Origin of the sequence: Actinoallomurus liliacearum, assembly GCF_039542035.1 — a bacterium.
In the GTDB taxonomy this organism is placed as follows: domain Bacteria; phylum Actinomycetota; class Actinomycetes; order Streptosporangiales; family Streptosporangiaceae; genus Actinoallomurus; species Actinoallomurus liliacearum.
Window position 1 is genome coordinate 542,997 of record NZ_BAABHJ010000008.1, and the last position, 112,570, is coordinate 655,566.

Consider the following 112,570-nt stretch of genomic DNA (forward strand, 5'->3'; position numbering starts at 1 on the left):
AATCAGCGTGCAGATCCTCCCCTGCGGGCTGCACCGCGGCGTCAACGGGTCGTTCGTGCTCGCCACGGTCGACGACCGACGGGAGGTGGCGTACGTTGAGACGGCGGCGCGCGGGATCACGACGGGCGAGCCAGCGGACCTGGCGAGGCTGACCAAGCGGTTCGAGTCGATCCGGTCGCGGGCGCTGCCGGTCGACCAGTCCCTCGAGCTGATCACGCGGACGGTGAAGGAACGATGGAGCTGACCACCACCCTCGATTGGCGCACATCTACCCACAGCGGCGACGACGGCGGCAACTGCGTCCAAGTGGCGCTCTGGCGCAAAGCGAACCGCAGCGGCGACAACGGTGGAGCCTGCGTCGAGGTCGCGGTGCTGCCGGTCGCCAAGGCGACGCGGCCCGCGCCGGGCGTGGCTAGCGGTACCTCGTAGCGGGCGATCGGCGATCGCTCGTTCGCGGGTGGCCGTGGCCGGCGGAGTCGCTCGCGGGCGGTCGTGACCGGAAGACCGTTCGCGGTCGCATCCCAGCCGGACGTTCGCGTTCGGAAAATCGTTCGCGACCGTGCCCTGCGCTGGAGAGACTGCCGGGCGTGGCCATAACTCAGCAGCTCGCCCGGGTCTCCGGGGCCGAGCTCGACGCCTGCCGGGCGTCGGTCGAGACGCTGAACCTGCTGTGCTCCTTCGACCTGCGACCACGGTCGGACCACCTTGACCTCGACTGGTCCCCGGAAGGTCTCCTCCGGTCCTGCGAGGTCGCGGGGGTCGACGCCGCGACGGTCGCGGCGCTCCGCCGTTCGGTCGACGGAGACGACGAGGTCAATCCCGCATACCGCGACTTCCCCAATTCCATCTGGAGTCATCCGGTGACCGCGTTGGTGCCGGACGCCGTCGCGGAGGTCGCCGCTCAACTGCGGCGGATCGAACCACGGGCCGTGCTCGACGTGCTTCCCGCCGACCCGGCGGAGGCGCTGACGCGAATGGGCCGGAGCGTCGAGTTCCTGTCGGGCCATCCCCGCCGCTACCTCGAGGAGCACTTCACCGCCCTGCTCGCCTTCTACCGCGACACGGCCGTGCGAGGCCTGGCCGTCGTCCTCTGGTGGGACTGACCGATCCGAGCAAGCCCCCTCCTGCCTTCGGTGCGGTGTGGTGCGGCGGGCAAAAGTCTTGGAGAACCTCCCTACGGCCGCCCGAATGACCATGCTTCGTCCGCATTTGCTGGCCCGGTCGCGAAGCATTGACCGAACTTTCTGTGCGCCCCCATCACCCCCGGCCGCACGCACGCGCACGGCACCACTGGGGTGGTGGGCGAAAGTCTCGAAGACCCCGCTCACCGTCGCCTGTTTCATCACGCTTTGCCCGCCTTTATGGGCCGGGACTCAAAGCGTTCGCGGCACCGCAGGTTCCTGACCTGCGCTGTGGGCTACGCCGACGTGTGATTTTTGAGAAGGTCCCCGTTCCGAGCAACTTCGGTGGCCTGGCGAGCATCTCTTCTCGTGAGGTTGATGATCACGAGTGCTCGCCGCGCTCGGCCGAACTCGGGGAGAGTCAGATGCAGGGCAAGAGCCGACGGAAGTCGCGTGTACTGATCGCCGCGGTGGGCGTCGCGGGCGGTGTCGCCGCCGTCGTGACCGCCTTTGCGCCTTCCAGCTCAGCGCCGACCGCCACGGTCGACGCCGCTGCCAGGATGACCGCCCACGCGCCGACCGCCTTCGGGACCGGCACGGCGTCCCCCTTCCCCGCGACCGCTACGCCGCAGCCGTCCGCCGGGAACGCGCGGCCCTGCGCGGCAGAGCACGGGAAGTACCACGGCACGGTGCTGAGAAGGTTCCCCGTCTTCGGTGACATGGGTGCGCCGAAGGGCGAACGAGGCGGCACCCTCATCGTCATGAGGTCCACCTCATGCAACACCGTATGGGCCGAGGTGAAGAGGGACGGGAAGTATCGGGGGACGTACGGCACCACCGTCTGGGTCGCCACCTACGCCGACACGCCGACCGACCGCTGGAAGGTGGCCGAGAACGAGGCCGACGTGTCCACCAGCGGCGTGCTCTCCACGAAGGCGGTGCCCGCGCTCGCCCACGGACGAATCGAGGCGGAAGCCGGCTGGGCGGGAAACGACTTCAGCTTCAACACTCCTTCCCGCAGCATCCGGTACTGACGGCCTTTGCGCGACGGAATCGCGCTTCCCCGGCCCGGTCGGCGAGCGCGAGACGCTGCGCTCACCGAGCCTTCGCACGCCCCGAGGGACCGGGCAGTACAGCACGTTGCCGCCGCTGTTGCCGCACCAAAGCCGACCGTTCAGACGGCAGACCGGCGACATCGACGCCAACCTGTCAACGCCGACGGCAACATGTCCATAGCAACCGAAACTCGGGACGCCAGCAGGCGGCGTCACAGAACGGCGGCGGGCGATCGATCCCTTCGCCGCGATGCGGCGGGCGACACGATGTGGCGACCGGGCAGGATTCTCGGATAGCCCACCCCACCGCCGCCCGGTTTATCGCGCTTCGCCCGTCTTTGCGGACCCAGCCGCGAAGCATTCACCGAGACTTCCGCACGCCCACAGCCGCACACAGGTACGGCACGGCTGGGTGGTGGGCGAAACCTCGGAAAACCCACCCACCGCCGCGCGACATATCACGGTTCATGCCCCTGACGGGGCATGCGGCACCGCGTTCACCGAGCATTCTGCGCGCCAGCCAGCACCCACGACCAGCCGTCGGCGATCGGCGCGAACCCCTGACCTGCTGGGCCGTGCCGCCGGGGCGCGGCTCGCCGGAATTGTTGGGGTTGGAGGCAACTTCGGCGGCTTGTGGAGCATCTCCATTCATGAGGCAACGATCACGAGCGCTCGGTGCGCTCCGATCTCGGGGAGAGGCCCGGTGCAGACCAAGAACCGCCGCAGGATGCCCATACTGATCGCCGTGGTGGGCTTCGCGTGCGTCGCCGCGGCCGTCGCGACCGCGTTCGCTCCCTCCAGGCCCACGCCGGCCTCCACCGCCAAGGCCGCCGTGGCGGGCTCGCATCGAGTGGGCGGCGTGCGGTCGGCGGTCCTGCCCGCCCGGTTGCTGCGCCACCGCTGACGCGGCGGACGACCGAGTCCGCGCCCCGGGGCCGGACACGGTCCCGCAGACAGCCGACTCACGGCCCTGGGCCGGACACGGCTCTGCGGACGACCGGCTCCGCGGCCCGGGGACGGGACGTGGGTCTGGTGGACGCCCCGTTGCGCCCGGACCGGAGCGCTGCCGCGTGCTCACATCTCGACGGGGAGCAGGCCGCGTTCGGCGAAGACCTTCTTGGCGACGAAGGTCGCGTTCAGGGCGCGGGGGAAGCCGCAGTAACCGGCGGAGTGCAGCAGCGCCTCGACGATCTCCTGCGGGGTCAGGCCGACGTTGAGCGCGGCGTTGATGTGCACCTCGAGCTGCGGCTCCGCTCCGCCGAGGGCGGTGAGCATACCGAGGGTGACCAGCTGCCGGTCGCGCGGCGCCAGGCCGGGGCGGGCGTAGATCTCGCCGAATCCCCAGGCGACGACCTGGTGGCCCAGCTCCGGCGAGATGTCGGCGAGGGAGTCGACGACCTTCTGCCCGGCCTCGCCGTCGATCTGCCGCAGAACGTTCAGGCCGTGCTCGTACTTCTCTTCGCGGGTCATCGTGAACTCCCTGGTCTTTCGTCATGGTCGGCCGGCTCCGTGCCGGCACGTCGACGACGGTAGGACTTCGAGCGCGGTCTAACGCAAACCCGGGGCGGCCAGTTCGCGTACGACATCGACGAAGCCGTCGGCCAAGGCGTTGTCCGTGCCGGTGGGCCAGGCCAGCGCGACCCGGAGCGGCTCGACGTCGGTGAGCGGCACCCAGACCAGGTCGGGGCGGGCGGAGTACCGCGCCATGCCGGCGGGCGCGAAGCAGATCGCCGCTCCCTCGGCGACCTGTTCCAGCATCTCCTCGACGTTGTCGTTGGTCGGGCCCCAGCGCGGGGCCGAACCGTCCGGCCGCGGGTTCACCGCCCACCAGTCGACCCATGCGCGCGGCGCGCGTTCGGTCCACATCAGGGGTTCGTCCTTGACGTCGAGGATCGACAGCCCCGTACGTTCGGCGAGCGGGTGACCGGCGGGCAGGCCGACGACCCGCTGGTCGGTGTGCACGACCTCGCTGTGCATGCCCGTCAGGTCGGCGGGCAGCCACACGAAGGCGACGTCCACCCGGCCGTCGCGCAGCGCGGCCGCCTCCTCGCCCCAGTCGAATCGCTTGGGCTCGACCCGTACGCCCGGGTGACGGCGAGCGAACTCCGCGCGGGCGCGCGTGGTCAGCTCGCCCGCGCCGCTGGCCTCGAATCCCACGCGCAGCACGCCCGTGGCGCTGCGGCGGTGGCGTTCGGCCGCGGCGGTGACGCGGTCGGCCTGCTGGAGTGTCAAGCGAGCCTCGGCGAGGATGTCGCGTCCTGCGACGGTCGCGGTGACGCCGCCGGCGTGCCGGTCGAACAGCCGCACGCCGAACTCCGCCTCCAGGTTCTTGAGGGCGTACGAGAGCGCGGGCTGGCTGACGTACAGCCGCGCGGCGGCGCGGCCGAGGTTCCCCTCGTCGTCGATCGCCACCAGGTACCGCAACTGCCGCAGCTCCACGCTGCGATCATAAGCCGCCTTTATGACTCAAGTGATCTTTTGTCTTGGACGCTCCGGCCGGCTCGCTGCCATAACTGAGACATCCCACTTCGACAGGAGTTCATGAGATGAGCATTGAGACGGGTGCGGCGAGCGGCAGGGTGTGGTTGATCACGGGGGCTTCCTCCGGGTTCGGCCGGGCGATCGCCGAGGCGGCGCTGGCCGCCGGCGACACCGTCGTGGCCGCCGCCCGGAGACCGGAGGCGCTGGACGACCTCGTCGCCGCCCACCCGGACCGGGTGAACGCCATCCGGCTGGACGTCACCGACACCACGCGGATCTCCGCCGTCGTCGCCGAGGTGGCGCGGTCGTACGGCCGGATCGACGTCCTGGTCAACAACGCCGGACGGGGCCTGGTCGGCGCCGCCGAGGAGACCACGGACGACGAGTTGCGCGATCTGATGGACCTGCACTTCTTCGGGCCCGCGGCGCTGGTCCGGACGGTGCTGCCGCACATGCGCGAGCGGCGGTCCGGCGCGATCGTGCAGCTGAGCTCGATGGGCGGCCGGATGTCGTTCGCCGGGGTGCCCGCCTACTCGGCGACGAAGTTCGCGCTCGAAGGGTTCTCCGAGGCACTCGCCCAGGAGGTCGCGCCGTTCGGCATCAAGGTGCTGATCGTCGAGCCTGGGGCGTTCCGGACCGCCTTCTCCGGCAGTGGCACGCTCCAGGAGTCGGCCGAGCTTCCCGCGTACGCCGACATCCTCGGCCCCGTACGCGAGGCGCAGGCCGCCTTGGACGGCACGCAGCCGGGCGACCCCGCGAAGGCCGCCGCCGCCATCCTTGCCGCGCTCGACGCGGAGAAGGCACCGCTCCGGCTGACGCTGGGCAACGACGCGGCGGACGCGATCTCCGCCTCCCTCGATGCCGCCCGCGCGGAGTTCCTCGCTTGGGAACACGTGTCGCGCGGCACCGATTTCGATTCCTGACCGTGGCGATCCGCCGTACGGCGGACGCCGATCCCCTTGACCTGGAGAGAGTTGAAATGAGCGTTGAGAGCACGCGTGCGGCGAGCGGCAAGGTGTGGTTGATCACGGGGGCTTCCTCCGGGTTCGGCCGGGCGATCGCCGAGGCGGCGCTGGCCGCCGGCGACACCGTCGTGGCCGCCGCCCGGAGACCGGAGGCGCTGGACGACCTCGTCGCCGCCCACCCGGACCGGGTGAACGCCGTCCGCCTGGACGTCACCGACACCACGCGGATCTCCGCCGTCGTCGCGGAGGTGCTGCTCTGGTACGGCCGGATCGACGTCCTGGTCAACAACGCCGGACGCAGCCAGATCGGCGCGGTGGAGGAGACGACCGACCGGGAGTTCCGTGACCTGATGGACGTGCACGTCTTCGGGCCCGCGGCGCTGGTCCGCGCGGTGCTGCCGCACATGCGCGAGCGGCGGTCCGGCGCGATCGTGCAGCTGAGCTCGATGGGCGGCCAGTTGTCGTTCGCCGGATTCGGGGCGTACTCGGCGACCAAGTTCGCCCTGGAGGGCATGTCCGAGGCGCTGGCCGAGGAGGTCGCCCCGTACGGGATCAAGGTGCTGATCGTCGAGCCGGGCGCATTCCGTACGAGTCTGTTCGGCGGCGCGCTGTACCGGTCCGCGGCCATGGACGCCTACGCCGAGACGGTGGGGCCGACCCGCTCCATGGCGGAGGGAGCGGACGGCAAGCAGCCCGGCGACCCGGCCAAGGCCGCCGCCGCCATCCTGACGGCGCTGAACGCGGAGCGGACGCCGCTGCGGCTGCCGCTGGGCAACGACGCGGTGGACGCGCTCGTCGCGCACGCCGGCGCCGTCCAGCGGGAACTGCGGGAGTGGGAGCCGGTGTCGCGCGGCACCGGCTTCGACTCCTGACCCTGCTCGCCGGGCGCGGGAAGGGGCGTCCTTCCTTCGGCGGAGTCGCGTTCCGCGGCGGTCAGAACAGCGAGGGCGTCAGCATCCACAGCAGCTCGGCGTCCTCGTCCGCCGACGGGTTGCGCCAGCTCTTCTTCTCCCGGCCGGTGAAGGTCAGGGAGTCCCCGGCCCGCAGCAGGAAGACCTCGCCGTCGAGGGTGATCTCGAACGAGCCCCGCGTGACATGGATGAACTGCGCGTCCGACCGGGTTCGATAAGGCGGATCCCCGTCCTCCTCGCTGTTGCCGCCCGGCGCCACCGTCGAGTGGAGCACCTGGATGCTGCGGTTCGGCCGGGGGGTGAGCAGGGAGTCCCGCACCCCGGTGCCGCCGAAGTGCAACGCGGGCCTGCGGTCGGCCGGCACCAGCCCGGTCTCCTCCTCGTCGAACAGCTCTCCCACCCGGACGCCGAGCACCTCACAGATCCGCAGGAGCGAGGCGACCGACACGTTGGCCCGGTCGCGTTCCACCTGAGACAGGAAGCCCTTGGTCAGTCCGGTCTCCTGCGCGAGCCGCTCGATCGTCAGATCCCGTTGCCGTCGGGCGCGTCGCAGCCGGTCTCCTATCCGCGGCCGCGCGGCGGAGGCCGGCTCGGAGCCACGGTCGCCGCGCGGCTCGGATGCGTCGGTGTCCATGGGGAACCTCCTGAGATTGTCCTTGGCAAACTTAGTTTAGTGTGGGCATACTCTCCGAACGGCTCACCGCCCACCCTCCGGAGCCGCCATGCTCTCTTGGGCGCGGTTCGGAGGCGGCTTCGGAACCTTCCACGAGAGGAAGAACTGTGACGACACCGGCCGACGCCAACGTTCGGATCGAGCCGTGGGCCGAGGGCGACCTCGACCTGCTCCGGCGAATCAACGCCCCCGAGATGATGGAGCATCTCGGCGGCCCGGAGAGCGAGGAGAAGATCCTCGCCCGGCACCAGCGTTACCTGAAGCCGGGAGACCACGACTCCGAGGCCATGTTCCGCGTCGTCGCGCTTCCCGAAGAGGAGGCCGTCGGCAACATCGGTTACTGGGAGCGCGAGTGGCGGGGCGAGACCGTCTACGAGACGGGCTGGAGCATCCTGCCCGAGTTCAGCGGCCGGGGCCTGGCGACCGCCGCCGGGCGGCTCGTCGTCGAGCGCGCCCGCGCGGAGCGCCGGCACCGGTTCCTGCACGCGTATCCGTCCGTCGACCACCCGGCGTCCAACGCGATCTGCCGCAAGCTCGGCTTCACGTTGCTGGGGGCCTGCGACTTCGAGTACCCGCCAGGGCACCTCATGCGCTGCAACGACTGGCGCCTGGAGCTCTGACCCCGGCGGACGCGTCCGGGCCGTGATCGAACATGCGTTTGAAGGCGATGCGTAGACTCCTGCTATGACCCGCGCTTTTCAGGCGTCGCTGCTGGACTCCGACGACGAGATCGGACTGCGCCCGCTCGGTCCGTCGGTGCACCGGACGCCGCTCGACCACGGCGCCTGGATCGACGTGCGCCGGGGCTGGGTCGCCGGCGCCGACACCCTCTTCGAACGGCTCCAGGACACCGTGCCGTGGCACGCCGAGCGCCGGCACATGTACGACCGGGTCGTCGACGTGCCCCGTCTGCTGAAGTTCTACGACGAGGGCGAGACGCTGCCCGACCCGGCGCTCGACGACGCGAAGCGGGCGCTCGACGCGCACTACGCCGCCGAGCTCGGGGAGCCGTTCCGCACCGCCGGGCTGTGCTTCTACCGCGACGGCCGCGACAGCGTCGCCTGGCACGGCGACACGATCGGGCGCGGCAGCACGCAGGACACGATGGTGGCCATCGTCTCGGTCGGCGCGCCGCGCGCGCTGACGCTGCGCCCGCGCGGCGGCGGCGAGGCCCTGCGGTTCGAGCTCGGCCACGGCGACCTCATCGTGATGGGCGGCAGTTGCCAGCGCACCTGGGAGCACGCCGTGCCGAAGACGACCCGGCCCTGCGGCCCGCGCATCAGCGTCCAGTTCCGACCGCGCGGCGTCCGCTGAGCCCGGAACCGTCCGCCCCGACCGTCCGTCCTACCTGGTTCGGCGCCCGCGCGAATAGCCGGGCGAATGCGGGACATACTCGGTGTGTCCCCGACCCTTCGGAGGAGCAATGGCCTGGCTCGGCGCCCTCGTCCTCTTCGTCGGCGCGATTCTGACCTTCGCCGTCGGTGGTGACATCAGGGCCTTCGACGTCCGCACGTTCGGCGTCGCCGGGATGGTCGTCGGCGGCGTCCTGCTCGTCCTCGGCATCCTGCGGCTGCGTCGCCGTCCCCGGGCGGCCGGGCGGCGCTCTCCCGCCCGTGGCCTCCGGGCCGGGGTGCAGGCGCGGGTGCAGGACCGGGTGTACCGGACGAGCAAGGGCAAGATCATCGCGATGATCGCCGTGGTCATCTACATCCTCTCGCCCATCGACCTGATCCCGGATGTGTTCCTGCCGTTCGGGATCGTCGACGACGCGACGGCCTTCACCTGGCTGCTGTTCGCGATCGGCCAGGAGGTCTCCCGCAAGCGCCGCAGCACGCTCAGCCCGTGAGCCCCGCAGCGCCCTCAACCCGTGAGCGCCACGGCACGCTCAGCTCGTAAGCGCCGGAGCACGCTCAGCCCGTGAGTGCCGCGCGGGCGGACGACGCGTCCGCGCGGTACCGCCCGGGCGCGGTCGCGAACTCGCGCTTGAACGCCCGCGCGAACGCGAACTCCGAGGTGTAACCGGTGCGCTCGGCGACCGCGCGCAGCGGAAGGTCGGTCTCCCGCAGCAGTCTCGCCGCGATCGTCATCCGCCACCACGTGAGGTAGCCCAGCGGCGGCGCGCCGACCATGCTCGTGAAACGCCGGGCGAAGGCCGCTCTGGACAGACCGCCCTGAGCGGCCAGCGACTCGACCGTCCAGGGCCGGGCCGGGTCGTCGTGGACGGCCCGCAGCGCGGCCGCGACGGCGGGGTCGCGGAGCGCGGCGCCCCAGCCGGTGGTCACGTGATCGGGCCGGTCCTCGTAGAACGCGCGGAGCATGTACAGCAGGAGCAGGTCGAGCAGGCCGGCCAGGGCGGCGTCCCCACCGGGCCGGGGCCGGGTGCTCAGCTCGTGGCCGAGCAGCTCGATCGCGCCGCGTAGTGCGGGATGCCGGCCGACACGGGCGGGCAGGTGGACGACGTCGGGCAGTTCGGTCAGCAGCGGGTGGGCGCGGGAGTGGTCGAGGCGATAGGCCCCGCACAGCATCTCGGTCCGGGCGTTCGCCGCGTCCGCGTCGACGGGCAGTGCGGCGCGGCCGCGTGCGAGGTCGTCGTACGTGAGGCGGACGTCGGTCAGCGGCCGCGACGGTGAGTCGGCGAGGCCGTGGCCGAGCTCGCGCGGCAGGAACACCACGTCGCCGATGCCCAGGGCCAGGGGCTCGCCGCGCGCGGGGATCAGCCAGCAGGAGCCCTGCAGGATGACGTGGAACCCGGCGCCCTCCTGCGGCCGGAACCGGACCCCCCACGGCGGGCGCAGCCGCGTACGGGACGAGTGCGGCCGGCCGGTGCGCATCACCGCGACGGCGTCGCTCAGCACATCCATGCACCGACCGTACGCCCTGATCGGTTCCGGCGAGACGATCGGGTATGGAATGCGGACGTACGGGCATGGGACGGCCTTCTCGCGAGTCCTAACGTCATTCCCGACAGAGGTCGCGGACGTACCGCGACCCGTCATGGATCTCGGGGAGGACGAGATGAGGATCGCCGTGTACGGGGCGAGCGGATTCACCGGCGGGCTGGCCGTGGCCGAGGTGCGCCGCCGCGGTTTCACTCCGGTGCTGGTCGGCCGGGACGAGGAGCGGCTGCGCAAGGCGGCCGTGGCGGCCGGGGCGGCGGACGCGGAGGTTCGCGTCGCCACGCTGGACGCGCCGGGTGCGCTCGCCGGCGCGTTCGCCGACTGCGACGCGGTGGTCAACTGCGCCGGGCCGTTCACGTCGTGGGGTGAGCCGGTGATCCGCGCCGCCATCGCCGCGGGCCGGCACTACGTCGACACCTCCGGCGAGCAGCGGTACATCAAGCGGATCCTGGACACCTACGGCGCCGAGGCCGAGGCCGCCGGCGTGGCGGTCGTTCCGGGCCTGGCCGACGACGGCGGGCCCGGCGACCTCATCGCCCACCTGACGGCGGGACGGCTGCCGGCGGTGGAGGAGCTGGTCGTCGCGGACCTGCGGCAGCCCGGTGGCGCCTCTCGCGGTACCGCTCGGAGCATGGCGTTCGTCGAAGAACCACTCGACTACGTGGACGGCGCGTGGATCCCCGCCGCCGACCACGGCCCCGCGTCACTCGGCGTGCCCGGCTCGGACGAGGAGGTGCCGGTCGCCCTGTTCGGGCTGCCCGGCGTGGCCACCGTGCCGCGCCACGTGCCCGCACGCCGGGTCCGGAGCGTCATCCGGGCCGACGTGGCGGCGCTCTTCCTCGGCCTGACGCCGGACGTCGTGGAGAGCGTCCCGGAAGTCCTGGACGACGAGGCCCGGCGCGCCGGGCGATGGCTGATGGCGGCCCGAGCCGACGACGGCCGGGGCGGCCGCGCCGAGGGGTGGGTCACCGGCCCCGACCCGTACGGCCTGACCGCGGTGATCGCCGTCGAGGGCGCCCGGCGGCTCGCCGCGGACGAGGGACGCGCCGGGGCCACCGGGCAGGGCCGGGCGGGGGTGTTGACGCCCGCCCAGGCGTTCGACCCGGCGGACTTCCTCGACTTCCTCGCCCCGCACGATGTCACCTGGCAGGTCTCGGCGGTGCCGGGTCAGGGGACGACGACGCGGTAGTGGGTGGTCAGGCGCCCGTCATCGTCGAGGACGTGGAAGGCGAACGCGGGCGGGATCTCATGGTCGACGAGACCGTCCGTGCCCGCCGTACCCGTCTCCCAGGGCAGCCGGACGGTCGAGACGACGCCCGGCGCGACCACCAGCGGCCGACCGGCGAACGTCGTCGCCGCGGGCGTGTGGGCGTGGCCGCAGACGATGGCGGCGACGTTCGGGTGGCGGGTGACGAGCGCGGCGAGCCGGTCCTCGCCGAACTGCCGGATCCCGTCGATGTACGGGACGTGCAGCACGACCGGCGGATGGTGGAACGCGACCAGGACGGGCATGGTGGGCGGTGTCTCGGCGAGCACCGCCTCCAGCCAGGTCAGGGTCTCCTCGTCGAGGCGGCCGTCGTCCCGGCCGGGGATCGACGAGTCGCACAGCGCGAAGACGGCGCCCGGTGCGCGGTGCACCCGGTTGATCGGCACGTCGGCGGCCGGCTCGCCGAGCAGCGCCGTACGGAACGCCGCGCGTACGTCGTGGTTGCCCGGACACGTGAGCACCGGGTGCCGGGAGGCCAGGAGCCCGCGCGCCTCCTCGTACTCGGCCGGTAGCCCGTGGTCGGCGATGTCGCCGGTGACCAGGACGGCGTCCAGGTCGTACGGCAGCCGGTCGAGGTGGGCGAGGGCGGCGCGCGTCCGCGCCGCCGCGCGCGGGCCGCCGTCGAGGTGCGTGTCACTGAGGTGCGCAAAGACGATCACACGGCGAACGTACGGCGTGGGCGGGAGCGGGTTAAGGGCCACTCGGCCCCGACCGCCGCCGACCACCTGGCCCGGCCCCGCACCGCCGTCCGCCGGCCTGGACGCGCCCACCTGTCACGCGGCGGCGGGGGCGTCAGCCGGAGGCGGTCGTGTAGCTCACCGGCGTGTAGGCCGGGCCGCAGGTGCTCGCGCAGGGGAGCGAGAACGCGTAGACGCGGCCGCCGCCGACCAGGGCGTCGGAGGCGTCGACGACCCGGATCCGGTAGTCCCGCCCGCCGGTCGCGGTCGGGGCGATGACGTACGCCTGGCCCATGTCGCCGTCCATGGTGGCGTTCCGCCACGAACTCCCGTCGTAGTACTGCACGCCGTGGATGCCGTTCGGCAGATGGGAGACGGCGATGACGGGCCACCAGACCTGGGCGTTCTGCAGGAAACCGATCTTCATGTCGCCGCTGTAGCCGGGCGCGGGCACGAACTGCCAGCTGATGTGCCGGTTGTTCCAGTGGTTCGGGTACATGTCGCCGACCGGGGCGCCGTTCTTGACGAACCGGTTGAGCGACGCCTGCGACAGGTCGAGGTGGTACGGGTCGTCGCGGCACCAGGCGTTGCCGTCGGCGCAACTGTCGGCCACCAGCATGGTCAGCGTCGCGCCGTCATAGGTGTCGGCGGTCCACGAGCCGTTCCGGCAGAAGGGCTGGTTCGGCGCTCCGTCGTTGACGCCGGTGCAGTAGTCGCCGATCGTGACCTGCACGTAGCGGCCGCAGTTCTGGCCGTTGGCGAAGATGCCCATCCGGGCGGCGTCCGCCGCCGGAATCGGGCGCGGGTAGCCGTTGTAGTCGTGTGGCGTGTTGAAGACATTGAGTGCGACGAAGTCCTGGCTGTCCAGGTTCGCCTGGGGCAGCCCGCATCCGCCGTACGGCGAGCCGAGCCCGGTGAACCACGTCGCGTTGCCGGTGACCGGGGACGACGCCGCCGGCGCCGCCCCGCCGACGACCCCCGAGGCGACCGCCCCGGAGACGACCGGCCGACCGGCGGCTCTGGAGGCGACCGGCCCGCCGGACGGTGTCCGGCCGGCGGCGAGTGCGTGCGATCCCGCCGGGGACGCGCAGGCGAACGCCAGCGCGCTCAGCACCGTCAGCGACGTACGCAGTCGCGCGCGGTTCCGCTCGGGCATCTCGGCCTCCAGGGGTCAGAACACCGGGTTCCAGCCGTCCGAGCCGGCCAGGTAGGCGTTGGGGGTGTAGGAGGGCGCCTGGGAGGCGCTGAGCTGGGGCCGATTCGCGTTGACCGCCGCGCCGGCGCCCGTGTTCGCGTACTCGGAGAACCGCGCGCTCCGCCACGAGAAGCCCGACATGTCCGTCCAGGGGTCGTCCCGGATGTGCGCGCCGAGCGTGCACTCGCGGAACAGCACCTGCCCCACCGCGTGCGCGTCGCCCGACGGGTGCCAGGGACGGCCCAGGTAGACCGACTTGGCCTGCGCGTCGCTGGTCAGCGTCGAGCGGTAGAAGAGCAGGCCGTACGGGTTGGTGTCGGTGGTGGCCGCCGCCGTGACGTACCCGTTGTTGGTCGAGGAGCCGCGGCTCAGCGAGTGGATCTCCGTACGGTCGAACACCGCGGTTCCCCGGCCGAAGATGAAGTCGACGTCGCCCTCGACGTAGGACTTGCGGATGTAGGACCGGCCGACGGTGCCCGTGCCCGCCGTCCACAGCAGCAGCGTGTCCTGGTTGCCGAGGACGCGGACGTTGTTCAGCACGGCCCGGTCCGCGTTCAGGTCCAGGGCGACCGCCTGCGAGCTTCCGTTCTTCGCCTCGTCGTAGTCGTTGGCGAAGGTGAGGTTCTCGGCGCGGAAGTCGTTCGCGGACACGGCGACGGTCGCGCTGCCCTGCGTGCCGTACGTGCTCGCCGGGTGGTTCTCGACGATGACGACCTGGTCGCGGCCGGACCCGACGCCCTTGAGCGTGACGTGCGTCTTGGCCGACGGGATCGAGACGGTCCCCCGGTACGTGCCCGGCTTGACGTCGATCTCGTAGCCGCTGCCGCCTGCGGGGGCGGCGTTGACGGCGGCCTGCACGGTGGTGAAGTTCCCGCTGCCGTCCGTGGCCACGGTGACGACCGTGGCCGCCGACACCGGGCCGCCGTACGACGCGACCGCCGTCAACGCCAGCGACACGACGACCCCCACTGCACCGACGCGTCGCATCTGGGACATCCCGCCTCCCGAGAGTCGACCGGGTGAGCGTGGCCCGGTCAGGAGCAGGTTCCGGTCCCTGGAACGTCGCGTCAAAGCCGGGCCGCGCACCGGGGTCGGCCGACACGGCCGCCTCCGTACGCCGCCGCAGGTCACCGGCCCGGCGGGCGACCGGACGGGGGCGGGTCCGCGCTGAAAGTTTCACCGGCGCCGGGCGTCCCGGTCAGCGCGGTGAACGACTGGACGAACGAGGTGAGCAACCGGGCGAACGCGACCCGGTCCTCGTCCGGCCAGTCGGCCATCGCCCGCGCGAACGTCTCCTGCCGGAACCGGTGGATGAGGGCGAGCTGCTCGCGGGCGGCATCGGTGAGCGCGACGGGCGTGCGGCGCCCGTCCCGCTGGTCGGCGAGGCGGACGAGCAGGCCGGCGTCGACCGCGCGGGCCACCAGCCGGCTCGCCCTCGGCTGGTCGACGTCGAGCGCCGCCGCCACCTCGGTGATCGTGCAGGGCCGTCCCATTCCCTCGATCGCGTCCAGCACGCCGAAGACGGTCGGATCGAAGGTGACGCCGTCGAGGTCCCGACCCACCCTGCTCAGCGCGCGGCGCGTCTGGCTCCGGCGGATGGCGACCATGGCGCGCTCCACCGCGATCAGTGCTTCTCGTTGCCGTTCCGCGTTCATGGATGTTAGTTTACAAATACTTGTACTTTTACATGAAAGTGAGACTGTGATGCAGCAGCGTCCCGGCGTCCGGCAGCACCGCCCGTTCGGCTACTGGGTGAAGGAGATCGATCGCCGCATCGAGGAGATGGGCCGCCGGGTCCTCGCCGAGCAGGGGCTCGACCGGCGGCTCTGGCAGGTGCTCAACACGATCGCGAGGGGCCCGGTCGGCCCGGACGACCTGGACCGAGAGCTCGCGCCGTTCCTCTCGGCGGACGAGCCCACCCTCCGGCCGTACGTCGATGACCTGGCCCGGCGCGGATGGGTGTCCCGGAGCGGCGAGGGCGACCTCACGCTCACCGACGCCGGCCGGGACGCGTACGGCCGCGCGCGCGAACGGATGTACGCCGCGCGCGCCCGCGTCGTCGAGGGCCTGTCGTCGGAGGACTACGACACCCTCATGGACCTCCTGGAGAGGATCGCCGGCAACCTCGGCGCCGAGGTCGCCGCCTGACCACCCGCGCGGGCGGTGATTCTTACGGAATGCGGACGGCTCGCCGCCGTCCCCGATCGGGCCGCCCGGCCGCGGTTAGCGTGCGGACATGCGCGTACTCGTGACCGGCTCCGCCGGGTTCATCGGATCCCACGTCATCGAGGAGTTCCGGGCGCACGGCCACGAGGTGCGCCTGCTCGACCTGCGGTCGGGCGAGGACGTCCGCGACGCCGTCACCGTCGCGCGGTGTCTCCTCGGCGTCGACGCGGTCTGCCACCAGGCCGCCAAGGTCGGGCTGGGCGTCGACGTCTCCGACCTGCCCGCGTACGCCTCGGCGAACGTCCTCGGCACGGCCGTCCTGCTCGCCGGGATGGCCGGGGCGGGCGTCCGGCGGCTCGTCCTCGCCTCGTCGATGGTCGTGTACGGCGAGGGCGCCTACGACTGCGCGGCGCACGGCCGGGTACGGCCCGGACCGCGCGCCGAGGAGGACCTGGCGGCGGGGCGGTTCGAGCCGCGCTGCCCGCTGTGCGGTGCGGTGCTGACGCCGGGCACCGTCGGCGAGGACGCGCCCGTCGACCCCCGGAACGCCTACGCCGATTCCAAGCTCGCCCAGGAGCACCTCGCGGCGTCGTGGGCCCGGACCACCGGCGGGACGGTGCTGGCACTGCGCTACCACAACGTGTACGGCCCTCGAATGCCGCGCGACACCCCGTACGCCGGGGTCGCCGCGATCTTCCGCTCGGCCCTCGAGCGCGGCGCGGCGCCGCGCGTCTTCGAGGACGGCGGGCAGCGCCGCGACTTCGTCCACGTCCGCGACGTCGCCCGCGCGAACCTCCTGGCGCTCGAGGCGGCCGGGCCGCGCCTCGGTGAACTGCGGGCGTACAACATCGCCAGTGGCGAGCCGCGTACGGTCGGGGAGATGGCGGTCGCGCTCGCCGAGGCGTACGGCGGGCCGGCCCCGACCGTCACCGGTGAGTACCGGCTGGGCGACGTCCGTCACATCGTCGCGGCGCCCGACCGGGCCCGCACGGAGCTCGGCTTCCGCTCCACGGTCTCCTTCGAGGACGGCATGGCCGAGTTCGCCACCCGCCCCTGAGCCCCGTTCCGAAGACTCGGTGAACTCCCGCCGCCGGAGGCACTATGCCCCGGTACACCCGGGCGGGAAGGGAGTTCGCCGAGCCTTCGGGCGAACGCTCAGCGGTCGGGGAACTCGATCTCGGGTGACTCGTCGGCGGCGAGAAGGAAGTACCCAAGGAACGTCACACCGTCGTCCTGGGCGTCGAAACGCGCGATACGGACACCCTCGGGCTCGTAGAACACGTCTCCGGGACCGAGTACGGAGGCCGCTTCGCCGTCGATCTGATAGACCGCCGACCCCGTCTCGATGCTGCCGAAGACCGGGCCGTTGTGCACATGCAGCCCGGCCGCGCGGCCGGGCGCGATGGTGATGCGCCGGACCTGAACCCGGTGTGTGCTCTGCGGCACCGGCAGGGGCTGGTCGAGCAGCACCGAGCGGGAGATCGGCGGGATGCTCTCGGCGTCGGCGACTTGATCGTCGCGGTGGTATCCGCCGTCATGCGGGATCGGCTCGATGCGCATGGTGCCGTGGTCCTCTCTCGGCCGGTGGTCGGTGCGCGCGCCGAGGAGCGCGACCGCCTGGCCGACGTGTTCTGTGGTGTCCGCAGCGATTGTACATACCAGTAGGTACAAAAGTCTCCCAGAGGTCGCTTCGGCCCGGCCTGTACGTCCAGGGCAGGCTCCGGCCCCTCGCTACCGTTGAGGACGGAGCCTCCTGATCAGACGCCGAGCGGGAGCCGGACGACGAAGCGGCAGCCGCCGCCCGCGTTCGAGACGCCGATCTCGCCGGCATGCGCCTCGACGATGCCACGGGCGATGGCCAGGCCGAGACCGGCCCCGCCGCCGGGCGTGCGCGCGGTCTCCCCGCGGAACGCCACGTCGAACAGGCGCGGCAGGTCCTCGTCCGGGATCCCGCCGCAGGCGTCGGACACCGTGACGTACGCCATCCCCTCCTCGGCGCCCGCCACGATCTCCACGCCCCCGTCCTCCGGCGTGTGTCGGATCGCGTTGACGACGAGGTTGCGCAGGGCACGGCCGAGTTCGGCGGCGTCCACCTCCACGGGCAGGACGCCTTCGGCCTGCCCGCGCAGCCGTACGCCCTTCGCCCGAGCCAGCGGCTCGGTCCCGGCGACCGTCTCCGACACCAGGTCGCCGAGGCCGACCCGCTGCCGGGACAGCCGCAGCGCGCCGGCGTGGATCCGGGACAGCTCGAACAGATCGTCCACCATCGCGGTCAGCCGGTCGGTCTCCGCCCGCATCTGCGCGTGGTACTGGCGGACGGTGACCTCGTCGGCCACGACCTCGTCCTCCAGGGCCTCCGCCATGGCCCGCAGCCCGGCCAAGGGGGTGCGCAGGTCGTGACTCACCCAGGCGACGAGTTCACGACGGCTGGTCTCCAGGGCGCGTTCGCGGGCGCGGGCCGCGTCGAGGCGCTCGTACGCGGCGGACAGCTCCGCGCCGAGCTCGGCGAGTTCGGCGGGCAGCCGGCGCTCCGGCGGGCCGAACCGGCCGCCCTCCCCCGCCGCCCGTACGGACACCAGGAGCGACCGGGTGCCCCCGATGAGCCGGCGACCGAGCAGCAGCGACACCCCGAGCCCGACGAGCCCGCCGATCACGGTGACGGTGAGCGCGACGGACCGGTCGTGGTCGCTGATCAGCATCTTCAGGGTGATCGCCACGATGCCGGCCACCGTGGCCAGGACGGTCGCGGCCGACACCACGGCGAGCAGGGCGGTGATGGACCGCCCGCGCAGCGCGTACAGCGCCGAGACTCCGACCGCGCCGACGAGCAGCGCGGCACCGGCGGCGTACGCCACCACCTCGACGAACGCGTTGAAAGGGATCATGTGAGCGGCTCGAATCGGTAGCCGACGCCCCAGACGGTGAGGATCCGGCGGGGCGCGGTGGGGTCTTGTTCGATCTTCTCTCGCAGCCGGCGGACGTGGACGGTGACCGTCGACGAGTCGCCGAACTCCCAGCCCCAGACCTTCTGGAGCAGGTCCGTGCGGGTGAACGCCTGCCGCGGATGGCGCATCAGGAACGCCAGCAGGTCGAACTCCCGTGCCGTCAGCGAGACCTCCTCGCCACCGAGCCGTACCTCGTGCGCGGCCGCGTCCACCGTCAGGTCGCCGTCGGTGATCGTCTCGCCGGTCGGCGCGAGCGCGCCGCGCGCCCGGCGCAGGACCGACTTCACGCGCAGGGCCAGCTCACGCGGGCTGAACGGCTTCGTGACGTAGTCGTCGGCGCCCGTCTCCAGGCCGATGAGCCGGTCGGTCTCCTCGCCCAGCGCGGTCAGCATGACGATCGGCACCGGCCAGCGTTCGCGGAGCCGCCGGCACACCTCCAGACCGTCGATGCCGGGCAGCATGAGGTCGAGGACGACCAGGTCCGGGGGCCGTTCCTCGGCGGCGCGCAGCGCGGCGTGACCGTCGGCGACGCAGACGACCTCGTGCCCGTCGCGGAGAAGATAGCGGGACACGACGTCGGCGACGGTCGGATCGTCGTCCACCACGAGCACGCGCCCGGTCTCGGATCTCACCACGGCGACCTCACGAGTGCCTGGATCAACAGCGCGGTGACGGCCTGTGCGAGAAGCAGCGTACGGGCCGGCGGGCGGTGAACGGCGCACGCGACCGTCGTCCAGGCCGCGTACGGGATCCAGATCCGTTCGACCTCGCCGCGCGTCACGCCGGACAGGTCGAGGGCGACCATCCCGATCAGCGCGGCGGCGACCGGCCAGCCGAGTCGCCCGTCATCGACCGGGCCCGCGCGGCGGACCATCGAACGGGCGAGCGCGACCGCGCGCCCGAGCACCGCCGGAAGGGCCACCGCGGTTGCGGGGCCGACCAGCAGCGCGAGCACGGACAGGTCCCCGAGCAGGAAGTAGGCGTACGGCCGCGCGCGGGCTCCCCCGCCCGCCGCCCAGGCGGCATGCGTCCCCGCGACCCCTGCGAACCAGGAGAATCCCGCGACCGTGCAGGCGACCGGAACGACCACGCACCCGACGGCCAGAGCGGCGAGGACGGGGCGCGGCGGTCGCGTCAGCACCAGGACGGCCAGTGGCAGCGCGAACAGCGGCAGCAGCCCGTAGCTCAGGTACGGCAGCGAGCCGAGCAGCACCCCGCCCGCGAACGCGACGGCGAGCCCTCTTCCATCCTGTCCGGCGGCACGCCCCGCAGCGGACTGCACGACGGACCGTACGACGGGCGACCCAGGGGGGCGCGTGGCGAGCGGCCCAGCGGCTCCTGCGATGGGTGCCCCAGCCGCCCTTGCGGCAGGCGGCGCAGCGGACCCTGCGGCGGGCGGTACGGCGGGGCGTGTGGCGGCCACGGTGACGAAGGCGACGGCCCAGGCCGCGACGCCGAGGAACAGGGCGTCCACACTGGTGGCGACCCACAGGGCCGTCGGCGCGAGGACGAGGAACGGGACCGCGCGGCGAGCCGTCTCGGCACCGGCCAGCCTTCGAACGGTGACCGCGATGGCGGCGGAGGCCGAGCCGCCCACCACGATCACGAGGGCTGCCGCCCAGCCCGCGTCGCGCAGGCCCGCGTGCCGGAGCCCCCAGAGGATGAGGGTGGGCAGGGGCGGGTGGCCCTTGACGTGCGTGGGGTACGCCTGCATGTCCCGTGTGAAGCCGCGAAGCCAGCGCAGGGGGTCATCACCGACGACGGGCAGGCCGGCCAGGTACTCGGTCGGCGCGGTGAGGGGCCTGGCCAGGCCGTCCGGCAGTTGCAGCACCGCCGCCCACAGCGCCGACCCGAGCCACGCGACGACGAGCACCGCGCCCCAGGGCAGGCGCCGCGCCGCGACCGGCAGGACCGCAACCGCGACCAGCGCCACGACCGCCGCGGGCAGCAACGGACCGAGCAGCAGCCGAGGCGCCGCGTGCAGCGGTGGGAGCCGGTCCACCGGCAGGTGCCCGGTGGACCGCAGAACGGCCCCCACCGCGAACCCGACCAGGATGATCCCGGCCCAGACCACGAGCGCCGTCCGGGCATGCCGCCCCGGCCCCTCGTCGAACCGCCCGGGAGCCCGGTCCCCCTCCGCAGCGGACCCGCCAGGAGCCTGGTCCAGTTCCACGGCGGGCCCGCCGAGACCCCCGCTCGGCCCCGCGACGGACTCTCGAGGAGCCTGCTCCACGTCCACGGATGGCCTGGCGGAACGCCCCTTCCGGCTCGGCGACCGCACCGGCGCACTGAAGCTGATCACATGTTCACACTAGGGCTGACCAGGGGGTACGCGCCGTACACGTCATCACTCCGTAAGGGTTGTCCGCAGGGGTCCCGGCGTAGCGTCACAAACATGATCGACGTCGTACTGCCCTGCCTCGACGAGGCCGCCGCCCTGCCGTGGGTGCTGACGCGGATGCCCGAGGGCCATCGCCCGATCGTGGTCGACAACGGCTCGACCGACGGCTCGGCGGAGGTCGCCGAAGCCCACGGCGCGCTCGTCGTCCACGAGCCGCGCCGCGGCTTCGGCGCCGCCTGCCATGCCGGGCTGCTGGCCGCGACCGCCGACATCGTCTGTTTCATGGACGCCGACGCCTCGCTCGACCCGGCCGACCTGCCCAAGGTCGTCGGACTGCTGACGGACGCCGCCCCGGACGCGCGGCGCTCGGACGCGTACCACCCGGACGCGGCCCGTGTCCGGGCGGACCGCATGGACGCGGACCGCGTGGACGCGGACCGCGTGGACGCGGACCGCGTGGACGTTGAGCGCGTGGGCGCGGAGTGGGTGGCCGAGGACCGCGTGGGCGAAGTCGGTGCGGACCTGGCGCTGGGCCGGCGGCGGCCGGTGTCGTTTCGCGCCTGGCCGCCGCACGCCCGGCTCGGCAACGCCATCGTCGCGCGCCGCGCCGGCCTGACCGACCTCGGCCCGATGCGGGCGGCCCGGCGGACCCGTCTCCTCGACCTCGACCTGACCGACCGGCGATCCGGATACCCGCTGGAAATGGTGCTGCGCGCCCGTGCCCGGGGCTGGCGGATCGCCGAGACGGACGTCGCCTACCACCCCCGTACCGGCCGGTCGAAGGTCACCGGAACGGTCCGCGGCACGCTCCAGGCCGTCCGTGACATGCGGCGCGTGCTGGAGGCCATGTGACCGCGCCGGCCGGAGACGGCATCACCACATCGGTCGGAGATGGGGCCACCACTCCTGTCGGAGGCGGGATCACAACTCCCGCCGGCGGTGGTGTGACCGCTCCCATCGACGGCGGCGGGACGGGCCGGGAGGCGGTATTCGGGGGCGCGACGACGCTGCTCGTGATCGCCAAGGAGCCGGTGCCCGGTCGGGTCAAGACCCGGCTGACACCGCCGTACACGCCCGTCCAGGCTGCGACGCTGGCGGAGGCGGCGCTGGCCGACACCCTCGCCGCCGTCGCCGCGACCCCGGCGGCGCGGCGGGTGCTGGTCCTCGCCGGTCGGCCGGGCCGGTGGCTGCCGGACGGGTTCGAGGTGATCCCGCAGCGCGGCGGCGGGCTGGACGAGCGGCTCGCGAACGCCTTCGCCGAGACGGACGGGCCCGCGGTCCTGGTCGGTATGGACACGCCTCAGGTCACCCCGGCGGAGCTCGGCCGGGCCGCCCGGAGCCTGGACGACGGCGACGCGGTGTTCGGCCCCGCCGCCGACGGCGGATTCTGGCTCCTGGGCCTGCGGCGGCCCGATCCCCGACTGCTCCTCGGCGTGCCGATGTCCCGTGCGGACACGGGGGCGCGTCAGCGCGCCCGGCTGTGCGGCCTGCGGGTCACGACCCTCGACACGCTGACCGACGTGGACACCGCGGCCGACGCCGCACGGGTGGCGGAGCAGGCGCCCGGCACCCGGTTCGCCGCCACGCTGGCGGCGATCGGCCAGGCGCAGCACCTGGCGGCCGCCCCCACCCGGGGAGCCGCACGGTGATCGGCGGGTTGTACGAAGGATCGCTCGCGGGCCTCGGGTCGGTAGAGCTCGAGCACGCCGACGGGCGGCGGGAGCGGCTGCCGGTGGACCAGTGGTGCGACGGGCGACCCGGCGACGACGCCCTGCTGGACCGGTGCGCCGGGCCGACGCTCGACGTCGGGTCCGGGCCGGGACGGCTCACGGTCGCGCTCGCCGAGCGCGGGCTGCCCGCGCTCGGCATCGACGTCACGCCGTACGCCGTCGAGATGACGCGCGCGGCGGGCGGGCTGGCCCTGCTCCGTGACGTGTTCGACCATGTCCCGGGCGCGGGGCGGTGGGAGACGGTGCTGCTCGCCGACGGCAACATCGGCATCGGCGGCGACCCGGCCGCGCTGCTGCGCCGCGTCGAGGCGCTCCTGCATCGGCGGGGTCGGGCGATCGCCGAGCTCGGCGCGGCGACGCGTACGGAGTGGGTACGGCTCCGCGACGCGCGACAGGTGAGCGACTGGTTCCGCTGGTCGCACGTCGCGCACGACGCGATCGGCGCGTACGCGGCGGAGGCCGGCCTGCGGGTGGCCGAGGTGTGGACGGAGGCCGGGCGGTGCTTCGCCGACCTGACCCCGCTCGGCTGATCACCGCCATCGGGCGATCCGCCGCGCGCGAGCGCGACGAACGGGACGAGCGAACCGCCGCTTGGCTCGGCGTGTGGCTCGGCGTCAGTTTCACGGTCGCGTTCGTGACCGGGCTGATCAGCCATTTCATGCAGCATCCACCAGGATGGGCGGTCTGGCCGTCGCGGCCGGTCGGCCTGTACCGGCTCACCCAGGGCGCGCACGTGATCGGGGGTCTGGTCACGATCCCGCTGCTGCTCGCCAAGCTGTGGACCGTCTATCCGAGGCTGTGGCAGTGGCCGCCGGTGCGCTCGGCCGGGCACGCGCTCGAACGCGCGCTGGTGCTTCCGCTCGTCGGTGGAGCGTTGTTCCAGCTCGTCACCGGGCTGTTCAACATCGCGTACTTCTATCCGTTCCCGTTCTTCTTCACGGCGGCGCACTACTGGACGGCCTACATCGTCTTCGGCGCGCTGATCGTCCATGTCGCGAACGAATGGGCCAAGGTACGTGGCCTGCGCCCGGCCGCGTCACGGGGCGGTCCGGGGGCGCGTCCCGTGGGGCCCTCGCGCCGAGGGTTCCTCGCCACCGTCGCGGGAGCGTGCGGGCTGGTCGGGCTGACGACCGTCGGGGAGACGTTCACCCCGCTGGGCGGGCTCGCGCTGCTGGCGCCGCGCCGGCCGGGTGTCGGGCCGCAGCGGCTGCCGGTGAACAAGACGGCGGCGGCCGCCGGCGTCACCCGGGACCAGGCCTGGCGGCTCGTCGTCACCGGCGACGTGGCCCGCGAGCTGTCCCTCTCCCTCACCGAGCTGCGGGCGATGCCACGGCACGTCGTACGACTGCCGATCACGTGCGTCGAGGGGTGGAGCGCGGAGGCGACCTGGGCCGGGGTACGGCTCCGCGACGTCCTCCACGCGGCGGGCGTCGACGCGGGCGCGCGGGTCCGGGTGGAGTCGCTGGAGGCGGGCGGACGGTACCGCGTCTCGGAGGTCGACCCACCACACTGGCACGACGAACTCACGCTCCTCGCCCTGGAGCTGAACGGCGCGCCCTTGTCGCTCGACCACGGGTACCCCTGCCGGCTGATCGCCCCGGACCGCCCCGGTGTGCTGCAGACCAAGTGGATCGCCCGGCTGGTGGTGCACACGTCATGAGAGGACGCCTCATCCCGTACGGTGCCGGCGCGACGCTGATCGGCGTGGGCGGCGTCGGGCTGCTGCGCGACGCCGCCGACACTCATCCGGCGGGCTGGCTGCTCTGGTTCGCGGGCGCGGCGCTCGTTCACGACCTGCTGCTGGCTCCGCTCGTTCTCTGCGTGGTGCTGCTCACCGGGCGGCTGTCGGCGTCGTACCGCCGGCCGATCCGCGCGTCGCTGGTGCTCGCGGCATCCGTCTCGGCCGTGGCGCTGCCGATGGTGCTGGGGCTCGGCCGCCGGGCCGGGGACCCGTCACGACTTCCCCAGGCGTACGGGGTCCACCTCGCGGTGATCCTCGGCCTGATCGGCCTGGGGGGCGCCGTGGCCGTGGCGCTCCACTCCGTACGGCTCAGGCGGAGACGGTCCCGCCGGTCACGGTGAGGGCGGTCCCGGATCGGGAAAGGGCGGCCTCCCATCCCGCCGGTTCCGGACCGAGGCGACGGCGGCCGCTCGCCGGACCCGGTCAGTGGAGCTGCGGGACGATCAGGTAGATGCCGTAACAGACGATCAGCGCGCACGCCAGGAAGCACAGCCCGGCGGCGACGGCGCTGAGCGCGCCGTCCCGGGCCCGGCCGGTGCCCGCGGCCGGGCGCACCGACCAGGCGAGGACGCCGACCGCGAAGATCACGACGATCGACACCCCGACGGCGAAGGCGACGACGGCCACCTCCCCGAGGGCGCTCCACTTAGTGTTCATCGCGCTGCCTCTCACACGGCGGAGGGTGAAATGACCGCCGTGGTCGGCTGGTCGTTGACGTTCGCGGCGTGCACCGGATTCCGCCGGGACACCACGTAGATCGCGGTGGCGACGGCGATCGCCGCGACCAGGACGACGACGATCCCCGCAGTGCCCTGCTGCGCCACCGCCGCGGCCAGCCCGCCGACCGTCGCGGCCGCGGGCAGCGTGAACACCCACGCGAGGACCATCCGGCCCGCGACGCTCCAGCGCACCTCCGCGAGCCGCCGGCCGACGCCCGCGCCGAGGATCGCGCCGGAGCAGACCTGCGTCGTCGACAGCGCGAACCCCAGGTGGGAGGAGGCCAGGATCACGGTGGTCGCGGAGGTCTCGGCCGCGAATCCCTGCGGGGACTGGATGTCGGCCAGCCCCCGGCCCATCGTCCGGATGATCCGCCAGCCGCCGACGTACGTGCCGAGCGCGATCGCCAGCCCGGCCATCGTGACCACCCACCAGGGCGGCCCGGAGCCGTGGGAGAGCACACCGGCGGAGATCAACGTGAGGGTGATGACGCCCATCGTCTTCTGGGCGTCGTTGGTGCCGTGCGCCAGCGACACCAGCGAGGCGGAGGCGATCTGCCCGGCCCGGAAGCCCCGCGTGACCTCCTCCTGCCGGCCCCGCCGGGTGATCACGTACGCCAGGTAGGTCCCCGCCACCGCGACCACGCCCGCGATCAGCGGTGAGGCGAGGGCGGGAATGAGGATCTTCTCCGTGACCACGGAGAAGTGGACGCCCTTCACTCCGGCGCCCACCCAGACGGCCCCGATGAGTCCCCCGAACAGCGCGTGGGAGGAGCTCGACGGCAGGCCGAACACCCAGGTCACGAGGTTCCACACGATGGCGCCCACGAGGCCCGCGAAGATCATCGCGGGCGTGACGAGCGAGTCGTCCACGATCCCGCCGGAGATGGTCTTGGCCACCTCGGTCGACAGGAACGCGCCGACCAGGTTGAGCGCACCGGAGATCGCCACCGCGATCCGGGGAGGCAGCGCGCCGGTCGCGATGGAGGTCGCCATCGCGTTCGCGGTGTCGTGGAAGCCATTGGTGAAGTCGAAAGCCAAGGCCGTGAGCACCACGGCCACTACGAGGAACGACCAGTCGCCCATTCGATCCCGCCTTCTCTCCGGCGGCCCACGTACCCGGCGAAGCGTAGGTTCACCCGCTGAACACGCCGTGAACCCTTCGGAACACCCGAGCCGGAAGACGGCGACGATGACGCGAAGGCCGGTGCGGGAGGCAAGGCCCGCTGCCTCCCGCACCGCGGATCTCCGCCTGCCGACCGGCGGATCAGAGCTCGACCGTGTCGCCCGGGGAGAGCCGCTCGTACGCCGTTCCGGTCCCCGGGCCGTTCTCCCCGAGCAGGCCGTTCACGACCGTCTTGCCGATCTCGCTGAGGACCTCGTCGTGCACGGAGAACGCACGATTCGGCTTGACCGCGCGGACGTAGTCGACGACCTCGGCGGCCTTCTGCCAGGGGCCGCTGATCGGCACCATGAGGCTGTCGACCGGCCGCTCCGGCAGGGTGAAGGCGTCGCCCGGGTGGAAGACGCGTCCGTCGACGAGGAACCCGACGTTGCCGACACGGGGGATGTCCGGGTGGATGACCGCGTGCCACTCGCCGTACACCTCGACGCCGATGCCGTCGATCTCGAAGGCGTCGCCGTGGCCGACGGTCGTGACCCGGCCGCCCAGGCCCTCGAGCTTGGCGGCGGTGGCGCTGTTGGTCCAGACCCGCAGCCCCGGCGACGAGTCGAGCGCGGCGCGCAGCGCGGCCTCGTCGAAGTGGTCGAAGTGCTCATGGGTGATGAGCACCGCGTCGGCGCCGTCCAGCGCGCCCGGTCCGGTCAGCCCGCCGGGATCCACCACCAGCGTCGTGCCGTCCTTCTCGATCCTGATGCAGGCGTGCCCCAGCTTCGTCAGTCGCATGGGCCGACGTCCCTTCCGTCCGGATTTTGTACAGCCAAGCTGTATATCAACGCCGAATATACAGCACGGCTGTAGAGTCCTCGGTGTGGACGAGGTGGACGTCAACGAGGTCGCCCATGAGCTGCGGCTGGTCGTCGGACGGCTGGTGCGCCGGGCCCGCCGCCCGGAGGACCTGCCCGCGCCCCAGGCCGCCGTTCTGGGCCATCTCGACCGGGAAGGCCCCATGACCACCGCCGAGCTGGCCGACCGGCAGCGGGTGCGGCACCAGTCGATGGCCCGTACGGTCGGGCAGCTCACCGCCCTCGGCCTGATCGCCCCCGGCCCGCACCCGAGCGACGCCCGCAAGACCCTGCTCACCATCACCGACGCGGGCCGCGCCGAACTGCGGAGCCAGCGGACCAGGCGGGCCGGCTGGCTGGCCGAGGCGATGGCGAGCGAGCTCAGCCCCGAGGAGCGGCGGGAGCTGGCCCGCGCGGTCGCCCTCCTGGCCCGCCTGGCCGACCGCTGACCCGCCGACCCGGCTCACGGGAGGGCCCGCCCCGGAACGCAGTACGGGCCCGGGACGTGGGTCCCGGGCCCGTACGGAGGGTGTGGCGGCTCAGCCGTTACGGACGTAGACGCCGTCGCCGGTCGGGTCGTCCGGGTCGCCCTGGGGGAACGAACCGCCGACCGACCAGACCGTCTTCGTGCCCGCCCGGTTCGCCAGCGCGGTCAGGTTGACGTCATGCCCGGCCGGGCGCGGCGCGGCCGAGGAGGCGAACGCGTCACCCGTGACGTGGACGAGCGCCGGGTTCCACGCGCCCTGCAGGATCCACAGGCCGCCCGACCCGTCGGCCGCGGCCTTGGTGTACCCCACGCCCTTCGTGGCGACGAAGGACTTGGACTTCGTGCCGGTCAGCCGCAGCGCCAGGGGCTTGTAGCAGACGTCGTCGCCGTCCTCGCCGCAGGACCACGACTGCGAGCCGACCGCCCAGACGTTCTTCCCCGACACGGTGATGTCGGCGAAGGACGTGGTCGCGTCGGGTTCCGGCTTGGCCAGGGAGACGGTCTTGACGACCTTCCAGGACTTGCCGTTCCAGTGGGCCACCACGGCCTTGTCACCGCTCGAGCCGCCCGCCCAGATGTTCTTGGCGGACACCGCGTGCACGGTGCCGATGTGGGCGGGGAGCTTGACGCTCGTCCACTTCTTGCCGTTCCAGTGGCGGGCGGTGGTACCGCCGTTCACCGCCCATACGTCGGAGGCGCCGACCACGTCGGCGTCGGTCGCACGGAAGCCGCCGGTGAACTTCGCGGACGTCCACTTCTTGCCGTTCCAGTGCACGACCGAGCCGTCCTCGCTGCCGAACGCCCAGACGCTCTTGCTCGACGAGGCGTCGACGACGTTCAGCGGCATCGACCAGCCTGCGGGGAGCTTCACGTCCTTCCAGGTCGTCCCGGACAGGTGCTGGACGACCGGCCGCGTCTTGCCGCTGACGTACCGCTTGCCCACCGCCCAGGTGCTCCCGGTCGGCGCGACGGTGACGTCGCTCAGGACGTCGTCGCCCGGCAGTTTCGTCGTCTGGGTGACCTGCCACGTCGGAGTGGCCGCGTGCGCCGTGCCGGCGCCGATTCCAAGGGCCAGCGCAGCCGCGCCGACCCCCACGATCATTCGTCGCATTCTCGCCCTTTCGCTTTCTCGAAGAGGACGCCGGACGTGATCCTTTGGTTCACCTGTTCGTTACTTCTCGGAGAATTACGCCCTAATGCGATGAATCAGGCTCCTGGTCGGGGAACTCCGACAGCAGCCGTTCGGCCGCCTGCCGCACGCCCGGGTCGGTGTCGTCCAGCAGTTCGGCCACGACGGGAAGGAGGGTCACGATCGTGGAACGAACGTGCTCGGGCCACTCTTCGGGCCGCTCTCCCGCGGCGACCGGACCGGGAACGGCCCGCGCGAGATCCGTCACCAGGGACAGCAGGGGAATCCGGACACGGTTCTCCGGGTCGCTGGCCATCAGGACGAGGAAGGGAACGGCCACCACGGTCGCCGGGAAGACCCTTCCGTCCTTGATCAGAGCTACGCGCAGGTCCGCCAGCGCTACCACGGCGGTCTTGGCGTCGGCGGACGCCGCCGCGCGGATCCGTTCCGGGAGCTCGGTGGCCGGACCGCGCGCGCCCTCGATCTCCTCCCAGTCGAGCCGGAGCAGGTACGCGTTGAGCTCCCGCTTCGGCCACAGGCGTTCGAGGTCGAGGCGCAGGGTGGCGGTCCCGCCGGCTCCGCCGACGGTCAGGGTGCCCTCCGGGTCCAGGGTGAGCACCTCGATGCCCGACCCGAGGTCGAGGGTCGCGGTCAGGCCCGAGCCGTAGTCCCACACCCGGACGGTCCCCGTGCTCCAGGCGGCGACGATCGCCGGCCCCGCCTCCAGGCATTCGAGGCCGACCGCGACCACCGTGCCGTCGCGCCGCCAGAGGCCGATCACCTCCGGGTCCTCGCTACCGGGCGCGCACACGTTCACCAGACCAGATGAGTCCCCGCTCACCACCGTGCCACCCGGCCCGTCGAAGTGCCGGCAGGCGATCGCGGTCACCGGCGCGTCGTGCGCGGTAGGACCGAGCAGAACCGCCGCGGCCCCCGCATCCGCCAGGGTCTCCGCATCCACCGGGTCGTTCGGCCGGGGGGCCGGCCAGAGGCGCAGGCCGCCGGCCTGGTCGCCCGCGACGACGCCGACGGCCGGGTCGCCGGCCCAGACCGTCAGCCCGGCCGGCCGGTCGGCGCCGCTCAGCACCGCCGGGGGCTCGAGCTCCGGAGCGGCGAACGGCTGGTCGGAGACGCTCTCGACGGTCCACCGTCCGTCGACGTCGGTCTCGCCGGCGCGCAGGGACAGCGGCTCCGGACCCGCCGGCTCGACCTGGTCGGCCTGATCCGGCTGGTCGGCCTGCGGGGATTGGATGTCGTCGGCCCAGTCGACGCCGAGCGTAAGGGCCAGGTCCTCGAGAGCCGTACGGGTCCGGCCGTGTACAAGGAGGGTGAAGTCGGCGTTCCCGTCGTCGAGATAGATGATCGCGTCAGGTGCGCCGTAGGCGACGGTCCTGGCGCCGAGCTCACGCCAGGGCAGCAGGCCGAGCTCCGGGAAGTCGCGCCGGATCCGGTCCACCAGGTCGGGCTCCGGGTCATCCGGCCACACGCTCCAGCCGTAGTGCCCGGGCAGCCGCATGACGGCCAGTTGCAGGAAGAACTCCGAGATCGACCGCGCCTGCACGGCCCAGCCCTCCCCGACGCTGACCAGCACCTTCGGGTCGGGAAGCGCGGCCTCGGCGGCGAGATAGCCCCACTCGTTGCAGTACTCGTACTCCGCCTTGAACACGCAGACCCGATGGTCGTCGTCCGGCCCGACGAACGAGTTGCCCGGCGGCAGCCCGTCGGAGACGCCGTATCCGGTGGGGTCCGGGCGCACCGTCGGCGGCCATTCCGGGTTCGTCCAGTACAGCCGAGGCCGGTAGGTGAAGGAGTTGAACGGCAGGTCCCACCACTCGTCCAGGGCCGCCGGGATCGGCAGCTTCAGGTCGACGCCGGCGAACTCGTCGTCCTCCTCGCCGGTCCACTCGGCCTTGAGACGGCGCACGTACGCGTGGTGCTCGGCCTCCGACCAGCGCGGCCAGCGGGGTTCGCCGCCGGGCGGCTCGTATCCCCACTCCTCCTGGAAGGCGCGCAGCAGCTCCCAACGCGGGCCGGTGTCCGCCAGATGCTCGGCGAACTCCGCGGGCGTCATACGATCGCGGTCGTCCCACCGCGGCATCACCCGTCGCAGCCGCTCGGCGAACCGCTGATAATCGATCATTTCCGGCACGGCGGCCAGCGTAGGGGCATCATGCGCTGATCGCACTTTGTGGGACCTTCGGCCCTAGTGTCTCCCGTCTCCGCTCGGCGAGCATGCTCTTAGTCAGGCGGAGAGCCGTGCGACGGCGATCCGGCGCCCGCGCTCGAAGGCAGTTCGCGCCAGGCTCCGCCGATCCGTAAGCGGGGGAATCCATGGCGGAAGAGTTGCTCACGAGTCCGTCCGCCTCCAATCGGGCCGTGACCGTACGGGAGAACCGGCAGAGCCTCGGACCGCTGCTGGAGGCGATCGTTCAGGTGGGCCCGGGAGCGGCGCCGGTGGTGTCGCTGCGCGGCGAACTCGACCTCGCGGGCGCGGACGCCTTCGCGGATCTGGTGCTCACCGTGATCCTCAGCCACGGACCCGACGTGGTGATCGACGCCGCCGGCCTGGCATTCTGCGACGCGCGGGGGCTGGGCGCTCTCGTGCGGTGCGCCAATGAGGCCCGCCGGACGGGCGGCCGGTTGACGCTGGCCCGGCCGAGCCATCGGCTGCGCCGCCTCATGCGAGTGGTCGACCTCGACCGGCTGCTGTACGTGGCCTCGGTCCCGGAACCTCGCTGACCTGGGATGATCTGTTCGACATTGTCGACAGACCTGTGTTGACGGGCCCGCATACCCCAAATAGCTTCATTCATGCGCCATGAAGGCGCCGGCGGTCTTCCCACTGGCCGGCGTCCCGGCGCCCGCCCGCGCAGGTGGCAGGAGTCTCAGACCCGTATCGGGTCGCTCCCTCTTGCTCTGCGCGTGTCGCGGCCCAGGCTTGCCCCTTCCCCCATTACGGGCGGGGTGCCCCCCGCACCCCGCCCGGAGGAAGTCCCCTTCCTCCGGTTATGGGAGAGGTACTCCCCCCGTACCTCGCCCATGAAACCCCCATCCCCCGTTATGGGCGGGGCGCTCCCCCGGCGCCCCGCCCATGAAAAGCCCCATCTCCCCCTCACGGGCAGGGTGCTCCCCCGGGCGCCTCGCCCACAGAAAGCCCCCATCTCCCCCATCACGGGCGGGGCGCTTCCCCGGCGCCCCGCCCACAGAAAGCCCCCATCTCCCCCATCACGGGCGGGGCGCTTCCCCGGCGCCCCGCCCGTATGACTTCCTCAGCTGAACAGGTAGTGGCCGCAGTTCGGCCACTGGCCCTGCCAGCGGCCGTTCACCCGGTTGTAGAGGAGTTGCGCGCGGTAGGTCTGCTCGGCCGCCGGCGCGTCACTCGGCAGTCCCGACCCGCCGACCGTCGCCCAGGACTGCCGGTTGAACTGGTACAGCCCGTAGTAGCCGGCCGGGTTCACCGCCCGAGGGTTGCCGCCCGACTCGCACTTGGCCAGCGCCGCCCAGTTGAGGCGGGCGGCCGACCCGACGCCGCTCGGCTGCGGGCCGAGCGCGATGATCTGCGATACCGGCTTGCGCTTGACCTTCTGGTCGATGACGGCCTTGACCTTCTTGCCGTGCCGCCGGACGTACGCGGTGGTGACCATCTTGTAGCCGGAGCGGCCCGCCCGGGTCACCTTCCGGCTGAAGGCGGGGAGTTTGCCGTCCTTCTTCTCGACCGTGGGCGCCGGGATCACGACCTTGGTGGTCTTGGGCGCGGACAGCAGCCGCAGCACCTTGATCGTCGGAGCCGGAGCGGCGTCCGCGGCGGGGGTGACCAGGTCGTACTTGCCAAGCTGAATGCCGACCTGGGCGAGGACGTCGCGGACGGTCGCCCCCGTCGTCATCGTCTCGGCCTTCTTCTTGTGGTCGACGAGGACGACGACCTTGACCGGCGTCGCCGTCGGCTTCACCGCCGCGTCGCGCGGCGCGACCGCCGCCGCATCCTTCTTGCCGTCACCGGCCTTGCCTCCACAGGCCGAGGCGGTGATCGCGAGCATCGTCAGACCAGTGACCAACAGGGAACGGCGCACATTTCCTCCGTATCGGCAGCCCCCCGTACCGGCCAGACCATAGCGGAGCGTACGACCGCATTCGCCACAAGCGACGAATTTCATACCGATATCGATCAGTCAGCGCCGACAGCCGCTACCCGCCACAAAAGCCACGCGGGCACCGCCGGGCCTTCAAGCCACGCGGGCGCTGCCGCCCCCAGCCCACGGGGGCGCTGCCGCCCCTCAGACCACGGGGGCGGCAGCGCCGATCAGCGGACCAGGACCTGACCGGTGGGTCTGTGGACGGCACGTTCAGATGACGGGCAATCTCCACGGATCGCACGCATCCCGCGTCGTCACAGATCGACCAGCACGTGATCCACCGGACACGCCCCTAGATGACGAGCGACAGGAGGAGCACGAGGACGAAGGCGACGACGGAGATGATCGTCTCCATCAGCGACCAGGTCTTGACGGTCTGGCCGACGCTCAACCCGAAGTACTCCTTGACCAGCCAGAACCCGGCGTCGTTGACGTGGCTGAAGAACAGCGATCCCGCGCCGACCGCCAGCACCAGCAGCGCCGTGTGGGAGCTCGACATCCCGCTCGCCAGCGGGGCGACCAGGCCGGCCGCCGAGACCGTCGCGACGGTCGCCGAACCGGTGGCGAGCCGGATGGCCACCGCGATCAGCCAGCCGAGGACCAGCGCCGGGATCGACCAGTGCTTGGAGAAGTCGACGATCATCTGACCCACACCGATGTCGACGAGCGTCTGCTTGAAACCGCCGCCCGCAGCGACGATCAGGAGCACGCCCGCGATCGGCGCGAGGGAGCTCTCCACGACGGACGAGAGGCGTTCACGAGTGAAGCCGGCGGGGCGGCCCAGCGTGAACAGAGCGAGGATGACGGCGGCCAGCAGGGCGATCACCGGGGTACCGATCACGTCGGCGACCCGCTGGGTCATGTTCTTCGGGTCGTCGATCACGATGTCGACCAACGCCTTGATCAACATGAGCGCGACCGGCAGCAGCACCGTGACGAGGGTCGCGCCGAAGCCGGGACGCCGCCCCGTCTCCTCCGCGTTCGGCTGCGGCACCATCCGATCGGGGGCCGGGACGTCGACCCACCGCGCCGCGTACCTGGAGAAGATCGGGCCCGCGATCACCACCGTCGGGATGGCGACCAGGATGCCCAGCGCCAGCGTGACGCCCAGGTCGGCGTGGACGGCGCCGATCGCGGCGAGCGGTCCGGGGTGCGGGGGGATCAGGCCGTGCATGACCGACAGGCCGGCGAGGGCCGGGATGCCGATGCGCATCAGCGAGTAGTTCCCGCGCTTGGCGACGAGCAGCACCACCGGGATCAGCAGGACGATACCGACCTCGAAGAACAGCGGCAGCCCGACGACAGCGGCGATCAGGACCATCGCCCAGGGCATGGCCCGGCCGCTCGCCCTGGCGAGGATGGTGTCGACGATCTGGTCGGCGCCGCCCGAGTCGGCCAGCATCTTGCCGAGGATGGAGCCGAGGGCGATCAGCACGCCAACGCTGGCGACGGTGCTGCCGAGCCCTTTGGTGAAGCTGTCGACCACCTTGTCCAGAGGGGCGCCCGCGACCGCTCCGAGCGCCAGCGAGCCGAGCGTGAGGGAGAGGAAGGCGTGCACCTTGAACGCCGTGATGAGCACGACGATCACGGCGATGCCCACGAGGACGGCGATCAGTAGTTGAGCGTGCCCGGCCGAGGTGATCGGCGGGGGTGCCGCGTCGGTGAGGGGGGTGAGGGGGACCAAGGCCTGACCTCCAGGGGGGTTGGGCAGGCCGGCGGTGCCGGCGGGGGGTTGAACTGGGGCTTAGAGGTTGAACTGGGCTCGGGACCTGAACTGGAACTTAGGGGGTGAATTGGGCTTGGGGGGTGAACTGGGCTTAGGGGTTGAACTGGGCTTACTCGCTGACGGTACCCCGGTCCGCCGGAGCGATCACGGCCACCCACCGTCAGCCGCGCCGGACCGGAGGTGACGCGGGGTCGAGGAGGTTGTGACCGCGCGGCCCTCGCCAACGATCACGATCTGTGACAGAGTGACTACGGTCACAGTCCCCCCAGGGAGAGCGGTATGCGCGGACTGCCTCTCGCCGCCCGGGCCTACGCCGGCGGCGTCATCGCACTGGCCATCGGCGTCATCGCGACGTCCTCGTTAACGGGTCTGTGCTGGCCGAGACTCGCCGTCCTCGCCGCCCTGTTCGTGGTCACCGAGTCGTCGGCGGCGACACTCACGATCAAACGCGCCCGCGTGTCCATGAGCTTCGCGGCGGGCCTGGCCGCCGTCGTGCTGGCCGGCCCGGTCGGCGCGACGCTGATCGGCGTGACCGCGATCCTCACCGGCCGGCGCGACATCGGCCTGGTCAAGCGCCTGTTCAACGCCGCGCAGTACGCCCTGAGCGGGTACGCGGCGGGCGCGGTCTTCCAGACGCTCGGCGGCCATCCGTACCGCTGGGGCGAGGCCAACTGGACCGGTCAGGTCCTGGGGCCCTTCATCGGCGCGCTGGTCACCTTCGTCACCGTCAACCTCGCGCTGCTGGCCACCGTCCTGCTCGTCAGCCGGCAGGCGACCTGGCGGGAGGTCCTGGCGCTCGGGCGTCTGGTCTTCCCCGGCTGCCTCGGCTTCGGGATGATCGGGCTGCTCATCGCGGGCATCTGGCCGGCCGCCGGTCCGCTGTCCGCCGTGCTGGTGCTGATGCCGGTGTTCATCGCCCGCTGGGCGTTCACTCAGATCGTCGCCCAGCAGCGAGCGCACGCCGCCACCGTCGCCGCGCTGTGCCAGGCCGTCGAGACCAAGGACTACTACACCCGCGGCCACAGCGAGCGCGTGGCGTACGGCTCCGTGATGATCGCCCGGCAGATCGGCATGCGCCCCGACCGGATCAACCGGCTCCGGTACGCCGGCATGCTGCACGACGTCGGCAAGCTCGGCGTGCCGACGAAGGTGCTGCAGAAGCCGGGCCGCCTCACCGAGGAGGAGAACGCCGCCGTCCAGCTGCACCCGATGCGCGGCGAGGAGATCGTGCGCGGCATCGACTTCCTCGACGAGGCGCTCGGCGGCATCATGCACCACCACGAGCGGGTGGACGGCACCGGATACCCGATGGGCCTGGCCGGCAAGGAGATCCCCGAGTTCGCGCGCATCCTCGCGGTGGCCGACACGTTCGACGCGATGACCTCGACACGGTCCTACCGCCCCGGCCTGCCGGCCGAGACCGCCATCGAGGAGCTGCGGCGCTTCGCCGGCACACAGTTCGATCCCGTACTGGTCGACGCCTTCCTCACCGCGCTGGACCGCGACGGGTGGGTGCAGGCGGAGCCGGTCCCGCCGCCCGAGAGCGACGACGTGGAGACCACCCAGCAGGACCACGACGACCCGTCCATGCCGATCGGTGTGGAGGCCGGTGCCCAGTGAGGGGATGCCGCGCGGACGCCCGAGCACGTCGCGTGCGCCCCGCGCGGTGAGGACCGAGCTCGGCGAGCGCCACGCCCGCTGCTACGGCTCCCACGAGGTCAGCAGGACGGCGAGGCCCTTGCCGGCCAGGTCGGTGGTCGCCTTCATGAACGTGGCGGTGAAGGCGAATCCGAGCCCGGCGGTCACTCTCAGCAGCGCGACGCGTGCCGGGCCGAAGGTCGACCTCGCCAGAAACACGATCACGCCGACCGTGACCACCGCGGCGGTCACCCAGATCAGCACGCCCGGAGGGCGCCGGCCGGGCGTGGGGGACGCCGCGCCGAGGAATCCCGCCAGGCCGGCCGTCATCGCGCCGACGGCCAGCCAGACGCGCCGGCCGAGGTGGACCTGGGACAGCCGGGCGATGAAGATCATGGTCAGCGGCAGCTCCGCGACCAAGAGAGGCTGGACCAGGGCCAGCCCCCTCGGGACGACGCCAGCGCCTGCAGGAGGAATCCCGCGATGAGCGCGCCGATGCCGCCCAGCCACACCGGCCGGCGGATCAGCGCCCACAGCAGGGCCGGGCGGAAGGCGGACTCCTCGGGGGCCGACCGCGCGGCGCGGCGCTGCAGCACGGCTCGCCGCGGCGAGCAGCGCGAAGAGGACGGCGGTCACGGCAGCCTCGCCTCCGGGCACTCGGAGACGTTGTTCTCCCGTTTGGCGAGGTACGGCGAGCGGCCGAGGATGACGATCCCGGAGACCATCATGGCCAAGCCGATGATCTGTCCGGCCAGCGGTCCGGGGCCCAGCCGCAGCCGCTCGGTGAAGACCAGGACGCCCAGCAGGATCCCCGTGATCGGCTCCGCCGCGGTCGCCGCGGGCAGGGAGACGCGAAGCGGCGCGGCGTCGAAGGCGGACTGGGCCAGCAGCAGACCGCAGATCGCGACGATGACCAGGGCGTACGGCTGCCAGCTCGTGACGATCGCCCAGAGCCCGTGGCCGAGTCTCAGCAGCAGGCCCCGGGTGACGGCGTCCTGCAGGCCGAAGAGCATCCCGGCGGCCGCGGCGAGCAGCATGGCCCGCGTCTGGAGCGGGGAGCGCCGTCCGATCGACACGAGTACCAGTGCCAGGAACACGATCCCGGCCGCCGCCAGCCAGCGCTCGGACTCCGGCCCGGTGGGGTGCTCGCCCGTCGGCTCGCCCAGCACCAGGAACAGCGCGATCCCGCCGGACGCCATCAGCCCGCCCAGCCACTCGTTCCAGTGCAGGTTCTCCTTACAGACGATCCGCCCGATTACCAGAGCGAACAGCAGGTTGGTCGCCAGCAGCGGCTCGACCTTGGCCACGTTCGCGCCGGACAGTGCCAGCGCGCCGAGGATCTGGCCGCCCACCATCGCGGCGAGCCCTGCCAGCCAGAGCGGTTTGTGGATGAGATCCAGCAACAAGGACGGGTGCAGCATCCGCCCCAGCGGCTCTCGGTACGCCGCGTGCTGCTGGGCCACGAAGCCCAGCCCCAGCAGGCCGGCGGCCGCCAGCCCGATAAGAAAGATCATTCCACCCCCCGATCGAAATGGGTCATCGCCTCCCTGGCCGCCGTACTCGCGCCTGACCGGTCCCCCGTCGGCTCCCTCGCGCATGGTCGGCCGCCCCGTCCGCCTCCTCGCGATCGCCGGTCGCCCCGTCGCCGCTCTGGTCCACGGTCGCGCCCACAGCGGTTCTGCTCGGATTACGCCTGCTAGGTGGCCTTTCCCCCGATTCACCGGGTGATACCAGGAATGACGGCCGGCGGCCGGGCGCGGCCTCTCGGGCCCGGTGGCGTTCAGGGGCGGTCCGATAGACTGGACGGTGATTCCCGCCTAATGCAACGATCATTCGATCCGACGGATGTCGGGCAGGTCTGTCCGATCGCGGAGGTGAGGCTCATCGCCGAGGAGAACAGGACCGGCAGGGCCGACCCGATCGCACGCTGGCTGCCGTTCGCGATGATGGGCGCCGTAGCGACCGTCGACCTGATGGCGGGCCCGGAGTTCGGCTATCTCCCCCTGCTCGCGCTGGGGCCGGCGTTCGCGACCCTGCACTACGGGGCACGTCACACCGTGCTGATCGGCCTGATCGCCTTCACCCTCTGCGTCGTCCTGGCGGCCTACGACAACGTCCTGGGCCACCGGCAGGACAACCTCACACTGGCCTCGATCATCGGTGTGACCTCGGCGAGCGTGCTGGCCGGCCGCCGGCGGCAGGAGCGTGAGCGAGAGCTGGCCACCGTGCGCACGGTGGCGGAAGTCGCCCAGCGGGTCCTGCTGCGTCCGGTGCCGCGGTCGGCCGGACCGCTGCGCATCGCGGTGAACTACACCTCCGCCGCGGCCGAGGCGCGGATCGGCGGTGACCTGTACGAGGTCGTCATCACGCCGTTCGGGGTCCGCATCCTGATCGGCGACGTCCAGGGCAAGGGGCTGGAGGCCGTCGAGACGGCCGCCGGCGTGCTCGGCGCCTTCCGGGAGGCGGCGTACGACGAGGCCGATCTCCCGAGCGTCGTCAAGCGGCTGGAGAAGTCGCTGAGCCGCATGCTGGCCGGCGAGAGGTTCGTCACCGCCGCCCTCGCCCACTTCGGCGACGCCCACGTACGGCTCGTCAACTGTGGCCACCCGCCGCCGCTGATCATCGGCCGCAGCGGCGACGTCCGCGTCGCCGAACCCGAGGACCCGTCACCACCGCTCGGCATGACCGATCTGACCGACGCGCCGCCGCGGCCGTACGTGCTGCCCTTCTCCCCCGGCGACCAGATGCTGCTGTACACCGACGGCGTCATCGAGGCCCGCAACGGCGCCGGACAGTTCTACCCGCTCATCGACCGGGCCGTGCTGCTCACGGCCGCCGGAGCCGAAGAGGCGCTGAGCGACCTCCAGGCCGACCTCATCCGGCACACTGGAGGGCCGATCGCCGACGACGCCGCGATGCTCCTGGTCCGGCATCGCTGAGCGCACGGTCGCCGCGACGAACGCCGGCGGACGACCACCGTCCAGGACAGCAGGACGGCGGCTACTCGATGCGGCGGGCCAGTAGCGCTCCGGCGGTCATGGCCGCCGCTCCGGCGAAGGCCGCGGTCGCCGCGATGAGCGCGGCGCCGGTGAAGCCATAGGCGCCGGCCAGCCCGGCGAAGGCGTACGGGGCGACGGTCGCGCCGGTGTAAATGCCGATCTGGACGGTATGGCCGGCGTTCTCGGCCTTACGGGCGACCAGCCGCAAGGTGGTGGCGAGGAGGAGTCCCGTCCAGCCCCATCCGGCGGAGAAGGCCAGCGCGGAGCCGAAGACGAAGGTCACCGGCGTGCCGATCGCGATGAGCATGAGCCCGAGACCTCCGGTGAGCATCATCATGGTGATCACCGCGGGGTTGCGATGGGGCGCGCGATCGGTGAGGGCGCCCGCGCCGAGCCGGACGGCGACGGCGAGCAGCGCGCTGAGCGACAGCAGGTTCCCGGTGACGGTGGCGGGCAGCCCGGACCGGGTGCCGAGCTGAATGAAGTACGTCGCCACCGCGTTGTTGCCGGTCGCCGACAGGGCGGCGGCCGATGCCCACAGCACCAGCACGCCGTTGATCCCGCGACGAGTGGCGACCTGCCCGGCGCCCGCCGGGCCCGCGGCGCGCGGGACCCCGGTCAGCGGGGTCAGCGCGACCGGGACCAGCGCGATCAGGCCGGCGATCAGCATGGCCGTGCGCCATCCGTAGCCGGGCAGGACCAGGGCGACGAGCAGCCCGGGCACGAGCGTCGCCGCGCCCAGCGCCGCGCCGATGGCGCCCGCCGCCAGCGCGCGCCGGTGTTCGGGGACGCGGGCGGCGATCAGCCGGCCGGCCGCGGGCTGGACGAGTCCGTTGGTCAGCCCGCCGACCACCAGGACGGCCGTCATCGTGGCCAGGTCGTCCGCCTGGGAGACGGCGAGCATCACGGCGCAGGCGACCACCGCCGCGACGGCGAACACCGCCGGCGTGGGCAGGCGTGCCGCCACGCGCTTGGCGATGGGCGAGCCCACCGCCGTCGCGGCGTAGAAGGCGCTGATCACCAGCCCGACGGCCGTACGGGAGACGTGCAGGTCCGCCTCGATCGCCGGGGCGAGGGCGCCCACGGCGAAGCCGGGCATCACCGCGACGGTCGCGGCCAGCGCCGCCGCGACGACCGCCGGCCAGCGCCGGACGGGCGTGCGGGTGGGCTGGCCGCGGGTGAGCGTCGTCGTCATGATCGTGGCGGTCAGTCGCCGAGGGGGCGCCAGGCGGGACCGTCGCCGTCCCGGCGCACCTGCCCGAACACGACGTCGGCGAAGTGGACGCCGAAGCCGATCGTGTCCGGGTCCTCCAGTTCGGCGACGAGACGACGGCGGTGTTCGGCGGACCGGCCACGGTCGTGGTCGTTGCCGGCGGACCACTCGGGGTGGTCGACCTGGATGGGCGAGTGCAGGGTGTCCCCGAAGGCGATGAGCCGCTTGCCGCCAGCCGTGATCACGTAGTGTGCGTGCCCGGCCGTGTGACCGCCGGTGATCTCGACCCGTACGCCGGGGAAGATCTCCTCGCCGTCCGTCACCGTACGGACGCGTGGTTCCAGCGCGGCGACGATCTCCCTGGTCGTGCCCTCGGCCTCGGCGAGCTCCCGGTGCGCCCATTCCGGTTCGGCGACCAGGTAGTCGGCATGGGCGAGGGCGGGCCGGTCACCGCCGGGCGCGGGCTGCCAGGCCCAGCCGAGGTGATCGATGTGCAGGTGGGTGAAGGCCACCGCCTCGATGTCCGCGGGCCCGCGGCCGAGCTCGGCCAGATTCTTCGGCAGCACGCCCCCGGAGATCGCGCCGATCGCGTTCTCCGGCTCGGCCGGCCACGCCTGCGGACCGAACCCCGCGTCGATCAGCATCGCGCGGTCGTCCTTCTCGACCAGGAGGCCGCCGAGACTCGCCACGAGATCCCCGGAGGCGTCGAGATACTGCGGATGGGCGGCCCAGACCTCGTCGGTGGTGTCCGGGAGCCAGCGGCGCGGCCGGAGCTGCACGACCCCGTCCGGCACGAAGGACACCCTCGTGTCGCCCAGCCGCACCGAACGGATCCTCCCCGGCCGCCGTAGCCGCTCATCCTGGCCCATCGCAGAGTTCCCCATGGTCCTTGCCCCTTCCTAGGCATCAGGTCGGCACCGCCTCTCCGGACGGCGCTGTCGCAACCATAAACATCAAGCTAGAAACATTCAAGCTTGAAATGTACTGGCTTGATGGAGTGGCTAGGATGGTGCGCATGACTCCGTCCCCGGAACCGCAGGCGACCGCCGAGCGAGAGCTCTGCGGCCTGGTGAACGGGCTGGCCCAGCAGATCACCGATCACGTACGCGAGCGCGCCGTGCCCCTGGGCCTCACCGCGGCCCAGGCGACCGCGCTCCGAGAGATGACCGGACCGATGACCATGCGGGAGCTGGCCGAACGCATGAGCTGCGAGCCCTCCAACGCCACCTTCGTCGTCGACAAGCTCGAGAAGCTGGGTTTGATCGAGCGCCGCGCGCACCCCACCGACCGCCGCGCCAGGCAGTTGGTCCTCACCCCGGAGGGCGACACCCTCCGCGGCCGCCTCCTCGAGCTCCTCGCACAGGACTCACCGCTGGCCGGCCTGACCGCCGAACAACAGCGGACCCTGCAGGACCTGCTCGAACACGCCATCATCCGTCGATGAGGCAGTCCTTCGCCGCCGTCACCAGGCACCCTCGGACCGGTCAGGAATCGAGAAGCGCCGACCGGCGGGCCGCGCCTAACGTAATCGTCGTGCCGCCCGGCGAACGTCACGCCGATCGACCGGGGAACCCACGCCGACGTGACGTTGTGACATCCGGCCCGGCCCGGATGTCATGCCGACCGATGCAGGCGGCACATGGACCTCAAGCACAAGGAGACAGGCCATGAAGGCGCACGTCAGCTCGATCCTCCTCGGCGTCCGAGACATGGACCGGACCAAGCAGTTCTACGCGGAGGGGCTCGGCTGGAAGATCGAGAACGACTACGGCGTCTCGGTGTTCTTCGAATCGGACGGAGGCTCGCTCGTCGGCTTCTACGGCCGCGAGGGCCTGGCCGACCAGGTGGGCACGAGCCCGGAGGGCAGCGGCTTCAGCGGACTCGTCCTCACCTACGTCGTCCGTAGTGAGGCGCGAGTCGACGAGATCATCGCGGAGGCGGAGAAGGCCGGCGCCACGATCCTCAAGCCGGCCGGCGCCCTGCCGTGGGGCGGGTACGGCGGCTCCTTCGCGGACCCGGACGGCTACATCTGGAGTCTCGGCTACAGCGCCCAGGGAGCGGACCAGCCCTACGCGGAGTAGCCGCCGAGGAAGGCCTCCGGAGCGTGTGGGTGACGCGGCCATCGCCGGCTCGGGAGCCGGTGACGCCGAGCCGCGGACGCGAAAGGGCCCCGGCCGACGCCGGGGCCCTTTCGCGTCCGAGCCGACCAAGGACGCCGACCGGTCGCTCCTGTCGAGCGGCCGGTCAGTGGGAGGGATCGGTCAGGTCCGCCGCGGCCTCGGTGAGGGTTTCCCGGGGCAGCATCACGGCCGCCACCAGGAGGGGGACGAGGGCGGCCACCGCGCCGCCGAGCGTCATCGTGTAGCGCGGCCCGATCAGTTCGGCCAGTTTGCCGATCAGCGGGGCGCCGAGCGGGTTGGTGCCGAGGATGACCAGCATGTACAGCGCCATCACGCGGCCGCGCATGGCCGCGGTGACGCCGAGCTGCATGGTGGCGTTGCTGGTCGTGGTGAAGGTCAACATCGCGACGCCGGTGGGCACCAGCAGCACCAGGAACAGCCAGTACGACGGCATCAACGACGCCGCCATCTCCAGCACCCCGAACAGCACCGCCGAACCGATCAGCAGCCTGCGGTTCGGGCCTACCCGGCGGGCCGCCACCAGCGCACCGATCAGCGCGCCGACGGCCTGCATGGTGGAGGCCAGCCCGAACGCGGACGCCCCGCTGTGGAAGACCTTCTTGGCGATCAGCGGAGTGATGATTCCGAGGTTCATCCCGAACGTCGCCACGAACCCCAGCACCACCAGCACCATGACCAACTCACGGCGGGCCCGCACGTACCTCAGTCCCTCCAGCAGCTGGCCCTTGGCGCGGGCAACCGGCTCGGCGGTGCGCAGCTCGTCGGCCCGCATGAACGCCAGAGAGACCAGCACCGCGACGAACGATGCCGCGTTGACCAGGAAGACCGGCCCGGTGCCGATCACCGCGATCAGCAGTCCGGCCACCGCCGGGCCGAGCACCCGGCCGATGTTGAAGCAGGCGCCGCCCAGCGCGATCGCATTGGGCAGATCGGCCCTACCGACCATCTCCACCACGAAGGTCTGCCGAGCCGGGTTGTCCACCACCGTCGCGACGCCCAGGGCGAACGCGAGCAGATACACCTGCCACAACCGGGCGCTGCCGGTGAGGTCCAACAGCCCGAGGATCAGCGCGAGCAGGCCCATCGCCGCCTGAGTGATCACCAGGACGCGACGCTTGGAATAGCGGTCGGCGATCACACCGCCCCACAGCCCGAACAGCATCATCGGCAGGAACTGCAACCCGGTGGTGATGCCCAATGCCGTACCGCTGTTGTGACTCAACTCCAGCATCAGCCAGTCCTGAGCCACCCGCTGCATCCAGGTTCCGGTGTTGGACACCAGCGACCCGGCCGTGAACAGCCGGAAGTTGCGGTTGCGCAGCGACCGGAACATCGGCGCCGCCAACACCTGGATCAGCCCCGATCCGCCCCCGCCCTGGCCGGCGTCTTCACGATCGGCGCCGCCTTGCGCGGGATCCGGCCGCTCTCGACCGCCGGCGACCTCCCCGGCCACCGGGCCGGCCGTCTCATCGAGATGCGAGTGTCCTTGATCGATCCGGTCCGACTTGGGGTCTGTGAGTTCACCGTACTCGTTAGCGGGGCTCATTACTTATAGCTTACTAAACTGTCATCAGCGGAGAAAAGGCCTCGTAGGCGGCCAGAACGGCGGGAAGCGCGAGGCTTCCCGCCGTTCGGTTCAGGCCTGGGCGGTGTTCAGGTGACCGCCCCTGCCGTTGGTCGCGTGACGGTCAGCGCCGTCACGCGGCCTTGTCGGCCGCCTCAAGGCGGTGCGGCATCGCCGCAGCCTCCTTCTTCTTCGCCTCGACGAAGAAGCGGCCCACTGACCCCGCCCCCAGGAGGACGAGGATGTATCCCGCGACCGAGTCGAGACTGATCGTCGGGGTCTTGAGACCTGCGACGAGGCTCCACCCGAGCGACAGGACGGGCTTGGCCGGCTGCAGTTCGGCGTGCGCGGAGATCGTGAGACCACGCTTCCACGCACCGCTCATGCAGGTCGACGAGATCGTCGCCAGGGCGCCGACCCCCAGGCCACCGAGCGTCGCCCACATGTCGTGCTGCGTCACGACCGTCGGGCCGTGCGCCGACATGAAGGCGATGAAGGTGACCGGCACGGTGACCAGTCCGGACAGCGCGGAGGCCGTGAAGACGGCCTCGTTGCTTCCCGCACCCTGCTCACGCCGGCCGAGGCCGGTGAAGATGCGAGCCATCGCCCAGTAGCACGCGCCGTTGATGACAACGGACACGATGCCCATGGGCGACAGGTGCGACGCCGCCCCCCCGTAGAGGAGGATGGCACCGATCACGGAGACGGCGACCCAGCTGACGATCCGCCAGTCCCGCCGGCCGCTGGCGAGCGCTGCCATCATCGGGCCGATGATCAGCGTGAGGACGCTGCTCATGGCCGGGGGCATGTGGTGGACCGCCTCCTGGCCCGACCAGATCGACAGGCTGCTGGTGCAGCCGAAGACCAGTGCGGCACGCCACACGGGCCACTCGACCTGGCGGAGCTTGGGACGCACCACCAGCCACAGCGTCAGCGACGCGGCGACATCCGTGAGGAAGCTCGTGACCAGGGCGGGCATGCCCGTGGCCCCGGACTTCACCAGCAGGATGTTGTTGCCCGTGCCGCACGTCATGGCCATGACGGCCATGAGCCAGCCGAGCGCCGGCCGCCGCCGCTTGACGGGGCCGCCGATCTCGCCGGTCAGCCACCGTCCGCCTTTCCTGACGGGAGCACTTACCAGCCGCCACGGCACCTCGAAGAGGTGACGCCGAGCAGCCGACTGAGCCTCATGGAATTTACCCATGGACCCCCTCCTTCTGTGAGGGGTGCTCACGAAGAGGTCCCGGGTTGTTCAAGCCCGGTCCGCTTCGCTGCACCCGTTGAACGGATGCAACTCGAGAACCGGGATTCGTCCTGGTTTGTGGAGTTGCGCGAATCACGCTAACACAAGGCCCCGACATTCGGTGGTAATCTTTTCGGCGTGCAAGCCCCTCATTTATCGCGGCGGACTGTTCACCCGTCGGCAGGGGCGCACGGGAGACGGCGACCCGGCTCTGCGTTGGAGAAATCTCCTTTTGTGAGGCAGGGCCGGGCCGTCGTTTACCCAGCTCAAACCGGGACGGCAACGACCCGTCAGCGGTTTCGTGTGAACGGCGCATGCCGCCCCGCCCCGATGCACGACTCGAATCGTGGCCGGATTCGGCCATTGGCCCCTCTGCGAACAATGCGTCACGGGCCGTGAAAACCAATGGTCGAGGCACATCCACGCCGAGAGCCATCTGTCAGGGATTCACGGTGGCCAGTGACGAACGATTCGCGAACCAGGCGATCGTTTCGGCCAGCCCTGTCCGTAGGCTCACTCGTGGTTCCCAGTCGAGGGCCCGGCGGGCCAGACCGATGTCCGGGCGCCGCCTGGCAGGGTCCTCATCCCGGGCGCTGACGTGCTGGATCGGGGACTGTGAGGCGCACAGCTCCCGGATGAGCTCGGCGATGGCCACGACCGTCAACTCCTCGGGATTTCCGATATTCAACGGTCCGAAATGGCCTGCAAAGGCGGCCTTAATTAGTGCGCGGGCGGTGTCGTCCACATGGCACAGCGAACGCGTCTGCCGCCCGTCGCCGTGGACGGTGATGGGCCGGCCGGCCAACGCCTGCTGAATGAAGGTGGGGACGAGCCGGCCGTCCTGCGCCCGCATGCGGGGGCCGTAAGTGTTGAAGATGCGCAGGACCACGGTGTCCACGCCGTACACGTTCCGGTACGCCTCGCACGCCGCCTCGCCGAACCGCTTGGCCTCGTCGTAACAGGAACGCGGCCCCATGGGATTCACATTGCCGTGGTACGACTCGACCTGGGGATGGATGGACGGGTCGCCGTAGACCTCACTGCTCGACGCGTACACACAGCGGGCCCCTTTTGCGCGGGCGAAGTCCAGGGCGTTGAGCGTGCCGAGCGAGCCGACACGGAGGGTCTCCACGGGCCGCGCAAGATAGTCGACCGGGCTGGGCAGTGAGGCGAGATGTATCACGAGCTCGACTCGGCCCGGCAGGTCGAGAGGCTCGTTGATATCGTGTTCGACCAGTGCGAATCCAGGCCGCTCTGCCAGGTGCGCCACATTGCGGGCGGTACTGGTGGCGAAGTTGTCCACGCAGTGGACCCGGCACTGCCTATCCAATAGCAGCTCGCACAGATGTGATCCGATGAAGCCGCTTCCCCCGATGACTACGACTCTCGACAATTCATTCAACTACGTCCCCCTCTACTGGGTGCCGAATCCGCGCTATGAACGAATGAAGTCGATGATCGCCTCGACGCCCGGGTCGTAACCCTTCGCCGTGGCGACGCGAAGCGTGGGAACCGCGAGTGACACCTCCTCGAAGCCGCTCACGGTCCGGGCGCCGGTTCCCGTGTGCCGTGCGAGCTCCGCCCGCCGGGAACTCGGGCTGTCGGGCCGCTCGCGGCGCCGTTCGGTCACGCGCCGGCGCGCCAGCTCGAGATCGATCACGCAATGGACGACCTTGATGTCCGCTTCGGCCTTGAGCGAGTCCAACCCCAGGCGCCATCTCCGGTGCTGGAAGGCGGCTTCGGCCACGACGGTCACCTTCGACGAGAGCAGCAGGTCGATCGTCTGGAAGAAGGCATCGAAGGTCAGCCGCGCGACGGACTCCTTGTCGGCGACAGCGAGATCATGACCGAAGGTGTGGAAGATGCCCTCGTTGATGGCATCGCGCGACACCAGAGGGCACGGCAGCGCCTGCGCGAGCAGACCTGCCATGGTGGTCTTGCCCGAGCCGGGCGGTCCGCTCACGACGACCAGGGTCGGCCGGTGCGCACCGCTGGTCCGCGCCGTACCGGACGATCCCGCCGAGTCCCCGCCGGCGCCCGCCGAACCGCCGCTCATGGCATCGCGACGATCACCGTATGCCTCGTGGTCGGCCATCCCCCTCGATCCTCACCTGAGCGCGGTCGGCGATGTGTCGGTGTCGTCTGCCCAGGCGATGGACAGGTGCTGCGGCACGGTGAGCAGTGGCGGCCCTCCCTCGGGCAGGAATCCCGCGCCCAGCCACGTTCCCGCCGTGATGGTGGCGCTGCCCGCGGCGCCCGCCGCCGAGGCCGCAGCGGTCCCGTCGTGCAGGTAGCGCAGGTCCGCGCTGACGCCGGTGGCGCTGCGGATCCTGCGCCGTAGCGCCGGCGCCCGCTCCGTGAGGTGCCCGTAGATCCCCTGTCCGTCGTCGGCGGGCAGTCCGTCCCGCACGAACGAGGCGACGCTGACGACGATCCGGACCCGGTCGGACGTCGAGCCCGCGGCGTCCCGGACCGCCTGGGCCAGCGCGGCGCCGACGACGGCTTCGACACCGTCGGCGTCGGGCCGTCGGGGCGTGGGCCGGGCACGAACGCCGCGGAGTCGCCGCAGGGTGCGGCCGTGGCGCTCGGCGACCGCGGTCTTGATGCGCGTGTGGCCGAGGTCGGCCACCACCGCGGCCTCTTCTCCGGAGTCCGTGGACGCGTGCCGGGCCGCGCCGATGAGCGGGGCGAGTTCCGGCCGGGGCAGCACGGCCACGGGGCCGGTGCCCGGTGCGAGGGCGGCGGCCGGTGCGAGGGCGGCGGCCGGTGCGAGGGCGGCGGCCGCTTCCACGCCTTCCAGGACGAGCGGTCCGCACCTGCCCGCCAGCAGACCGCCGGCGAGCCAAATGCCGTCGACGGTCGTCCAACGGGCGAGGAAGGCCCGGTGGTACGGGGTGGTCCCCTGCCGGTCGGCGGTCGCCGGATCCCGCAGTGTCGCGATCAGCGCTCCGAGGCGCATCCCGAAGGTGTGCAGTACTCCGGCGGCCGAGCGGGCCGCCTCCGCGTCGGATGACGCCACGGCGGCGGCGAGGTCGTCCGCCAGGCGGTCCCGCCGCAGGCCGCGCAGGCCGCGTTCGGTGGCCAGGGTGTGCAGGGCGTTCAGCGAGCACGCGTCCTCCGCGAGCCATCCTTCGACGCCGATCGCGCCGGCCGGTCCCAGGACGACGTGATTCAGCGACGCCTCGCTGGTGAGTTCTCGGGGGCGGAAGGACGTCGCGGTCACGATGTACCCCGGCGATCGCACTCGCCTGTCGCGCGTCGAGCCGTCTCACGCGGCGCGCCTCGGGTTAACGTCGCGGCGTGACGCATTCCCCCCTGCCTCCACTCCCCCTGCCGGCACTTCCGAGGCTGATCGCGACCGACCTCGATGGAACGCTGCTGGGCGCCGGGGGCGCCGTCAGCACGCGCAACGCCGTCGCACTGCGCCGGGCGGCGGGTGCCGGCGCCACGGTGGTGCTGGTGACCGGACGGTCGCAGCCGAGGCTCCGGGACGTCTACTCCCAGCTCGGCGCCCGGTACCTCGCGATCTGCGCCAACGGCGGCGTGGTGTACGACCCGGTCGAGGAGCGGGTGCTCGCCTGCCGTCCGATCGCTCCCGACGACGTTCACCAGGTACGCCTGCGGCTTCGCGAGCGGGTGTCCGAGGTGGTGTTCGCCGCCCACGTGGAATGCGGTGGCCGGGTGCTGTACGAGCCGGGCTGGCCCGGGTACCGCGAGGGCGGAGACGGCCGTTCGCCGGCCGGGCCGCCGGATCTGGCCGGCGGGCCGGTGGTGAAGCTGCAGGCCCGGGCCCCCGGGCACGAGCCCGAACCGTTCACCGCGCTGGTCGCCGAAACCGTCGGCGATCTGGTCGAGGTGACTCGGCAGGGATACCGCGGTCTGCTCGAGATGAGCCGGCGCGGGGTGACGAAGGGCAGCGCCCTCGCGACCGTCGCCGACGAGCTGGGGATCTCGGCCGAGGACGTACTGGCATTCGGCGACATGCCGAATGACGTGCCGATGATGCGGTGGGCGGGGCGGTCGGTGGCCGTGGCCAACGCACATCCGGAGGTACGGGCCGCCGCCGAAGAGGTGACCCTGGCCAACGTGCAGGACGGCGTCGGCGTCTACCTCGAACGCCTGCTGGACGGGCGCACCCGGCCTGGAGCGGCCACGGCGTGACGACCTAGTTCTCAAGGCCGAACACCGCGGCGACCCGCCGTACAGAATCCTCCTCGGTGATCGTGGGATCCACCGTGAACCCGTTCAGACCCAGTTGCCGGGTCTGCTCGGTGAGCCGCTCGGTGAACAGCGCGTCGCGCTGAAGCAGGTTCTGCAGCGCGCGCTGCGGGTCACCGGTCTTGGCGATGAACCCCCATGCCGGGCCGCCACGGCCCTCGAACACCTTTTGGCGGAACTCGTTCGTCGGCAGCAGCCACACGGCGTGGCCGGTATCGGCGAGCAGGGGCCGGACGAGGTCGGGCAGCAGCCGGAACCCCTCGGCGATCACCGGCCCGTCGGCCGAGAGGGCGAGAAGGTCCTCGATGATCAGGGCGAACCCTTCACCCTGGTACCAGTGGAAGGTGTCGAGCATCTCCTGCGGGCTCCGGGTCACCCACCGTTCGTCCATGTCCATGGCGGCGAACCTGCCCAGGTACGGAGCCTGCTCCACGGGCATGCGGCGGGCGTGGTCGGGCATGACCGCGTCGGTGTCGTACAGGGGCAGCCCATGGCGGTCGGCGAGGCGCCGGGCGATGGTGGACTTCCCGGACCCGCTGCCGCCGCCGATCCAGTAGACGTTGCGCAACCGCTCCCGGAGAACGTCGGGGGAAGTCTCTTCGTGCAGTGCAGAGTGCATTCGTCGCTCCTCGCGTGTCTATCGGCTGGAGACCTCACCGCTGCCGCGGCGGTGGGCGGTCTGGTAGAGGTCGGCGTACTTGCGGGCGATTCCGCTCCAGGAGTACTCGGTGATGCGCGTGTTGTCGGCCGGCCGTAGCCGGCCGTGCAGCGCTGCGGTCATCTGTTCCTGGAAGCCCTCGACGTCGTACGGAGAGACCGCGGGGACGTCGGGGAAGTCGTGCAGGATCTCGGGCACCTGGTCGGTGACGATCAACGGGCAGCCGCAGGCGATGGCCTCCAGAGCGACCATGCAGAACGTCTCCAGGAGGTTCGACGGCACGACCGCGACGTCGGCGGCCTGGTAGTACGCGGGCAGCCGGTCGTGCGGAACGAAGTTCAGGAACGTCACGGACGCGTCGACGCCGAGCCGGGTGGCCGCGTGTTGCAGGTCCTCGCGGGTGGGGCCGTCGCCCACGATGAGCAGCCGGCTGTTCTCGATCCGCCGGCTGATGCCGGCGAAGGCCGTCAGCAGGGTCTCCACGTTCTTGTCGGCGGCGAGGCGGCCCACGTACAGCACGATACGTTCGTCGGAGGGCAACCCCAGCGTGCGGCGAGCGTCGTCGCGGTCGCCCGGCGTGAAGTGCTGCAGGTCGATGCCCGGTGGGATGACGGCCGAAGCCGGCAGGTCCGCGTCCGCCAGCGCCTTGGCCTGCGCGTGGCCGATCGCCACGATCTCGGCGTTGGCGCGGATTCGGCTGATGCGCCGGGCCAGCGCCTCGTCGGCGCGCGCGTCGGTGCCGGTGGGCATCCATTTACCGACCCGTCCCCAGTGGGTGACGACGATCGGCCCGCCGACCCGCTCGAGCAGCGCTTCGGCGTCGTCCAGGCCCTGGACGTGAATCACGTCCGCGTCCGCGAATCCCGGGAGCCTCGTCACGGTGGACAGCCACCGGCGGCGGCGCAGGCGCCGGCCGGCCGTGCGTACGCCGCGGGGCGCGGCCGTGATGGCGGTGTCGAGCCAGGCCGGCCAGCGCAGGTAGCTCGGATCGAGGTCATCGAGGCCCGCGAAGTAGGCCATCCGCGGCCCACCGACGAACAGGTTCACCTGCGCTCCGAGGGAGGGCAGCGCGCGAGCGATCTGGATCATGCCGATCTGGCCACCGGGCACGCCGGCGCGACCGGGGACGCTCGTCTGGCTCCTCATGATCATCAAGGTCTTCATGGCTGCCCGCCTTTCCCGGTCGACCCGACCACCGCCGCCGTACGGCCTGCCGCCCTCCGCACGAGGGCACCGGTGGGTACGGCCGACATCCGGTAGATGGAGACCCGGCCGCGGTCGCGCCCGTACACCTCGACGGGCAGGGACAGTTCCCACACGACCCGGCCGTCGGGGGTCAGCTCGAAGGCGCCTCCCGCGGTGGAGTTCGTGACCAGGAGATTGCCGCCCGGCAGTGGCTCGGCGCCGCCGGCGAGCGGGCAGAAGAACGACTCCGGTGGGGAGGCCGTCCAGCTCCACACGATCTCGCCGGTGACCGGATCCATGACGACCAGGCGCGAGCGTTGCTCTCCCCTGCCGTTGTCGAAGATCAGGAGCCGCCCGTCCGGGAGCATGGTGGGCTGATGCGGCCCCGACAGTTCGCCGGGCCCCCACCACCACCTCACCCGGCCGTCGGCGCGGCCGATCACGGCGACGGCGTCGAGTTCCCGCATGCAGACCAGCAGGTCGCCCTGCGACCAGATACCGGCGGGATGGGCCCGCAGCACCTCGATGGTGTTGGTGTGCAGGACGTCGCACGGCGATCCCGGAAGGGCGCGAAGGAGCCGCAGCGCGCGGCGCCGCTCTCCGTCGTGGCTTCCCGTCCGCAGGATCGCGCGGGTCTCGGCGGCCACCGCGTCCGGGACGTCGTCGCCCCGGACCGGCCACCCGCGTGCCCGGAACGCGGCGCCGCGCCGCTGAACCGCCGCGTCGATCAGCCGTCGCAGCCCGGCGTCCGTCCGCAGGACGTCATAGAGCGATGCCTCGCTCTTCACGACGCCGTCGGCGGTGACCGTGGAGATCAGGTTGTCGAGCACGACCTGAGCGGACCCGTCGCCGTCCACGCGGCGGGGCGCCTCGCTGAGGACGAGGATCGTGCCGTCGGCGGTGATCGCCAGATCGTGGTGCGCGGCCACGTCGCACGCCCACTCCAGGTGCGAGTCGGGGGTGAGCTTCAGCAGCGCGCGCAGCGGCACGACCGCGAACAGGTTGCCCACCGCGTCCATCTCGACGTGGTTCCAGCCTCGCAGGTAGCTGGGCGGGTCGTCCTGCGGGCGGGGCTGGCCGTGGGTGTGGCTCCAGGTGTGCAGGATCGCGCCGTCGCGGTCGATGACGTACGCCACCGGCGTGGGGTAGCTCGACGCGGGTGAGAACAGCAGTCCCTGCGGCTCTGTACTCATGACATCGCCTCGGGTCCCACCGGGGCGGCGACGTCGGTGAAGAACCGGCCGATGTCGGCGTGGTCGGGTGGCAGCCGCCGGCCGATCCGCTCGTGCAGGTAGCCGAGGATCTGGTCGAACAGCAGGTTCGGCATGCGCCGGTGCCGCGCGATGAGGTCGTCTCGATACCGTTCGAGCGCCACCATCCAGGCGCGGTATCCCGCCACGACCGGGTCCGCCACCGGCCACTTGGCGTTGATGTGGTCGCGCGCCAGGGCGAACTTCGACGGGGATATCAGCTGGGCGCCGGACACCATTCCGCTGGTGTCGGGCACCTGGTGATAAATGGAGGTGATCTCGTCGATGAAGGTGACGCGGTAGCGCAGGACGGTGGTCAGCGCGATCCAGAGGTCCCAGTCCTCGCAAACCTCCAGAGCCGGGTCGAACCGTACCTTGGTGTCCCGGAAGTTGCGCACGATGACCGCACCGGTGTGCAGGTAGTTCGCCACCATCAGGAACCGCGGATCGTACGGGTACGCCTTGAACCGGTATCCGCTGAGGTCCGCCGGCAGGGCGTCCAGCCGTCGCTCGGACACGACGGCGCCCAGGTAGACGAAGTCGGCGTCGCCTCGCCGCAGCGGTTCGCAGCCGACGGCCAGGTGCTGGGGCAGGAACACGTCATCGTCGTCGAGGAACGCGATGTACTCGCCTTCGGCCGCCTCGACGGCGAGGTTGCGCGGCACCGACGCCCCGCCCGAGCACCGGTCGAGTTCGAGCAGGGTGACGGGCAGTCTCCGCTTCCACGTGTCGACCAGGTCGCCGACCGATCGGCCGCCGTCGTTGACCACGATCGCCTCGACCGCTCCGACGTCGTCGGAGAGCCTCCGGCCGGCCGTCATGACGCTGTTCAGCGCCGCGTCCAGGGCCGCCGGCCGGTTCAGGGTGGGGATGATGACGCTGACCAGCGGCCGGGAGCGGGACGTTCGCGGGTCAGCCGTCATGGTGACCTCCCGCCGGCGTCCCGGGAGCGTCCCCCGCCGTCAGCCGTGTGTACCACCGCTCGCCGACGACCATGTCGTCGATGCCGCGGTCCTCGCAGTAGGCGACCAGGTCCGACATCCGGTTGATGAACCCTCGCCGCAGGTGGTTGAGCGAGGTGTTGCACAGCACGCCCAGCCCGGTCCGGTCGGCGACCGCGCTCAGCAGTTCGTGCAGCGGCGGGTTGCTCGCCGCGGTGACGCTCTGGGCGCGGGCCGAGCCGTCGACGTGCGTCACCGCCGCCAGCTTCGGCGACCGGACGCGCCGGAAGTACAGCATGTACGGGTCGGGGAAGTCCTCGATGAAGGCCTCCGCGAGATCCTCCTCACGGCAGACCGGCGCGATCGGCCGGTACGACTCCCGCTGTTTGATGTCGTTGAGTCGGTCCCGGGTCGCCGCCGAGGAGGCCTCGGCCAGCAGCGATCGGTTGCCCAGCGCGCGAGGACCGATCTCCCAGCGCCCCTGCACCCAGGCGACGACCCGGCCGGCGGCGAGCGTCTCCGCGAGGGCGTGGTCGTCACGGTGCCGGTCGCGCCACCGCTGCGGGTCGGGGCGGGTGTCGTTCACGAAGTCGAGCCCGGCGTACACCGACCAGTCGATCGGCGTCGTACGGCCGTGATGGGCCAGCGCGTCGATCGCGGTCCCGATCGCCGACCCGGAGTCGCTGGTGCACGGCGGAACGAACACGGAGCTGAAGTGTCCCAGCTCGCGCCATGCCGCGTTCCAGTCGCAGTTGAGCCCGCAACCGCCCGAGATCCGCAGCGGCGTACCGGCCGGCAGCTCGCGGAGCGCGACCTCGGCGAACAGGTCGAAGATCCGCTTGGTCAGCAGGGCCGCGGCCGTCTTCGCGGCCTTCGACTGGACCCCGGCGTTGTAGAGCACCGTGTCGGCGAAGTCGGCCTTCGGCGCCGGGTTGACGGTCGGCGCGGCCAGGATGCGGTCGACGGCGGCCTCGATGTCGGCGTCGGCGTCCTTCGCGTCGGCGAACGCCGCCAACGCCATCAGCTTGCCGCTGCCGTCCGTACGGGGCGTCTGCCCGTGATCGGGGAACGTCGGGTCGGCCAGCGAGAACAGGAACGCGTAGCGGTCGCCCGGGTGCGGCAGCACCGGCACGGTGCGTACCACCTGCCAGTTCCGGTCGACCAGGTAGAAGGAGCCGACCACGCCCTCCCACACCAGGACGGTGCTCAGCTCCTCGTCCCCTGGGGGCGCCATGCCGACGGCGGTCATGATGTGGGAGCGCTCGTGCGACGAGGTGAAGTAGTCGACGTCGGCGCCGAAGAACCGCATCTTGCCGCGCTGCACCGCCGAGACGCCCGCGTAGCCGGCCCCGATCGCGCCACCCGTGCGCGGTTTGGCCCAGCCGCCCAGCGCCACGACATCGGGCATGCGGTCCAACCGCTGGGCGGCCTCCAGGAGCGTCGTCGGGGTGAGCTGCGCGTACCGGGGAAAGGTGTCCTTCTCCGATTCCAGGCACCACAGCAGCCGGCCGTCTTCCACTACGGCGATGGATCCGTCGTGGCCCGGCTTAATCGCCATGATCAGCATTACGGAAGGACCTCCTGTACGGCTTCGCCGAGCTCTCGGGTGACCGCGGCGACCAGGTTGGTGACGATCTCGGCCATCAGCCGTGCACCGATCTCAGGGCTCGCCGCCGATGCTCGGTACACCACGCCGGTCTTGGTCCGCAGGTCCTGCGGCACGGGGAGGATGAGGTAACGCGCCCGGCGGGGGACCTCGTCGTCGGCGAGCAGTTCGTTCCGGACCAGGTGCGGCGCGGCGTGCATCACCAGGCTGGTCTCCACCATCGCCGCGTGGTGGTCGTCGTGGCGGGCGACGCCGGTCTCGGCGGCGATCGCGTTGCGGCTGTCCTCGGTCACCACGTCCCACCAGGTGACGGCCATGACCCGGGCCTGCGGCGCGGTCTCGATGAACAGTTCGGCCGCCTCTCTGAGCGGGCCCAGGTTCACCTTGTGCGACTCGAGCAGCACGAACCGGCGGGCGCCGTGCCGGTAGGAGGCGCGCAGCACGTCGAGCACCAGGTCGGTGAAGGTCGCGGCCCGTACGCTGGTCGTTCCGGGGAACCGGCCGCCACTGGCCGCCGGGTCGGTGGGCAGACCGTAGGTCAGGGGTGGCAGGACCAAGACCCCCAGGTGATCTTCCAGCTGCTCGGCGAGGTAGGTCGAGATGATCGTGTCGGTGGAGAGCGGCAGGTGGGGGCCGTGACCGTCGATCGAGCCGATCGGCAGGACGACGATCCGTTGCCTGATCTGGCCGTCGTACTCCTGCCAGGTCATGTCCGCTATGCGCATCAGCGTGTCTCCTCTGTGCGCCCGGAGGGCTCGGCCGAGACCACGTGCGCGAGTGCGCCCGGATCGTCACCGCGCCGGGTTCGGGCAGCGGCGGCGGGCGGATCGCGGTCGACCCAGCCGAGGCTGGGGGGCAGCGGCCCGTCGACGGGTCCGCGTCGTCGTAGGTGCAGGTAGTCCTCCTTGTTGCCGCACCCGAACCCGGCCCCGCAGGCGGTCCACGGCTCGCGGGACAGCTGGAGGTCGAACCCGTCGTCCAGGACGTTGCCGATCCGGTCCTTGTCCAGGGCCTGATAGCGGGAACACCGGTACACGTCACCGCGGATACCGATGTAGAAGTAGTTGTGGCCGGCGCTGCACAGCTGCCCGCGCAGGTCCCGCATCGCGGCCATGTTGAGGTCGAGCAGTTCGGGGTGCACGCCGAGGCGGACCGCGCGGGCGACACCGTCCTCCTCACGCTCGCGCAGGATCGGCACCATGGCCTGAAGCTCGGTGTGCACGCCGTGCGGGGTGAGCGGGTCGTAGCCGAGGTCGAGGTTGAACCGCAGGCCCGCGTCTTCGGCGGCCTGCTTCAGATCGACGATCTGCTGTTCGTTGTCGGGGAACAGCAGGCCGTTGACGACGACGAAGCACCCGTAGCGTTCCTGGGCGAAGCGCGCGTTCGCGATGAACCGCTGCAACGGGATCTCCGTCGGGTGGTAGGTGACCCACAGCGAGATCCTGCTGATGTCCCCTTCCCGGTCGAGCTGTTCGAGACGGCGCTTGAGCAGCGATCCGTTGGTCACCAGCTCGACGAAGTCGGTGTTCGGGCGGGTGCTCAGCTGGGCGGCCTTCGACAGGAACGGCCGGGAGGCGAACGGCTCCCCCAACGTCGCCAGCCGCACCCCGACCCGGAACGGCCGGTCGGCGATCCAGTCCACGATCTTTTCGAAGCGGGCCTGGTCCTCGGGCGGCCAGTCGGCGGCGTTGCTCTTGGCGTAGTCGTTGATCGAAACGCAGTACGTACAACGGAAATTGCACAGTCGCTGCCCGGACACGTACCAGATGCGAACGCTGTCAGACACAGGCGCCCCCTCGGCCACAGCCGTTCAGCGGAAAGCTGGCCAGGGGGAGGAACTGCCTGCGGGAGAAGTCGGGCAGCTGATCGTGGCACGCCCGGCAGATGTAGTCGTCAGGCGCTTCGACGACGCCGAACACCCTGCGGCGCAGCAGAACCGCCTCCTCGCTCGTCATGAGCTCGTGCACGGATCCGGAGCGGATGTTGCCGAACTTCTCGCGCTGGTAGTAGTCGTTGCAGCAGATGAACATGTCGCCGCTGACCGAGAAGTGCGCGTGGTTCACCGGCCAGCTGCAACCACGCAGCCTGCCCTCGACGTGCACGTCCTGGTAGTAGTCCTCCGACAGCGTGCCCGCCCGATCCGAGATCAGCGACGAGCTGACCGCGGCCCCGCGTGGCTCGAAATGCGCACGCACCGCCTCGAGCCGACGCTCCACATCCTGGCCGACGCCGTTGACCACGATCGCGACCCGCAGTCCGGCATCGAGCGCGGCCTCGACGTTGGCCAGCGTCCGTCCGGGTCGCTTGTAGCCGGTCAAGGCGCGGAACTCGTCCTCATCGAGCGAGGGCACGTTCACGACGAGCTGGAGCAGAGTGTCCCCCTGCTGGAGCAGGGCGATCTTCTCGTCGGTCAGGTTGCTGGCGTTGCAGAGCAGCCGCAGTTTCAACCCGTATTCGCGCAGAACCGCGACCCGCTCGGCGAAGAAGCGGTCCAGCGTCGGCTCGTTGTAGAAGTGGAACGTGACATACCGGATCGTGTCGTAGACAGCGATCTTGTCGATGATCTCCTCGAACAGCGGCATCGGCATCGTCGCCGGCGGTTTGCGATCAAGCGAGACCGGACAGAACTCGCACCCCCAGTTGCAGTGCGCCGTGACTTCGATCTGGGCGGTGGTCAGCAGATACTCCGTGCACAGCTCCGCCGGCCGCTGCAGCCAGCCGCGGCCGACCAGGTCATCGACGACCGCAGGCCCGTACGCCGCCGCGAGCACCGACCGACCGACCGGAGCGGCTGCGGCATCGTGCAGGGCGTCCAGCGCGGCGGCGTCCCTGTGCCAGACAACGGACCTGTCCAGACCGATCGCCCCGAACACGGCCCAGTCCGGCGCTCGCATGTCGGGATATGCCGTGACCAGCTCGTCCACCGTGTACGACACCGGGCTCTCATCACCCGGGCGGACGAATGTCAGATATGGCGAGGTCTGCACCGAATCAGATGCCGGCCGTGCCTCCGTCTGCAACCCACCCGTTCGTAGGTCGGATCCATCCACTCGGCGCCTCCCAGCTGCCAGCAAGTTCGCGAGGTGGCCACGCGAATGCCCAGGCTGCGAGCCGGATTCGCGGCGAAGCCACCACCCGTCGGCAAGGTTCTGTAGGTGATCTTGGCGTCCGTCGGGGATCTTGACGCAGTTCGTAGTTGATTTCAACCCTTGACTACCAAGCGACCGCAGTTGAGGGAATTGGTCGGGAGTGGAGCAGGAGGTAGTCCGGTCGGAGTGATGGATCCATTTTTCGGACAACCGATTAACCCGCCGTTAACCCAACCGTAAACGGGAAGACGAGGTCACTGCGCAGGTGACCTTGCTGGATTCGGTCCTGTGCCCGGAATGCAGATTGCGGTCCTGGGGGGCGGCAAGGCGAGCGCGAGCGAACCACCGACAGCGGGTCGCCGACCGACGCAACACCCGCCGAGATACCGGCTCTGAACAGGACTTACGTGGAGGACGCCCGCCTTCCGCACTGGCGTGGAAGTGGTCGCCGAATCCTTGCGGCGATGAAGGAGCGCGGTTCCACGCCGACGGGGTACGCGTCCGAATTTACGAGGTAAGCAGGACGGCGAACACCGGCCGAGCTCGAGAGCTTCGGGCCGTCGCCCGGCGACGATATGCCGCACTTCGGCCGTGACCCCACCCATATCACTTGCCGAGGTATGGCCCGGCTCAGCCGTCAGCCGCGACCCCTTCCACGAAGTAGTCAAGCCCTTCTTCCGGAGGTGGACAACCGAAAACCTCGATAATGCGAGGCCACATTTCGGGCTTGACCTCGTAGCAGCGGACCATCCACTCGTCATCGCCCCGGTCGAACATGTCTCGGATGCGGACCAGCTGATCGCGAGTGATCGGCAGGGTCGTCCGCGACCACTCGTCTTCGCCGCCATAGGCAGCGAGCTGCCATCCCATGCGGCGCTCCCTTGCCAGCCCCACCGTCCCAGTGATCTCGAGCGATCGTATGCGGCCGTAATCGTCCGGCCTGACGGGCACGCTCCCGGTACCCCCAACCCCGTTCGCCATCGAGGCCGCCACCCACGCCGGCTCCGCCTTCGAGGAGGAGTTCGCGGACGCCTGCGAAGTCGCCTCCCGCAGCATGAAGATCAACGGTCAGTGACGCCGTCTGGCGGAGAACGCTCGGCTCCGGACTGTCCTTCTCGCCCGGTTCATAAGGAACGGGCGCCGAACTGGCTACGTGACCAAAGGGAGTTTCGATATGCCGAACCCGCCCAAGCCGCCGTACCCGCCCAAGCCGACGAAGCGGCCCACGCCGGTACCGCCCAAGCCGCCGTACCCGCCCAGGCCGCCGTACCCGCCCACGGTCTGAGCGGCGCACAAGCCGACCATGCTCCCTCGCGTGGGACGCGGGGACGCCTGCCGCCTCCTTCCGGCCCCTATGCCGGGAGGAGGCGGTTTTCCGATGAGGGCTTCCGCCAGGGACCCCGACCTACAACGGCCGGATTCACTTCATCGGCAGGCGCCGTCTGAAGCCGCAGGTTCCCGCCAACGGTCGCGTCTACCGAGCCGATCCCTCTGGCGGGGCACCGTGCTCACCTACGCCGACGGCCGCATGGTGTTCCGCACCCGGCGACGCCACTTCATCGTCGACGGTGGCCGGGTTCACGTCTGACCTCACCCCGACAGCACCAACCGCGCCCCACCCGCCAACGCGGGTCAGGGCGCGGCTTCTTCCTCCCGGTGCGCAGTCGGACTTGCCCCACAGCCCCCAAAGTCGGTGCAGCGCCACTGCGAGCGGCGGCACGTCTCCGCGCCGCATGGCCGACGCGTCTGGCGCAACGTCCGGAGCATCCGCCTGTCACCGGCGCAACAGGTAACCCACCCATCGATCGGCCGTTCGACCTGCGGCACGGCTGCGCGACGCCGCTCCTAAGCGGCCCGAGGCCCGGACTTCCATCCCACGTCCACCGGCTGAGGGCTCCTTGCAGGGGCGTCCGGCTGCACACAGGCAAAGCCCTGGCGACCTGCGCTCGTGGCGGTCACCCTGGAGCGCAACGCCGACCCGGACCGCAGGGCCGGCCCCGACCCAAGGAACGGAAGCGGGGGCGGCAGTTCCCTGAGGCAACTCGGGGACTGGCTGACGATCGGTTCGAGGCTAGATTGTTCCGCGTGGGCGGTAGGGATCACGGCGGTGGCGGCCGGTCTTTCCACACGCCTGCGGACTACCGTGATGCGGCGTCCGACCTGGCTGCCGACGTTGCCACGTTGAGTCATCTGGCCCGGTGTCCGTATCCGTTCGTGTGGCAGGAATTGGCCTGCAACCCGAGCACACCCGCGGATGTGCTGGGTGAGCTGTGCCCGAAACGCGACAGCACGTGGAACGACAACCGGCTCAGATCTGGCTGGGCACCACCATGGCCGGCCAGACCGTGACCGTTTGGGTCAGCGCCACCACCCTGCACGTCTTCCACCGCGACCAGCTCATCAAAACCCATCCGATCACGCTCACGCCCGAAGACCTGGCCAAGCTGAACACCCGCGGCCGCCCCGGCCGCCCCTCGCCCGCTACCGCCCTGCCGACCGGCCAGCTGCCCGCGAACGTGATGGTGGAGGTCGACCGGCAGGTCAACAACTGCGGGATGGTCTCCATCGCCGGCAAACAGATCAGCGTCGGCAGTCCGCTGGCCGGCAAACGCGTCACCCTGCGCATCGACACCCAGCTCATCCACGTCATCGCCGACGGCGTCTTGACCGGCACCCGCCCCAGCCCCCTAACCCAGGAGCAACGCCGGCGCCTGCACGGCGCCCGCCTATCCGGCCCGGTCCCCGGCCTGCCCACCCGAGTCACCCACGTTCAGCGGGTGGTCTCTAGCAGCGGCTCCCTCATGGCCGCCGGCACCAAGTTCCATATCGGTCACGCTCACCGCGGCAAAGCCGTCACCATCGCCCTCGAAGACACCCAGTTCCGCATCCTCCACCAAGGACAAGAACTGGCCACCCACCCCCGCCCCCACACCAAGGAGGTCACCCACACCCGAGCAAGCGGACACATCGACTACGAAACCTAGGATCGGCGGAAAGCATCACCCGACAACGAAACGTCGCCCATCAACCGAGGTTGCACAGGCGGGCTGCCCGTCTTGTCGGGTCCCGGTGGATGCTTGTCACCTCAGTCCCACCTGGTGCTCGACGGTACTGCGATCTAGCTGGGGGAGCATCGGTGTCGGTGGATGGCCCCTGTGGGGTGGTCCATGCGCGTTGCGTGACCATGCCCGCTCGGCACAGTCGGTCCCTGAACAGCGTGCGCAAGCACCGCCACAAACAGGGAGATCCTCAATGAGGAATTACGCTCGCATGCCCATCGACACCGTGACCGTCGCCATCTGGGCCGTCGGTGTCGGGAGCGTCGCCATCGCGGGTTTCGTCGTCAACACGGCCTGCTCCATCGTCGTGAACGGCGATCCCATCAACATCGACAAACTCGTCGCTGTCTGCTTCATCGGCGTCTTTGTCGGCGCTGTCATCTCTACAGTGGGCGGCGTCATCATCCGTGCCGCCCTCGGCTACCGCTACGGCTTCCTCGACTACATCGTCGCGGGGAGCAGCGTGCTGGTCGGCACTGTCATCGGCGGACTCGACTCCGCCCATGCCGTCGGATTCGGCCTCGGCGGTCTGCTGGGACTCACCGTCGGCTTCTGTATCGCCCTCGGTGGCATCCTCGCCAGCAGGGACGAGTAGCCCACCCGCAGGGGCCCGGCACGCGCCAGGCGCCCTGTTCCTCAACGAAATGGGACTAGACGGGGCTGTCCGTCTGGTCCTGGATACGTCAGAGCCCCCGGTGCCGCGTGTCGGCGGTTCGGGGGCTCTGGTCGTTTGCTGCGGCTCGGTCTAGTCGTCGCTGAGGTAGTGGTGTCCTGGCTTGGGGTGCATCAGGAAATCGTGGTGTGAGATGTTCCAGGCGTACGCGCCGGCCATCGAAAACGCCACGACATCACCGATGGCAAGGTGCTCGGTCGGGACCTGGCGGGCGAACACGTCCTTGGGTGTGCAGAGCTGCCCGACCAGGGTGACGGGCTCGTCGTGGACGGCGGAGCCGCTGCCCCCTCGGGGGAGTACGACGAACGGGTGGTTGTGCTGCTTGGTGACGGGGGTGCGGATGTCCATGGTCCCGCCGCGGAGCACGGCGTACCACTGGCCGTGGGCCTTCTTGACGTCCAGGACTTCGGTGACGTACCAGCCGGCGTAGACGCTGACGGCGCGTCCGGGTTCGATCCGCAGGCGCTCGCCTGGTTGGGCCAGGGCGGCGACGTTGCGGGCGTAGCCGGCCCAGTCGAAGTGGTGGGCGAGGTCGGCGTAGTCGACGGCCATGCCGCCGCCGAGGTTGATCTCCGGATCGGTGACGTCGGCCTTGGCGAGCCAGGGCCGCGCCCACTCCAGGATTTCGCGGGACTGGTTGACCATCGCCTCGGCGTCCAGCCCGGACGCCAAGTGCGCGTGAATGCCTCGTGGGCGGACGTGCGGGTTGTCGGTGAGGATGTCGCGGCAGTCCTCGATGAGGTCGGGGTCCATGCCGAACGGTCCGAACATCGCCAGGGCGACGCCGGTCCGGTCCCCTGCCAGGTTCACCCGGAGCAGGATGTCGACCGGCGGTCCTGCTCGCGCGCCAGTGCGGTAAGGCGGGACAGCTCGTGCGGGGACTCGACGTGAATGCGCTCGACGCCCAACTCCAGGGCGAGTTTCAGTTCGTCGTCGGTCTTGCCGGGCCCGCCGAAGGCAAGCCGTGCCTCGGGGAGGACCTGGCGGACGTGGGCCAGTTCGCCGCCTGAGGCGACCTCGATCCCGTCGACGTGCGGAGCGATCGTCCGCAGGATCGGCGCATCGGGGTTGGCCTTGGCGGCGTAAAAGATCTCCGGTGCGCCGGGGACGGTCAATGCCTGCCTGATGCCGGCGGCGTGGGAGGCAAGCGCATCGAGGTCGTACACAAAGGCGGGCAGCTCGCTCGCGCCGGCCAGGTGTTCGGCGTGCTTGCGCACGCGTTCGGTGATCACGCTCTGGTTCTCCTTCGGCGGTCAGGCGAGCGGAAAGTCAGTCTCGATGATCAGGTAATGCGCCGGAGTGACCGGCTGACCTGGGTCGACGCCCGATCCTTCATCCCGCGTATATCCCGCGACCACCGGCTGAGGGCTGCTTTCGGTGGCATACGGCTGCGCACATGCGAAACCCCGGCGACCTGTGTTGGTGCTGGTCAGCCGGGGTTTTCCTTGATCAGGTGGGTGCCCCCGGCAGGATTCGAACCTGCGGCACACGGTTTAGGAAACCGTTGCTCTATCCCCTGAGCTACGAGGGCTTGACGCTGGTCAGAGCCTAGCGGAGCCGCTGGGCTGTCCGCTGCACGCTGCGATCATTGCACAGATATTGCCCTTCCCCCGATCGCCCGCCTCCGGCGCCGTCAACGTCGACGTCCAGGATACGGGGTGCCATGCGGGCTGTGAGGCCTCCGCGACCAGGCCGACGACGGCCAGGCACCGCAGCCTGACTTCGCCGACCGCGACTGGCATCAACTCGGACCACCGGGCTCCGTGCAGCCTTTCTGCACGGGATCAAGGCGGCCCCAAGGGGCCGCTCGCGCCGCCGACTCGGCGGCCTGGTCGCGCTCCCGCCTGTGGCTCCCGCGCTCCTGGCCAGAAACGCCGGTCGGCTGGCGCGAAAGGCGAGACGAGCCAGGCCGCTGAACCCCATGAAGTCACCAGGCCGTGCCGGATTTGACACGGGAACCCCTGCGGCGGCTCCCATCAGGCTAAACTGGGCGAGTTGGGAAGCACGCCCGATCGCGGGCAAGCGTACGAGCCGCCGCCCCCGTGTTGAATCCGGCGCTCTGTCGGGCGCGTAGCCGCCGCATGTCACCGCTTCCGGCCCCTGTGCCGTCGGAATCGACTACGCCGTTTTCGACTCGTTGACCCAGGTGACGCAGGAGCCTTCAGCGGGTGGCGCGCTCATACCCGGCAGTGCGTAGAGACCGGGCACGAGCGCGTAGTCGGGTTTCCGGCTATCTCAGCAGGCACACCGCCCCGGCCGCGACGGCTACCGCTGCCAAGAGGAGCGCGCCCGGCTGGAGGCCGACAACGGCCACGAGTGCGCCCGCTACCGGCATGCTGAGGCTCTCCGTTGTGGATTCGGCCGTGGAGATCACACCCGAGACCCGGCCCAATTTCCCCGCGGGGGCGAGCCGCTGCAAGGTTGTGGCCGCGACCGCGTAGAACACGGTGCCGCAGACACCCCAGGCGAACGCACCGAGGTAGGCAACGAGAACCCACGGCGTGCCCGTGAACAGCGCCGCCGCCAGCCCGCAGCTGACCGCTCCTGCCGTCAGGAGCCACATTGGCGACCGGGTCTCCGGCACTCGGCGGCGAATGACCGGGAGCAGCAGCCCAGTCACGACCGCTCCGATCCCGGTCGCTGCCTCGAACCGTGCGAACTGGGACGACGGCTGGTGCAGCACGTGCCGTGTGTAAAGCGGCTCGATGACCAGAAACGCCCCGGACGTGAAGATCACCCCCATCCGGGCCAGCGCGATAGCGCGCAGTCCCGGCTCCCGGGCTACTGCGACGGTGCCCGCCGTGGCGGTGCGGAACCACGACAGCCCATACGCCGGACGCCTGGTGGCCATTGCCCCGGCGTTCCGCGGCTCCTCTGGCAGCGGGAGAACCGGAAGCGGGATGAGGACCAGAGCGCCCACCAGGTACATGATGGCGTCGGCGGTGAACGCGATCCGGAATCCCGCGGTGGCCATGAGGACGCTGGCCGCTAGCGGCCCTGCTACCTGCCCGATCGAGGCGGTGACGCCGAGGAGGGAGTTAGCGGCGAGCAAGTCATCGGACTCGACGATTCGTGTCGGGAGCGCACTGCTGGCGGGGCTGCACAGTGACCGGGCGGCGCCGCAGGCGAGTGCCATGATGTCCAGGGACGTCAGCGATCCCGAGACGGACATCCCCAGCGACGTGGCGGCGGAGCATGTGTAGCCGATGATCAGCATGGTCCGCGGGCCGAACCGGTCGGTTAGACCGCCGGTGAACGCGGTGAGCACTACGGGCGGACCCGACCAGCACAGAGCCGTGAGCGAGATGCCCGCCGGGGCGGCGCCGAAATGATAGGCGGCGAATCCCCACAGGACAAGGGACGCCGCCCAGCTGCAGACCCAGCCGGCCGACTGGCCGACCAAGAGGAGGGCGAAGCGCGGATCACGAAACGAAGGACGAACCGGGTGCACCGGGATACGGCGGCCACCGGAGAAAACAGGCATGAAAAAAAGACCTCCACGCGGAGCTGCGACGATCGAACGCTGCAGCCGCGGCGTCCCGCGCGCGAAGGCCCTGAAGCAACCCGTATACGCCTGCGCTCAGCCTCTCCTATGGGCTGTTGCTCCAGACTGGGCGGGTGGAAGAAGATCCAGGCTCAGGCGAATCGCGCGGATGACGCGGCGACGTGGATGGCCTTGGTAATTATCGCTGTACCTCCGTGGTCGGCTCTTACACACCGCAGTATGCGGGCGCCAGACACGCGGCGCAACTTGCGAGGCTCGACACCATCGCAGGGGGTTGGAGGCCGTCCGGCCCGCACCATGGAGCCCAGGGCACATCGAGGGCACATGACACCGCGATCAAGCACGAAACGATGAGAAACATCAAGATGACCAGCCCCGACCCCAGCGGTGACGGATTTACAGAAGGTCGGCGTTTTCGCCCTCACCCCCCTCTGACCTCGACAGACGTCGGTAGTCCATCATCCGACAGCGTCATCATCCCGCGAATATCCCGTGGGGCAGCTCTCTCTATGGTGGTCTTCGGTACGCCTACTCCGGGCGCCGATCGCGCCTTGCACCTACACGATCTGGACCTTCTTGATTCCACTGACCACCTCGGCCTGCCTCGGCCGCCGTAGGCTGCAGATCCAGAATGACGGCATAGTTCGGGCGATTGATGGTGTGGATGGGAAGACTGCTAAAGCGGGTGAAGTTGATCCCGTGGCAGGGGCTACGGCATTCATTGGGTTCTGCGACCGATGTCCCGGCCCTGCTGGCCCGGGTCGCGTGGAGCGACGAGGCGGAATCTGCCCTCGCGTTGGATGATCTACGGTTTCGGGTCTGCCGGGATGGCTGGCGGTAGAAGAGGCGACCGCAGCGGTCGTCCCGCTGCTCTGGGAACTGGCGGACGCTCAGCAAGTGCCTTGCCGTGACAATATCTTGGCGCTGATATCGGAGATCTGGAAAACCCAAGCGTGGAGCAAGGCTGCTGCCGAGACTGCTGGTCGCAGGTCTTCGGCCGGCGATGCAGCCAAGATGGAGTGGGAACTCCACGCCCATGAAGCGGTCCTTCGCGGTAGAGACGTCGCTGAGCGCCTGACGCGGGACACGGATGTCTGTGTTGCTGACGCTGCGCGCAACCTGATGACGGCTATCGACGAACGGGCCTGATTATGGTCTACCGACGTGTCCAGACCGCAGCATCCTCGCTGGACCACGCCCCATCTGCGGTCAGGCCCGCGTGGTGGTAATCAACCTGCTCTACCAGCTTGGGAATTAAATGGAGATCGGCCTTCGGCGTTGCTGACCTGGGGTGGCGACAGACCGCGAGTGACCCCTGTTCGCCCTTGCTAGTTGCACGCTAATTGCACCCCGGCGAACGCACGCACGCACGCACAGCCGAAGAACTGAAGATTCTGACCAAACCATGCTGCCCACACCGCGCAGGACCACCTCGCCAAGGCCATTCACGCCCTACAGAATCACAAGGTCTGCGCGTGATGGAAAAGGTTCAGTGTTAACTTGACTCAGAGCGCGGTTACCTCGTCGTCGGTAAAGCCGGTGGCGGCCTTGAACTCCGCCAATATGTGTTCCGGCGGAAGCGCGGACGGTATCGTAATGAGGGCGATGTCGTCGCTGCCAATCCACCAGGGCGTTACCAAGGCGACCTCGGCGCCCGACTTCAGCCGCAGCAACAGGGCCTCACGGCCAACGTCCACCTTGCTGAACCCCCGCTGCAGACGCCCTTGCACGTCGATGTACCAGAGGTGGATGCGGGCGATCGGCCGTGCACTATCGAACCGGTTCCAGTTGGCGATGTCTACATAGAGGTAAGGGGGGGCAGGCCAGGGCCGCAGGGCATCGAGACGGTTCTGGACTTTGATCAGAAATTCACGTACAGACGACTCGTCGTGGCGCAGCGGAATGTCGCCGGTCAATTGGTCGCCTGACCGCAAAGCTTCGGTGAGTGCCGTGCACTCTTCTTCCGGCGTCAGGTCGAACTGGGGACGTTTTATGATCCTTTGCGCGACACGCTCGACAGCCCCGTCGTCGAGTTGTCTCGAAAACTGAACGTTGTGCAGGATCCCGTTGATGATGGCGCGCCATAGCATTGATTATGCCATTCCTTGCTCACTGTTCAGGTCACCATGTGAAATCGATCATATCATCGTCGATCCTTACCCCCTGGCTGCGCAGGTGATCAACAACCTGCTGATTGAGTTCAGCGCTCGGCCTGTAGTGGCCACTTGAGTTGCTTATCGCATTAACCCGACCATCGGAGACCGAGAGTGTTCCCGCGCCGGCCACATCTTCACCGCCGAGGAGGCTCGAATGGTGGAACTTGCCATACTCTTCAAAGTTGGACGCGTAGATGTTGCCGTGTTCGTCCATGACAAATATAGCTCCGGGAGCATCAGGGTTCTCACCTGCTAAGCTATTGAAAGGCCTTCCCTTGCTGTCTCGCAGCAAGCCGTCCTCATCGACCGTGAGCTTGTAATCTCTGCGCTCCACATCATCGAGGTAGCGTACTTCTATCCTGTCACCCCAGGGGCCTATGATCCCGCCGGGCTGATTCTCGCCCCGGTAGCTTTCCTTCAGCTTGGTTGTTTTAAACGGAGCCTTTTCGGCTGCGTCACCCGCAGCGCGTGACGCTTTTCCGCCGAACTTCTTGAAGAAAGGCTCAGCGGCTTCGAAGAGTCCCTTCTCGATCGCATCGTACTTACCCATACGCTACTGCGTTCATAGGCATGTTGACGTACCGGCCTTACTCGAAGACGGGTGTCATCGGCGGTGACGCTCGGTACTCTGAACCGGCGACGTTGTGACGCGGAATGTGTATCAACGAAATCAGCAGCGCCCGGCTTGATAGTGGAGTCGAATACCCGACCCGACTAAGAAAACTGCAGGAGAGGGCAATGCTGTCCACATTGCCTTGGACATCTTTCGAGTAGTCATCGACTCAGTCACTCGCGTCACTCCTGCAGAACTATCATCGGACGCCATAGGGGTACGACCTCGTTCGACGAGCCGTGACACCGTTGGGTTCCCTGGCGGCGAACCATCTCCGGAGACACGCTCCCCTCCATAAGGCATTAGCAGATGGCGGGGGTCAATGGCTGATCGAGCGCACCGCTGGAGGCTCCGCCGCCCCCAGGCCCGCGAGCTGGAGCACCCGCCAGCCCCCGCGGATCAGACCTGCGGCCACCGTGTCGTCGTACTCAACGCCTCACTGGCCTACGCGACCGTCGATGCACTCCCGCAACAGATCCGCGTGGCCGCAGTGTCGGGCGTACTCCTCGATCCGGTGCACCAGCACTTCCCGGACGGCGATGGCGTCCTTCCCCGGACGCGCGCTCAGGTCTGGATACTCGGCCAGCACGGCGTCGGTGGTTGCCTGTTCACGGGCCAGGTCGGCGTATGCGGCGTCGACGACCGCCTGTTCGGCGACCGCTCCGTCGAAGTCGGCGTCGCCCTCGCCGTACAGCTTCGGTGGGGGGCCGCCAGGCAGGATCCAGCCGCGCCAGTCCCGCTCTACCTCGGCGAGGTGCCGGAGCAGGCCAAGCAGCGACATGGTCGACGGCGGGACCGACCGACGGGCCAGCTGTTCCGCGTTGAGACCCTCGCATTTCATCAGCAGGGTCAGTCTGTAGTGCGTCAGGTAGTCCTGCAGAGTCGCCAGTTCGCCTTCCGGACTGACTCCGGTGTTGTCGCGGGGATCCTCATCCGGGTTCACCCACATGTCGGGGTAGACGGTTGCCTGGCTCCACCGTTGGGGTTCGTCGCTCACTCTGGCCATGCTGGTCCCCGGGCACCCGGCCCGCCAGCGAATATCCGCGACTCGAAGTGATCCGGAGGCCTCTTCGTTCTCCTTGAGTGATCGGGACCGCTGCCTGGTCAGGTGGGTGGGTTGATGCCCCGGAAGATGTCTCCGGCCTTGAGCTGAAGATCTTGCGCACCTGCGCCGGTGAAGACGAGGCGAGCGCCGTGAGGCGGGTGTACCTCGGTCACCCTCACCTGGGGATAGCGACTGATCTCCGTCAGTGTCAGGTCGACTGCTTGGCCGCGCCGGCTCAGGCCGTGGAAGTGTGCGCCCAGCCGTGTGGTCGCCAGGCATCGCACGATGACGGCCAGGAGATCGGCATCAGTGGTGTCCACCTGCTCGATCTGGACTGCGGGGTGAAGGCCTTCCATGGGGGCCATTGTCACCCTGCCAGGTCTCGGGCTTGCCCGCGGACGCGAACAGAACGGCCGGGCTCCGCACGCGAAGCCAGGCCGTTCAGGCATCGGGCGGCGGGGCAGAGAGGGCGTCTGCCGCGACGTCGCGGAGCCTGAAGTCGCCGTGTTGCGGCGGCGCTCTCCCGGCCGCTGATCAGCTCACGGTTGACTTCAAGCGCGTCACCTTCTCGGCCGTGAACGACCGAGCTTGGAGGCCCGGTGATCACGCCTTGTCGCGCTCCCCGTCGCGGCTGGCTGTCGTGCCGGGGGCGCATCACCCCGGTTCCGGCCGGAAGGCGCGGGATCGGGGTCGGGCATGGTGACAAATGCCCACGCCGTGCGCGCCCGCTGGCGGATGTTCACGGCGGCGATGTCGTCGGCCAGGCCAGCGAGCCCGCACGCGACGCACAGGAATCGGCCCCGGGTGGGGCGGTTTTTGCGGGAGACGTGCCCGCACCACGGGTTAGGGCACGTCTGCGAGGTGTAGTGCGCGTCCACCTCCAGGAACGGCACCCCGGCCCGGCGGGCCTTGTAGTGCAGGAAGGTGCCGAGCTGGTGGAACGGCCAGGACGAGAGCGTGGCCCGCTGGTGCCGCTTGAGCCGGACCCGGTCGCGGATCCCGTCGAGTTGCTCGACGGCGATGCCGCGTCCGGTGCGTTGGGCATCGGCCACGATCTGCTTGCTGATCTTGTGGTTCTCGTTGGTGGCGTGCCGGGTCTCCCGCTGTTTGCGTTTGGCCAGCCGCCGCGCGGCCGACCTGGATCCGGCCGCCTTCTTGGCCTGCAGTTCGGCCCGCCGGCGCGCCTGCGCCCGCCGGTACCGCTTCAGCGCCTGACCCTGATGGTTATCCCCATCACTGGTGGTGGCCAGATTCTCGATCCCCCGGTCCACGCCGATCCAATCGGCCGGCTCGCGCTGCTCGGCCTCCGCGATCTCACAGGTGGCATACAGGAACCACGTGCCGTCCCGCAGGACCAGATCGGTTTCGCCCTTGCGATGCTCGGCCAAGGTCTTCAGATGGGACGGCTTGCCGGTGAAGCAGATGCCCTGCAACCGGCCCGCCGTCGTCCAGATCGACACCGTCCGGGCGTCGTATCGCCAACTGAGGCAGCGGTCGTCGAACGGGTGGGCGGCGTCCGGGCGGAACGCGATCGGCTTGGAGGTGGCCCTGCGCCGCCGCTTGGACCCTTCCGGGCCAAGCAGCCCGGCGTCGATCAGGGCGTGCAGCGCGGTGTAGGCGTCAGCGGTCTTACGGATCACATGCAACGCCGGCTGCGCGGATAACCCCGACGCCTTCAGCTCGGCATACGCAAGTTTTTGCAGCCGGGCCCGGGAGAACACCCTGTGCTCATACGCCTTGGCCGACACCCGATTCGCGGCCGCGTTACAGGCGTGCAGGGTCGCCGCCAGCGCCCTCGCCTGCTCAGGCGACGGCAGCAGCTTCAACCGCACCACCAGTTTCACAAGCCACACGCTACCCGCTTGGTCCATGTCGCCACGGTGGAAGCCGAACCCTGATATTCGTCGAGGCCGCAGCATTGTCTACAGCCTTCACGCTCATCTGGTCTTCGTCCCCAAGTATCGGCGGAACGTGTTCACCGGCGAGATCCTCACGCGGTGCGAACAGATCATGCGCCAGGTGTGTGAGGACTTCGGCGCCGAGATCGCCGAGTTCAACGGCGAGACCGACCATGTCCACCTGCTCGTGCACTACCCGCCCAAGGTCGCCCTGTCCAACCTGGTCAACTCGCTGAAGGGCGTCTCCGCCCGCCGCCTCCGCCAGGAGTCCCCCGCCCACATCCGCAAGTACCTGTGGGGCGATCACTTCTGGTCCCCGTCCTACTTCGCCGCCTCCTGCGGCGGCGCCCCACTATCGATCATCAAGGAGTACATCGACCAGCAGAAACGCCCCGACTAGCACCAGCCCCGCCCGGCGGCGCTAACGCGCCGTGACACACCGGAAGCGATTCCTCCCGGCCCTGAAGGACCGGGATTCCTCGCTAGAAGCCTGTTGAAGTATGTTCTGCTGCCTCACATGACGAGCTTCACCATCCAGGACGTGTCCCGGCGCAGTGGGCTGAGTGAGCCGACGCTGCGCTACTACGAAGATGTCGGGCTGGTCGGGCCGATCGAGCGCGACGAGAAGAGCGGGCATCGTCGTTACCGCCCCGAGGACCTCGACATCCTCGAGGCACTGTCCTGTCTGCGCGCGGTCGGGGTGGGCATCGAGGACATGCGCACGTACCTGGCCAACCGTGCACGCGGGCGGGCGGCGGCGGCCGAGCAGCGTGATCTGCTGCTGCGTCACGCGGAGCGCGTCGAGGCCGAGATCGCCGCGCAGCACGCGCGGCTCGGCTACCTGCGGGTCAAGGCGGCGATGTGGGACGCCCGCGATCGGGGTGACGCCGCCGCGGAGGCCGCGGCGGTACAGCGTCTGGTGGACGCGGTCGGTCGCTTGGAGGTGCTGCGATGAGCCCGGTTCTGGTCACCGGTGGGTCCGGCTACGTGGGAACGCAGCTGATCGCCGCGCTGCTGCGGGCGGGGAGGGCGGTGCGCACCACGGTGCGTACGACGGCCCGCGAGGCCGAGCTGCGCGCGGCGGTGCGCCGCGGCGATGCCGACGACGCCGGCCTGGAGATCGTCGCCGCGGATCTGACGGCCGACGACGGTTGGTCCGCCGCGGTGGCCGATTGTGAGGAGGTCCATCACGTCGCCTCGCCCATCCCGGTCGCCCAGCCCGAGGACCCCGACGAGCTGATCGTCCCGGCCCGCGAGGGCACGCTGCGGGTGCTGCGTGCCGCGCGCGACGCGGGCGCCCGGCGCGTCGTGCTCACCTCGTCCTTCGCCGCGGTCGGATACACGCCCAAGCCGGGCGCCGAGTTCACCGAAGACGATTGGACCGATCCCGACACGCCCGGGCTGGCGCCCTACCCGCGTTCCAAGGCGATCGCCGAGCGTGCCGCGTGGGACCTGATGGAGCGGGACGGCGGCGGCACCGAACTCGTCGTCGTCAACCCGACGGCCGTCTTCGGCCCCGCCCTCACGACCGACGTGCGTTCCTCGATGCACCTGATCAAAGCGATGCTCGACGGGACGATGAGCGTCGCGCCCCGCCGGCGCTTCGGCGTCGTCGACGTCCGCGACGTGGCCGACCTGCACATCCGTGCGATGGCCGCGCCCGAGGCCGCGGGCAGGCGCTTCCTGGCCGTCGCCGACGGCCCGACGCTCGGCTTCCTGGAGGTGGCCGAGATCCTGCGCCGGCGGCTCGGCCCGCTCGCCGCGCGCGTGCCCACGCAGGAGGCTCCAGGGGAGGACCCGCCGCGGCCGATCATCCACAACGACCGGGCCCGCGAAGAGCTCGGTTGGCGTCCCCGCCCCGCCGAAACGACGATCGCGGAGTCGGCCGAGAGCCTGCGTGCCCTCGGCCTGCTGAAGGAAGAATGACGCTCACCTGCTGAAGCAGCGGATGCCGGAAAAGGCCGGCGCCTTCGATCCGTCGGGAACGCGCCGGCTTCGATCATCCCACCACCCACTCGAGCATGCCCTCGTCGGTCGCCTGCGGCCGGGAACGTCGCAACTCGCCGCCGTTCACGATCGCGTCGGCCGCCTGTTCCGGCATCGAGGCCGTACCGGGCCACAGGGGGCCGTCGTGAACTCCCTCGTACTTGTCGTACTCCATGACGCAACCGTGCGACGGCCCATGGCGGAGGTCGACGAACAGGTGGTATCCGCAGTGGTCACTCGCGATCGGCAGCCACTCGGGCAGCCAGAGACCGATGCCGTACGGAGTACCGGCAGGCTCTCCCCGGAGCTCCGTGACGCGCGGAGAGGGCTCGGGTCCCAGGACCGACAGCATCATCTCGCGCGTACGCAGGACCTCCTCGATGGGGAGTGGGGTGTAAAGCGGCACCGGCGCCAGTCCGGGGAACGCCGAGACGCCGTTCGCGAGCCGCCACCAGGCGATCAGGTCGTCGGGCACCGGCATTCCCATCATGGCCCGAACGTCGGCGATCTCGGCCTCGGTCGCGGGAGCGTTGACCGTCGCCAAGGCGGCAGGCGCGTGCTGCCGCAGCCAGGACGTGATCCGGTTCCATGACTGATCAGGATGAAGTGCCATCGACGTATCGTGGCACCTCGCTACGCCGGTACATGCAATAGAACAGCGAGAATCCGTCGCTGAGGAAAATATTCGCCCACAGCGGCCTTACAGGGTTTGACCGGTCGAGTCCCGGATTATTAGTGTCGCTGCGCCGACTGTACTGCGAAGTGATCGAGGTGGCGGTGGGCAGACGAGAAGCGCCGGTACCGGATGGGCCTCTTCGAGAATTCGCAGAGGGCCTTCGCGAATTGCGCGCCCAGGCGCCCGGGACTCCCACGTATCGGGTGCTGGCACGTCGGGCACATTACGCTCCGTCGGTCCTCTCGGTCGCCGCGGCCGGATATCGCCTGCCGACGTGGGACGTCACCGCCGCCTTCGTGACGGCGTGCGGCGGAGACGTCGACGAGTGGCGGGAGCGCTGGACGAGCCTGCACACCCTGCTGCAGACCGCCCACCCGGACATGATCACCGACGCCGGCCCGCCCGCGGCGGACACCGCCGGTCCGGAGGTGTCGCACGACGAGGCTCAGGGTCCGCGGACGACGCAGGACGAGACGGGGGATCCACGGACGCCGGAGGACGAACTTCCCGCGTCGGTGCTGCCGTTGGCTCGTTCGGACCCGGCGAAGGTCGGGCCCTTCCGGCTGCTGGGGCGCCTGGGCGGAGGCGCGATGGGCCAGGTCTACCTGGGCGAGTCCAAGTCCGGACGCCCGGTCGCGGTCAAGGTCGTACGCCCCCACCTCGCCGAGGACCCGCACTTCCGGCGACGGTTCGTGGCGGAGATCGCCGCCGTGCGCCGGGTCGACAGCCCGTACACACCGGCCGTCATCGATGCCGCGCCGGAGGCGGACCCGCCCTGGATGGCCACCGCGTACATCCCGGGCCCTTCGCTCGGCGAGGTCGTCGGCTTCGAGGGGCCACTGCCACCGGCGACGGTGCTCAGGCTGGCGGCGGGCATCGCCGAGGCGCTGGAGCAGATCCACGCCGCCGGCATCCTCCACCGGGATCTCAAACCGGCGAACGTGCTCCTGGAGCCCACCGGTCCCAAGGTCATCGACTTCGGGGTGGCGCAGGCCGCCGACGGCACGCGGATGACGCAGACCGGCGCGCAGGTGGGCACGATCCCCTTCATGGCCCCCGAGCAGGCCGACGGCCGCCCATACACGGCCGCCTCCGACGTCTTCTCCCTCGGCTCCGTGCTCGCCTACGCCGCCACCGGGGTGCTGCCCTTCGGCGACGGCACGACCGGCGAGGTGCTGTACCGCATCATCCACACCGAGCCCGATCCGGCCGCCCTCGACTGCCACGACGACCGGCTGCGCGCTCTCATCACCCGGTGCCTGGACAAGGAGCCCGGACGCCGTCCGACCCCCGAACAGATCATCGACGCCTGCTCCGGTCAGCGGCTCCGCATGGACTGGTTGCCGGCGTCCGTCGACGCTTGGGCCAAGCGTTCCATCGACGACATCGCCGCCCTGCTCGGAAAGGCGGCCGGTCGCCGCGCCGCGTCCGTACGCCTCCGGCTGGGCGCCGCGCTGCTCGTCGTCGTGGCCGCGACCGCCGCCGTCACGGCGACCTTCACCGGCGGGTCCGGATCCGGCCACCGGGCGGGCGGCGGGCACCGCAGTACGCCGGTGGCGTCGCCGCGGGCCTGGACCGCGGCCTCCGGCCCGTCCTGCTCGACGGGCGACGCGGTCGCGATGGACACCAGCGGCTCGTGGACGCCCCTGGCCGGCACCGGGACCGGCGGCTGCGGGAACGCGCTGATCCACCGAACGACCGACAGTAGTGACGGGGCCAACTGGGTCTTCCATCCCGGAGTCGGCAAGACCTGCGTGTTCCGGGTCGACATTCCGAATTCCAGCGTCGTCGACGCGAGCATCGTCACCTATCAGGCGTGGGACACGATCCCCGGTAAGCACACCGACGGGCATCGCATCGGCGGCAATGTGCGGGCGAACCAATCGGCCAATCGCGGCAAGGCGCTAACGGTCACGTTCGGGCCCACCAAAAACGGCGTGATCGACCTGCAGATCTACGACGACTACCCCGAGCACCGGACGGAGGTCGCCGGCACGGTGACGGCGACCTGCCGCTGACCCGACGGCTCCGCTCCGGCATCACGGGCGTACGGTTTTGATCGATTGATCGCGTCTGCCTTCGGTGCCACGGCGCCTTCTTCCCGCCCGGCGTCCTGCACCCCTCGCTCGGGCCGAGCCGGCTCATCCCCCTCGACGGCTTCCACGCCGCCGCCGGCGACATCGGCGCGCGCATCGCCGTCGGCGCGCCCGCCGCCCCGGACCGGAGCATTCCATCCGTGGCGGAGACCGCGGATCAGGAACCCTCATCCGAGGCCACCGGCGGCGCGGACCCCCGCGACCACTGAGCCAGGGTCGCGTCGATGATCTGGGTGTCGGTGGGAGGAGGACCGGTCGTGTCCCACCAGCGGATGGCGCTGATCTCCCGGTTCGGGACGAAGTCCCGATGGAGCTCTTCGGTACGGACGGTGTAGAGGGCGGCGTATTCGCGGCGCGGCGGTGCGGTGAGCCGGAACCGCGCGTACCCGGCGAGGGTGAGGGAGGTCAGGTGCAGGCCGCTCTCCTCACGCAGTTCCCGTACGGCCGCCTGGAGGGGTGTTTCTCCGGGGTCGATTCCCCCGCCCGGCAGTTCCCACTGCCGCCGGAAGCGGTCGAAGACCAGGAGCACTCGCGGGCCGCACCAGACCGCGACCAGCGCCGCGGGCATCGGCGCGTCGTCGGGTACGCCGGCGACCCGCGCGGCGGGCAGGAACGCGGTCAGCGCGTTCCCCGTCCTCTCATCCAGGGCCAGGGCTCGGTCCATGCGTTCCATGGTGCGCGTCTCCCGGCCCGCACCGGGAGATCACGGCGGTTCAACGCTTTGGATCTTCGTGATCGCCACCGTGCATGGAGCGGGCATGGCGAGGGTGGAGGCGGTCGTTAGGCTGAGCCGGCATGGAGGATCTCGGGCGTCAGGTCGCCTACTGGGACGGGGTCGGGGCCACCAAGACGTTCACGCACCCGGTGGATCTCGGCTGGCTGGCAGGGGTGAGCCGGGACGCGCGGGTCCTGGACTACGGCTGTGGGTATGGCCGCGTCATGGCCGAGCTGAGCGAGCACGGCTTCACCGACGTGTCCGGCGTGGACCTGTCCCCCGCTCTCATCGCGCGCGGCCGCCGGTCACGGCCGGACCTGCGCTTCGCGGTGCTGGAGGCGCCGCCGGCGCTGGGGTACCCGTCGGCGGGCTTCGACCTCGTCCTGTTGTTCGCGGTGCTCACGTGCGTTCCGGACGACGGCGCTCAGCGGGCGCTCGTCGCCGAGCTGAGCCGCGTCCTGGCGCCCGGCGGGCTGCTCTATGTCAGCGACGTGCTCCTGCAGGACGACCAGCGGAACCGGGACCGCTATGCCGCCTACGCGCGGCGCTTCGACGCGCCGTACGGGGTGTTCGCCACCGGTGACGGCGCGGTGTGCCGGCATCACGACCTCGCCGGGCTGCGCGCCCTGCTGTCGGATTTCGAACCGGTGGACGAACGCCGGATCGACGTCACCACGATGAACGGCAACCGGTCGCGGGGAGTGCAGTTCCTGAGCCGTAAACGGTGACGCGAGGACGGGGGGCGGCCGGCGGGGGAATCGGCTCGAGCGATGCGACATATACGACATGAATCGCATTGCGGGCGGGGTGGAAGGCCAGGTCGGACGCCTGCGGATTTCGATGCGGTACCGGCTCTGGGCGGCTGTTCGGAATCAGAGACGTGGTCGGTCTAGGGCGCGTACGGTCCTTGTTCAGGGAAACGGTCCAACGATCGAGGAGCGTCCTTGGACAAGGTTCAGCGACTGCGCGACGTCTCCGACGCCGACGTCGCCGCGTGGCACGAGGTCGTCGCGGCGTCGGTCGCCCACGATTTCCCCGGTGAACCGGCGCCGACGCTCGATCAGGTGCACGGCCAGGTGACCACGTCCGGGCTGAGCAGCCGCCATCTGCTCTGGGTCGCCCGCGCGGACCGCACCGTGACCGGCGTGGCGCGGCTCCGGCTGTTCGAGGGGACGGGCCGGCGCCATCTCGGGGAGTTCACCCTGCACGTCCATCCCGAGCACCGCCGCCGGGGCGTCGGAACGACCCTGCTGCGGACGGTCGCGCGGGCCGCCCGGGACGAGCAGCGCCGCACACTCGTGGTGGAGGCGTCCTCGCGGACGTCGGGCGCGGCCTTCCTGGAGGCGAACGGCTTCCTCTGCGCGCTGTCCCTCAGCCTGTTGCTGCTGAACGTCGCGGAGGCGCGCGGCGTCGAGGACATCGTCGGGACCGAGCACCCGGGGTACCGCCTGACCCGCTGGCTCGGGATGGTTCCGGACGACCTGGCGGAGGCGTTCGCCGAGGCCAAGAGCACGATGGGCGACATCCCGGCGGGGAAGATGAACTACGGCACGACCACCTGGGACACCGACCGGGTACGGGACATGGCCGAGGTCGTCGAGAAGCGCGGCGACACGCTGCTGACGGTGGCCGCGCTGCACGAGAAGACGATCGCGGGCTTCACCGAGCTGATGATCCCGGTCGGTGACGGTACGCGGGCGATCCAGTACGACACCGCCGTCGTGTCCGGGCACCGCGGACGGGGGCTCGGGCTGTGGGTGAAGGCGGCCATGCTCGAGTGGCTTCGCGCGGAGTGGCCCGCCGTGCTGGAGATCGAGACCGACAACGCCGAGGACAACGCCCACATGCTCGCGGTCAACGAACGGCTGGGGTTCCGGCCGCTGCGGCAGACCCGGCAGTACCAGTGCGACCCGAGGATGATCCACTAGACGGACGTTGGCGGTTCCCTGGCCTCGGCGGGTCTACAGTGACGGAGAGTCGAGGAGGCAGAGTTGCTGTACTGGTTCATGTACCGGGTGGTCCGCCCGCTGCTCCGGATCCTGTTCCGGCCGGTGGTCGTGGGGCTGGAGAACGTCCCGGAGGATGGCGCGATCATCCTGGCCAGCAACCACCTGTCGTTCGTGGACAGCGTGCTGATTCCGCTCGTCGTGCCGCGCCGGGTCACGTTCATCGCCAAGGCCGAGTACTTCGAGGGCAAGGGCGTGGCGCGGATCCTCGGCGCGTTCCTGGACGCGATGGGGCACATCCCCGTGCCGCGTACGGAGCAGCGCGCCGCCGTGGCCGCGCTGGACATCGCGCTCGGCGTCCTGAACAACGGCAGCGCCTTCGCGATCTACCCGGAGGGCACCCGCTCCGAGGACGGCCGGCTCTACCGCGGGCACACGGGTGTGGGCTGGCTCGCGCTGAACGCCCAGGCGAGCGTCGTGCCGGTGGCGGTGAAGGGCACTGAGAAGATCATGCCGGTCGGCGCGAAGATCCCGATTCCCCGGCTGCACCGGCCGGGCGTGAAGTTCGGCAAGCCGATCGACTACACCGCGTTCGCGGACATGCCGCCGGCCAAGGGCCGCCGCGCGATGGTGGACGAGATCATGAAGGAGATCGAGAAGCTGTCGCGCCAGGAGTACGCGGGCGTGTACAACGAGCGGTCCAAGCAGACCCAGGCCTGACCGCGGGGCTCCGCCTTTCCCTCCTCACAGGGGGTGTTCGAACCAGACGACCTTGCCGGTCGGGGTGCGCTGGGTGCCCCAGTGCTCGGCGAGGGCGCTGACGAGCTGCAGGCCCCGGCCGTTCTCGTCGGTGGTCTCGGCCCGGCGCAGGTGCGGCAGGTCGTAGCCGTCGTCGCGGACCTCGCAGAGCAGGGAGTTCGCCCGGATCAGGCGCAGCCCGAGATCGCCCGCGCCGTGCACGATGGCGTTGGTCACCAGCTCGCTGACCAGGAGCTCGACGGTGGGTACCAGGGCGGGCAGGTCCCAGGTCCGCAGGGCCTGGCGGGCGAGGCGGCGGGTCTCGCGGACCACGGCCGGCTCCGCCCTGAGGTTCCAGGAGAAGACGTCCTCCTTCGGGATGCCCTCGAAGCGCACGGCCAGCAGGGCGATGTCGTCGTCGTACCGGCCCGCCGTGCCGAAGCCCTCGATGAGCGTCTCGCAGACGTCCTCCAGCGGCCGCGGCGGACCGGAGAGGAAGTCCCGCAGCGCGGTGAGCCCGACGTCGAGGGGCCGGCCGCGGCGTTCGACCAGGCCGTCGGTGCACACGACGAACTGGCTGCCGTCCTCGACGTCGAAGCAGACCGTCTCGAACGGGACGCCGCCCACGCCGATCGGGGCGCCGGGCGGGACCTCCAGCAGCCAGGACTCGCCGGACGGGGAGACCAGTACGGGCGGCAGGTGCCCGGCGTTGGCGATCTCGCAGCGCCGGGCCACCGGGTCGTACACGGCGTAGACGCAGGTCGCCAGGCACTCGTCGCCGAGCCGCCGGGCGAGGTCGTCGAGCTGGCGGAGCAGCTGGTCGGGCGGGAGGTCCTGCGGGGCGAGCGTGCGTACGGCGGTGCGGAGCTGTCCCATGATGGCGGCGGAGGTCAGGCCGTGGCCCATGACGTCGCCGACGACGAGGGCGAGCCTGCTGCCGGGCAGCGGGATCGCGTCGAACCAGTCGCCGCCGACCCGTACGGCCTCGTCGGCGGGAACGTAGCGGTAGCAGATCCGCGCGCCGGCGACGACGGGCGGAGCGTCGGGCAGCATGCTGTGCTGCAACTGCGCCGCCACGCGCTTCTCGCGGCGGTAGAGACGGCCGTTGTCGACGCACACCGCGGCCCGGCGGCCCAGCTCCTCCGCCACGGCCACCTCCCGCTCGCCGAAAGGCGGCCGGTCGCGTCGGCGCAGCAGGACGATCGTGCCTAAGATCTTGCCGCGCGCGATGAGCGGCGTGATCAGCAGCGCCCGGCCGCGCAGCAGGGGCCGCAGGTCACGGCCGCCGATGCGGGAGGAGATGCGGCGGCTCACGCGCTCGCTGACCCGGGGGACGTTGACGCTCTGCCCGGTGGTCAGGTCGTCGGCGAGCGGCATCCTGGACGGCATCCGGATCACCTCGCCCAGGGGGACGAGATCGTCCCAGTGGCCCTCCTCCTCGTCGTACCGCATGGCCACGCGTACGACGCTGGGCGAGGCGTCCGCCTCCGGCGGGGGCAGCTCCTGGCCGGTGACGATCGACTCGAGCAGCTGAACGCCGGCGAAGTCGGCGAACGAGGGCACGAGCGCGTCGCACAGGGCGTCGGCGGTCTGCACCGGGTCGAGCGTGTCGGCGAGGCGGGCGCCGACGTCGTTGAGGAAGTCCAGGCGTTCCTGGGCCGCCAGGTGCTCCAGCGGCTGGTGGGGCGGCGGGTCGTACGGCGCCGGAGCGGTCGGGCGAACGCGGCCGAGCCGTGGCGCCGTGTCGCGGTGACCGGCGAACGGCAGGCGCACGGTCACGCTGACGTTCACGGCCGGATAGCCGCGGGCGAGGACCTGATCGCCGATCTCGCGGTGGTCGAGGTCCGGCGGCAGCAGCTCGGCGAGCCGGCGCCGGAGCAGCGCGGAGTCGACGGCGGACGACTGCACGAGGGTGGGCTCGACGCGAAGGATCCGGACGCCGCTCGTGGCGGTGAGCGGGGCCGGCGGCGGGGGCGTGATGAGGACGTCGCCGAGCGCGAGGCCGTGGCCGTGCTCCTTGATGCGCTGCGCGTCGGCGGCCACGGCCAGTCCCCGGGCGTCGCCCGGGCCGGTCAGCGGATACACCCACCAGGCGATCTCCCGCACGGCGCCGTCGTCCAGACGCGAGACCAGGCACACCCCGGTCCAGACGTGGCGCAGCCGGCGGTCGCCGAACTCGAACGCCGACCGGTGCTCCTGCGGCAGACGCAGCAGCGTGCGCAGCGGGCGGCCGGCCACCGCGTCGTACGGGGCGCCGAAGACCTCCTCGGCGGCGGGGTTCCAGCGGGTCACGCGGCCGAGCTCGTCGAGCAGGACGACGGCCATCGGGGTGATCCCGAGCAGGTGGCGGTCGAGCAGCCGGGGTGGCGCACCGGCGGCTGCGAGGCGCGTGGCGGGGCGTTGCCGAGTGACCACGGATGATCCCCCTCTCCAGCGAGGATGCAGGCGCACGGCCCCCCGACCCGCGATGTGACCGACGTTACAACCGGTTGCCCGACTGCGCTGCGTTTCGACGCGATTACGTCGCTCAGCGAAGGCGTCGGCACGTCCGGTGACCGAACCAGGCCATCGCCGCCCATGGCAGCGCCCACCACCGCAGGACGTGCTCACGGGGCCATGGGTCGATCGCGCGGCCACGCCCTGTGGTTTCCCGCAGGCCGCGCATGAAGCACGTTGTGTCCGGCGAAAAAGGGGTAACCACCCTTTTCGTCCAGCCAGGGCCGGTCCGCGGCCCAGCGGAGCGACGGAGGAGAGAGCCCCATGTGGACACAGAGTGTGACGAAGCTCATTTCGCAGCGTGTCGAACTTGCGTTAAACTGACGACTCCGGTAGGCGCCCGTATGAGAGGCGCCGAGCCTCTTCGCCGGTCGAGCCGACACAGTCGTCGGTGGCGCATCGGCGATCCGGCCCGCCGCTCCCCTGGCGGGCACACATAGCCGAAAGCTGCACGGAGATCGTCCGTGTCCGGCGCCTTCGAACCGGCCCCGCACAGCCGCGGGGAGCTCCCCCGACCGAGGACATCCGTCCAGGTCAGCACTTCTATGGAGCAGCAAATGACGACTGTGGCGAGCGATGCCCGCCAGGACGTCGAGCGATACGAGCGCGACGTCACGCCGCTCATCGACCCGCTGTACGCCAGCGCGGTGCGAATGACGCGCAACCCGGCCGACGCCGAGGACCTGGTCCAGGAGACCCTCGCGAAGGCCTACGTGAACTTCCACCAGTTCAAAGAGGGCACGAACCTCAAGGCCTGGATGCACCGCATCCTGACCAACAACTTCATCAACACCTACCGCAAGAAGCAGCGCGAGCCGCAGCGCGCCGCGACCGAGGAGATCGAGGACTGGCAGCTCGCCCGAGCCGAGTCGCACACGTCCACCGGCCTGCGCTCGGCCGAGCACGAGGCGCTCGACCGCCTGCCCGACTCCGACGTGATCAAGGCGCTGCGCGACCTGCCGGTCGAGTTCCGCACGGCCGTCTACCTCGCCGACGTCGAGGGCTACCCCTACAAGGAGATCGCCGAGATGATGGGCACCCCCATCGGCACGGTGATGTCCCGGCTGCACCGCGGCCGCCGTCAGCTGCGCGAACAGCTCAAGCAGTACGCGCCGCGCGTCGCCGTGGTCCGCGCCGCCTGACCCGGCCGGCCCACCCGGGCCGGCCGCCATCGCGCTCGCCCGGACCGGCCGTCCCGCGTCGGCTCCCATCGCGGCGAGCCACCGGACCCGCTCAGAACCCGCCCTGCAGCTGCCGGGTCAGCTGCTCGTACCGTTGCCAGCCCTCCTGCTGCCGGCCGTCCCCCAGCACGTACCAGGTCGCCGGCGACCGGGCGTCGCCGATCCGGTGCGCCGGGACGCCCGGCGGCCCCGCGGCCGCGCCTCCCACGGCCATGCCGATCGGCGCGGACGGCCCCAGCCAGCGCGGAACCGTCGTCACGTCCGCGCGGCCATTGCCCAACTGGGTGAACAGCGAGATCAGGTGCCGTCCGGCGGCGATCCCGCCGAGAAGGGACGGCAGGGTGGCGACCGGAACCGTACGGGGGTCGGCGTACCCGATCACGATGGTCACCGCCTCCTCGACCTCCTCACCCACCTTCGACACGAGCAGCGTGCCGACGGCCGGTGTCGCGCCCGCGCCGACGATCGTCAGCCACGTCGCCGCGGCGCCCCGCGACCAGAACAGCTCACTGAGCCGCTCGCGCCGCCACACGTCGGTGGCGGGCTCGGCGGTCCCCCAGCCGCCGGGCGGCCCGCCGGTCAGCGCCGTGCAGACCTCCTCGGTGGCGGCGCCGATCGCGGTGTCCGACGTGTACCGCACCCGGAACGTCACCGTCAGCTGCGCGCCGACCGGCTCCGTCGGGGGCGTCGTGTACGTGGGCGCGTACGTCCGGGCCCGCGGGTCGATGATGAATCCAGCGCCGTCCCACACGAGCGGCACCCCGGACAGACCGTCGTAGTAGCCGCCGTCCGCGCGGACCACCCAGTGACTGTTCGGGCTGGTGAGCACCAGCCGCATCGGCACCGTGATCCGTGAGCCCGGTCCGGTGACGATCTGCAGTCCGCGCCCCGTCTCGCTGCAGAACCGCAGCCCGTCGGCCAGCCACTTCGTGAACCCCACGACCGGCCGGTCCTGAAGGATCACCAAGGCGTCGGCAGTCAGCGCGTCCGCCGCAGGACCGGTCATGTGTCCTCCTTCGTCGGAGGGATGACCAGAGGTGCTGCGCCTTCGATTCGCTCGCTGCGCTCACTCATGGGCCCTCCTTCGCCGGAGGGGCGACCAGAGGTGCTGCGCCTTCGATTCGCTCGCTGCGCTCACTCATGGGCCCTCCTTCGCCGGAGGGGCGACCAGAGGCGGCCAGATGGTGCCGCCCTGCCAGTGCACCAGGTCGTCCGCGAGCCTCCGGGCGATCCGCGCCGCGTCCGGTATGCCCGCCGCCGCGCGCACCTCGACCCACCAGACCGGGACCTGGACGTGGGCGGCCGTCTCCGGGCCCAGCAGCCGCTCGATCTCGCCGCGGACCTCGACGAGTTGCGGTGTCTCGATGGACACGGTCAGCCGCCCACCGGCGTCATAGAGGTGGAAGGCCCCGTCGCCGGCGTCGTACGGCTCCAGCGACTCACCGAAGGCGATCATGCCGTCGACGACGGTCGAGATCTCGGGCCGGTGCCGTACCAGGGCGACGATGTCGCTGGTCAACAGCCTCACCTCCTATCGGGAAGCGTGATCACGGGTCTTCCAAGGGGTCGTGGTCACGCGGCGACCGCCCGGGCGAACGCCTCGACCGCGATCCGGATGACCGCCGCCCGCGTCTCGTGGCCGATCCGCGCGGCCTCCACCGCGGTTCCGGCCGCCAGGTGGCGGTCATAGGGGACGTGCACCACCGGCAGCCCACCCGAGCTGAGCATCTGCGCGGCCCGCGTCAGATCGGCGTCCACGTGCGGGGTATGCGTCACGAACGCGATCACCGTACGGGGCAGGAGGTGGTCGTAGCCGTTCCGCATCTGCCACTCCAGGGCACCGTGCGCGCTGAGCGCCCCGTCGACCGTGCCGGGCGTCACCATGACCTGGGCGTGAGCGTCGGTCATGATGCCGCGTTGCAGCTCCGGCAGCAGCCCGGCCCCACAGTCGATCACCGTCGCGGCGAAGTAGCGGCTCATCGCGCCCGCCGCCGTACGGAAGGTGGCCAGATCGAGCTCTCCCGCGATCCGTCCTCCGGCGGTCCCGGACAGCACCCACAGGCCGTCGGTGGTCTGGGCGAGGTACCGGGACGCGTCCTCGAACGACCTCGGCTGCGCCGACATCAGGTCGTGCAGCGAGAGCTGCGGGCCGACGCCCATCCGCAGCGGAAGCGAACCGAGTCCGGAGTCGGCGTCCACGGCCAGCACGCGGTCCTGCCGGTACTGCGCGATCGCGGTCGCGGTCAGCCCTGCCACGGTGGTCTTGCCCGCGCCACCGCGGATGCTGGTGACCGCGATCTGCCGGCAGGACGGGACCGGCCGGCTCAGCACCGCCTCCACGTCGGCGGCCTTGCGGACGTCGCCCGCGGCGGAGGCCCCCACGGCCCGGCGCACGCCACGGGACATCCGGCGCATCAAGGGATCGCCGTACGCGGACCGGCGCACGAGGTCCCGGGCGGCGAGCGGCGCGCCCGTCGCGGGCGGCCCGGCCTGCGTGGGACCGGGCACGAACGGTGGTTCGGAGGGAACCGAACCCCCCACCGGCCGATCCTGCGGAGCGCCGGGATCCTGCCGCCACGCCTCGGAGCCGGCGGGCCATGCCCCCTGCTCCGGCTGCCTCGGCGCGTCCTGCGGTGCCGCCGGAGACCCCCAGGACGGCTGGGCGGCGTCGTCCCACCGCACCTGCGGCGGCGGCTCCCAGGGGGACAGACCCTGTTCTCCCTCCGCCGGAGCTTCCTGCCGCGCCGCCGCAGGAGCGTTCTGCTCCCACTGGGGTGCCGCGTTCGGCATCCACGAGAGCGGCTGTTCCTGGTCGGCCTGGGCCGGGCCGCCCTCCGCCCAGGACGGCTGCCCACCCGTGTCCTGCCGCGGCGGGGCCTGCGCCTCCTCCCAGGGTGGCGCGGGCTGGTCCCACGCCACCGGCGGGAACTGTTCCCACTGCGCAGGCGGCGCCTGTTCCGCCTGCGGCGACGGAGCCTGTTCCACCTGGGGCGGGAGTCCCTCCCCCTGTGCGGGCGGCGCCTGTTCCGCCTGCGGCGGGAACCGTTCCCACTGCGCGGGCGGCAGCTGTTCGGCCTGCGGCGGCGAAGCCTGTTCCACCTGGGGCGGGAACCGCTCACCCTGCGCGGGTGACGTCTCTTCCGTCTGCGGCGGTGAGGCCTGCGAGGGGAACCGCTCCGGCTGCGAGGGTGACGCCTGTTCGCCCTGCGGCGACGGAGCCTGCTCCCCCGACGGCGGGAACCGCTCCCCCTGCGCCGGCGGCGCCTGTTCCGCCTGCGGCGGGAACCGCTCACCCAGCATGGGCGGCACCTCTTCCGTCTGCGGCGGTGAGGCCTGCGAGGGGAACCGCTCCGGCTGCGAGGGTGACGCCTGTTCGCCCTGCGGCGACGGAGCCTGCTCCCCCGACGGCGGGAACCACTCTCCCTGCGCCGGCGGCGCCTCTTCCGCCTGCGGCGGGAACCACTCCTCCTGCGCCGGCGAAACCTGTTCCACCTGCGGCGGGGCCGGTGACTCCTGGGGCGCGGATGGCGGCTCCGCCTGCTGCGGCGTCTGTTCCCCTTGGGGTGGCGCGGGCCGGTCCTCGGTGGGTGCCGGGCCCTGTTCCGCCTGGGACGCCTCGCTCTGGTCCCGCTGCGACGGCGGCTCCGGCTCCACCTCGGGCAGGTCGAGGACCGTGCCGCCGATCAGCGGGTGGGCGATGAAGGAACCGTCATCGGCCGGAGGCTCGTCGGCGTACGAATCGACGGCGTTGCGCTCGACCGACGGGGCCGGCGCGCCGCCGTTCAGTGCGGGGGCCTCGGGCGGGGACGGTTCGCCCCGCAGCTCGGGTGGTGGAGCGGACGTGACCTCGAACATGCCGCCGGCCGGCGCCTGGCTGCCGGCGGCGCGCGGCGCGGATGAGGGCATGGGGCGACCGCTCGGATCGGAGACCACGAGCCCGGACAGAGGAATGCCGAGCTCGGTGAGCACGGTGACCTGCCAGGGCTGTTCGGACACCGGTCTCCTCTCGGCGCGCACCAGGCGTAATGAGGGCGGAAAACGCTATTGATCCTATCGGCGCGGGCCCCCTGGCGGGCTCCGGCTACGAGCATGCGGGCCCGTTACGGTGTGCTTTCGGTGCGCTACAGTGAGCGATTGAGCTCCGCTGATCAGGCGGACTTTCCGGGGGGAAGACAAATGCGAATTATTCTGGCGTTCTCCATCGCCGCCGCCATTCCGGCGGTGCTCTCGGCCGCCGCGGCCGGGGCCCAGACCAGACCGGCGCCTCCGGCGGCCGACCTCGGCGAACAGGCCATGTGGCCGAAGGGACCTGTCCGGCCCGCGCCACCCGGTGCGGTCATCCGCGACCTGTCCGCCGCCCCGAGCGCCCGGGCGCCGATCACCGTACGGATGCCTCCCGCGCCGGGCACCGGGGCTCCGGCGTCCGACTCGACGTCGCCGCACGGTGGCCCCATGCGGCCGCCGGCGCCGCCGGCGCCGCCGGCACCGTCGGCGGACCCGGCCACCGGGCCGGCGGCCGCGCAGGGCCCGACCCGGCTGACGCTGCGGACCGCGGTGGGCTCGGTCGCCCCGCGTACCGTGACGTTGCAGTGCGACCCGGTGGGCGGCACCCACCCGAAGGCCGCCCAGGCCTGCGCGGACCTCGACAAGGCGCACGGCGACCTCACGGTCGCCCCCGACGAGAAGAACCCGCGGGCGTGCTTCATGATCTACTCGCCGGTCGCGGTCAGCGCGGAAGGCCAGTGGCGCGGCGAGCCGGTCAAGGTCAACGAGCGGTACCCGAACACCTGCGTGCTGCGCGCCAAGACCGCCTCGATCTTCGACTTCTGACGATCGAGGTTCGGCGAACACCTCGATCTCCCGTCGACACCGATGTTCCGTGGGCCGTCTTGTCCGGAATAAGACCCGCCTCTGGGGGTAGTCGGCGCATGACGGGCGAAGGGAAGTGTTCGCAATGGCGCAGAAAGTACGCGACGTGATGACGCCCGAGCCGGTCGCCCTCCCTCTCGACGCGCCGCTCACCGAGGCGGCCCGGTTGATGCGTGACCAAGGAGTCGGCGGAGTGCTCGTCACCCAGGCGGGCCGATTGTGCGGGCTGCTCACTGACCGCGACATCGTCGTACGCGCCGTGGCGGAAGGACGCGACCTGCACGGCACACGGCTCGATCAGGTCTGCAGCGCCGGCGTGGTGACGATCGGGCCCGATGACGAGACCGAGACCGCCGTGCGCCTCATGCTGGAGCGAGGCGTGCGGCGGCTGCCCGTCGTGGAGGGGGACAGGGCGGTGGGCATCGTCTCGCTGCGGGACGTCGCGACCGGCGGCGACGCCCCGATCGCCGACGCCCCTCGTGGCGGCGAACACCTGGCCGGTTAGGGGGCTACCGTGGACGGCGTGGGACCGCAGATCAGCAGTGAGCTCGCCGTGGAGATCGCCCGTCTGGGCCTTGTCCACGAGGCGTCGGAGACCGTGGCGCTGCGACAGGTGACCGAGTTGGCGGTCCGCACGGTCCGTGGGTGCGCGGGAGCGACCGGGATCCGATGGGCCGCCGGGGACGATCCCGAGCCCCGGGACCTGGCCGGCACCCATCCGGACCTGGCCTACCTCGTCGACGTCCAGTGCACCCGCCGGGACGGCCCGGTCTTCGACGTCGCGCGCACCGAGACGTCGGTGTTCTGCTCCGACACGCTGGTCGAGACCCGGTGGCCCTCCTTCACCCCGATCGCGCTGCAACGCGGGGTGCGCTGCTTCGCCACGACGGTGCATCGCACCGGGCCGATCCTGATGACGCTGACGATGTACGGCGTGGTGCCCGGCGCCCTCGACCGGCGGGAGCTGGGGATCGGCGCCCTGCTCGCCGCGCAGGGTGGCGCGGCCGTGTCCAACACCCGGCACTACGAGGACGCCCACCGTACGGCGGTGCAGTTGCGGCAGGCCGTGGAGGCGCGGGCCGTCGTGGACCAGGCGAAGGGCGTGCTCATGCACGCGATGGGCTGTGACGCCGAGACCGCGTTCAACGAGCTCAAGAGGATCTCCCAGACCCGGCACGTCAAGCTGACGGCACTGGCGCGGCGGATCGTCGAAGGCAGCAGGCCCGATGCCGACGGCACCGGGCGGTCCGGCCTCGCTGGAGCCGCGGGCGGCCGTTAGAGTACGAACAGTCGTCCGATTTGGTCGCGGGCAGCGATCGCGTCACGCTGGGAGGCGATATGTCCGACCAGCAGGAGACCCAGTCCCTTCTCCAGGAGACCGCCAAGGTCAAGATCCGGCTGAGCGAGCTGCGCAGCGCCGCCGCCCTGCCCGACGCCGACCCCGGGCCGCTCCTGGATGCGGCCCTCGTCGAACTCGAGCTGGCCGTGGCGGCGCTCGGCTCCACCGGTGAGGACCGCGCCACGGCGGAGGCCCGATCGGAGGCCGCCGAGAGCGAGCGCCGGATGCTGCGCACGGTGTTCCAGGACGCCCCGGTCCCGCTGTTCCTGCTCGAACGCGATGGCACGGTCCGACGGGTGAACCGCCAGGCCGGCGCGCTGCTCGGTTCGTCCGCCGGCTACCTCACCGGCAAGCCGTTCCCGGTCTTCTGCGACATGGCGACGCGGGCGGCGGTCGGCTCGCACATCGCGGGGGTGTTCCACTCGGGGCAGCGGCGCCGTACGCGGGTGCGCTTCCTGTCCAAGCACGGCCCTGTGTTCGCCGACGTGACGCTCGCCCGGATCTGGGTGAGCGGGGAGCCCGAGCCGCTCGTGGTCGCCGCGACCGCTCCGTCGACGCGTGAGCCGGCGGCCCAGGAGCCCGCGCCCGAGGTGCCGGCGACGGACGACGCGGTGGCCACGGTCGTGCACCGGATGGACGTTCTCGCCACCGCCACGGGGATGCTGCTGGAGGACGACTCGCTGACCGAGTCGGTCGCCGTCCGCCGCTCGGCGCGGCTGATCGCCGCCGAACTCGCCGACTGGGTCATCATCGACCTGGAGCAGAACGGCGCGCTGCGGCGGCAGGTCGTCATAGGCCCGGAGGACGAGCGGCGGACCCAGATCGCCCGGATGCTGGAGAACGTCCACCCGGGTTCCGGCTCGCTGCCCGCCCTGGTGTACGACAGCGGCCAGTCGGTCCTGCAGGCCCACATCGAGGACCTGCGGACGCTCGGGACCACGCAGGGCGATCTGCCCGTGTGCGGGCTGATCGAGGCGTCCTCGCTGATCTGCGTGCCGCTGGACGACGGCGAGCGCACGCTGGGCACCCTCACGCTGACCGTCTCGGGCGAGCAGGGGCCGTTCGACCTGATGGACCTCGGGCTGCTCGAGCGGCTCGCCCGCAACCTCGCGCTGGTGATCCGGACCGGGCGACGCTACCGGCGCCGCATGGAGGTCACCGAGCGGCTGCGCGCCGGCCTGCTGCCCCGCGAACTGCCGGCCATCCCCGGTACCGAGGTGTCCGCGCGGTACGTCGTGGCGACGCGGGACGGCGGGTTCGGCGGCGACTTCTACGACGTGTTCCCGACCGCGGCCGGCTGGGGGGTGGCCCTCGGCGACGTCTGCGGCAAGGGCGAGGACGCCACGGCCGTGAACGCCGGCGCGCGGCACGGAATCCGGATCCTCGGCCGGTGGAACGCCAAGCCCGACGAGGTCCTCTCGATGGTCAACGAGACGCTGCTCGACCAGGAGCGGTTCGTCACGGCCGTGATGGCCTGCGTCGAGCCGCGCGACGAGGGCCTCGCCGTCATGATCGGCAGTGCGGGGCATCCGCCCGCGGTGCTCATCCGGCGCGACGGGCTGATCCGCACGCTGAGCGGTGGCGGCATCCCGCTCGGCCTGTTCGCCGACGACTTCGAGGTCGGCGTCGAGTCGCTCGACCTGGAGCCCGGCGACACGCTGTTCCTGTACTCCGACGGCGTCGTGGAGAGCTCCGACGCACAGCGCGACCGCTTCGGGCACGAGCGTCTGATCGAGATCCTCGCCGCGCACGCCGCCGGTCCGATCGCCGACATGCCGCTGGCGGTCGAGCACGCTCTCATCGAGTTCTGCGGCGGTGAGCTGCGCGATGACGTGTCGATGTTGGCCCTGCGCGTCACCGCGGACACCGGTGGCCGGACCGCGGTTTCCGGGTCGGCTGTTTAATCGCCGCCAGATGAGGTAATAATTGGGTCCAGGAACTCGTGCCTAAGACGCAGGCACACCACCGGAGGGCGGCATACCCGCCCTCGATCTCCGGAGGGTGTGCATGCGTACATACAACTCAGGCCCGGTCGACGGCCTGACGTCGGCGTTCCTCTCTCTTTCCCCCACGGTCCCAGGCGACAGTCCTGGCCGTGAGTGCGTGCGCGCATCATTTCCCATCCCCGATCACTCCCACGGCTTCCGTCCCGTACGTCGGGAAGCCGGATGGGTCGAGATCGTCGCGGACACCGACGCGCCCGGTCGTCTGATCTTCCTGGAGGTTGCTCGATGATGAACATCGCCATGGTCTCGGTTCAGGACAGCCCCCTCGGAGCCGCCGAAGGACTTGAGGACGGTCTCGGCGCCCACGTCGCCGAGCTCGCCCGCGAGCTCGGCCGCCAGGGTCACCGCGTCACCGTCTTCACCCGGCAGGACGGGCGGGACCCGCGGGAGCGGGTGCGGTTCGCCCCCGGGGTCACGGTGGAGCAGCTGGCCGTCGGGCCGGTCCGCCCGCTGGCCGAGGACGAGCTGCTGCCCTACCTCGCCGACTTCGGCGCGGAGCTGGCGCGGCGCTGGCACGGTGAGCGCCCCGACGTCGTCCACGCCCACCACTGGGTGAGCGGTCTGGCCGCGATCGCCGGTGCGAACGGCCTCGACATCCCGGTGGTGCAGTCCTTCCACACCCTGGGGACGGCCCTGAGCCGGTCCGGGCAGCCCTGCTCGCCCACGCGGGTACGGCTGGAGAAGGCCATCGGCCGCAGCGTTCGCACGGTCGTCGCCATGACCGAGAACGAGCGGACCGAGCTCGTACGGCTGGGGATCTCGCGCCGCCAGATCACGCTGGTGCCCTCCGGCGTCGACGTGGACAAGTTCTCCCCGAACGGCCCGGCCCTGCCGCGCGGTGAGGCGCCGCGCCTGGTCACGCTCCTGAAGGTCGGCCGGCACCAGGGCGTGGCCTCCGTCATCCAGGCGCTGGCCCGGATCCCGGAAGCCGAGCTCGTGGTCGCCGGCGGCCCGGCCCGTGAGGACCTGGAGACCGACGAGACCATCCACCAGCTGCGGATCAAGGCCAAGGAGGCCGGGGTCGCCGACCGCGTCACCTTCATCGGCCGCGTCTCGGCGAACGACGCGCCGAAGCTGCTGCGCTCCGCCGACCTGACGATCAGCGTCCCCGCGTACGAGAACGTCGGCCGGGTACCGCTGGAGTCGATGGCTTGCGGGACCCCCGTCGTCGTCTCCCCCGTCGGCGGTCACCTCGACTCGGTGATCGAGAACGTCACGGGCATCCACGTCCCGGCCGACCGGCCCATGGAGATCGCCCGCCGCGTCCGCGCGCTGCTGGCCGACCCGACGATCCGTACGGCCCTCAGCATCGGGGCGGTCGACCGGGTCCGGTCCCGGTTCTCCTGGGAGCGCGTGGCCCACGAGACCGTCAAGATCTACGAGTCCCTGCAGCCGGTTCCCGAGCCCGAGCCCGAGCCCGTTCTCGCGGGCGTCGGTGCGGGCGAGGACGAGGACCTCTGACGGCGTCGATGGGCACGAGCGACACCGAACCTGATCCACGTCCGGACGAGACACCGCGGGAGCGGTTCGACCGCGAACTCGTGGAGATGCTGCAAGGGCTGCGCGTCATCGTGGCCGGGGTGCAGTTCCTGTTCGCGTTCCTGCTCACCCTTCCGTTCTCGAACGGTTTCAAGCGGGTCGGCCACGTCGGACAGTGGGTGTTCTACCTGTCGTTGATCACGGCGGCGTGCGCGTCCATCTGCCTGATGGCCCCGGCCGCCCAGCACCGGATGCTGTTCCGGTCCGGCCGTAAGGACCTGCTGGTCAACCGGTCGAACCGGTACGGCATCGCCGGGACGCTGGCGCTCACCGTGTCGATGTCCAGCGCCGTGGCGGTCGCCGCGAAGGGGTTCTTCTCCTCCGGGCTGGCGGCCGTGACGGCGGCGGCGATCGTCGGGGTGGCCGCGTGGGCGTGGTTCGTACAGCCCATGCTGACCCGCCGCCGGATCGAGGCCGCCCGCGAGGACGACGGCGAGCGGCCGGAGGCCGGCCGGCGGGAGCTGCGTACGATCATCGACTGAACAACGAGGAACGGCCCCCGCGCGAGGGCCTGTCTACTTTGAGACAGGGCCCAGGCACGGGGGCCGTTCCTTGTGCTGTCGAGGTCAGTACGAGCGGCCGAAGATGACCCGCTTGCCGTACGCCGACGGCTGCCCGCAGCGGAAGCAGGCGCCCGTCTCCGCCGGCGCCGCCGCCGGGATCACGCGCGGCGTCGCGGCCGTGTCGGCCTTGATCTCGTCCTCGCACTCCGTACGGCCGCAGTGCAGGACCCGCGCCCAGCCGCCGCCGACCTGGGACCGGAAGGACTCCCAGTCGTCGATCTCGGCGGTGTGCTCGTCGCGGAAGCGCTCCGCGCGGCCGTACAGGAACGCCTGGAACTCCTCCAGGATCTCCGGCAGCACCTCGGGCACGCGGTCGAGCGGGATCTGCTCCTTGCCCTGGTCGCCGAGCCGGCGGGCCAGCGTGACGACCCCGGCGTCGAGGTCGCGGGGGCCGAGCTCCAGCCGGATCGGGACGCCGCGCATCTCCCAGTCGTTGTACTTGAAGCCGGGCCGCAGCTGGGTGCGCTCGTCGACGTGCACGCGGACGCCGGCCTGCTTGAGCCGGGCCGCCAGCTCGCTCGCCGCCGCGACCGTGCGCTCGGCGGTCTCGTCACGGCCGATCGGCACGATCACGACCTGGTACGTCGCGATGCGCGGCGGCAGCACGAGCCCCTTGTCGTCGCCGTGCGTCATGATCACGCCGCCGAGCATGCGGGTGCTCATGCCCCACGACGTGGTGTGGGCGTGCACCAGCTCGCCCTGGGCGTCCTGGTACTGGATGTCGAAGACCTTGGCGAAGTTGGTGCCGAGGTAGTGCGAGGTGCCGGCCTGCAGGGCCCGCCCGTCGCGCATCATGCCCTCGATCGAGTAGGTGCGGACCGCTCCGGCGAACCGCTCGCTCGGCGTCTTCTCGCCCTCGATGACCGGCATCGCGGCCAGCTCACGGGCGACCCCCGCGTAGGCGTCGAGCGCCCACATGGTCTCGCGCATCGCGTCGTCCTCGTCCGCGTGCGCCGTGTGCCCCTCCTGCCACAGGAACTCGGTGGTGCGCAGGAACATGCGCGGGCGCAGCTCCCAGCGCACGACGTTGGCCCACTGGTTCAGCAGCAGCGGCAGGTCGCGGTGCGAGTCGATCCACTTGGCCATGTACTCGCCGATGACGGTCTCGGAGGTGGGCCGCACGACCAGCGGCTCCTCCAGCTCCTTGCCGCCGGCGACCGTGACCACGGCCAGCTCGGGCGAGAACCCCTCGACGTGCTCGGCTTCGCGCTTGAAGTACGACTCCGGGATGAACATCGGGAAGCAGGCGTTGCCGTGCCCGGCCTCCTTGATGCGGCCGTCGAGGTCCGCCTGCAGCAGCTCCCACATGCGGTAGCCGTACGGCCGGATGACCATCGTGCCGCGAACAGGGCCGCGGTCGACCAGCTCGGCCTGGACGACGACCTCGTTGTACCAGGCGGAGAAGTCTTCGGACTGAGGAGTTACGCCTTCCCGACTCACGCAGCCGAGCGTACCGGCCTCCGGGCGCTCGCGTGGACAACCTGGGGGTACGGCCGCGGGAAGACGATCACGGACGCCCGGCGGAGCCGGGGGTGATGATCTCGGCGGCGGCCACCGGACACCCGGGGGCGACCACGTTCGTGGGGCCTTACGCCGATCACATCGCGATTCGGTTTACCGTACAGGCGTGTCAGACGAGACCCCGCCCGAGGCGGAGCAGAAGAAGCCCGCGAAAAAACGGTCGTTCCTCCGTGAGCTGCCCATCCTGATCGGCATCGCGCTCGTACTCTCGCTGCTGATCAAGACGTTCCTGGTGCAGGCGTTCTTCATCCCCTCCGAGTCGATGGAGCGGACCCTGCACGGCTGCGCGGGCTGCACGGGGGACCGGATCCTCGTCTACAAGGCCGGGTACCGGTTCCACGACCCGCACCCCGGGGACATCGTCGTCTTCCGCGCCCCCGCGTCCTGGGAGCCGGAGACCCGGATCGCCAAGCCGAGCAATCCGCTGCGGCGCGGGCTGAACTGGGTCGGCGGCCTGTTCGGGATGCCCCAGGCGAACGAGAAGGACCTCGTCAAGCGCGTCATCGCGGTCGGCGGCCAGACGGTGCAGTGCTGCGACGCCCAGGGCCGGGTGCTGGTCGACGGCAAGCCGCTCGACGAGCCGTACATCTACCAGGACGACCACAAGAGCTTCGGCCCGATCAAGGTGCCGGCCGGCCGCCTCTGGGTGATGGGAGACCACCGGTCGGACTCCGCCGACTCCCGCTTCCACCTCGAGGACGGCTACCAGGGGACCATCCCGGTGAAGAACGTCATCGGCCGCGCCTTCGTGATCGTCTGGCCGCCCTCCCGCTGGAACACCCTCGGCAAGGGTTGACGCCGGCGCGGCGGAAAACCCGTTGGCGCGTTCGGCGGGATGGCGGAGACTGGCCGATCGTGGGTCACGTCGAAGTCGCGCATCTCGGTCACGTCCTGCCCGACGGGCGGGTCCTGCTGGACGACGCCTCGTTCCGGGTCGCGGACGGCACGGTCGCCGCCCTGGTCGGGCCGAACGGTGCGGGCAAGACCACGCTGCTGCGGCTCGTCGCCGGTGACCTCGAGCCGCAGGACGGCACGATCACCCGCAGCGGCGGACTCGGGGTGATGCGGCAGTTCATCGGCAACATCCGCGACGAGTCGACCGTCCACGACCTGCTCGTCTACACCGCGGTCCCGCGCGTACGCGACGCCGCGAAGGCCCTCGAGCAGGCCGAGCTCGCCATGATGGAGCGCGACGACGAGCCCACCCAGATGCGCTACGCCCGGGCGCTCGCCGAGTGGGGCGACGCGGGCGGCTACGACGCCGAGGTCCTGTGGGACGCCTGCTGCGTCGCCGCGCTCGGCGTCCCGTACGACCGGGCCCGCTGGCGGGACGTGAAGACGCTGTCCGGCGGGGAGCAGAAGCGCCTCGTCCTGGAGGCGCTGTTCCGCGGCCCCGACGAGGTGCTGCTGCTGGACGAGCCGGACAACTACCTCGACGTGCCCGGCAAGCTCTGGCTGGAGGACCGGCTGCGCGAGACGCCCAAGACCGTGCTGCTCGTGTCGCACGACCGCGAACTGCTGGCTCGCGCCGCCCGGCAGATCATCACGGTCGAGGCCGGGAACGTCTGGGTGCACGGCGACGGCTTCGCCACGTACGCGCGGGCCCGCCGCGACCGCAACGAGCGCCTGGAGGAGCTGCGCCGCCGCTGGGACGAGGAGCACGCCAAGCTGAAGGCGCTCGTCCGCATGTTCAAGCAGAAGGCCGCGTACAACTCCGACATGGCCTCGCGCTACCAGGCCGCCCAGACCCGGCTGCGGCGCTTCGAGGAGGCCGGGCCGCCGGAGGTCCCCCCGCGCGACCAGAACATCAAGGTCCGCCTGCGCGGCGGCCGGACCGGCAAGCGCGCCGTGATCTGCGAGGGCCTCGAACTCACCGGCCTGATGCGGCCGTTCGACCTGGAGGTCTGGTACGGCGAGCGCGTCGCGGTGCTCGGCTCGAACGGCTCGGGCAAGAGCCACTTCCTGCGGCTGCTGGCCGAGGAGGACGTCGCCCACACCGGCGCGGGCCGCCTGGGCGCGCGGGTGGTCCCCGGACTGTTCGCGCAGACCGACGCCCGGCCCGACCTGCGCGGCCGTACCCCGGCCGAGATCCTGATGACCGAGCACGCGCGGCTGCGCGACGAGGCGATGGCCGCGCTGGCGCGGTACGAGCTGCAGTACTGCGGGGATCAGGCGTTCGAGACGCTGTCGGGCGGCCAGCAGGCCCGGCTGCAGATCCTGCTCCTGGAGATGAGCGGCTGCACGCTGCTGCTGCTCGACGAGCCCACCGACAACCTCGACCTGGCCAGCGCGGAGGCGCTGCAGGAGGGCCTCGAGGCGTACGCGGGCACGGTGCTCGCCGTCACCCACGACCGCTGGTTCGCCCGGTCGTTCGACCGCTTCGTCGTCTTCGGCGCCGACGGATCGGTCTACGAGGCCGCCGAGCCCGTCTGGGACGAGACCCGAGTAGCCCGCCCCCGCTGACCCGCGGAGATCTCAGCCGCCGCAACCCGGCGGAGACGCCGGCCACCGTGGCCCAGCGGAGGAGCCGGTCCCCGTGGACCAGCGGAGGCCTCGGCCGTCATGAACTGGCGGAGGGGCCGGTCGCCGTGGACCGGCGGGGGTCTCAGCCGCCGTGGATCAGGTGAGGTGCCGGTCGCCGTGACCCGGCCCGTTCCAGCGGGCCGCCCTACCCGGTCGGCGAGAACCGAAGCCTCGGTAAAGGCTCCTAACGAACCGGCCTTACCGGGACGAATGACCTGCGCCCGCGCGGCTTCACCGAGCGTTCCGTACGGCACCTGTGCCGGAAGGGCCAAGTACCGGGGACGAGGATGGCGCGGCGTCAGTCAGCCGCGGGGAGCGCCAGGTCGAACTCGACCTCGACCTCGTCGGCGAGCTTGAGGGCGCCGAGCAGGGCCGAGTAAGGCTTGATCCCCCACTGTGTCTGGACAACGGTCGCGCGGCCTCGCACCCGGTCGTCCGCCACGCCTGCCCGTACGGTGAGCGGGTGGGTCCGGCCCATGATCGTTAGCTCTCCGGTGAGAGTGAACGACTCGGGCGTGCCCTGGGCCCCGCTCGATCGGAAGGTGATCAGCGGGTGGGCACCGGCGTGGAGGATCTTCTCGCGGGCGTTCTTCTCGATCTCCGCACGGTCGGAGTCGGTCAGCGGCTTGACGCCTCCGATTCCCTCACGCACGCGCAGCGAGTCGACCTCCGCGTCGACGTTCACCGAGAGGCTCGCGGGGTCCGATGGGTCGACGGCCGCCTCGCCGGACCAGCGGGTCACCTCGATCGTCAGGTCGTGCCCGACCTTGCGTCCGACCCCGCTGCGGGAGGTGCGGAGCAGGAGGCTTCCCAACTCCGGCCCCAGCGCGTAGGTGCCCGTCCTCAGCGCCATGTTTCCAGATTACGCCCGGCCACCCCGTTCGCCGGGGCACCGGTCATCCGCTCCACCAAGGCACCGGCCGCCCGACCGGCCGCCTGCTCCGCCGGGGTGTCTGTGGTTCGGTTCGCCGGGGTGGCGGTGGGGCGGCGGTCAGGGAGGAGGCGCCCGGCCGGGCGCCTCCGGTTCGACGTGCTCAGGTGCACCGATCCGACGTCTCAGTGTCGCGCGGGCAGGCCGATCTCACGGACGATGTCCCCGATCGTGTGGAACTCCTTGCCCTCGGGCAGCCCCGAGATGGCCTCGACCACCGAGTCGGGCGCGCCCTTGCTCCGCAGGTGGGCGAGTAGACGCCGCCGGTCGGCGGGGAACTCGCTGGGCGGCAGGTGTCGGCTGAGCTCGGCCCGGCGTGCGACCTCGGCGGGCGACATGCCGCGTGCCGGTCGCGCGGGCCGAGCCGGGGCGTCTCCGCCCGTCTCGCCGTGCTCCGACCGCGTCGTCCCGCTCCCCCTGATGAGGTTGTTCGTCTCCTTCCGGAGGTGCTCGTCCTGGGCCGTACCCTGCTTGTCGCTCTCGCGCTGCATGGATGACCTCACCTTTCGCGTAGCCCCCTCTCGGACGCTCCCCCGGGCATACAGGCGTTCCGGTCCGACCCCCCGGCAGGGGAACGCCCGAGATCCTCGACTGGAATCAGGTGGTCGCGCTGCGTGACCACCCTCCAGCCGCCCTACCCGACCAGAGCGGTCGCGAACCCTGGCGCCCCCGGACGGGACGCGCGGCGGCCCCCGGGCGGAAACGTGGCGGACCTCGGGCGGGTCGCGTGGCGGCCCGCCCTGGGCGGACGCGTGGCGGGCCTCGGAGGGGACGGACTGCTCCGCGCGCGTCTCAGTGGATGCGGCTTGTGGTCTTCGAGGGCACGAAGACGGCGAGGGCGGCGGGGGCCTTGGACACGATCACGTTGCCCTCGGAGGCGCCGACCTCGCCGTCCCGGGTCAGCCGCAACGCGCCGTGGCCGCCCTTCAGTTCGAGTTTGCCCGCCGACCAGGCGCTGTAGTCCGGCATCAGTCGCAGGTGCCCGAGCAGCAGGGCGGCGACCGCGCGGCTCCGGCTGATGTGGCGCTTGGCGCCGATGAGCCGTATGTCGAGCACCCCGTCGTCGAGCCGCTCGCGCCAGGTCGGGGCCACGCCGCGGGCGCCGTACCGGCAGTTGCCGATGAACGCGAACCACACGCGCCGCCGGCGGCCGTCGACGTACACGTCCGTCGGCTCGGTGTGGCGGAGTACGCGGACGGCGGCGACGGCCAGGGCGGGCCACTTGCCCAGCCGGCCCTCCAGCCGCTCCCGTCGCTGGACGAGTTCGGTGTAGGCGCCGAAGCTCGCGGTGTTGAGGAAGATCTCGTCACCGGCCCGGCCGACGTCGACGCGCGCGACGCAGCCGGACCGGTACGCGGCGACCGCGTCCGCGACCGTCTCGAGGCCGAGGGCGCGCGCGAAGTGGTTGAGCGTGCCGCCGGGGATCACGAGGAGGGGGACGCGCTGCTCGAGGGCGGCGGCGGCCGCGGCCCGGATCGTGCCGTCGCCGCCGCAGGCGCCGAGCACGGCCGCGCGCCCGGCGGCGTCCTTCAGCGTCGTCTCGAGGTCGCCGTCCGCCTCGATGACCTCCGCGGCGGGGAGACGTTCCTTGAGCACGCGGGTCACGTCGTTGTTGCCGCCGGCGCCCGGGTTCACGACCACGACGACGCCCTCGCCGTCCTCCGACACGCCGCGGAGCGCCTCGACCGGCTTCGACCAGCGGGAGCTCGCCGGGCCGGGCATGGTGGGCCACAGCAGGCGGGTGCCGAGGCCGGCCACCGTGCCCAGCGCGAGCCCGGCGAGCACGTCGCCCGGGTAGTGCGCGCCGGTGTAGATCCGGGAGAAGGCCACGGCGCCGGCGGTGACGCCCACCGGCACCGCCACGGCCGCCGGGGCCTCCATCGCGACCGCCGTGGCGAACGCGGCGGCCGACGCCGAGTGGCCCGACGGGAAGGACGGGGAGGTCGGGAGCCGCCACGGCGAGCGGATCGAGGGGATCAGGGTGACCCCCGCCCGGGGGGACAGCGGGCGCGCCGAGGGGGTGAACAGCTCGATCAGCGGGCGGGACCGCCGGAACGTCTGCTTGCCCACGAGGTTCGCCAGCGGGCTGGCCAGGCCGATGGCGATGGCCCCGCGCAGCGCCGCCCGGCGCATCCGCGGCCGGCTGGTGAGGGCGAGCGTCCCGGCGACGCCGCCCCACAGGACCGAGTGGTTCGCGATTCTGGACAGGCGCGGCAGGATGTATTCGAGGCCGGGCAGCTTGGCCGCCGCGACCGCGTCGAAAGCGTGCTGGTCCAGCACTCTGGCTCGATTCAACAGGGACATGAACCGGTGTATCCCCGTTGCGCACCGGATCACGCAGATGATCACATTCTTGGCATCGCATCTCGCGGTTGGTCGTTGCCGCGCGCCCGTCTGCAATAGGCTGCTCGGCATGAGTCACCCGGAACGGCTCGGAGCCTCGGGTGGCGGGCAGGTCAGCACAATCGCGGAGCCCCCTCACATGACCGGGAACCCCCCGCTGGCCGAGTTCGCCGCGCGCCATGGGCTCAAGAAGAGCGCCGCTCGTCCCCCCCTCGGTGAGTACATCCGCCAGCTCTGGCAGCGACGTCACTTCATTTGGGCGTTCGCCTCGGCCAAGAGCGTCGCGATGTACACCGAGTCGCGTCTCGGCCAGCTTTGGCAGGTTCTCACTCCCCTGCTGAACGCCCTGGTCTATTACCTGATCTTCGGTCTGTTGCTGGGCCGCAGCGGGGACGTGTCGAAGTACATCCCGTACCTGGTGACCGGCATCTTCTTCTTCCACTTCACCCAGCGGTCGGTGACCTCGGGCGCCAAGTCGGTGCAGACCAGCATGTCGCTGATCAGGGCACTGCACTTCCCGCGGGCCACGCTGCCGTTCTCCTACACGATCGTGGAGCTCCAGCAGCTGTTCGCGTCCATGGGCGTGCTGCTGGTGATCATGCTCGGCTTCCAGGAGTGGCCCACCTGGCAGTGGGCGCTGATCATTCCGATCCTCCTGCTCCAGCTGATGTTCAACATCGGCGTGAGTCTCGTGGTCGCCAGGATCGGCGCGTTCGTCCCGGACCTCAGCCAGCTGCTGCCGTTCATCCTCCGGACCTGGCTCTACTTCTCCGGGATCATGTTCTCGATGTACACCCTGAGCTCCAAGGTCCCCACGTGGGCCATGCGGGTCATGGAGGCCAACCCCGGCTCGGTGTACGTCGAGCTCGCCCGCCGCTCGCTGATGGGCTCCTACCGCCACGACCTGGCCCACATGAAGGCGAAGTACGCCGAGAAGTGCGCGGCCGGCGGCACCACCCACAAGCAGATCGTCGCGGCGGCGAACGCCTGCAAGCAGCACGCCGAACTGGTCTCGACCAACCACATGATCTGGATCTACGCCGTGGGCTGGGCCGTGGTCGCCTTCGCGGTGGGCTTCTGGTTCTTCCACCGCGCCGAGGAGAGGTACGGCCGTGGCTGACGCCGTCAAGGAGAAGGTCAAGGTGTCCGCAGCCCCCGACGGGTCGGCTCCCCCGGTGGTGATCGACGAGAACCGCGAGCCCATCGTCATCGTCGACGACCTGCACATCATCTACCGCGTTTACGGCGCGGGCGGCAAGGGCAACGCCAACAACGCCATCATGCGCATCCTGCGCCGGCAGAACCGCCCGTCGATGAAGGAGGTCCACGCGATCCGCGGGATGTCCTTCGTCGCCTACAAGGGCGACGCGATCGGCGTCATCGGCACCAACGGTTCGGGCAAGTCCACGCTGCTGAAGGCGATCGCCGGGCTGCTGCCGCCGCAGCAGGGCGGCGTCTACACCGAAGGCCAGCCGTCGCTGCTCGGCGTCAACGCCGCGCTGATGAACGACCTGACCGGCGAGCGCAACATCGTGCTCGGCTGCCTGGCGATGGGCATGACGCCGGACGAGGTCAAGGCGAAGTACGACGAGATCGTGAAGTTCGCCGGGCTGAAGGAGGGCTTCATCCAGCTGCCGATGCGGGCGTACTCCTCCGGCATGGGCTCGCGGTTGCGGTTCGCGATCGCCGCGTCGAAGTCCCACGACGTGCTGCTGATCGACGAGGCGCTGGCCACCGGCGACGCGAAGTTCCGGCGCAAGAGCGCCGCCAAGATCGACGAGCTGCGCAAGGAGGCCGGTGCGGTCTTCCTCGTCGCCCACCAGCTCGACTCGATCCGGGAGATGTGCAACCGGGTGCTGTGGGTGGACGAGGGCCGGCTCATCATGGACGGTGACACCGACACGGTCGTCGACGCCTACGTCGAGGCCACCGGTAAGTGATCGAAGCCCGCTTCGGAGGTCGGACGTTCCGGGGAAGCGACCTCCGAAGCGGGCTCTCGCCGGATCATCCGGGGTCCGGCACGCTGCCCCGCAGCTGGAAGTGCGACTGGGCGGCATTCCAGAGCCGGGTGAAGTTGCCCTGGTAGGCGCCGTAGATGTCGGCCCCCTCGATGGTGATCATCGTTTCGTCGTTGTGCCGCAGCGCCGGCTCGGTGTAGTTCGGGCTGCCCGTGATGACGACCTTGCGGGGCCGCCCGGCGTACGTGCCGTTGATCAGGACGTACTTCGAGTGGGCGAAGGCGTCGACCTCGTCGCCGGTCTCGTCGTCGTCGTACATGTAGTGGCTGCTCAGTAGGTCCGGCCCGCCGTCCTGTTCGAGGATCTCGCGGGCCCGGTCGCTCAGGTTCGTGTAGATGACCCGCACGTCGCAGCCCTGGTGGGACAGCGACCAGAGCCGCTCGGCGACGTCCGTACGGCTGAGGTTGAAGGTCGTGACGCGCACCGAGGTACCGCCCGCGCAGCCGACGCGTCCGAGCAGCGCGTACAGGGTGTCGGTCTTGGCCGAGTCGCCCGCGCGGGGGAAGGTGTACGCGGTGACGCGCCCGCTGCGGGTCACCCGGTAGTGGTCCCGCTCGTGGTGCCGGGCGGCCAGCGCGCCGAAGTAGCGGACGTACGCGTCGTAGAGCCGCGCGTCGCTGATCGTGAAGGCGTTGTTCCAGGCGTTGACGCGGTTGCGCGTGGTCAGGTTGGCCGAGGACTGCACGACGACGTTCCGGGCCCGCCCGGTGCGGGAGAACAGGAAGAACTTGTTGTGCATGATCGTGTCGCCGACGCAGCCCTTGTGGCAGGCCACCACCCACGATGAGCTCTTGCGGCTGGTCCCCAGGGCCCGCTCGACGCGGCGGTAGGCGTCGTTGTCGCGGGTGCTCGCGTCGACGACCAGTTGGACGTGCGCGCCGCGTTTCTTGGCGTCGATCAGGGTCCGGGCGAACGCCTGCGACGTGAACATGAACACCGCGATCCGGATCACCGCGCCCCGGGGCGCACCGGCCGTCAACTGGTTGACGTGGTGGGCGATGGCGTTCTGCTCCGCCGCCGATCCGGAGGGGACGTTGAACACCGCGGAGGGCCGCAGGGCGGCCGTCGGGGCGATCCCCGGGTCGGCTCCGAGGGCTCCCGGCACGGCGGTGCCCCGCGCCGTGTCCGCCGCGGCCACCGGTGCCGTCGACCGGGCCGGCGTGGAGGCGCTGGCGATGGCGACCGCACTGACGGCGGCAATGGCAAGTCCACGCATGTCCTGACTTCTCCCCGTTTCCTGGGCGAGCGGCCTACCCCGTACGCCGCCCAGAGCTCGACTGATATAGATCACGCACTGTAGCGCTTCAGTCACACAGAACACACGGGTTACCCAAGAAAAGCCACGGATGCGGACCTGTGCGGCAACTGCCGCTGGAAGCCCGGCCAAGATCGATCTACTTTCGAGGGAGGAACCTCTGCACGGGGAAGGTCCCATGCCGGATCGACGTCCGCTGTCCCGACACGACTTCCTCTCCCGCCGTCTCCTCCGTTCCGTCACTTCCGTCACTCCGTCCGCGACCACCCACCGGTGAGGGTCCTCGAGGCGCGGGGCCTGGTGAAGGTGTACGAAGGCCCCCGTAAGAAGCACGTGCGCGCGCTGGACGGCGTGGACCTGGCCGCCGAGCAGGGTGAGTGCCTCGCCTTGCTCGGAGCCGCGGGCGCGGGCAAGACCACGCTCCTGCGCACCATCGCCGGCCTGGAGTCCCCGACCCTGGGCGAGGTCTACCTCGGCGGCCACCTGATGAACGGCCTGCCGCCGAGGATCCGCCGGGTGGGGCTCGTGGTCCCGTCGTACGCCCTGTATCCGCACAAGAGCGTGCGCGGCAACATCGAGTTCCCGCTCAAGGCCGAGCGCGTGCCGCGCGCGATGCGCGAACGCAAGGCGCGGTGGGCGGCCGACCTGCTCGGCATCCCCGGTCTGCTGGGCCGCCGCCCCGGCCGGCTGTCCGCGGACGAGCGCCGCCGGGTGGCCCTGGCCCGCGCCCTGGTCCGGGAACCGGCCGTGCTGCTGCTCGACGAGCCGCTCTCGGGCGTCGACCCCCGCCTGCGCGCCGCCGCCCGCGACGAACTGCGGGCGCTGCAGCGGCGGCTCGGCACCGCGATGATCTGTGTGACCCACGACCAGGCCGAGGCGACCGGTCTCGGCGACCGCGTCGCGATCCTGGACGCCGGGCGGCTCCGCCAGGTCGGCACGCCCCAGGACCTCTACGACGAGCCGGTCGACACCTTCGTCGCGACCCTCATCGGCACGCCCCCGATGAACCTCGTGCCGCGCGGCGACCGGCTCATCGGCTTCCGCCCCGAGCACCTGCTGCCCGCGGAGGAGGTTCCGCCGGAGGGACGCGTCACGATGCCACTGCGCATCGACCGGATCGAGCACCTGTCGGGCGACCGGCACGTGTACGGCTCGGTGACGCGGATCGGCCGCGAGACACGGGTGATCGCACGGCTGCCCGCCACCGTGACCACCCCGCTCGCCGCCGGGCGGACCCACGAGTTCGCCGTGCCGGGCGACCGTGTGCGCTTCTTCGACGCCGCGTACGGCAACCGCACGGCGCCCGTACGGATCGGCGGGTGAGCCGGATGACGGCGAACACCGCGCCGCGCGCCCGCCGCCGAGGCGCGCTCGCGGACCGGGAGGGCCTGCTCACCTGGCTGTTCCTGCTGCCGTCGGTCATCTACCTGACGGCGCTGGTCCTCCTGCCGGTCGCACTCGCGGTCGCGCTGGCGCTGTCCGGGGTGACGGCGGCGGCCCCCGCGTACCGGTTCACCGGCGTCCGGCATTTCGGCTCGCTGCTGGGGGACGGCGCGTTCTGGCGGGCGCTCGGCGACACGCTGCTGATCACCGGCGTCACCACCGTCCTCGTGCTGGCCGGCGGGCAGGCCCTCGCCCACGTCCTGGCGGCCCGCTTCCGCGGCCGGTGGGCGGTCCGGCCGCTCGTGCTGCTGCCCTGGGTCACGCCGGCCGCGCTCTCGGCGACCTCCTGGCGGTGGCTGCTGGACTCCCCGCACTCCCCGGCCGGCCCGCTGCTGCGGGCCGCCGGCGTCGCGTCCTGGCACGGACGGCCCGCCGTGGCCCTGGGCGCGGTCGTCGCCGTGCACGTCTGGCGGCTGACGCCCCTGGCCGCCGTGGTGCTGACGGCCGGGCTCGCCGCCGTGCCCCGCGACGTACGGGACGCCGCGCGCGTCGACGGCGCGGGCGCGGTACGGCGGGCGCTCGAGGTGACGCTCCCGCTCGCACTGCCGTCGATCACGGTGGCCGCCCTGCTGACCGCGGTCCTCACCGGCGCCGACGCGGCGATCGGCGCCGTGCTGACCGGCCCGGGCGGCCCGCCGCGGCCGCTCGCCGTGCTCGCCTTCGCGCAGGGTGTCGACGGCGGCGCCCTCGGACGCGGCGCGGCGATCGCCGTCCTGCTCCTGCCGCTGCCGCTGGCCGGAATGGTCGGCCTGCTCCGGCTCGCCCGCCGGCGCGCGGATTCGGAGGGCCCGTGAGCGAGCGGAGCGAGCGAACCATGAGCACAGCGCGTCCGGTCACTCCCCCGACGAAGGAGGGCCCATGACGAGCGGAGCGAGCGAACCATGAGCACAGCGCGTCTGGTCACTCCCCGACGAAGGAGGGCCCATGACGAGCGGAGCGAGCGAACCATGAGCACAACACTTCTGGTCACTCCCCCGACGGAGGAGGCCGCGTGAACGTCGGGGGGCTGGCCGCGCGTACGGCGGCGCGGGAACTCGCCCGGCAGCGGCGGCGTCAGACCCTGCGCCATGCCCTGGCGCGCCCGGTGCTCTACGCGCTGGCGACCGGGACTTCGGTGCTCTGCGCGGCACCGTTCTTGTGGAGCCTGTGGACGGCCGCCCGGGAGGTCCGGGTCGAGGAGAGCGTGCGCCTGCTGCGGACGACCTCGTACGGATCATGGGTGGCGCACACGCTGGTCGTCGGCGCGCTCGTCACCATCGCCACGCTGCTCCTCGCCCTGCCGGCCGCGTACGCGCTGAGCCGGAGGCGGTGGGGTGGCGCGGTGGGCCGGATCGTCGCCGTCCTCGCCCTCGTGCCGTCCGTGCTGCTCGCCCTGCCGCTGTCGTGGGCCGCGGACGCGCTCGGGCTCGGCGGCTCCCTGTGGACGCTCGTGCTCGTCGAGCCGGTGGTCACCGTCCCGGTGGCGGTGCTGCTGTTCGGCGGCTTCCTGCGGGCCGTCCCCCTGGCCCTCGAGGAACAGGCGCTCGTGGACGGGCACAGCCGTCTCGCGGCGTTCCTGCGGGTCGTCGTGCCGCTGCTGCGGCCCGCGATCGCCGCCGTCGCGGTCCTGGCGTTCACGCTGGCGGCCGGGGACTTCGTGTACGCGCGGGCACTGGCCGGGGCGCACTTCACGGTGGCCGCCGGCGTCCCCGCCCGGCTCGACCACGGGACGGCGCCCCTGTGGCGGGCCCTGCAGTTGGGCGTCGCGGCAGTCGCCATCCCGCTCGCGGCGGCGGCCGGCCTTGTACTGGAAAGAGTCATCGCGGCGTCGGCGGCCGTCGCCGGCCGGACGTAACCGCCGAATCGGGGGCGCAGCGGCGGCACGCCGGAGATGCGCCCCCGATTCACGATCGGCTCAGGTTCCCCAGACGTCGGTGTCGGGGAGCTTGGTGTGGCGCCCGGAGAACGGGTTGAAATCGGCGCTTATCTTCGAACGATTCTGGCGAACCTGGTTCAGGCTGGAATTGTCAGCGCCGGAAGTGGACTCGGGCTTGGCCGGAGCCGACTCCGTCGGCCCTTCGACGCCTTTCGCCGGCCGAACGGCGCCGAGACCGGAGCCCGAGTCATCGCCAATCTTCGTGCCCGGAGCACCGCCTGAATCCGACTGACCGGTGTTCGGCTGCGGATTCACGGCGTATGCGGGCGCTGCGGCCGCGCCGAGCGCGGCCGTCAGCACGGCGCCGGCCAAGACGATCGCCTTGAGGTTCATACGCTCTCCCTTCGAATAGGACGGGCAGCGTGAGAAGCCACCCGCATCGCCACGCGAAAGGTGAATACCCGTGATCACGGCGTCGCCACGAATTCCATGCGGCCTTTGCGGACTATCTACATGTCGGCGGATGACACAGGGCCACATGCCGCAAATTGAACTCCGAATCAGCCGGAATCCGCGACAAATGGCGATAGTCCCCGGCCCGGTGGCCGGGGCGGCTCCGGTCACCGTCTCGTACGGGGCGGATCACCGCGGCCGAAGTGGGCACGGCTGATAGGACTTAGACGTATCCGTCGAACCGACCGAGGAGGTTGCCATGGCAGGCCGGCCACCGCTGCCGCACGAATTCCTGCCCGAGGTCCCGTCCTTCACCGTGACCAGCGACGACGTCGCGCACGGCGAGCGGTTGTCCAACGCGCACGTGTTCAACGACTGGGGGTTCAACGGCGAGAACCGCTCCCCGCACCTGCGCTGGGAGGGCGCCCCCGCGGAGACCAAGAGCTTCGCCGTCACCTGCTACGACCCGGACGCCCCCACCGGAAGCGGCTTCTGGCACTGGGTCCTGTACGACATCCCCGCGTCCGTGACCGAGCTGCCGGCCGGTGCGGGCGGCGGTGACTTCAAGGGGCTCCCCGAGGGCGCCGAGCACGCCCGTAACGACTACGGGACCAAGGAGTTCGGCGGGGCCGCTCCGCCTCCGGGAGCGCCGCACCGCTACGCCTTCACCGTGCACGCGCTGGACGTCGAGAACCTCGGCGTCCCCGAGGACGCGTCGCCCGCCGTCGTCGGCTTCAACATCACCGGGCACACTCTGGGCCGCGCGCAGATCGTCCCCGAGTACGAGAGCTGACGGCTCCGCACCCGCCGGGGCGGGCCGGTGCGCCCGCCGGCCCGCCCCGGCGGCTTACACTCGGCCCGTGATCGAACTGGTGCGCCTGGACCATCTGGTGCTGACCGTTGAGGACGTCGAACGGACCGTCGGGTTCTACACCCGCGTCCTCGGGATGGAGCCGGTCACCTTCGGCGGCGGCCGCAGAGCGCTGAACTTCGGGCCACACAAGATCAACCTGCATCGGCGGGGAGCGGAGTTCGAGCCGAAGGCCGCCCGCCCGACGCCGGGCTCGGCGGACCTCTGCCTGATCACCGGTACGCCGATCGACGCCGTGGTGCGCCACCTCGAGGACTGCGGTGTGCCGATCGAGGAGGGACCCGTCGGACGTACCGGCGCGCAGGGGCCGATCACCTCGGTGTACTTCCGCGACCCGGACGGCAACCTCATCGAGGTCTCGGCGTACTGAGCAGAGGGTTCGTTCGTGGGGCCGCACAGGCGTACGGCCCCACGGTCATCGGTGTCAGGTCACCGAGAGGGTCGTGCGAACCGGTCGGTCAGAGGGATGGGCCCGCCGCGACGACGTCGTGCGCCGTCACGTCTCCGCCCGGGACGTGCCCCTCGAACGGGAACCGGTCGCCGAAGGCCGGCCGCAGATCCGTCAGCCACACGGCCTCCGGGTCGTACTTGGCGAAGAACGGCCGGTTGACGAACTCCGGGTCGCGGCACTGGATGAAGTGCAGCATGAACAGCTTCTCCCCGCCGATCTCGACGACGCCGTCGACGCAGACCTTGCCGGGGGTGGCGGACATGGACGGACCGCGAACGGTGCGGCAGAGCCCGGAGGTGTTCTTGTACGCGTCCCGAAAGATCTCGTAGGCGCGGGCGAGCGGCACGGCGAAGTAGTCCTGTGGGCCGGTGTCACGTTCCACGAACATGTAGTACGGGATCATGCCCATCCGCAACTGTCGCCGCCACATGGTCTCCCAGGTCAGCGGCGCGTCGTTGATCGTGCGGATGAGCGGGGCCTGGGTACGGATCACCGCGCCGGTGGAGCGGATGCGCCTGGTCGCCTCGGACACCAGATGCGGTTCGAGCTCGCGCGGGTGGGTGAAGTGGGCCATGAACGCCAGGTTCTTGCCCGAGTTGACGACCTTCTCGAACAGGCGAAGCGTGTCGTCCGCGTCGGGGTCGGTGACCCAGCGCTGCGGCCAGTAGGCCAGGGCCTTGCTGCCGATCCGGATGGACTCGAGCTGCTCGAGTTCCAGCAGCGGCTCGACGTAGCGCCGCAGGACGGGCTCACCCATGATCATCGGGTCGCCGCCCGTGATCAGGACGCTCGTGACCTCCGGGTGCGCGCGCAGGTAGCGCTTGAGCCGGTCGACGTCGTCGCCCGCCATCTTCAGGTCGGGCTCGCCGACGAACTGCGCCCACCGGAAGCAGTAGGTGCAGTAGGCGTGACAGGTCTGGCCCTGCTTGGGGAAGAACAGCACGGTCTCGGGGTACTTGTGCTGCACCCCGGGCATCGGTTCCTCGTGGAGGGTCGGGACGTTGAGCTGCAACTGTCCCGCCGGGTGCGGGTTGAGTTTCAGCCGGACCTCGTGGGCGGCGGCGTTCACCTCGGCGCGGGGCGCCCCCCGACGCAGCAGGTCGGAAATGCGGGCGACGTCCTCCGCGGGGAGCATGTCCTCCTGCGGGAAGACGAGCCGGTAGATGGGGTCGTCCGGGGCGGCGGACCAGTCGATCAGTTCATCGACGACGTAGCTGTTGGTGCGGAACGGCAGGACCGTGGCGACCGCCTGGATTGCCAGGCGTTGCTCGGTGGTCAGCCCGGCGCGAGCGGTGAGCTCGTCCAGATGCTTCGCCGTGAAGGCGCGGAACCTGCGGCCGGTGGTGTTCACCGCGGCCGGCGCCGCGTCATTGACCAAGGTCACGTTGACGTTACTCCTCCAAGTCGACGGGAAACGCGCAAGCAGGAGACGCGCGGACCGGGCCGAAGGCCCCGCCGCAGGCGACTCACTGTGGAGATCTCCTCCTTCACAGTCGGACCGCGACGCCATCGCGTCGCGGCATGCCACGCTCCCCACCCCCAATGAACCTGTTGAGCCCCGTTTCTTACGAATTTGATACCCGTAGAGAGGCTTACCGATGCGCAGGCGTGGGTCCCCCCTAAATGATCAACGTTCGAACGGGCGCGGAAGTGTCAGGCCGACACGCGACCCCAGTTAGTGATCTTGTCGGAGGGCTACGCCATACTGCGGGTGACAAATCCCAGCAGCGACAGAGGCCACCGTGGTCAGCGGTGTCCCTGCCGCCCCACGAGGAGAGGTCGTGGGCAGACACCGTAAGCGCCGCGCGGCACCCCGGCTGAGCCGCAGGATCGCGCTGCTCTCGGCCGGCCTGCTCATTCCCTGCACCGGCGGCGCCGCCGTACTCGCCGCGACGACCGACCTGGACCAGCACGCGGTCCCGTCGTCCCGTTCGCGCGCCGCCTCCCGGCCCGGTGCGGCGATCACGGAGGTGCCCGGCTCGCGCTCGCGCCCGGCCACCGACCGCCCGGCGCCCACCGCCTCCCCGACCACGGCGGCTCCGGATCCGACCGCCTCGGCCGCTCCGGCCGCCGACGTCCCCTTCGCGCCGTACGCCGACGTGCTGAGCTGGCCGCCGCTGGACTTCGCCAAGACCTCGACGCGGACGGGCGTACGGGACTACACGCTCGGATTCGTCGCGGCCGGCCAGGGGTGCACGCCGACCTGGGGCGGCCTGACGCCGCTCGACGACGCGGTCGTCCGCAAGCAGCTCAAGAAGGTCCCCGGCGAGACCATCGTGTCCTTCGGCGGCCCGCACGCCACCGAACTCGCCGGCGGCTGCGCCGACACCGACGCGCTCACCACGGCGTACCGCTCCGTGCTGACCACCACCAAGGCCGAGCGGATCGACTTCTACCTCACCGACAAGGCGCTGGCCGACGGCGCGGCGGCGGGCCGCCGCGCCGAGGCGCTCGCCCGGCTGCAGCACGACCGGCCCGGCCTGCGGGTGTCGTTCACCGTTCCGCTGCGCCGCTCCGGTCTCGCCGACGACGCGCTCGCCGCGCTGCGGTCGGCGATGACGGCCGGCGTCGACGTCTCGATCGTGGACCTCGTCCCCGCCGGCGGGACCGGATCGACCGTGATCGCCTCCGCGACCACCGCCCACGGCCAGCTCGAGCGGCTTTACCACCAGGACGCCGACTCGGTGTGGCGGCGGATGGGCGTCGCGCCCGTCATCGGGGTGACGGGCACCGGCACCGGGGTGCAACCCGCCGACGCCCGGCAGATCCGTACGTGGGCCACCGCCCGTCACCTGGGCCGCCTGTCGATGTGGTCGATCACCCGGGACACGCCGTGCACCGCGGACACCACCGCGCAGAACGACACGTGCAGCGGGCTCGACGAGGACCCCGGAGTCTTCTCCAGAATCTTGCAAGGATCGTAAGAACCTGCAGCTCTGCGGCTTAAGTCCACCGCCGTTGGGTAGTCCCATGGACTCACTCGGGACGCCTAGATTGGAAGCTGTGACTTCGGCGAGACCTGCGCGTGAGGCGGCGATGATTCCGGCGTTCCTGCCGGTCCTCGCCGCCGTCGCAGGCGTCGTCTACAGCTCCTGGATCCTGCAGTTCCTGATCGACCCGAAGCTGGACGCGGTCAACGGGTACGTCAGCGAGCTGTCCGCCACCGACCAGCCGTACCACGGGTTCTTCTCCGGCTGTGACTTCCTCGCGGGCGCCTTGTCGATCGTGGTCGCGGCCGTCGTACTGCGCCGGCTGCGGCCGCGCGGCTGGGCGCTCGTCGGCTGGGCGGCCCTGCTGTGGTTCGGCGTCTTCTCGATCGGCGACTCCCTGTTCGCCATGGACTGCGCGCCGAACTCCGACCCGACCTGCGCGCTGCGCGAGCGGGCCGGGACCGTGTCGTTCGCCCACGAGTTCCACTCGGTGACGAGCACGCTCGTCGTCACCAGCGGCATCGTCAGCCTCATCGCCCTGACCATCGCCGCCCGCCGGTACGGCCGCTGGCCGGTGCTCGCCCGCTGGAGCTGGCCCGTCATGGTCGTGGAGACGGGCACCGCGCTGGGCACGCTGCCGCTGATGTACTTCGGTCTGATGCTGGGCGTCATGGAGCGCGTGCAGGTGACGGTGATCTCCGTGTGGCTGTTCGTCATCGCCGTCGAGCTGTACACCGGCCGGCGGCGCGCCCGCGTCGCATGGACCGCTCTCCGCCCGGTCGGGCCGCCTGACGATCGGAGCGCCGTACGG

At 71.0% G+C, this 112,570-nt stretch carries 111 protein-coding genes and 1 tRNA gene (2 of these 112 only partly in view); 52 read left to right on the forward strand and 60 right to left on the reverse strand.

The window, feature by feature from the left end; translation table 11 throughout:
• From ABD978_RS17255 to ABD978_RS17275, 5 genes are all read left to right on the forward strand, one after another.
• Positions 1-244, forward strand: the final stretch of a protein-coding gene (locus tag ABD978_RS17255; RefSeq protein ID WP_345354753.1) for a helix-turn-helix domain-containing protein. Its footprint begins 557 nt before the window's first position; only the last 244 of its 801 coding nucleotides appear in the window; its start codon lies beyond the left edge, outside the window; its stop codon occupies positions 242-244.
• Complete coding sequence (locus ABD978_RS17260) at positions 235-429, forward strand: DUF397 domain-containing protein (protein ID WP_345354755.1); 195 nt, start codon at positions 235-237, stop codon at positions 427-429. Before ABD978_RS17255 ends, ABD978_RS17260 begins: the two co-directional genes overlap by 10 nt.
• A 158-nt stretch (positions 430-587) precedes the next feature.
• Positions 588-1,103, forward strand: a complete 516-nt coding sequence (locus tag ABD978_RS17265; RefSeq protein WP_345354757.1) for a hypothetical protein — start codon at positions 588-590, stop codon at positions 1,101-1,103.
• A 443-nt stretch (positions 1,104-1,546) separates the two neighbouring features.
• Complete coding sequence (locus ABD978_RS17270) at positions 1,547-2,155, forward strand: hypothetical protein (protein ID WP_345354759.1); 609 nt, start codon at positions 1,547-1,549, stop codon at positions 2,153-2,155.
• 724 nt (positions 2,156-2,879) lie between these two features.
• A complete protein-coding gene (locus ABD978_RS17275) occupies positions 2,880-3,080 on the forward strand; it encodes a hypothetical protein (protein ID WP_345354761.1) in 201 nt (66 codons plus the stop codon).
• A 170-nt stretch (positions 3,081-3,250) separates the two neighbouring features.
• Here ABD978_RS17275 and ABD978_RS17280 read toward each other — a convergent pair whose 3' ends face one another.
• Together ABD978_RS17280 and ABD978_RS17285 are read right to left on the reverse strand one after the other, a co-directional pair.
• Positions 3,251-3,646: a carboxymuconolactone decarboxylase family protein gene (locus tag ABD978_RS17280; RefSeq protein WP_345354763.1), complete on the reverse strand. Its 396-nt coding sequence runs from the start codon at positions 3,644-3,646 to the stop codon at positions 3,251-3,253.
• Between the two features lie 78 nt (positions 3,647-3,724).
• A complete protein-coding gene (locus ABD978_RS17285; protein ID WP_345354765.1) occupies positions 3,725-4,615 on the reverse strand; it encodes a LysR family transcriptional regulator in 891 nt (296 codons plus the stop codon).
• A gap of 107 nt (positions 4,616-4,722) precedes the next feature.
• Between ABD978_RS17285 and ABD978_RS17290 the strand changes: the two genes are divergently transcribed.
• Together ABD978_RS17290 and ABD978_RS17295 are read left to right on the forward strand one after the other, a co-directional pair.
• Positions 4,723-5,580, forward strand: coding sequence for an oxidoreductase (locus ABD978_RS17290; RefSeq protein WP_345354767.1), 858 nt, complete (start codon positions 4,723-4,725; stop codon positions 5,578-5,580).
• Between the two features lie 56 nt (positions 5,581-5,636).
• Complete coding sequence (locus tag ABD978_RS17295; protein WP_345354769.1) at positions 5,637-6,494, forward strand: oxidoreductase; 858 nt, start codon at positions 5,637-5,639, stop codon at positions 6,492-6,494.
• Positions 6,495-6,555: 61 nt separating this feature from the next.
• On the opposite strand, the gene ABD978_RS17300 is transcribed toward ABD978_RS17295, so the two are convergent.
• Positions 6,556-7,167 (reverse strand): helix-turn-helix domain-containing protein, encoded by a 612-nt coding sequence (locus ABD978_RS17300; protein ID WP_345354771.1) that lies wholly within the window; start codon positions 7,165-7,167, stop codon positions 6,556-6,558.
• Positions 7,168-7,313: 146 nt separating this feature from the next.
• Between ABD978_RS17300 and ABD978_RS17305 the strand changes: the two genes are divergently transcribed.
• From ABD978_RS17305 to ABD978_RS17315, 3 genes are all read left to right on the forward strand, one after another.
• Entirely contained in the window at positions 7,314-7,826 is a 513-nt protein-coding gene (locus tag ABD978_RS17305) for a GNAT family N-acetyltransferase (RefSeq protein ID WP_345354773.1), read from the forward strand.
• A 64-nt stretch (positions 7,827-7,890) separates the two neighbouring features.
• Positions 7,891-8,520, forward strand: coding sequence for an alpha-ketoglutarate-dependent dioxygenase AlkB (locus tag ABD978_RS17310; protein WP_345354775.1), 630 nt, complete (start codon positions 7,891-7,893; stop codon positions 8,518-8,520).
• 109 nt (positions 8,521-8,629) lie between these two features.
• Positions 8,630-9,052 carry a YkvA family protein gene (locus tag ABD978_RS17315; RefSeq protein WP_345354777.1) on the forward strand — a complete coding sequence of 141 codons (423 nt, stop codon included), beginning with the start codon at positions 8,630-8,632 and terminating at the stop codon, positions 9,050-9,052.
• Positions 9,053-9,116: 64 nt separating this feature from the next.
• Here ABD978_RS17315 and ABD978_RS17320 read toward each other — a convergent pair whose 3' ends face one another.
• Positions 9,117-10,067, reverse strand: coding sequence for an AraC family transcriptional regulator (locus ABD978_RS17320; protein WP_345354779.1), 951 nt, complete (start codon positions 10,065-10,067; stop codon positions 9,117-9,119).
• A gap of 154 nt (positions 10,068-10,221) precedes the next feature.
• On the opposite strand from ABD978_RS17320, the gene ABD978_RS17325 reads away from it, so the two are divergent.
• Complete coding sequence (locus tag ABD978_RS17325) at positions 10,222-11,292, forward strand: saccharopine dehydrogenase family protein (protein ID WP_345354781.1); 1,071 nt, start codon at positions 10,222-10,224, stop codon at positions 11,290-11,292.
• On the opposite strand, the gene ABD978_RS17330 is transcribed toward ABD978_RS17325, so the two are convergent.
• The 4 genes from ABD978_RS17330 to ABD978_RS17345 all read right to left on the reverse strand — a co-directional run bounded on the left by ABD978_RS17330 (position 11,271) and on the right by ABD978_RS17345 (position 14,897).
• Positions 11,271-12,029: a metallophosphoesterase gene (locus tag ABD978_RS17330; RefSeq protein WP_345354782.1), complete on the reverse strand. Its 759-nt coding sequence runs from the start codon at positions 12,027-12,029 to the stop codon at positions 11,271-11,273. The two genes, ABD978_RS17325 and ABD978_RS17330, sit on opposite strands and share 22 nt — an antisense overlap.
• Positions 12,030-12,162: 133 nt before the next feature.
• Positions 12,163-13,203, reverse strand: coding sequence for a hypothetical protein (locus ABD978_RS17335; protein WP_345354784.1), 1,041 nt, complete (start codon positions 13,201-13,203; stop codon positions 12,163-12,165).
• 15 nt (positions 13,204-13,218) lie between these two features.
• A complete protein-coding gene (locus ABD978_RS17340) occupies positions 13,219-14,238 on the reverse strand; it encodes a pectinesterase family protein (RefSeq protein ID WP_345354786.1) in 1,020 nt (339 codons plus the stop codon).
• A gap of 131 nt (positions 14,239-14,369) precedes the next feature.
• Positions 14,370-14,897: a MarR family winged helix-turn-helix transcriptional regulator gene (locus ABD978_RS17345; RefSeq protein ID WP_345354788.1), complete on the reverse strand. Its 528-nt coding sequence runs from the start codon at positions 14,895-14,897 to the stop codon at positions 14,370-14,372.
• A 49-nt stretch (positions 14,898-14,946) separates the two neighbouring features.
• Here ABD978_RS17345 and ABD978_RS17350 point away from each other — a divergent pair, with 49 nt between their 5' ends.
• Positions 14,947-15,390 (forward strand): MarR family winged helix-turn-helix transcriptional regulator, encoded by a 444-nt coding sequence (locus tag ABD978_RS17350; RefSeq protein WP_345354790.1) that lies wholly within the window; start codon positions 14,947-14,949, stop codon positions 15,388-15,390.
• 88 nt (positions 15,391-15,478) lie between these two features.
• Positions 15,479-16,465, forward strand: a complete 987-nt coding sequence (locus tag ABD978_RS17355) for an NAD-dependent epimerase/dehydratase family protein (RefSeq protein WP_345354792.1) — start codon at positions 15,479-15,481, stop codon at positions 16,463-16,465.
• A 98-nt stretch (positions 16,466-16,563) separates the two neighbouring features.
• Here ABD978_RS17355 and ABD978_RS17360 read toward each other — a convergent pair whose 3' ends face one another.
• The 4 genes from ABD978_RS17360 to ABD978_RS17375 form a co-directional block, all read right to left on the reverse strand.
• A complete protein-coding gene (locus ABD978_RS17360; protein WP_345354794.1) occupies positions 16,564-16,968 on the reverse strand; it encodes a cupin domain-containing protein in 405 nt (134 codons plus the stop codon).
• Positions 16,969-17,165: 197 nt separating this feature from the next.
• Positions 17,166-18,293, reverse strand: coding sequence for a sensor histidine kinase (locus ABD978_RS17365; RefSeq protein ID WP_345354796.1), 1,128 nt, complete (start codon positions 18,291-18,293; stop codon positions 17,166-17,168).
• Positions 18,290-18,985, reverse strand: a complete 696-nt coding sequence (locus ABD978_RS17370; protein ID WP_345354798.1) for a response regulator — start codon at positions 18,983-18,985, stop codon at positions 18,290-18,292. The genes ABD978_RS17365 and ABD978_RS17370 overlap by 4 nt, the downstream gene beginning before the upstream one ends.
• On the reverse strand, positions 18,982-20,655 hold the full coding sequence (locus tag ABD978_RS17375) for a hypothetical protein (protein WP_345354801.1): 1,674 nt from the start codon (positions 20,653-20,655) through the stop codon (positions 18,982-18,984). The genes ABD978_RS17370 and ABD978_RS17375 overlap by 4 nt, the downstream gene beginning before the upstream one ends.
• 93 nt (positions 20,656-20,748) lie before the next feature.
• On the opposite strand from ABD978_RS17375, the gene ABD978_RS17380 reads away from it, so the two are divergent.
• The 5 genes from ABD978_RS17380 (at position 20,749) to ABD978_RS17400 (ending at position 24,506) form a co-directional block, all read left to right on the forward strand.
• Complete coding sequence (locus tag ABD978_RS17380; RefSeq protein WP_345354803.1) at positions 20,749-21,546, forward strand: glycosyltransferase family 2 protein; 798 nt, start codon at positions 20,749-20,751, stop codon at positions 21,544-21,546.
• A 92-nt stretch (positions 21,547-21,638) separates the two neighbouring features.
• Positions 21,639-22,343: a TIGR04282 family arsenosugar biosynthesis glycosyltransferase gene (locus tag ABD978_RS17385; protein ID WP_345354805.1), complete on the forward strand. Its 705-nt coding sequence runs from the start codon at positions 21,639-21,641 to the stop codon at positions 22,341-22,343.
• Positions 22,340-22,954 (forward strand): class I SAM-dependent methyltransferase, encoded by a 615-nt coding sequence (locus tag ABD978_RS17390; protein WP_345354807.1) that lies wholly within the window; start codon positions 22,340-22,342, stop codon positions 22,952-22,954. The genes ABD978_RS17385 and ABD978_RS17390 overlap by 4 nt, the downstream gene beginning before the upstream one ends.
• Positions 22,924-24,084 carry a molybdopterin-dependent oxidoreductase gene (locus ABD978_RS17395; protein WP_345354809.1) on the forward strand — a complete coding sequence of 387 codons (1,161 nt, stop codon included), beginning with the start codon at positions 22,924-22,926 and terminating at the stop codon, positions 24,082-24,084. The genes ABD978_RS17390 and ABD978_RS17395 overlap by 31 nt, the downstream gene beginning before the upstream one ends.
• Positions 24,081-24,506: a hypothetical protein gene (locus tag ABD978_RS17400; RefSeq protein WP_345354811.1), complete on the forward strand. Its 426-nt coding sequence runs from the start codon at positions 24,081-24,083 to the stop codon at positions 24,504-24,506. The genes ABD978_RS17395 and ABD978_RS17400 overlap by 4 nt, the downstream gene beginning before the upstream one ends.
• 82 nt (positions 24,507-24,588) lie before the next feature.
• Here ABD978_RS17400 and ABD978_RS17405 read toward each other — a convergent pair whose 3' ends face one another.
• The 3 genes from ABD978_RS17405 to ABD978_RS17415 all read right to left on the reverse strand — a co-directional run bounded on the left by ABD978_RS17405 (position 24,589) and on the right by ABD978_RS17415 (position 26,787).
• Positions 24,589-24,822, reverse strand: a complete 234-nt coding sequence (locus ABD978_RS17405; protein ID WP_345354813.1) for a hypothetical protein — start codon at positions 24,820-24,822, stop codon at positions 24,589-24,591.
• Between the two features lie 11 nt (positions 24,823-24,833).
• Positions 24,834-25,967, reverse strand: a complete 1,134-nt coding sequence (locus tag ABD978_RS17410; protein ID WP_345354815.1) for an inorganic phosphate transporter — start codon at positions 25,965-25,967, stop codon at positions 24,834-24,836.
• A 181-nt stretch (positions 25,968-26,148) separates the two neighbouring features.
• Complete coding sequence (locus ABD978_RS17415) at positions 26,149-26,787, reverse strand: MBL fold metallo-hydrolase (RefSeq protein ID WP_345354817.1); 639 nt, start codon at positions 26,785-26,787, stop codon at positions 26,149-26,151.
• Positions 26,788-26,872: 85 nt separating this feature from the next.
• Between ABD978_RS17415 and ABD978_RS17420 the strand changes: the two genes are divergently transcribed.
• On the forward strand, positions 26,873-27,295 hold the full coding sequence (locus ABD978_RS17420; protein WP_345354819.1) for a MarR family winged helix-turn-helix transcriptional regulator: 423 nt from the start codon (positions 26,873-26,875) through the stop codon (positions 27,293-27,295).
• 90 nt (positions 27,296-27,385) lie between these two features.
• Here the strand turns inward: ABD978_RS17420 and ABD978_RS17425 are convergent, their stop codons facing one another.
• Both ABD978_RS17425 and ABD978_RS17430 read right to left on the reverse strand, forming a co-directional pair.
• Positions 27,386-28,435, reverse strand: coding sequence for a hypothetical protein (locus ABD978_RS17425; protein WP_345354821.1), 1,050 nt, complete (start codon positions 28,433-28,435; stop codon positions 27,386-27,388).
• Positions 28,436-28,526: 91 nt separating this feature from the next.
• Positions 28,527-30,611: a WD40 repeat domain-containing protein gene (locus ABD978_RS17430; RefSeq protein WP_345354823.1), complete on the reverse strand. Its 2,085-nt coding sequence runs from the start codon at positions 30,609-30,611 to the stop codon at positions 28,527-28,529.
• 227 nt (positions 30,612-30,838) lie between these two features.
• On the opposite strand from ABD978_RS17430, the gene ABD978_RS17435 reads away from it, so the two are divergent.
• The gene (locus tag ABD978_RS17435; protein ID WP_345354825.1) at positions 30,839-31,201 is read left to right on the forward strand and encodes an STAS domain-containing protein; all 363 of its coding nucleotides are present in this window, start codon (positions 30,839-30,841) and stop codon (positions 31,199-31,201) included.
• A 530-nt stretch (positions 31,202-31,731) separates the two neighbouring features.
• Here the strand turns inward: ABD978_RS17435 and ABD978_RS17440 are convergent.
• On the reverse strand, positions 31,732-32,532 hold the full coding sequence (locus tag ABD978_RS17440; RefSeq protein WP_345354827.1) for a resuscitation-promoting factor: 801 nt from the start codon (positions 32,530-32,532) through the stop codon (positions 31,732-31,734).
• 355 nt (positions 32,533-32,887) lie between these two features.
• A complete protein-coding gene (locus ABD978_RS17445; protein WP_345354829.1) occupies positions 32,888-34,279 on the reverse strand; it encodes a GntP family permease in 1,392 nt (463 codons plus the stop codon).
• Positions 34,280-34,600: 321 nt separating this feature from the next.
• On the opposite strand from ABD978_RS17445, the gene ABD978_RS17450 reads away from it, so the two are divergent.
• The gene (locus ABD978_RS17450; RefSeq protein ID WP_345354831.1) at positions 34,601-35,941 is read left to right on the forward strand and encodes an HD-GYP domain-containing protein; all 1,341 of its coding nucleotides are present in this window, start codon (positions 34,601-34,603) and stop codon (positions 35,939-35,941) included.
• 81 nt (positions 35,942-36,022) lie between these two features.
• Here the strand turns inward: ABD978_RS17450 and ABD978_RS17455 are convergent, their stop codons facing one another.
• The 3 genes from ABD978_RS17455 to ABD978_RS17465 are packed head-to-tail and all read right to left on the reverse strand — an operon-like array spanning position 36,023 to position 37,473.
• The gene (locus tag ABD978_RS17455) at positions 36,023-36,355 is read right to left on the reverse strand and encodes a hypothetical protein (RefSeq protein WP_345354833.1); all 333 of its coding nucleotides are present in this window, start codon (positions 36,353-36,355) and stop codon (positions 36,023-36,025) included.
• A 2-nt stretch (positions 36,356-36,357) separates the two neighbouring features.
• Complete coding sequence (locus ABD978_RS17460; protein ID WP_345354835.1) at positions 36,358-36,555, reverse strand: hypothetical protein; 198 nt, start codon at positions 36,553-36,555, stop codon at positions 36,358-36,360.
• Between the two features lie 36 nt (positions 36,556-36,591).
• Positions 36,592-37,473 carry a DMT family transporter gene (locus ABD978_RS17465; RefSeq protein WP_345354837.1) on the reverse strand — a complete coding sequence of 294 codons (882 nt, stop codon included), beginning with the start codon at positions 37,471-37,473 and terminating at the stop codon, positions 36,592-36,594.
• Positions 37,474-37,833: 360 nt separating this feature from the next.
• Between ABD978_RS17465 and ABD978_RS17470 the strand changes: the two genes are divergently transcribed.
• The gene (locus ABD978_RS17470) at positions 37,834-38,898 is read left to right on the forward strand and encodes a PP2C family protein-serine/threonine phosphatase (RefSeq protein ID WP_345354839.1); all 1,065 of its coding nucleotides are present in this window, start codon (positions 37,834-37,836) and stop codon (positions 38,896-38,898) included.
• Between the two features lie 61 nt (positions 38,899-38,959).
• Here the strand turns inward: ABD978_RS17470 and ABD978_RS17475 are convergent, their stop codons facing one another.
• Positions 38,960-40,153 (reverse strand): MFS transporter, encoded by a 1,194-nt coding sequence (locus ABD978_RS17475; RefSeq protein WP_345354841.1) that lies wholly within the window; start codon positions 40,151-40,153, stop codon positions 38,960-38,962.
• Between the two features lie 11 nt (positions 40,154-40,164).
• Positions 40,165-41,055 (reverse strand): MBL fold metallo-hydrolase, encoded by an 891-nt coding sequence (locus tag ABD978_RS17480; RefSeq protein ID WP_345354843.1) that lies wholly within the window; start codon positions 41,053-41,055, stop codon positions 40,165-40,167.
• 131 nt (positions 41,056-41,186) lie between these two features.
• Here ABD978_RS17480 and ABD978_RS17485 point away from each other — a divergent pair, with 131 nt between their 5' ends.
• Together ABD978_RS17485 and ABD978_RS17490 are read left to right on the forward strand one after the other, a co-directional pair.
• Positions 41,187-41,615 carry a MarR family winged helix-turn-helix transcriptional regulator gene (locus ABD978_RS17485; protein WP_345354845.1) on the forward strand — a complete coding sequence of 143 codons (429 nt, stop codon included), beginning with the start codon at positions 41,187-41,189 and terminating at the stop codon, positions 41,613-41,615.
• A gap of 223 nt (positions 41,616-41,838) precedes the next feature.
• On the forward strand, positions 41,839-42,252 hold the full coding sequence (locus tag ABD978_RS17490; RefSeq protein WP_345354847.1) for a VOC family protein: 414 nt from the start codon (positions 41,839-41,841) through the stop codon (positions 42,250-42,252).
• A gap of 163 nt (positions 42,253-42,415) precedes the next feature.
• Here ABD978_RS17490 and ABD978_RS17495 read toward each other — a convergent pair whose 3' ends face one another.
• The 5 genes from ABD978_RS17495 to ABD978_RS17515 form a co-directional block, all read right to left on the reverse strand.
• Positions 42,416-43,858, reverse strand: coding sequence for an MFS transporter (locus ABD978_RS17495; protein ID WP_345354849.1), 1,443 nt, complete (start codon positions 43,856-43,858; stop codon positions 42,416-42,418).
• A 151-nt stretch (positions 43,859-44,009) separates the two neighbouring features.
• Positions 44,010-45,080: a DMT family transporter gene (locus ABD978_RS17500; protein ID WP_345354851.1), complete on the reverse strand. Its 1,071-nt coding sequence runs from the start codon at positions 45,078-45,080 to the stop codon at positions 44,010-44,012.
• Between the two features lie 478 nt (positions 45,081-45,558).
• Positions 45,559-46,521: an NAD-dependent epimerase/dehydratase family protein gene (locus tag ABD978_RS17505; protein WP_345354853.1), complete on the reverse strand. Its 963-nt coding sequence runs from the start codon at positions 46,519-46,521 to the stop codon at positions 45,559-45,561.
• 33 nt (positions 46,522-46,554) lie between these two features.
• A complete protein-coding gene (locus ABD978_RS17510) occupies positions 46,555-47,214 on the reverse strand; it encodes a P-loop nucleotide/nucleoside kinase family protein (protein WP_345354855.1) in 660 nt (219 codons plus the stop codon).
• A gap of 12 nt (positions 47,215-47,226) precedes the next feature.
• On the reverse strand, positions 47,227-48,342 hold the full coding sequence (locus ABD978_RS17515; RefSeq protein WP_345354857.1) for a hypothetical protein: 1,116 nt from the start codon (positions 48,340-48,342) through the stop codon (positions 47,227-47,229).
• 77 nt (positions 48,343-48,419) lie between these two features.
• Here ABD978_RS17515 and ABD978_RS17520 point away from each other — a divergent pair, with 77 nt between their 5' ends.
• A complete protein-coding gene (locus ABD978_RS17520; protein ID WP_345354859.1) occupies positions 48,420-49,280 on the forward strand; it encodes an HAD family hydrolase in 861 nt (286 codons plus the stop codon).
• Positions 49,281-49,284: 4 nt separating this feature from the next.
• Here ABD978_RS17520 and ABD978_RS17525 read toward each other — a convergent pair whose 3' ends face one another.
• The 9 genes from ABD978_RS17525 to ABD978_RS17565 form a co-directional block, all read right to left on the reverse strand.
• Positions 49,285-49,956, reverse strand: coding sequence for a shikimate kinase (locus ABD978_RS17525; protein ID WP_345354861.1), 672 nt, complete (start codon positions 49,954-49,956; stop codon positions 49,285-49,287).
• An 18-nt stretch (positions 49,957-49,974) separates the two neighbouring features.
• Entirely contained in the window at positions 49,975-51,159 is a 1,185-nt protein-coding gene (locus ABD978_RS17530) for a glycosyltransferase family 4 protein (RefSeq protein WP_345354863.1), read from the reverse strand.
• Entirely contained in the window at positions 51,156-52,373 is a 1,218-nt protein-coding gene (locus tag ABD978_RS17535) for an arylsulfotransferase family protein (protein WP_345354865.1), read from the reverse strand. Before ABD978_RS17535 ends, ABD978_RS17530 begins: the two co-directional genes overlap by 4 nt.
• Entirely contained in the window at positions 52,370-53,353 is a 984-nt protein-coding gene (locus ABD978_RS17540; RefSeq protein ID WP_345354867.1) for a glycosyltransferase family 2 protein, read from the reverse strand. The genes ABD978_RS17535 and ABD978_RS17540 overlap by 4 nt, the downstream gene beginning before the upstream one ends.
• Positions 53,343-54,929 carry a carbamoyltransferase C-terminal domain-containing protein gene (locus ABD978_RS17545; RefSeq protein ID WP_345354869.1) on the reverse strand — a complete coding sequence of 529 codons (1,587 nt, stop codon included), beginning with the start codon at positions 54,927-54,929 and terminating at the stop codon, positions 53,343-53,345. Before ABD978_RS17545 ends, ABD978_RS17540 begins: the two co-directional genes overlap by 11 nt.
• A gap of 8 nt (positions 54,930-54,937) precedes the next feature.
• Positions 54,938-55,702 (reverse strand): creatininase family protein, encoded by a 765-nt coding sequence (locus ABD978_RS17550; protein ID WP_345354871.1) that lies wholly within the window; start codon positions 55,700-55,702, stop codon positions 54,938-54,940.
• Positions 55,702-56,763, reverse strand: a complete 1,062-nt coding sequence (locus ABD978_RS17555; RefSeq protein ID WP_345354873.1) for a radical SAM protein — start codon at positions 56,761-56,763, stop codon at positions 55,702-55,704. Before ABD978_RS17555 ends, ABD978_RS17550 begins: the two co-directional genes overlap by 1 nt.
• Positions 56,756-57,913, reverse strand: a complete 1,158-nt coding sequence (locus ABD978_RS17560; protein ID WP_345354875.1) for a radical SAM/SPASM domain-containing protein — start codon at positions 57,911-57,913, stop codon at positions 56,756-56,758. Before ABD978_RS17560 ends, ABD978_RS17555 begins: the two co-directional genes overlap by 8 nt.
• Before the next feature lie 783 nt (positions 57,914-58,696).
• Positions 58,697-58,936, reverse strand: coding sequence for a hypothetical protein (locus ABD978_RS17565; protein ID WP_345354877.1), 240 nt, complete (start codon positions 58,934-58,936; stop codon positions 58,697-58,699).
• A gap of 1,421 nt (positions 58,937-60,357) precedes the next feature.
• Here ABD978_RS17565 and ABD978_RS17570 point away from each other — a divergent pair.
• Positions 60,358-61,050 (forward strand): hypothetical protein, encoded by a 693-nt coding sequence (locus ABD978_RS17570; protein ID WP_345354879.1) that lies wholly within the window; start codon positions 60,358-60,360, stop codon positions 61,048-61,050.
• Between the two features lie 268 nt (positions 61,051-61,318).
• A complete protein-coding gene (locus ABD978_RS17575) occupies positions 61,319-61,720 on the forward strand; it encodes a hypothetical protein (RefSeq protein WP_345354881.1) in 402 nt (133 codons plus the stop codon).
• A gap of 150 nt (positions 61,721-61,870) precedes the next feature.
• Here the strand turns inward: ABD978_RS17575 and ABD978_RS17580 are convergent, their stop codons facing one another.
• The 9 genes from ABD978_RS17580 to ABD978_RS17620 form a co-directional block, all read right to left on the reverse strand.
• A complete protein-coding gene (locus ABD978_RS17580; protein WP_345354883.1) occupies positions 61,871-62,608 on the reverse strand; it encodes a type III PLP-dependent enzyme domain-containing protein in 738 nt (245 codons plus the stop codon).
• On the reverse strand, positions 62,605-63,030 hold the full coding sequence (locus tag ABD978_RS17585; protein ID WP_345354885.1) for a type III PLP-dependent enzyme domain-containing protein: 426 nt from the start codon (positions 63,028-63,030) through the stop codon (positions 62,605-62,607). The genes ABD978_RS17580 and ABD978_RS17585 overlap by 4 nt, the downstream gene beginning before the upstream one ends.
• A gap of 226 nt (positions 63,031-63,256) precedes the next feature.
• Positions 63,257-63,329: transfer RNA gene (locus tag ABD978_RS17590), tRNA-Arg, on the reverse strand.
• Positions 63,330-64,028: 699 nt separating this feature from the next.
• The gene (locus ABD978_RS17595) at positions 64,029-65,282 is read right to left on the reverse strand and encodes an MFS transporter (RefSeq protein ID WP_345354887.1); all 1,254 of its coding nucleotides are present in this window, start codon (positions 65,280-65,282) and stop codon (positions 64,029-64,031) included.
• A 1,526-nt stretch (positions 65,283-66,808) separates the two neighbouring features.
• The gene (locus tag ABD978_RS17600) at positions 66,809-67,393 is read right to left on the reverse strand and encodes a hypothetical protein (protein ID WP_345354889.1); all 585 of its coding nucleotides are present in this window, start codon (positions 67,391-67,393) and stop codon (positions 66,809-66,811) included.
• A 31-nt stretch (positions 67,394-67,424) separates the two neighbouring features.
• Positions 67,425-68,009, reverse strand: coding sequence for a hypothetical protein (locus ABD978_RS17605; protein WP_345354891.1), 585 nt, complete (start codon positions 68,007-68,009; stop codon positions 67,425-67,427).
• A gap of 499 nt (positions 68,010-68,508) precedes the next feature.
• Positions 68,509-69,069, reverse strand: a complete 561-nt coding sequence (locus ABD978_RS17610; protein WP_345354893.1) for a DinB family protein — start codon at positions 69,067-69,069, stop codon at positions 68,509-68,511.
• Positions 69,070-69,176: 107 nt separating this feature from the next.
• Positions 69,177-69,473 carry a hypothetical protein gene (locus ABD978_RS17615; protein ID WP_345354895.1) on the reverse strand — a complete coding sequence of 99 codons (297 nt, stop codon included), beginning with the start codon at positions 69,471-69,473 and terminating at the stop codon, positions 69,177-69,179.
• A gap of 204 nt (positions 69,474-69,677) precedes the next feature.
• Positions 69,678-70,961 (reverse strand): RNA-guided endonuclease InsQ/TnpB family protein, encoded by a 1,284-nt coding sequence (locus ABD978_RS17620; protein WP_345354897.1) that lies wholly within the window; start codon positions 70,959-70,961, stop codon positions 69,678-69,680.
• A gap of 25 nt (positions 70,962-70,986) precedes the next feature.
• Between ABD978_RS17620 and tnpA the strand changes: the two genes are divergently transcribed.
• The 3 genes from tnpA to ABD978_RS17635 all read left to right on the forward strand — a co-directional run bounded on the left by tnpA (position 70,987) and on the right by ABD978_RS17635 (position 72,941).
• A complete protein-coding gene (tnpA, locus tag ABD978_RS17625) occupies positions 70,987-71,415 on the forward strand; it encodes an IS200/IS605 family transposase (protein ID WP_345354899.1) in 429 nt (142 codons plus the stop codon).
• 117 nt (positions 71,416-71,532) lie between these two features.
• Positions 71,533-71,970 carry a MerR family transcriptional regulator gene (locus tag ABD978_RS17630; protein ID WP_345354901.1) on the forward strand — a complete coding sequence of 146 codons (438 nt, stop codon included), beginning with the start codon at positions 71,533-71,535 and terminating at the stop codon, positions 71,968-71,970.
• Complete coding sequence (locus ABD978_RS17635) at positions 71,967-72,941, forward strand: NAD-dependent epimerase/dehydratase family protein (protein WP_345354903.1); 975 nt, start codon at positions 71,967-71,969, stop codon at positions 72,939-72,941. The genes ABD978_RS17630 and ABD978_RS17635 overlap by 4 nt, the downstream gene beginning before the upstream one ends.
• 73 nt (positions 72,942-73,014) lie before the next feature.
• On the opposite strand, the gene ABD978_RS17640 is transcribed toward ABD978_RS17635, so the two are convergent.
• Positions 73,015-73,614: an SMI1/KNR4 family protein gene (locus tag ABD978_RS17640; RefSeq protein ID WP_345354905.1), complete on the reverse strand. Its 600-nt coding sequence runs from the start codon at positions 73,612-73,614 to the stop codon at positions 73,015-73,017.
• Positions 73,615-73,880: 266 nt separating this feature from the next.
• On the opposite strand from ABD978_RS17640, the gene ABD978_RS17645 reads away from it, so the two are divergent.
• On the forward strand, positions 73,881-75,695 hold the full coding sequence (locus tag ABD978_RS17645) for a serine/threonine-protein kinase (protein ID WP_345354907.1): 1,815 nt from the start codon (positions 73,881-73,883) through the stop codon (positions 75,693-75,695).
• Positions 75,696-75,930: 235 nt separating this feature from the next.
• On the opposite strand, the gene ABD978_RS17650 is transcribed toward ABD978_RS17645, so the two are convergent.
• Complete coding sequence (locus ABD978_RS17650; RefSeq protein ID WP_345354910.1) at positions 75,931-76,437, reverse strand: NUDIX hydrolase; 507 nt, start codon at positions 76,435-76,437, stop codon at positions 75,931-75,933.
• 131 nt (positions 76,438-76,568) lie between these two features.
• On the opposite strand from ABD978_RS17650, the gene ABD978_RS17655 reads away from it, so the two are divergent.
• From ABD978_RS17655 to ABD978_RS17665, 3 genes are all read left to right on the forward strand, one after another.
• Positions 76,569-77,216 carry a class I SAM-dependent methyltransferase gene (locus tag ABD978_RS17655; RefSeq protein WP_345354912.1) on the forward strand — a complete coding sequence of 216 codons (648 nt, stop codon included), beginning with the start codon at positions 76,569-76,571 and terminating at the stop codon, positions 77,214-77,216.
• A 216-nt stretch (positions 77,217-77,432) separates the two neighbouring features.
• Positions 77,433-78,416, forward strand: a complete 984-nt coding sequence (locus ABD978_RS17660) for a GNAT family N-acetyltransferase (protein ID WP_345354914.1) — start codon at positions 77,433-77,435, stop codon at positions 78,414-78,416.
• Between the two features lie 63 nt (positions 78,417-78,479).
• Positions 78,480-79,154, forward strand: a complete 675-nt coding sequence (locus tag ABD978_RS17665) for a lysophospholipid acyltransferase family protein (protein WP_345354916.1) — start codon at positions 78,480-78,482, stop codon at positions 79,152-79,154.
• A gap of 24 nt (positions 79,155-79,178) precedes the next feature.
• Here the strand turns inward: ABD978_RS17665 and ABD978_RS17670 are convergent, their stop codons facing one another.
• Positions 79,179-81,587, reverse strand: a complete 2,409-nt coding sequence (locus tag ABD978_RS17670; RefSeq protein ID WP_345354918.1) for an ATP-binding SpoIIE family protein phosphatase — start codon at positions 81,585-81,587, stop codon at positions 79,179-79,181.
• A gap of 626 nt (positions 81,588-82,213) precedes the next feature.
• Here ABD978_RS17670 and ABD978_RS17675 point away from each other — a divergent pair.
• Positions 82,214-82,810 carry a sigma-70 family RNA polymerase sigma factor gene (locus ABD978_RS17675; RefSeq protein ID WP_425550723.1) on the forward strand — a complete coding sequence of 199 codons (597 nt, stop codon included), beginning with the start codon at positions 82,214-82,216 and terminating at the stop codon, positions 82,808-82,810.
• Positions 82,811-82,901: 91 nt separating this feature from the next.
• On the opposite strand, the gene ABD978_RS17680 is transcribed toward ABD978_RS17675, so the two are convergent.
• From ABD978_RS17680 to ABD978_RS17690, 3 genes are all read right to left on the reverse strand, one after another.
• Positions 82,902-83,855 (reverse strand): DUF6177 family protein, encoded by a 954-nt coding sequence (locus ABD978_RS17680; protein ID WP_345354922.1) that lies wholly within the window; start codon positions 83,853-83,855, stop codon positions 82,902-82,904.
• 132 nt (positions 83,856-83,987) lie between these two features.
• Positions 83,988-84,368 (reverse strand): hypothetical protein, encoded by a 381-nt coding sequence (locus tag ABD978_RS17685; RefSeq protein ID WP_345354924.1) that lies wholly within the window; start codon positions 84,366-84,368, stop codon positions 83,988-83,990.
• A 53-nt stretch (positions 84,369-84,421) separates the two neighbouring features.
• Complete coding sequence (locus tag ABD978_RS17690) at positions 84,422-86,845, reverse strand: MinD/ParA family ATP-binding protein (RefSeq protein WP_345354926.1); 2,424 nt, start codon at positions 86,843-86,845, stop codon at positions 84,422-84,424.
• Positions 86,846-87,025: 180 nt separating this feature from the next.
• Between ABD978_RS17690 and ABD978_RS17695 the strand changes: the two genes are divergently transcribed.
• The 6 genes from ABD978_RS17695 to ABD978_RS17720 all read left to right on the forward strand — a co-directional run bounded on the left by ABD978_RS17695 (position 87,026) and on the right by ABD978_RS17720 (position 93,084).
• Positions 87,026-87,679: an SSI family serine proteinase inhibitor gene (locus ABD978_RS17695; protein ID WP_345354928.1), complete on the forward strand. Its 654-nt coding sequence runs from the start codon at positions 87,026-87,028 to the stop codon at positions 87,677-87,679.
• A 124-nt stretch (positions 87,680-87,803) separates the two neighbouring features.
• Entirely contained in the window at positions 87,804-88,223 is a 420-nt protein-coding gene (locus ABD978_RS17700) for a CBS domain-containing protein (protein WP_345354930.1), read from the forward strand.
• A gap of 18 nt (positions 88,224-88,241) precedes the next feature.
• Entirely contained in the window at positions 88,242-88,997 is a 756-nt protein-coding gene (locus ABD978_RS17705; RefSeq protein ID WP_345354932.1) for a GAF and ANTAR domain-containing protein, read from the forward strand.
• A gap of 59 nt (positions 88,998-89,056) precedes the next feature.
• The gene (locus ABD978_RS17710) at positions 89,057-90,961 is read left to right on the forward strand and encodes a SpoIIE family protein phosphatase (protein WP_345354934.1); all 1,905 of its coding nucleotides are present in this window, start codon (positions 89,057-89,059) and stop codon (positions 90,959-90,961) included.
• Positions 90,962-91,288: 327 nt separating this feature from the next.
• A complete protein-coding gene (locus tag ABD978_RS17715) occupies positions 91,289-92,524 on the forward strand; it encodes a glycosyltransferase (protein WP_345354936.1) in 1,236 nt (411 codons plus the stop codon).
• Positions 92,525-92,532: 8 nt separating this feature from the next.
• Positions 92,533-93,084 (forward strand): DUF6328 family protein, encoded by a 552-nt coding sequence (locus tag ABD978_RS17720; RefSeq protein ID WP_345354938.1) that lies wholly within the window; start codon positions 92,533-92,535, stop codon positions 93,082-93,084.
• 84 nt (positions 93,085-93,168) lie between these two features.
• Here ABD978_RS17720 and proS read toward each other — a convergent pair whose 3' ends face one another.
• Positions 93,169-94,605, reverse strand: a complete 1,437-nt coding sequence (proS, locus tag ABD978_RS17725; protein WP_345354940.1) for a proline--tRNA ligase — start codon at positions 94,603-94,605, stop codon at positions 93,169-93,171.
• 187 nt (positions 94,606-94,792) lie between these two features.
• Between proS and lepB the strand changes: the two genes are divergently transcribed.
• Both lepB and ABD978_RS17735 read left to right on the forward strand, forming a co-directional pair.
• Positions 94,793-95,482 (forward strand): signal peptidase I, encoded by a 690-nt coding sequence (gene lepB, locus ABD978_RS17730; protein ID WP_345354942.1) that lies wholly within the window; start codon positions 94,793-94,795, stop codon positions 95,480-95,482.
• Positions 95,483-95,541: 59 nt separating this feature from the next.
• Positions 95,542-97,149: an ABC-F family ATP-binding cassette domain-containing protein gene (locus ABD978_RS17735; RefSeq protein ID WP_345354945.1), complete on the forward strand. Its 1,608-nt coding sequence runs from the start codon at positions 95,542-95,544 to the stop codon at positions 97,147-97,149.
• A 358-nt stretch (positions 97,150-97,507) separates the two neighbouring features.
• Here the strand turns inward: ABD978_RS17735 and ABD978_RS17740 are convergent, their stop codons facing one another.
• The 3 genes from ABD978_RS17740 to ABD978_RS17750 form a co-directional block, all read right to left on the reverse strand.
• Complete coding sequence (locus tag ABD978_RS17740) at positions 97,508-98,062, reverse strand: YceI family protein (RefSeq protein ID WP_345354947.1); 555 nt, start codon at positions 98,060-98,062, stop codon at positions 97,508-97,510.
• A gap of 203 nt (positions 98,063-98,265) precedes the next feature.
• The gene (locus ABD978_RS17745; protein ID WP_345354949.1) at positions 98,266-98,631 is read right to left on the reverse strand and encodes a DUF2795 domain-containing protein; all 366 of its coding nucleotides are present in this window, start codon (positions 98,629-98,631) and stop codon (positions 98,266-98,268) included.
• A gap of 301 nt (positions 98,632-98,932) precedes the next feature.
• On the reverse strand, positions 98,933-100,444 hold the full coding sequence (locus ABD978_RS17750; protein WP_345354951.1) for a bifunctional phosphatase PAP2/diacylglycerol kinase family protein: 1,512 nt from the start codon (positions 100,442-100,444) through the stop codon (positions 98,933-98,935).
• 178 nt (positions 100,445-100,622) lie between these two features.
• Between ABD978_RS17750 and ABD978_RS17755 the strand changes: the two genes are divergently transcribed.
• Complete coding sequence (locus tag ABD978_RS17755) at positions 100,623-101,603, forward strand: ABC transporter permease (protein ID WP_345354954.1); 981 nt, start codon at positions 100,623-100,625, stop codon at positions 101,601-101,603.
• Entirely contained in the window at positions 101,596-102,423 is an 828-nt protein-coding gene (locus ABD978_RS17760; protein WP_425550724.1) for an ABC transporter ATP-binding protein, read from the forward strand. Before ABD978_RS17755 ends, ABD978_RS17760 begins: the two co-directional genes overlap by 8 nt.
• Positions 102,424-102,487: 64 nt before the next feature.
• On the opposite strand, the gene ABD978_RS17765 is transcribed toward ABD978_RS17760, so the two are convergent.
• Entirely contained in the window at positions 102,488-103,717 is a 1,230-nt protein-coding gene (locus ABD978_RS17765) for a phospholipase D-like domain-containing protein (protein WP_345354956.1), read from the reverse strand.
• A 312-nt stretch (positions 103,718-104,029) separates the two neighbouring features.
• On the opposite strand from ABD978_RS17765, the gene ABD978_RS17770 reads away from it, so the two are divergent.
• The 3 genes from ABD978_RS17770 to ABD978_RS17780 all read left to right on the forward strand — a co-directional run bounded on the left by ABD978_RS17770 (position 104,030) and on the right by ABD978_RS17780 (position 107,033).
• Positions 104,030-105,079 (forward strand): ABC transporter ATP-binding protein, encoded by a 1,050-nt coding sequence (locus ABD978_RS17770; RefSeq protein ID WP_345354958.1) that lies wholly within the window; start codon positions 104,030-104,032, stop codon positions 105,077-105,079.
• A gap of 5 nt (positions 105,080-105,084) precedes the next feature.
• Positions 105,085-105,993, forward strand: a complete 909-nt coding sequence (locus ABD978_RS17775; RefSeq protein ID WP_345354960.1) for a carbohydrate ABC transporter permease — start codon at positions 105,085-105,087, stop codon at positions 105,991-105,993.
• Between the two features lie 197 nt (positions 105,994-106,190).
• On the forward strand, positions 106,191-107,033 hold the full coding sequence (locus ABD978_RS17780) for an ABC transporter permease subunit (RefSeq protein WP_345354962.1): 843 nt from the start codon (positions 106,191-106,193) through the stop codon (positions 107,031-107,033).
• 60 nt (positions 107,034-107,093) lie between these two features.
• On the opposite strand, the gene ABD978_RS17785 is transcribed toward ABD978_RS17780, so the two are convergent.
• A complete protein-coding gene (locus ABD978_RS17785; RefSeq protein WP_345354964.1) occupies positions 107,094-107,447 on the reverse strand; it encodes a hypothetical protein in 354 nt (117 codons plus the stop codon).
• A gap of 319 nt (positions 107,448-107,766) precedes the next feature.
• On the opposite strand from ABD978_RS17785, the gene ABD978_RS17790 reads away from it, so the two are divergent.
• Together ABD978_RS17790 and ABD978_RS17795 are read left to right on the forward strand one after the other, a co-directional pair.
• Positions 107,767-108,300: a YbhB/YbcL family Raf kinase inhibitor-like protein gene (locus tag ABD978_RS17790; protein WP_345354966.1), complete on the forward strand. Its 534-nt coding sequence runs from the start codon at positions 107,767-107,769 to the stop codon at positions 108,298-108,300.
• A 67-nt stretch (positions 108,301-108,367) separates the two neighbouring features.
• Complete coding sequence (locus ABD978_RS17795) at positions 108,368-108,748, forward strand: VOC family protein (protein WP_345354968.1); 381 nt, start codon at positions 108,368-108,370, stop codon at positions 108,746-108,748.
• A gap of 88 nt (positions 108,749-108,836) precedes the next feature.
• Here ABD978_RS17795 and ABD978_RS17800 read toward each other — a convergent pair whose 3' ends face one another.
• On the reverse strand, positions 108,837-110,213 hold the full coding sequence (locus ABD978_RS17800; protein ID WP_345354970.1) for a KamA family radical SAM protein: 1,377 nt from the start codon (positions 110,211-110,213) through the stop codon (positions 108,837-108,839).
• A gap of 397 nt (positions 110,214-110,610) precedes the next feature.
• On the opposite strand from ABD978_RS17800, the gene ABD978_RS17805 reads away from it, so the two are divergent.
• A complete protein-coding gene (locus ABD978_RS17805) occupies positions 110,611-111,753 on the forward strand; it encodes a glycoside hydrolase family 18 protein (protein ID WP_345354972.1) in 1,143 nt (380 codons plus the stop codon).
• Positions 111,754-111,832: 79 nt separating this feature from the next.
• Positions 111,833-112,570, forward strand: the 5' portion of a protein-coding gene (locus ABD978_RS17810) for a DUF998 domain-containing protein (protein ID WP_345354975.1). It continues 21 nt past the right edge of the window; the window shows 738 of its 759 coding nt (coding positions 1-738); the start codon lies at positions 111,833-111,835; its stop codon lies off the right edge, out of view.

Excerpts from the sequence above, each read along its gene's own strand:
- ABD978_RS17675 (WP_425550723.1), top strand. The coding sequence starts at position 82,214 with ATGGAGCAGCAAATGACGACTGTGGCGAGCGATGCCCGCCAGGACGTC.
- ABD978_RS17270 (WP_345354759.1), top strand. The coding sequence starts at position 1,547 with ATGCAGGGCAAGAGCCGACGGAAGTCGCGTGTACTGATCGCCGCGGTG.
- ABD978_RS17475 (WP_345354841.1), bottom strand. The coding sequence starts at position 40,153 with ATGACGACGACGCTCACCCGCGGCCAGCCCACCCGCACGCCCGTCCGG.
- ABD978_RS17480 (WP_345354843.1), bottom strand. The coding sequence starts at position 41,055 with ATGGGGAACTCTGCGATGGGCCAGGATGAGCGGCTACGGCGGCCGGGG.
- ABD978_RS17750 (WP_345354951.1), bottom strand. The coding sequence starts at position 100,444 with ATGTCCCTGTTGAATCGAGCCAGAGTGCTGGACCAGCACGCTTTCGAC.
- ABD978_RS17280 (WP_345354763.1), bottom strand. The coding sequence starts at position 3,646 with ATGACCCGCGAAGAGAAGTACGAGCACGGCCTGAACGTTCTGCGGCAG.
- ABD978_RS17325 (WP_345354781.1), top strand. The coding sequence starts at position 10,222 with ATGAGGATCGCCGTGTACGGGGCGAGCGGATTCACCGGCGGGCTGGCC.
- ABD978_RS17485 (WP_345354845.1), top strand. The coding sequence starts at position 41,187 with ATGACTCCGTCCCCGGAACCGCAGGCGACCGCCGAGCGAGAGCTCTGC.
- ABD978_RS17605 (WP_345354891.1), bottom strand. The coding sequence starts at position 68,009 with ATGGGTAAGTACGATGCGATCGAGAAGGGACTCTTCGAAGCCGCTGAG.
- ABD978_RS17545 (WP_345354869.1), bottom strand. The coding sequence starts at position 54,929 with ATGGCGATTAAGCCGGGCCACGACGGATCCATCGCCGTAGTGGAAGAC.
- ABD978_RS17300 (WP_345354771.1), bottom strand. The coding sequence starts at position 7,167 with ATGGACACCGACGCATCCGAGCCGCGCGGCGACCGTGGCTCCGAGCCG.
- ABD978_RS17465 (WP_345354837.1), bottom strand. The coding sequence starts at position 37,473 with ATGATCTTTCTTATCGGGCTGGCGGCCGCCGGCCTGCTGGGGCTGGGC.
- ABD978_RS17535 (WP_345354865.1), bottom strand. The coding sequence starts at position 52,373 with ATGAGTACAGAGCCGCAGGGACTGCTGTTCTCACCCGCGTCGAGCTAC.
- ABD978_RS17640 (WP_345354905.1), bottom strand. The coding sequence starts at position 73,614 with ATGGCACTTCATCCTGATCAGTCATGGAACCGGATCACGTCCTGGCTG.
- ABD978_RS17530 (WP_345354863.1), bottom strand. The coding sequence starts at position 51,159 with ATGAAGACCTTGATGATCATGAGGAGCCAGACGAGCGTCCCCGGTCGC.
- ABD978_RS17490 (WP_345354847.1), top strand. The coding sequence starts at position 41,839 with ATGAAGGCGCACGTCAGCTCGATCCTCCTCGGCGTCCGAGACATGGAC.
- ABD978_RS17615 (WP_345354895.1), bottom strand. The coding sequence starts at position 69,473 with ATGGAAGGCCTTCACCCCGCAGTCCAGATCGAGCAGGTGGACACCACT.
- ABD978_RS17425 (WP_345354821.1), bottom strand. The coding sequence starts at position 28,435 with ATGATCGTGGGGGTCGGCGCGGCTGCGCTGGCCCTTGGAATCGGCGCC.
- ABD978_RS17745 (WP_345354949.1), bottom strand. The coding sequence starts at position 98,631 with ATGCAGCGCGAGAGCGACAAGCAGGGTACGGCCCAGGACGAGCACCTC.
- ABD978_RS17495 (WP_345354849.1), bottom strand. The coding sequence starts at position 43,858 with ATGAGCCCCGCTAACGAGTACGGTGAACTCACAGACCCCAAGTCGGAC.
- ABD978_RS17655 (WP_345354912.1), top strand. The coding sequence starts at position 76,569 with ATGGAGGATCTCGGGCGTCAGGTCGCCTACTGGGACGGGGTCGGGGCC.
- ABD978_RS17415 (WP_345354817.1), bottom strand. The coding sequence starts at position 26,787 with ATGCGACTGACGAAGCTGGGGCACGCCTGCATCAGGATCGAGAAGGAC.
- ABD978_RS17635 (WP_345354903.1), top strand. The coding sequence starts at position 71,967 with ATGAGCCCGGTTCTGGTCACCGGTGGGTCCGGCTACGTGGGAACGCAG.
- ABD978_RS17410 (WP_345354815.1), bottom strand. The coding sequence starts at position 25,967 with ATGGGCGACTGGTCGTTCCTCGTAGTGGCCGTGGTGCTCACGGCCTTG.
- ABD978_RS17710 (WP_345354934.1), top strand. The coding sequence starts at position 89,057 with ATGTCCGACCAGCAGGAGACCCAGTCCCTTCTCCAGGAGACCGCCAAG.
- ABD978_RS17345 (WP_345354788.1), bottom strand. The coding sequence starts at position 14,897 with ATGAACGCGGAACGGCAACGAGAAGCACTGATCGCGGTGGAGCGCGCC.
- ABD978_RS17565 (WP_345354877.1), bottom strand. The coding sequence starts at position 58,936 with ATGGGATGGCAGCTCGCTGCCTATGGCGGCGAAGACGAGTGGTCGCGG.
- ABD978_RS17715 (WP_345354936.1), top strand. The coding sequence starts at position 91,289 with ATGATGAACATCGCCATGGTCTCGGTTCAGGACAGCCCCCTCGGAGCC.
- ABD978_RS17630 (WP_345354901.1), top strand. The coding sequence starts at position 71,533 with ATGACGAGCTTCACCATCCAGGACGTGTCCCGGCGCAGTGGGCTGAGT.
- ABD978_RS17525 (WP_345354861.1), bottom strand. The coding sequence starts at position 49,956 with ATGCACTCTGCACTGCACGAAGAGACTTCCCCCGACGTTCTCCGGGAG.
- ABD978_RS17650 (WP_345354910.1), bottom strand. The coding sequence starts at position 76,437 with ATGGACCGAGCCCTGGCCCTGGATGAGAGGACGGGGAACGCGCTGACC.
- ABD978_RS17355 (WP_345354792.1), top strand. The coding sequence starts at position 15,479 with ATGCGCGTACTCGTGACCGGCTCCGCCGGGTTCATCGGATCCCACGTC.
- ABD978_RS17450 (WP_345354831.1), top strand. The coding sequence starts at position 34,601 with ATGCGCGGACTGCCTCTCGCCGCCCGGGCCTACGCCGGCGGCGTCATC.
- tnpA (WP_345354899.1), top strand. The coding sequence starts at position 70,987 with ATGTCGCCACGGTGGAAGCCGAACCCTGATATTCGTCGAGGCCGCAGC.
- ABD978_RS17680 (WP_345354922.1), bottom strand. The coding sequence starts at position 83,855 with ATGACCGGTCCTGCGGCGGACGCGCTGACTGCCGACGCCTTGGTGATC.
- ABD978_RS17290 (WP_345354767.1), top strand. The coding sequence starts at position 4,723 with ATGAGCATTGAGACGGGTGCGGCGAGCGGCAGGGTGTGGTTGATCACG.
- ABD978_RS17380 (WP_345354803.1), top strand. The coding sequence starts at position 20,749 with ATGATCGACGTCGTACTGCCCTGCCTCGACGAGGCCGCCGCCCTGCCG.
- ABD978_RS17405 (WP_345354813.1), bottom strand. The coding sequence starts at position 24,822 with ATGAACACTAAGTGGAGCGCCCTCGGGGAGGTGGCCGTCGTCGCCTTC.
- ABD978_RS17340 (WP_345354786.1), bottom strand. The coding sequence starts at position 14,238 with ATGTCCCAGATGCGACGCGTCGGTGCAGTGGGGGTCGTCGTGTCGCTG.
- ABD978_RS17500 (WP_345354851.1), bottom strand. The coding sequence starts at position 45,080 with ATGGGTAAATTCCATGAGGCTCAGTCGGCTGCTCGGCGTCACCTCTTC.
- ABD978_RS17400 (WP_345354811.1), top strand. The coding sequence starts at position 24,081 with ATGAGAGGACGCCTCATCCCGTACGGTGCCGGCGCGACGCTGATCGGC.
- ABD978_RS17600 (WP_345354889.1), bottom strand. The coding sequence starts at position 67,393 with ATGCTATGGCGCGCCATCATCAACGGGATCCTGCACAACGTTCAGTTT.
- ABD978_RS17310 (WP_345354775.1), top strand. The coding sequence starts at position 7,891 with ATGACCCGCGCTTTTCAGGCGTCGCTGCTGGACTCCGACGACGAGATC.
- ABD978_RS17785 (WP_345354964.1), bottom strand. The coding sequence starts at position 107,447 with ATGAACCTCAAGGCGATCGTCTTGGCCGGCGCCGTGCTGACGGCCGCG.
- ABD978_RS17575 (WP_345354881.1), top strand. The coding sequence starts at position 61,319 with ATGAGGAATTACGCTCGCATGCCCATCGACACCGTGACCGTCGCCATC.
- ABD978_RS17720 (WP_345354938.1), top strand. The coding sequence starts at position 92,533 with ATGGGCACGAGCGACACCGAACCTGATCCACGTCCGGACGAGACACCG.
- ABD978_RS17295 (WP_345354769.1), top strand. The coding sequence starts at position 5,637 with ATGAGCGTTGAGAGCACGCGTGCGGCGAGCGGCAAGGTGTGGTTGATC.
- ABD978_RS17260 (WP_345354755.1), top strand. The coding sequence starts at position 235 with ATGGAGCTGACCACCACCCTCGATTGGCGCACATCTACCCACAGCGGC.
- ABD978_RS17365 (WP_345354796.1), bottom strand. The coding sequence starts at position 18,293 with ATGATCCCTTTCAACGCGTTCGTCGAGGTGGTGGCGTACGCCGCCGGT.
- ABD978_RS17595 (WP_345354887.1), bottom strand. The coding sequence starts at position 65,282 with ATGCCTGTTTTCTCCGGTGGCCGCCGTATCCCGGTGCACCCGGTTCGT.
- ABD978_RS17550 (WP_345354871.1), bottom strand. The coding sequence starts at position 55,702 with ATGCGCATAGCGGACATGACCTGGCAGGAGTACGACGGCCAGATCAGG.
- ABD978_RS17315 (WP_345354777.1), top strand. The coding sequence starts at position 8,630 with ATGGCCTGGCTCGGCGCCCTCGTCCTCTTCGTCGGCGCGATTCTGACC.
- ABD978_RS17755 (WP_345354954.1), top strand. The coding sequence starts at position 100,623 with ATGACCGGGAACCCCCCGCTGGCCGAGTTCGCCGCGCGCCATGGGCTC.
- ABD978_RS17700 (WP_345354930.1), top strand. The coding sequence starts at position 87,804 with ATGGCGCAGAAAGTACGCGACGTGATGACGCCCGAGCCGGTCGCCCTC.
- ABD978_RS17510 (WP_345354855.1), bottom strand. The coding sequence starts at position 47,214 with ATGGCCGACCACGAGGCATACGGTGATCGTCGCGATGCCATGAGCGGC.
- ABD978_RS17765 (WP_345354956.1), bottom strand. The coding sequence starts at position 103,717 with ATGCGTGGACTTGCCATTGCCGCCGTCAGTGCGGTCGCCATCGCCAGC.
- ABD978_RS17455 (WP_345354833.1), bottom strand. The coding sequence starts at position 36,355 with ATGATCTTCATCGCCCGGCTGTCCCAGGTCCACCTCGGCCGGCGCGTC.
- ABD978_RS17775 (WP_345354960.1), top strand. The coding sequence starts at position 105,085 with ATGACGGCGAACACCGCGCCGCGCGCCCGCCGCCGAGGCGCGCTCGCG.
- ABD978_RS17320 (WP_345354779.1), bottom strand. The coding sequence starts at position 10,067 with ATGGATGTGCTGAGCGACGCCGTCGCGGTGATGCGCACCGGCCGGCCG.
- ABD978_RS17360 (WP_345354794.1), bottom strand. The coding sequence starts at position 16,968 with ATGCGCATCGAGCCGATCCCGCATGACGGCGGATACCACCGCGACGAT.
- ABD978_RS17540 (WP_345354867.1), bottom strand. The coding sequence starts at position 53,353 with ATGACGGCTGACCCGCGAACGTCCCGCTCCCGGCCGCTGGTCAGCGTC.
- ABD978_RS17740 (WP_345354947.1), bottom strand. The coding sequence starts at position 98,062 with ATGGCGCTGAGGACGGGCACCTACGCGCTGGGGCCGGAGTTGGGAAGC.
- ABD978_RS17335 (WP_345354784.1), bottom strand. The coding sequence starts at position 13,203 with ATGCCCGAGCGGAACCGCGCGCGACTGCGTACGTCGCTGACGGTGCTG.
- ABD978_RS17350 (WP_345354790.1), top strand. The coding sequence starts at position 14,947 with ATGCAGCAGCGTCCCGGCGTCCGGCAGCACCGCCCGTTCGGCTACTGG.
- ABD978_RS17695 (WP_345354928.1), top strand. The coding sequence starts at position 87,026 with ATGCGAATTATTCTGGCGTTCTCCATCGCCGCCGCCATTCCGGCGGTG.
- ABD978_RS17790 (WP_345354966.1), top strand. The coding sequence starts at position 107,767 with ATGGCAGGCCGGCCACCGCTGCCGCACGAATTCCTGCCCGAGGTCCCG.